This window comes from Pseudomonas sp. NyZ480 (assembly GCF_029537255.1).
Taxonomy (GTDB): domain Bacteria; phylum Pseudomonadota; class Gammaproteobacteria; order Pseudomonadales; family Pseudomonadaceae; genus Aquipseudomonas; species Aquipseudomonas taiwanensis.
On sequence record NZ_CP120626.1, the window covers coordinates 4046228 to 4157722 of the forward strand.

Annotated in this window: 109 protein-coding genes and 4 tRNA genes (2 of these 113 only partly in view); 44 read left to right on the forward strand and 69 right to left on the reverse strand. The window is 61.7% G+C overall.

The genetic code is table 11. The annotated features are described in order from the left end of the window. Positions 1-439 carry the 5' portion of an FdhF/YdeP family oxidoreductase gene (locus tag P3R38_RS18560; protein WP_023381774.1) on the reverse strand. Its footprint begins 1892 nt before the window's first position, so only the first 439 of its 2331 coding nucleotides appear in the window; its start codon is at positions 437-439; its stop codon lies beyond the left edge, outside the window. A 282-nt stretch (positions 440-721) separates the two neighbouring features. Here P3R38_RS18560 and moaA point away from each other — a divergent pair, with 282 nt between their 5' ends. Further along, positions 722-1726, forward strand: a complete 1005-nt coding sequence (gene moaA, locus P3R38_RS18565) for a GTP 3',8-cyclase MoaA (RefSeq protein ID WP_027907422.1) — start codon at positions 722-724, stop codon at positions 1724-1726. A 20-nt stretch (positions 1727-1746) separates the two neighbouring features. Continuing rightward, positions 1747-2646 carry a bestrophin family protein gene (locus P3R38_RS18570; protein WP_104881368.1) on the forward strand — a complete coding sequence of 300 codons (900 nt, stop codon included), beginning with the start codon at positions 1747-1749 and terminating at the stop codon, positions 2644-2646. 41 nt (positions 2647-2687) lie between these two features. Here P3R38_RS18570 and moaB read toward each other — a convergent pair whose 3' ends face one another. Next, entirely contained in the window at positions 2688-3227 is a 540-nt protein-coding gene (moaB, locus tag P3R38_RS18575) for a molybdenum cofactor biosynthesis protein B (RefSeq protein ID WP_277686490.1), read from the reverse strand. A gap of 208 nt (positions 3228-3435) precedes the next feature. On the opposite strand from moaB, the gene P3R38_RS18580 reads away from it, so the two are divergent. Then, complete coding sequence (locus P3R38_RS18580; protein ID WP_104883388.1) at positions 3436-4323, forward strand: LysR family transcriptional regulator; 888 nt, start codon at positions 3436-3438, stop codon at positions 4321-4323. Here the strand turns inward: P3R38_RS18580 and P3R38_RS18585 are convergent. Beyond that, a complete protein-coding gene (locus P3R38_RS18585; RefSeq protein ID WP_023381779.1) occupies positions 4311-5084 on the reverse strand; it encodes an AraC family transcriptional regulator in 774 nt (257 codons plus the stop codon). The genes P3R38_RS18580 and P3R38_RS18585 overlap by 13 nt on opposite strands. Before the next feature lie 1057 nt (positions 5085-6141). Here P3R38_RS18585 and P3R38_RS18590 point away from each other — a divergent pair. The 5 genes from P3R38_RS18590 (at position 6142) to P3R38_RS18610 (ending at position 12618) form a co-directional block, all read left to right on the forward strand. Further along, positions 6142-7758, forward strand: a complete 1617-nt coding sequence (locus P3R38_RS18590) for an APC family permease (RefSeq protein WP_023381780.1) — start codon at positions 6142-6144, stop codon at positions 7756-7758. Positions 7759-7787: 29 nt separating this feature from the next. Then, positions 7788-8714: a 4-hydroxyproline epimerase gene (locus P3R38_RS18595; protein WP_027907419.1), complete on the forward strand. Its 927-nt coding sequence runs from the start codon at positions 7788-7790 to the stop codon at positions 8712-8714. A 51-nt stretch (positions 8715-8765) separates the two neighbouring features. Further along, on the forward strand, positions 8766-9713 hold the full coding sequence (locus P3R38_RS18600; protein ID WP_023381782.1) for a dihydrodipicolinate synthase family protein: 948 nt from the start codon (positions 8766-8768) through the stop codon (positions 9711-9713). Positions 9714-9790: 77 nt separating this feature from the next. After that, positions 9791-11368: an aldehyde dehydrogenase (NADP(+)) gene (locus tag P3R38_RS18605; protein ID WP_186598944.1), complete on the forward strand. Its 1578-nt coding sequence runs from the start codon at positions 9791-9793 to the stop codon at positions 11366-11368. Between the two features lie 2 nt (positions 11369-11370). After that, positions 11371-12618: an FAD-dependent oxidoreductase gene (locus tag P3R38_RS18610; protein WP_277686492.1), complete on the forward strand. Its 1248-nt coding sequence runs from the start codon at positions 11371-11373 to the stop codon at positions 12616-12618. A 59-nt stretch (positions 12619-12677) separates the two neighbouring features. Here P3R38_RS18610 and xenA read toward each other — a convergent pair whose 3' ends face one another. Then, positions 12678-13769 carry a xenobiotic reductase XenA gene (xenA, locus tag P3R38_RS18615; protein WP_023381785.1) on the reverse strand — a complete coding sequence of 364 codons (1092 nt, stop codon included), beginning with the start codon at positions 13767-13769 and terminating at the stop codon, positions 12678-12680. A gap of 53 nt (positions 13770-13822) precedes the next feature. Between xenA and P3R38_RS18620 the strand changes: the two genes are divergently transcribed. Beyond that, on the forward strand, positions 13823-14158 hold the full coding sequence (locus tag P3R38_RS18620; protein WP_023381786.1) for a helix-turn-helix domain-containing protein: 336 nt from the start codon (positions 13823-13825) through the stop codon (positions 14156-14158). Between the two features lie 138 nt (positions 14159-14296). Here P3R38_RS18620 and mqo read toward each other — a convergent pair whose 3' ends face one another. After that, positions 14297-15934 (reverse strand): malate dehydrogenase (quinone), encoded by a 1638-nt coding sequence (gene mqo, locus P3R38_RS18625; protein WP_023381787.1) that lies wholly within the window; start codon positions 15932-15934, stop codon positions 14297-14299. A gap of 332 nt (positions 15935-16266) precedes the next feature. Beyond that, complete coding sequence (locus tag P3R38_RS18630; RefSeq protein ID WP_023381788.1) at positions 16267-16785, reverse strand: peroxidase-related enzyme; 519 nt, start codon at positions 16783-16785, stop codon at positions 16267-16269. 129 nt (positions 16786-16914) lie between these two features. Here P3R38_RS18630 and P3R38_RS18635 point away from each other — a divergent pair, with 129 nt between their 5' ends. After that, complete coding sequence (locus P3R38_RS18635) at positions 16915-17745, forward strand: AraC family transcriptional regulator (RefSeq protein WP_023381789.1); 831 nt, start codon at positions 16915-16917, stop codon at positions 17743-17745. Positions 17746-17811: 66 nt separating this feature from the next. On the opposite strand, the gene P3R38_RS18640 is transcribed toward P3R38_RS18635, so the two are convergent. The 3 genes from P3R38_RS18640 to P3R38_RS18650 all read right to left on the reverse strand — a co-directional run bounded on the left by P3R38_RS18640 (position 17812) and on the right by P3R38_RS18650 (position 21908). Then, entirely contained in the window at positions 17812-19179 is a 1368-nt protein-coding gene (locus P3R38_RS18640) for an MFS transporter (protein WP_023381790.1), read from the reverse strand. A gap of 99 nt (positions 19180-19278) precedes the next feature. Beyond that, on the reverse strand, positions 19279-20862 hold the full coding sequence (locus P3R38_RS18645; RefSeq protein WP_277686493.1) for an aldehyde dehydrogenase (NADP(+)): 1584 nt from the start codon (positions 20860-20862) through the stop codon (positions 19279-19281). A gap of 101 nt (positions 20863-20963) precedes the next feature. Further along, positions 20964-21908: a LysR family transcriptional regulator gene (locus tag P3R38_RS18650; protein WP_027907415.1), complete on the reverse strand. Its 945-nt coding sequence runs from the start codon at positions 21906-21908 to the stop codon at positions 20964-20966. A gap of 115 nt (positions 21909-22023) precedes the next feature. On the opposite strand from P3R38_RS18650, the gene P3R38_RS18655 reads away from it, so the two are divergent. Both P3R38_RS18655 and P3R38_RS18660 read left to right on the forward strand, forming a co-directional pair. Further along, positions 22024-23205 (forward strand): fumarylacetoacetate hydrolase family protein, encoded by a 1182-nt coding sequence (locus P3R38_RS18655; protein WP_027907414.1) that lies wholly within the window; start codon positions 22024-22026, stop codon positions 23203-23205. A 274-nt stretch (positions 23206-23479) separates the two neighbouring features. Then, the gene (locus P3R38_RS18660; protein ID WP_027907413.1) at positions 23480-25267 is read left to right on the forward strand and encodes an IlvD/Edd family dehydratase; all 1788 of its coding nucleotides are present in this window, start codon (positions 23480-23482) and stop codon (positions 25265-25267) included. A 321-nt stretch (positions 25268-25588) separates the two neighbouring features. On the opposite strand, the gene P3R38_RS18665 is transcribed toward P3R38_RS18660, so the two are convergent. After that, positions 25589-26932 (reverse strand): ATP-binding protein, encoded by a 1344-nt coding sequence (locus P3R38_RS18665; protein WP_041925532.1) that lies wholly within the window; start codon positions 26930-26932, stop codon positions 25589-25591. Further along, positions 26929-27588, reverse strand: coding sequence for a response regulator transcription factor (locus P3R38_RS18670; RefSeq protein WP_023381798.1), 660 nt, complete (start codon positions 27586-27588; stop codon positions 26929-26931). Before P3R38_RS18670 ends, P3R38_RS18665 begins: the two co-directional genes overlap by 4 nt. Before the next feature lie 132 nt (positions 27589-27720). Between P3R38_RS18670 and P3R38_RS18675 the strand changes: the two genes are divergently transcribed. Genes P3R38_RS18675 through P3R38_RS18690 form a run of 4 tightly spaced genes read left to right on the forward strand, consistent with a single transcriptional unit; the run spans position 27721 to position 31519 of the window. Further along, on the forward strand, positions 27721-27891 hold the full coding sequence (locus P3R38_RS18675) for a hypothetical protein (RefSeq protein ID WP_158491101.1): 171 nt from the start codon (positions 27721-27723) through the stop codon (positions 27889-27891). Beyond that, positions 27888-28358: a DUF2271 domain-containing protein gene (locus P3R38_RS18680; RefSeq protein ID WP_023381799.1), complete on the forward strand. Its 471-nt coding sequence runs from the start codon at positions 27888-27890 to the stop codon at positions 28356-28358. The genes P3R38_RS18675 and P3R38_RS18680 overlap by 4 nt, the downstream gene beginning before the upstream one ends. Before the next feature lie 25 nt (positions 28359-28383). Continuing rightward, positions 28384-30564: a PepSY domain-containing protein gene (locus P3R38_RS18685; protein ID WP_277686494.1), complete on the forward strand. Its 2181-nt coding sequence runs from the start codon at positions 28384-28386 to the stop codon at positions 30562-30564. Next, positions 30554-31519, forward strand: coding sequence for an FAD:protein FMN transferase (locus P3R38_RS18690; protein WP_277687231.1), 966 nt, complete (start codon positions 30554-30556; stop codon positions 31517-31519). Before P3R38_RS18685 ends, P3R38_RS18690 begins: the two co-directional genes overlap by 11 nt. A gap of 78 nt (positions 31520-31597) precedes the next feature. Here the strand turns inward: P3R38_RS18690 and P3R38_RS18695 are convergent, their stop codons facing one another. Further along, entirely contained in the window at positions 31598-31903 is a 306-nt protein-coding gene (locus tag P3R38_RS18695; protein ID WP_023381803.1) for a DUF6482 family protein, read from the reverse strand. Positions 31904-32192: 289 nt separating this feature from the next. Here P3R38_RS18695 and P3R38_RS18700 point away from each other — a divergent pair, with 289 nt between their 5' ends. Both P3R38_RS18700 and P3R38_RS18705 read left to right on the forward strand, forming a co-directional pair. Continuing rightward, positions 32193-32684, forward strand: a complete 492-nt coding sequence (locus P3R38_RS18700) for a DUF1543 domain-containing protein (protein ID WP_023381804.1) — start codon at positions 32193-32195, stop codon at positions 32682-32684. A 56-nt stretch (positions 32685-32740) separates the two neighbouring features. After that, positions 32741-32956, forward strand: a complete 216-nt coding sequence (locus tag P3R38_RS18705) for a TIGR02450 family Trp-rich protein (protein WP_277686495.1) — start codon at positions 32741-32743, stop codon at positions 32954-32956. 68 nt (positions 32957-33024) lie between these two features. On the opposite strand, the gene P3R38_RS18710 is transcribed toward P3R38_RS18705, so the two are convergent. From P3R38_RS18710 to dapA, 8 genes are all read right to left on the reverse strand, one after another. After that, positions 33025-33483: a DUF3429 domain-containing protein gene (locus P3R38_RS18710; RefSeq protein ID WP_104881360.1), complete on the reverse strand. Its 459-nt coding sequence runs from the start codon at positions 33481-33483 to the stop codon at positions 33025-33027. A gap of 70 nt (positions 33484-33553) precedes the next feature. Further along, complete coding sequence (gene folE / locus P3R38_RS18715) at positions 33554-34111, reverse strand: GTP cyclohydrolase I FolE (protein WP_023381807.1); 558 nt, start codon at positions 34109-34111, stop codon at positions 33554-33556. Further along, complete coding sequence (locus P3R38_RS18720) at positions 34096-34509, reverse strand: DUF393 domain-containing protein (RefSeq protein ID WP_277686496.1); 414 nt, start codon at positions 34507-34509, stop codon at positions 34096-34098. The genes folE and P3R38_RS18720 overlap by 16 nt, the downstream gene beginning before the upstream one ends. A gap of 236 nt (positions 34510-34745) precedes the next feature. Then, positions 34746-34835: transfer RNA gene (locus P3R38_RS18725), tRNA-Ser, on the reverse strand. A 92-nt stretch (positions 34836-34927) separates the two neighbouring features. Further along, on the reverse strand, positions 34928-35638 hold the full coding sequence (gene purC, locus P3R38_RS18730) for a phosphoribosylaminoimidazolesuccinocarboxamide synthase (RefSeq protein ID WP_023381871.1): 711 nt from the start codon (positions 35636-35638) through the stop codon (positions 34928-34930). Positions 35639-35670: 32 nt separating this feature from the next. Next, entirely contained in the window at positions 35671-36429 is a 759-nt protein-coding gene (locus tag P3R38_RS18735) for an MBL fold metallo-hydrolase (protein ID WP_027907408.1), read from the reverse strand. After that, a complete protein-coding gene (gene bamC / locus P3R38_RS18740; protein ID WP_023381873.1) occupies positions 36430-37548 on the reverse strand; it encodes an outer membrane protein assembly factor BamC in 1119 nt (372 codons plus the stop codon). Positions 37549-37565: 17 nt separating this feature from the next. After that, positions 37566-38453 carry a 4-hydroxy-tetrahydrodipicolinate synthase gene (gene dapA, locus P3R38_RS18745; protein ID WP_023381874.1) on the reverse strand — a complete coding sequence of 296 codons (888 nt, stop codon included), beginning with the start codon at positions 38451-38453 and terminating at the stop codon, positions 37566-37568. A 259-nt stretch (positions 38454-38712) separates the two neighbouring features. Here dapA and P3R38_RS18750 point away from each other — a divergent pair, with 259 nt between their 5' ends. Both P3R38_RS18750 and P3R38_RS18755 read left to right on the forward strand, forming a co-directional pair. Then, complete coding sequence (locus P3R38_RS18750; RefSeq protein ID WP_023381875.1) at positions 38713-39273, forward strand: glycine cleavage system protein R; 561 nt, start codon at positions 38713-38715, stop codon at positions 39271-39273. 11 nt (positions 39274-39284) lie between these two features. Then, positions 39285-39758 (forward strand): peroxiredoxin, encoded by a 474-nt coding sequence (locus P3R38_RS18755; RefSeq protein WP_023381876.1) that lies wholly within the window; start codon positions 39285-39287, stop codon positions 39756-39758. 33 nt (positions 39759-39791) lie between these two features. Here P3R38_RS18755 and P3R38_RS18760 read toward each other — a convergent pair whose 3' ends face one another. Together P3R38_RS18760 and P3R38_RS18765 are read right to left on the reverse strand one after the other, a co-directional pair. Then, a complete protein-coding gene (locus tag P3R38_RS18760; RefSeq protein WP_023381877.1) occupies positions 39792-40862 on the reverse strand; it encodes an AI-2E family transporter in 1071 nt (356 codons plus the stop codon). Positions 40863-40882: 20 nt separating this feature from the next. After that, positions 40883-41122 carry a sulfurtransferase TusA family protein gene (locus P3R38_RS18765; RefSeq protein WP_023381878.1) on the reverse strand — a complete coding sequence of 80 codons (240 nt, stop codon included), beginning with the start codon at positions 41120-41122 and terminating at the stop codon, positions 40883-40885. Between the two features lie 110 nt (positions 41123-41232). Here P3R38_RS18765 and P3R38_RS18770 point away from each other — a divergent pair, with 110 nt between their 5' ends. After that, the gene (locus P3R38_RS18770) at positions 41233-42669 is read left to right on the forward strand and encodes a M48 family metalloprotease (protein ID WP_023381879.1); all 1437 of its coding nucleotides are present in this window, start codon (positions 41233-41235) and stop codon (positions 42667-42669) included. Between the two features lie 75 nt (positions 42670-42744). Here the strand turns inward: P3R38_RS18770 and nadA are convergent, their stop codons facing one another. Beyond that, entirely contained in the window at positions 42745-43803 is a 1059-nt protein-coding gene (gene nadA, locus P3R38_RS18775; protein ID WP_023381880.1) for a quinolinate synthase NadA, read from the reverse strand. 302 nt (positions 43804-44105) lie between these two features. After that, complete coding sequence (locus tag P3R38_RS18780; protein WP_277686497.1) at positions 44106-45614, reverse strand: YdgA family protein; 1509 nt, start codon at positions 45612-45614, stop codon at positions 44106-44108. Positions 45615-46165: 551 nt separating this feature from the next. On the opposite strand from P3R38_RS18780, the gene P3R38_RS18785 reads away from it, so the two are divergent. The 4 genes from P3R38_RS18785 to P3R38_RS18800 all read left to right on the forward strand — a co-directional run bounded on the left by P3R38_RS18785 (position 46166) and on the right by P3R38_RS18800 (position 51530). Further along, entirely contained in the window at positions 46166-47518 is a 1353-nt protein-coding gene (locus tag P3R38_RS18785) for an APC family permease (RefSeq protein ID WP_023381882.1), read from the forward strand. 65 nt (positions 47519-47583) lie between these two features. Beyond that, positions 47584-49650 (forward strand): methyl-accepting chemotaxis protein, encoded by a 2067-nt coding sequence (locus P3R38_RS18790; RefSeq protein WP_023381883.1) that lies wholly within the window; start codon positions 47584-47586, stop codon positions 49648-49650. A 76-nt stretch (positions 49651-49726) separates the two neighbouring features. Further along, positions 49727-50686: a cation transporter gene (locus tag P3R38_RS18795; RefSeq protein WP_023381884.1), complete on the forward strand. Its 960-nt coding sequence runs from the start codon at positions 49727-49729 to the stop codon at positions 50684-50686. A 154-nt stretch (positions 50687-50840) separates the two neighbouring features. Continuing rightward, positions 50841-51530 (forward strand): CatB-related O-acetyltransferase, encoded by a 690-nt coding sequence (locus P3R38_RS18800; RefSeq protein WP_277686498.1) that lies wholly within the window; start codon positions 50841-50843, stop codon positions 51528-51530. A gap of 40 nt (positions 51531-51570) precedes the next feature. Here the strand turns inward: P3R38_RS18800 and P3R38_RS18805 are convergent, their stop codons facing one another. The 19 genes from P3R38_RS18805 to P3R38_RS18895 all read right to left on the reverse strand — a co-directional run bounded on the left by P3R38_RS18805 (position 51571) and on the right by P3R38_RS18895 (position 65816). Then, positions 51571-52086, reverse strand: coding sequence for a GNAT family N-acetyltransferase (locus P3R38_RS18805; protein WP_277686499.1), 516 nt, complete (start codon positions 52084-52086; stop codon positions 51571-51573). A 172-nt stretch (positions 52087-52258) separates the two neighbouring features. Next, a tRNA-Lys gene (locus P3R38_RS18810) sits at positions 52259-52334 on the reverse strand. Positions 52335-52395: 61 nt separating this feature from the next. Beyond that, entirely contained in the window at positions 52396-53070 is a 675-nt protein-coding gene (queC, locus tag P3R38_RS18815; protein WP_023381894.1) for a 7-cyano-7-deazaguanine synthase QueC, read from the reverse strand. A gap of 18 nt (positions 53071-53088) precedes the next feature. Continuing rightward, positions 53089-53736, reverse strand: a complete 648-nt coding sequence (gene queE, locus P3R38_RS18820) for a 7-carboxy-7-deazaguanine synthase QueE (protein ID WP_023381895.1) — start codon at positions 53734-53736, stop codon at positions 53089-53091. 160 nt (positions 53737-53896) lie between these two features. Then, the gene (ybgF, locus tag P3R38_RS18825; protein ID WP_027907403.1) at positions 53897-54712 is read right to left on the reverse strand and encodes a tol-pal system protein YbgF; all 816 of its coding nucleotides are present in this window, start codon (positions 54710-54712) and stop codon (positions 53897-53899) included. A 6-nt stretch (positions 54713-54718) separates the two neighbouring features. Then, a complete protein-coding gene (pal, locus tag P3R38_RS18830) occupies positions 54719-55216 on the reverse strand; it encodes a peptidoglycan-associated lipoprotein Pal (RefSeq protein WP_023381906.1) in 498 nt (165 codons plus the stop codon). A 53-nt stretch (positions 55217-55269) separates the two neighbouring features. Beyond that, positions 55270-56550, reverse strand: coding sequence for a Tol-Pal system beta propeller repeat protein TolB (gene tolB / locus P3R38_RS18835; protein ID WP_177325266.1), 1281 nt, complete (start codon positions 56548-56550; stop codon positions 55270-55272). Between the two features lie 17 nt (positions 56551-56567). Then, positions 56568-57644 carry a cell envelope integrity protein TolA gene (gene tolA / locus P3R38_RS18840; RefSeq protein ID WP_023381908.1) on the reverse strand — a complete coding sequence of 359 codons (1077 nt, stop codon included), beginning with the start codon at positions 57642-57644 and terminating at the stop codon, positions 56568-56570. Next, complete coding sequence (tolR, locus tag P3R38_RS18845) at positions 57644-58096, reverse strand: protein TolR (RefSeq protein ID WP_012315816.1); 453 nt, start codon at positions 58094-58096, stop codon at positions 57644-57646. Before tolR ends, tolA begins: the two co-directional genes overlap by 1 nt. Before the next feature lie 14 nt (positions 58097-58110). Then, positions 58111-58806, reverse strand: a complete 696-nt coding sequence (gene tolQ, locus P3R38_RS18850; RefSeq protein WP_023381909.1) for a protein TolQ — start codon at positions 58804-58806, stop codon at positions 58111-58113. A gap of 2 nt (positions 58807-58808) precedes the next feature. Next, positions 58809-59261: a tol-pal system-associated acyl-CoA thioesterase gene (ybgC, locus tag P3R38_RS18855; RefSeq protein WP_023381910.1), complete on the reverse strand. Its 453-nt coding sequence runs from the start codon at positions 59259-59261 to the stop codon at positions 58809-58811. A gap of 125 nt (positions 59262-59386) precedes the next feature. Further along, a complete protein-coding gene (gene ruvB / locus P3R38_RS18860) occupies positions 59387-60433 on the reverse strand; it encodes a Holliday junction branch migration DNA helicase RuvB (protein ID WP_023381911.1) in 1047 nt (348 codons plus the stop codon). Further along, the gene (ruvA, locus tag P3R38_RS18865) at positions 60430-61047 is read right to left on the reverse strand and encodes a Holliday junction branch migration protein RuvA (RefSeq protein WP_104881358.1); all 618 of its coding nucleotides are present in this window, start codon (positions 61045-61047) and stop codon (positions 60430-60432) included. The genes ruvB and ruvA overlap by 4 nt, the downstream gene beginning before the upstream one ends. A 109-nt stretch (positions 61048-61156) precedes the next feature. Continuing rightward, complete coding sequence (ruvC, locus tag P3R38_RS18870) at positions 61157-61681, reverse strand: crossover junction endodeoxyribonuclease RuvC (RefSeq protein ID WP_004375291.1); 525 nt, start codon at positions 61679-61681, stop codon at positions 61157-61159. A gap of 130 nt (positions 61682-61811) precedes the next feature. After that, positions 61812-62558 carry a YebC/PmpR family DNA-binding transcriptional regulator gene (locus tag P3R38_RS18875; RefSeq protein WP_277686502.1) on the reverse strand — a complete coding sequence of 249 codons (747 nt, stop codon included), beginning with the start codon at positions 62556-62558 and terminating at the stop codon, positions 61812-61814. 112 nt (positions 62559-62670) lie between these two features. Then, entirely contained in the window at positions 62671-64446 is a 1776-nt protein-coding gene (aspS, locus tag P3R38_RS18880; protein WP_027907400.1) for an aspartate--tRNA ligase, read from the reverse strand. 94 nt (positions 64447-64540) lie between these two features. Further along, a complete protein-coding gene (locus P3R38_RS18885; RefSeq protein ID WP_023381915.1) occupies positions 64541-64762 on the reverse strand; it encodes a zinc ribbon domain-containing protein in 222 nt (73 codons plus the stop codon). A gap of 92 nt (positions 64763-64854) precedes the next feature. After that, a complete protein-coding gene (locus P3R38_RS18890; RefSeq protein WP_104882341.1) occupies positions 64855-65172 on the reverse strand; it encodes a ribbon-helix-helix domain-containing protein in 318 nt (105 codons plus the stop codon). A gap of 170 nt (positions 65173-65342) precedes the next feature. Further along, on the reverse strand, positions 65343-65816 hold the full coding sequence (locus P3R38_RS18895; RefSeq protein WP_023381917.1) for a Dps family protein: 474 nt from the start codon (positions 65814-65816) through the stop codon (positions 65343-65345). 280 nt (positions 65817-66096) lie between these two features. Here P3R38_RS18895 and P3R38_RS18900 point away from each other — a divergent pair, with 280 nt between their 5' ends. Then, complete coding sequence (locus P3R38_RS18900) at positions 66097-66690, forward strand: cold shock domain-containing protein (protein WP_027907399.1); 594 nt, start codon at positions 66097-66099, stop codon at positions 66688-66690. A gap of 34 nt (positions 66691-66724) precedes the next feature. Here P3R38_RS18900 and P3R38_RS18905 read toward each other — a convergent pair whose 3' ends face one another. Continuing rightward, a complete protein-coding gene (locus P3R38_RS18905) occupies positions 66725-66931 on the reverse strand; it encodes a SlyX family protein (RefSeq protein ID WP_023381919.1) in 207 nt (68 codons plus the stop codon). A 1-nt stretch (position 66932) separates the two neighbouring features. Next, complete coding sequence (locus P3R38_RS18910; protein WP_104881357.1) at positions 66933-67352, reverse strand: HIT domain-containing protein; 420 nt, start codon at positions 67350-67352, stop codon at positions 66933-66935. A gap of 761 nt (positions 67353-68113) precedes the next feature. Between P3R38_RS18910 and P3R38_RS18915 the strand changes: the two genes are divergently transcribed. From P3R38_RS18915 to P3R38_RS18925, 3 genes are all read left to right on the forward strand, one after another. Continuing rightward, positions 68114-69418: an OprD family porin gene (locus tag P3R38_RS18915; RefSeq protein WP_023381921.1), complete on the forward strand. Its 1305-nt coding sequence runs from the start codon at positions 68114-68116 to the stop codon at positions 69416-69418. A 157-nt stretch (positions 69419-69575) separates the two neighbouring features. After that, entirely contained in the window at positions 69576-71291 is a 1716-nt protein-coding gene (locus P3R38_RS18920) for a proline--tRNA ligase (RefSeq protein WP_277686503.1), read from the forward strand. 20 nt (positions 71292-71311) lie between these two features. Further along, a complete protein-coding gene (locus P3R38_RS18925) occupies positions 71312-72265 on the forward strand; it encodes a lipoprotein (RefSeq protein WP_023381923.1) in 954 nt (317 codons plus the stop codon). Between the two features lie 152 nt (positions 72266-72417). Here the strand turns inward: P3R38_RS18925 and dinB are convergent, their stop codons facing one another. Next, entirely contained in the window at positions 72418-73482 is a 1065-nt protein-coding gene (dinB, locus tag P3R38_RS18930; RefSeq protein ID WP_277686504.1) for a DNA polymerase IV, read from the reverse strand. A 215-nt stretch (positions 73483-73697) separates the two neighbouring features. Here dinB and P3R38_RS18935 point away from each other — a divergent pair. From P3R38_RS18935 to P3R38_RS18950, 4 genes are all read left to right on the forward strand, one after another. Then, a tRNA-Met gene (locus tag P3R38_RS18935) sits at positions 73698-73774 on the forward strand. Positions 73775-73909: 135 nt separating this feature from the next. Then, a tRNA-Met gene (locus P3R38_RS18940) sits at positions 73910-73986 on the forward strand. A gap of 245 nt (positions 73987-74231) precedes the next feature. After that, positions 74232-76874, forward strand: a complete 2643-nt coding sequence (gene mprF, locus P3R38_RS18945; protein WP_027907395.1) for a bifunctional lysylphosphatidylglycerol flippase/synthetase MprF — start codon at positions 74232-74234, stop codon at positions 76872-76874. Continuing rightward, positions 76874-78166, forward strand: a complete 1293-nt coding sequence (locus P3R38_RS18950) for an AcvB/VirJ family lysyl-phosphatidylglycerol hydrolase (protein ID WP_023381926.1) — start codon at positions 76874-76876, stop codon at positions 78164-78166. The genes mprF and P3R38_RS18950 overlap by 1 nt, the downstream gene beginning before the upstream one ends. Before the next feature lie 125 nt (positions 78167-78291). On the opposite strand, the gene P3R38_RS18955 is transcribed toward P3R38_RS18950, so the two are convergent. Then, entirely contained in the window at positions 78292-80202 is a 1911-nt protein-coding gene (locus P3R38_RS18955) for a potassium transporter Kup (protein WP_104881355.1), read from the reverse strand. 234 nt (positions 80203-80436) lie between these two features. Between P3R38_RS18955 and rimO the strand changes: the two genes are divergently transcribed. The 5 genes from rimO (at position 80437) to tsaA (ending at position 84362) form a co-directional block, all read left to right on the forward strand. Then, the gene (gene rimO, locus P3R38_RS18960; protein WP_023381928.1) at positions 80437-81768 is read left to right on the forward strand and encodes a 30S ribosomal protein S12 methylthiotransferase RimO; all 1332 of its coding nucleotides are present in this window, start codon (positions 80437-80439) and stop codon (positions 81766-81768) included. An 86-nt stretch (positions 81769-81854) separates the two neighbouring features. After that, a complete protein-coding gene (locus P3R38_RS18965) occupies positions 81855-82313 on the forward strand; it encodes a GNAT family N-acetyltransferase (RefSeq protein ID WP_023381929.1) in 459 nt (152 codons plus the stop codon). 121 nt (positions 82314-82434) lie between these two features. After that, positions 82435-83145 carry an rRNA pseudouridine synthase gene (locus tag P3R38_RS18970; RefSeq protein ID WP_023381930.1) on the forward strand — a complete coding sequence of 237 codons (711 nt, stop codon included), beginning with the start codon at positions 82435-82437 and terminating at the stop codon, positions 83143-83145. Positions 83146-83192: 47 nt separating this feature from the next. Then, entirely contained in the window at positions 83193-83654 is a 462-nt protein-coding gene (locus P3R38_RS18975; RefSeq protein ID WP_027907394.1) for a DUF1456 family protein, read from the forward strand. 6 nt (positions 83655-83660) lie between these two features. Further along, the gene (tsaA, locus tag P3R38_RS18980) at positions 83661-84362 is read left to right on the forward strand and encodes a tRNA (N6-threonylcarbamoyladenosine(37)-N6)-methyltransferase TrmO (RefSeq protein WP_277686505.1); all 702 of its coding nucleotides are present in this window, start codon (positions 83661-83663) and stop codon (positions 84360-84362) included. 120 nt (positions 84363-84482) lie between these two features. Here tsaA and fpr read toward each other — a convergent pair whose 3' ends face one another. After that, positions 84483-85262, reverse strand: a complete 780-nt coding sequence (fpr, locus tag P3R38_RS18985; RefSeq protein ID WP_023381933.1) for a ferredoxin-NADP reductase — start codon at positions 85260-85262, stop codon at positions 84483-84485. A 118-nt stretch (positions 85263-85380) separates the two neighbouring features. On the opposite strand from fpr, the gene finR reads away from it, so the two are divergent. Further along, positions 85381-86307 carry a LysR family transcriptional regulator FinR gene (finR, locus tag P3R38_RS18990; protein WP_023381934.1) on the forward strand — a complete coding sequence of 309 codons (927 nt, stop codon included), beginning with the start codon at positions 85381-85383 and terminating at the stop codon, positions 86305-86307. Here finR and P3R38_RS18995 read toward each other — a convergent pair. The 3 genes from P3R38_RS18995 to P3R38_RS19005 all read right to left on the reverse strand — a co-directional run bounded on the left by P3R38_RS18995 (position 86304) and on the right by P3R38_RS19005 (position 88280). Then, complete coding sequence (locus P3R38_RS18995) at positions 86304-86666, reverse strand: diacylglycerol kinase (RefSeq protein ID WP_104881353.1); 363 nt, start codon at positions 86664-86666, stop codon at positions 86304-86306. The two genes, finR and P3R38_RS18995, sit on opposite strands and share 4 nt — an antisense overlap. 73 nt (positions 86667-86739) lie before the next feature. Next, positions 86740-87390 carry a response regulator transcription factor ErdR gene (erdR, locus tag P3R38_RS19000; RefSeq protein WP_023381936.1) on the reverse strand — a complete coding sequence of 217 codons (651 nt, stop codon included), beginning with the start codon at positions 87388-87390 and terminating at the stop codon, positions 86740-86742. A gap of 179 nt (positions 87391-87569) precedes the next feature. Next, entirely contained in the window at positions 87570-88280 is a 711-nt protein-coding gene (locus P3R38_RS19005; protein ID WP_023381937.1) for a tRNA-uridine aminocarboxypropyltransferase, read from the reverse strand. Between the two features lie 223 nt (positions 88281-88503). Here P3R38_RS19005 and P3R38_RS19010 point away from each other — a divergent pair, with 223 nt between their 5' ends. Beyond that, positions 88504-88923, forward strand: a complete 420-nt coding sequence (locus tag P3R38_RS19010; RefSeq protein WP_023381938.1) for a quorum-sensing-regulated virulence factor family protein — start codon at positions 88504-88506, stop codon at positions 88921-88923. Here the strand turns inward: P3R38_RS19010 and P3R38_RS19015 are convergent, their stop codons facing one another. Further along, entirely contained in the window at positions 88924-89127 is a 204-nt protein-coding gene (locus P3R38_RS19015; RefSeq protein WP_023381939.1) for a hypothetical protein, read from the reverse strand. A 305-nt stretch (positions 89128-89432) separates the two neighbouring features. Here P3R38_RS19015 and P3R38_RS19020 point away from each other — a divergent pair, with 305 nt between their 5' ends. Next, positions 89433-90551: an LOG family protein gene (locus P3R38_RS19020; protein ID WP_023381940.1), complete on the forward strand. Its 1119-nt coding sequence runs from the start codon at positions 89433-89435 to the stop codon at positions 90549-90551. Between the two features lie 57 nt (positions 90552-90608). Here the strand turns inward: P3R38_RS19020 and recX are convergent, their stop codons facing one another. The 3 genes from recX to P3R38_RS19035 form a co-directional block, all read right to left on the reverse strand. Then, positions 90609-91079, reverse strand: a complete 471-nt coding sequence (gene recX, locus P3R38_RS19025) for a recombination regulator RecX (RefSeq protein ID WP_023381941.1) — start codon at positions 91077-91079, stop codon at positions 90609-90611. A gap of 8 nt (positions 91080-91087) precedes the next feature. Then, the gene (gene recA / locus P3R38_RS19030) at positions 91088-92155 is read right to left on the reverse strand and encodes a recombinase RecA (RefSeq protein ID WP_023381942.1); all 1068 of its coding nucleotides are present in this window, start codon (positions 92153-92155) and stop codon (positions 91088-91090) included. 102 nt (positions 92156-92257) lie between these two features. Continuing rightward, a complete protein-coding gene (locus P3R38_RS19035; protein WP_023381943.1) occupies positions 92258-92740 on the reverse strand; it encodes a CinA family protein in 483 nt (160 codons plus the stop codon). Between the two features lie 164 nt (positions 92741-92904). Here P3R38_RS19035 and mutS point away from each other — a divergent pair, with 164 nt between their 5' ends. Continuing rightward, a complete protein-coding gene (gene mutS / locus P3R38_RS19040) occupies positions 92905-95478 on the forward strand; it encodes a DNA mismatch repair protein MutS (protein ID WP_023381944.1) in 2574 nt (857 codons plus the stop codon). Between the two features lie 140 nt (positions 95479-95618). Next, positions 95619-95942: a ferredoxin FdxA gene (gene fdxA / locus P3R38_RS19045; RefSeq protein WP_004375459.1), complete on the forward strand. Its 324-nt coding sequence runs from the start codon at positions 95619-95621 to the stop codon at positions 95940-95942. Positions 95943-96490: 548 nt separating this feature from the next. On the opposite strand, the gene rpoS is transcribed toward fdxA, so the two are convergent. From rpoS to P3R38_RS19085, 8 genes are all read right to left on the reverse strand, one after another. Further along, positions 96491-97498 carry an RNA polymerase sigma factor RpoS gene (gene rpoS, locus P3R38_RS19050; protein ID WP_023381945.1) on the reverse strand — a complete coding sequence of 336 codons (1008 nt, stop codon included), beginning with the start codon at positions 97496-97498 and terminating at the stop codon, positions 96491-96493. Positions 97499-97606: 108 nt separating this feature from the next. Next, complete coding sequence (locus P3R38_RS19055) at positions 97607-98464, reverse strand: peptidoglycan DD-metalloendopeptidase family protein (RefSeq protein ID WP_104881352.1); 858 nt, start codon at positions 98462-98464, stop codon at positions 97607-97609. A 181-nt stretch (positions 98465-98645) separates the two neighbouring features. Further along, on the reverse strand, positions 98646-99284 hold the full coding sequence (locus tag P3R38_RS19060) for a protein-L-isoaspartate(D-aspartate) O-methyltransferase (protein WP_277687232.1): 639 nt from the start codon (positions 99282-99284) through the stop codon (positions 98646-98648). A gap of 38 nt (positions 99285-99322) precedes the next feature. Continuing rightward, a complete protein-coding gene (surE, locus tag P3R38_RS19065; RefSeq protein WP_023381948.1) occupies positions 99323-100072 on the reverse strand; it encodes a 5'/3'-nucleotidase SurE in 750 nt (249 codons plus the stop codon). Further along, entirely contained in the window at positions 100060-101118 is a 1059-nt protein-coding gene (gene truD / locus P3R38_RS19070; RefSeq protein ID WP_023381949.1) for a tRNA pseudouridine(13) synthase TruD, read from the reverse strand. The genes surE and truD overlap by 13 nt, the downstream gene beginning before the upstream one ends. Continuing rightward, entirely contained in the window at positions 101115-101588 is a 474-nt protein-coding gene (ispF, locus tag P3R38_RS19075; RefSeq protein WP_023381950.1) for a 2-C-methyl-D-erythritol 2,4-cyclodiphosphate synthase, read from the reverse strand. The genes truD and ispF overlap by 4 nt, the downstream gene beginning before the upstream one ends. Positions 101589-101674: 86 nt before the next feature. Further along, positions 101675-102529: an S-formylglutathione hydrolase gene (gene fghA, locus P3R38_RS19080; RefSeq protein WP_023381951.1), complete on the reverse strand. Its 855-nt coding sequence runs from the start codon at positions 102527-102529 to the stop codon at positions 101675-101677. An 8-nt stretch (positions 102530-102537) separates the two neighbouring features. Continuing rightward, positions 102538-103650 carry an S-(hydroxymethyl)glutathione dehydrogenase/class III alcohol dehydrogenase gene (locus P3R38_RS19085; RefSeq protein WP_277686506.1) on the reverse strand — a complete coding sequence of 371 codons (1113 nt, stop codon included), beginning with the start codon at positions 103648-103650 and terminating at the stop codon, positions 102538-102540. 107 nt (positions 103651-103757) lie between these two features. Between P3R38_RS19085 and P3R38_RS19090 the strand changes: the two genes are divergently transcribed. Beyond that, positions 103758-104648 carry a LysR substrate-binding domain-containing protein gene (locus tag P3R38_RS19090; protein ID WP_023381953.1) on the forward strand — a complete coding sequence of 297 codons (891 nt, stop codon included), beginning with the start codon at positions 103758-103760 and terminating at the stop codon, positions 104646-104648. An 809-nt stretch (positions 104649-105457) separates the two neighbouring features. On the opposite strand, the gene ispD is transcribed toward P3R38_RS19090, so the two are convergent. The 6 genes from ispD to tilS form a co-directional block, all read right to left on the reverse strand. Beyond that, entirely contained in the window at positions 105458-106168 is a 711-nt protein-coding gene (ispD, locus tag P3R38_RS19095; protein WP_277686507.1) for a 2-C-methyl-D-erythritol 4-phosphate cytidylyltransferase, read from the reverse strand. Then, a complete protein-coding gene (gene ftsB, locus P3R38_RS19100) occupies positions 106165-106446 on the reverse strand; it encodes a cell division protein FtsB (protein ID WP_023381955.1) in 282 nt (93 codons plus the stop codon). Before ftsB ends, ispD begins: the two co-directional genes overlap by 4 nt. Positions 106447-106604: 158 nt before the next feature. Next, complete coding sequence (gene eno, locus P3R38_RS19105) at positions 106605-107894, reverse strand: phosphopyruvate hydratase (RefSeq protein WP_023381956.1); 1290 nt, start codon at positions 107892-107894, stop codon at positions 106605-106607. A gap of 153 nt (positions 107895-108047) precedes the next feature. Then, positions 108048-108893 carry a 3-deoxy-8-phosphooctulonate synthase gene (gene kdsA, locus P3R38_RS19110; protein ID WP_277686508.1) on the reverse strand — a complete coding sequence of 282 codons (846 nt, stop codon included), beginning with the start codon at positions 108891-108893 and terminating at the stop codon, positions 108048-108050. 3 nt (positions 108894-108896) lie between these two features. Beyond that, the gene (locus P3R38_RS19115; RefSeq protein ID WP_023381958.1) at positions 108897-110525 is read right to left on the reverse strand and encodes a CTP synthase; all 1629 of its coding nucleotides are present in this window, start codon (positions 110523-110525) and stop codon (positions 108897-108899) included. Positions 110526-110794: 269 nt separating this feature from the next. Then, a protein-coding gene (gene tilS, locus P3R38_RS19120) for a tRNA lysidine(34) synthetase TilS (RefSeq protein WP_277686509.1) crosses the window boundary here: on the reverse strand, positions 110795-111495 show its 3' portion. 583 nt of this gene lie beyond the right edge of the window; the window shows 701 of its 1284 coding nt (coding positions 584-1284); its start codon lies beyond the right edge, outside the window; its stop codon occupies positions 110795-110797.

The window sequence follows — 111495 nt, forward strand, 5'->3', positions numbered from 1 at the left end:
CCGGCGAGTCGAGCGCTTGCAGGTGCTGGGCGATCAGGGCGAATGCGTCGTCCCAAGTCGTTTCCACGTAGTGGTCGGAGGCCGCGTCATAGCGCATCGGGTGGGTCAGGCGACCCTGGTACTCCAGCCAGTAATCGGTCTGTTCGGCCAGGGCACTGACGCTGTACTTGGCGAAGAATGCCGGGTCGACCGACCGGCCGGTTGCCTCCCAGTTCACCGCCTTGGCGCCGTTCTCGCAGAACTTGACCATGTCGCTTTCCGGCGACTCGCCCCACGCGCAACCTGGGCAGTCGAAGCCGCCGTTCTGATTGGTCTTGAGCATGGCACGCAGGTTCTTGAAGGCGTTGTCACTGCCCAGCCAGCTCTTGGTCACGCTCTTGAGCGCGCCCCAGCCGGCGGCGGGGCCTTTGTAGTCCCTGATGTGTTCGTCTTGGCTCATGGGATGGATCCTCACGCGGGGCATTCGAAAAAGGCCGCCAGGTCAGTTGCCCGGCTTTTTTCCAGCGTATGGAGCCCGAACCGAGGCCGTCCAATCGAAATACCTTACGGCTCGATAAGCAGGCTCGATGATGCCCTACAGCCCATGCCACACGGGACGTGCAGCCACGATAGAGGGTATTTATCAATTAGTCGGAGAAAGCAATTTGACGGGGGTGGCGCCAGGTTATAGCTTGAACCTGACACGCGGCGTCCGCCGCCCCTACCTCATTCGAGCGCGAACGTGGAACAGAACAGCCGGCCCCTGATCGACGGCTTCAACCGGAAAATCGACTACTTACGGATGTCGGTTACTGACCGCTGCGACTTCCGCTGTGTCTATTGCATGGCCGAGGACATGCAGTTCCTGCCGCGCCAACAGATCCTTAGCCTCGAAGAGCTGTTCCAGGTCGCCGAACGCTTCGTCGCCCTGGGTACCCGAAAGATCCGCCTAACCGGCGGCGAGCCTCTGGTACGTCAGGGTATCGTCGAGCTGTGCCAGCGCATCGCCGCCCTGCCGGGCCTGCGTGAGCTATGCCTGACCAGCAATGGCTCGCAACTGGGGCGAATGGCCCAACCCTTGTTCGACGCCGGCGTCTCACGCCTGAACATCAGCCTCGACAGTCTGAATGCCGAGCGCTTCAAGCAGCTGACCCGCACAGGCGACCTCAGCCAGGTGATCGCGGGTATCGACGCCGCCCGCCGCGCCGGTTTTCACCGGACCAAACTCAATTGCGTGGTGCTCAAAGGGCGCAACGACGATGAACTGGTCGACCTGGTGCGCTTTGCCATCGACCGTGACCTGGACATCACCTTCATTGAAGAAATGCCCTTGGGCGTTATCAGCGAACATGAGCGGGGCGAGTCGTTCTGCTCCAGCGACGAGGTGCGTGAGCGCCTGGCCGAGCATTTCACCCTGGTAGAGTCCACCGAATCGTCCCAAGGCCCGGCACGTTACTGGCGCCTGGCCGAGGCGCCGGACAGTCGGGTCGGCTTCATCTCGCCGCACAGCCACAACTTCTGCGCCACCTGCAACCGCGTGCGCCTGACCGTCGAAGGTCGCCTGCTGCTGTGCCTGGGCAATGAGCACTCGGTGGACCTCAAGCACGTGCTTCGTGCCCATCCGGGCAATCCCGAACGCCTGGAAAAAGCCATCCGCGACTCACTGCACCTCAAGCCATACCGCCATCATTTCGAAGTCGGCGGCGATGTGCAGATCCTGCGTTTCATGAACATGACCGGCGGCTGAGTGCCCGCCTCTGGACTTCCATGATCGTCCACTCCCGCCCTGATGTGCTGCGCGTGTTGTTCACCCTCAAAGGGTCGATCATCAAACGCATTGCCTTGCGTTGCCTCACGGTTACCTTGCTGGCGGCACTGATCGTGTTGGTCGAGCGGCACTTCCCGGCGTTCTTCTACCCGGTCAGCGCGACCCCGTTCACCCTGCTGGGCCTGTCGTTGTCGATCTTCATGAGCTTTCGCAACAACGCCTGCTACGACCGTTGGTGGGAGGGCCGCAAGGCCTGGGGCATGCTGATCATCGAGACCCGTTCGTTCGTGCGCGAGAGCGTGGCGATCACCGACGAGCAGTTGCGCAGCCAGTTGCTGCGCAGCCTGTGTGGCTTCGCCCATGCACTCAATGCCAGGCTGCGCAACGAAGACGACCTTGCCGCGGCACGTCCCTGGCTGGCCGACACGCACGGTATCAGCCCGCACAACGTTTGCGACGGCATCCTGCGCCAGGTCGGTGCGCAGTGCTCACAGCTGGCCGAACAGAACCACATCAGCGAGTGGCGCTACACCTTGCTGGAGCAGCGATTGACGGGACTTTCGCAGGTGCAGGCTACCTGTGAGCGGATCAAGGGCACGCCGTTGCCGTTCCCCTACACCCTGTTGCTGCACCGCACCATCTACATTTTCTGCCTGTTGCTACCGTTTGCCCTGGCCGAGCCGCTGGGCTGGCTGGCGCCGCTGTTCACCACCATCGTGGGTTACACCTTCTTTGGCCTGGATGCGATCGGCAATGAGTTGGAAGACCCGTTCGGGCGCGATGAGAACGACTTGCCCACCGATGCCATGGTGCGCACCATCGAACGGGATGTGCTGGCGGGGCTTGGGGTCGAGCCATTGCCCGAGGCGTTGCAACCGGTCGATCATGTGTTGAGCTGATGCCCCAATCGCCGCGGTTTACCGACGACTGGGGGCCGACATCAACCGCGGCTCTCGCACACCGCAATCGGCTTGAGGTGCGGTACGAAATTGCACGGCCGGTGGCGGGCGTCGAGCTGCTCGGCCAGGATCCCCTCCCAGGCCGTGCGGCAGGCACCGGTCGAACCTGGCAGGCAACAGACCAAGGTACCGTTGGCCAGCCCGGCCATTGCCTGGCTCTGCACCGTCGAGGTGCCGATATCGAGGATCGACAGGGCACGGAACAACTCACCGAAGCCATCGATGCGCTTGTCCAGCAGGCACTGCACCGCTTCAGGCGTGCTGTCGCGCCCGGTGAAACCAGTGCCGCCAGTGACCAGCACCACCTGCACGTTGTCGTCGGCTATCCAGGTGGCGACCTGGGCGCGGATCTTATACAGGTCGTCCTTGAGCAGCGACCTCGCCACCAGGCGATGGCCCATCTGCACCGCGCGGCTGGCCAACAGCTCGCCGGAGGTGTCGTTGTCGTAGGTTCGGGTATCGCTGACGGTGAGTACAGCGATGTTCAGCGGTACGAACACTGCATCGGGTTTGACGCTCACAGGGTGTGCTCCTCGAATGGCATTGCCGCCACGCTAGAGGCCTGGCCGCCAGGCGTCCAATCGATATGGCGAACGGGTTCATCGATCGGCTCTATCGGCCCATGCTACAGGCACCGGCTTGCCAGCAACACGGCCGGACACCATCAAACAATGGCCAGCCAGCCAAGACTTGGTTAAGGTCCACTTACCCAGCACACCAGGCCGCACCATGGACATCAAGCAACTGAAATTCCTCATCGCCCTCGACCAGACCCGCCATTTCGGCCAAGCCGCGGCGCTGTGCCATATCACCCAGCCCACGTTGTCGATGCGCTTGCGCAACCTGGAGGACGAACTGGACCTGGTGCTGGTCAAGCGTGGCCAGCGCTTCGAGGGATTCACCGAAGCCGGCGAGCGCATCCTGGCCTGGGCGCGCACCTTGCTCGCCGCCCACGACGGTCTGCAGGCCGAGGCCGCCAGTTGCCGTGGCCAGGTGGTCGGCAGCCTGCGCCTGGGCACCGTACCGCTGGCCAGCTTCAACCCCATGCACCTGCTGATGCCGCTGCGCGCCAAGTACCCTGAGCTGCACTTTCAGCTGAGCTCGCTCAGCTCCGAGCAGATCATCGACGGGCTGAGCCGCAACCAGCTCGACCTGGGCATCTGCTACCTGGACCAGGTCAACACCAGCTTCTTCGACGTGATCGAACTGGGCATCACCACCATGGGCCTGTTGCATGACACGCGCTTTTTCCAGTTCGACGCCCCACGACTGCACTGGGACGAACTGGCCGACATTCCGCTGGGCCTGCTGAGCAAGGGCATGCACTACCGCCAGTCGCTAGACCTGAGTTTCCGCAGCCGCGGCCTGGAGCCGCTGGCGGTGCTGGAAAGCGACTCCAGCTTCCAGCTGGTCCAGGCGATCACCGCCGGCGTGTGCTGCGCAGTCATGCCGCTGGACTGCGGGCTGGAAGCGCTGAGCGCACACATGCGCATCATCCCGGTAGTTGACGCCAGCATCCACAGCCCGGTGGGCCTGCTGCTACGTCGCAGCGAGCCACGCTCGGCGATTGCCGAGCAATGTTTCGACGAAGCTCGCGCCCTGTTTCAACCTTCCTGAGTTGCCGTCGCCTGGCGGTATTGCCTGGGTGTGAAGCCGGTCAGTTGCTTGAACTGCCGGCTGAACGCGCTGTGGTCGGTGTAACCGCATTGCAAAGCCACCTCGGTGATCGGCAAGTCGCTGTGCAGCAGGCGATGGGCGTGCTCCAGGCGCGCCTTGTGGATCATCTGCCGCGGCGTGAGGTGGAACACCCGCTTGCAGTAGCGCTCCAGCTGCGCCACGGAGATTCCAGCAATTCGGGTCAACTGGCCCATGCTGATGGGCTGGTGAAAGTGCAGACGAATGTGCTCGTCCACGGCGGCCAGACGCTGGTAGGCAGGGTGGGTATCGGCGGCTGACTGCAAGTCTACCGAGATGCCGACCAGGCCGATGATGCGCCCCTGCGGGTCGTACAACGGGCGCTTGTGGGTCAGGCACCATCCGGGCTCGCGGCTACCGTACAGGTGCAGTTCCAGTTGGTCTTCCAGCACCAGGCCATGCTCCAGCACGCGACGGTCCTGTTCGGTGTAGCCCGGGCCCAGCTGTGCAGGGAACACTTCCGCGCTGGTCTTGCCCAGTAATGGCTGCAATTGCTTGAGGCCACAGCGCTGGACCAGGGTGCGGTTGGCCAGGACATAGCGGGCCTGGGTGTCCTTGATGAAGATGGCGGCGTTTGGGATGACGTCGAGCATCGGGAGCAACAGGGTGACGCTTGCCAGCAACACCTCGAGGGTGGCGGGGTTCTGTGCTTCCAGGGCTTGGTACAGGGCGTGGTGGGGCATCGGGATTCTCGGTTGATTGTGACGGCGCTTTCGCGGCACTCAGAATCGGCACCGCTTGTGCGGTGCATCGCGAGCGAGGCTCGCTCCTACGCTCGTTACGGGCCTGTTGGGCCTGTGACAGGCGCAGCAGATTGCCCTGTGCCACGCATGGAATCGATACCGCTTGTGCGGTGCATCGCGAGTGAGGCTCGCTCCTACGCTCGTTGCGGGCCTGTTGGGCCTGTGACAGGCGCAGCAGATTGCCCTGTGCCACGCATGGAATCGATACCGCCTGTGCGCTGCATCGCGAGCAAGGCTCGCTCCTACGCTCGTTACGGGCCTGTTGGGCCTGTGACAGGCGCAGCAGATTGCCTTGTGCCACGCATGGAATCGGCACCGCCTGTGCGGTGCATCGCGAGCAAGGCTCGCTCCTACCCTCGTTGCGGGCCTGTTGGGCCTGTGACAGGCGCAGCAGATTGCCCTGTGCCACGCATGGAATCGGTACCGCCTGTGCGGTGCATCGCGAGCAAGGCTCGCTCCTACGCTCGTTACGGGCCTGTTGGGCCTGTGACAGGCGCAGCAGATTGCCCTGTGCCACGCATGGAATCGGTACCGCTTGTGCGGTGCATCGCGAGCAAGGCTCGCTCCTACGCTCGTTGCGGGCCTGTTGGGCCTGTGACAGGCGCAGCAGATTGCCCTGTGCCACGCATGGAATCGGTACCGCTTGTGCGGTGCATCGCGAGCAAGGCTCGCTCCTACGCTCGTTACGGGCCTGTTGTGACTGTGACAGGCGCACATTGCCTTGTAGGAGCGAGCCTTGCTCGCGATGCGGTTGCGCTACAGCCAACACGCCACGATGCCTACAGCCTATCCAAGCGCACGAACGAATCGCCAGCGCTTTTCGCAATTGTGCCGATTTCGTCACCCACCCTGCAGAAAACCATCAAGAACCCATCCCCTCCCCCAGTCCACTCTATGCCCCACGCAAGCCGCACCACACCTACAAGAGCGCGGCCAGAAAAGCCGCACATCGTGACATCAGACCTGCCTATCCAATAACCAACAAAAAGGCGAACCCATGTCAGGCAAATTCAAGAAACAGCTGTCATTGCTCGACCTCACCTTCATCGGCCTTGGCGCCATCTTCGGTTCAGGCTGGCTGTTCGCCGCCAGCCACGTATCGGCCATCGCCGGTCCTGCCGGTATTTTCTCCTGGTTCCTCGGCGGGTTCGCCGTCTTGCTGCTGGGCATCGTCTACTGCGAACTGGGTGCCGCCCTGCCCCGCGCCGGAGGCGTTGTGCGCTACCCGGTTTACTCCCACGGCCCGTTGCTCGGCTACCTCATGGGGTTCATCACCCTGATCGCATTTTCCAGTCTCGTCGCCATCGAGGTGGTCGCCTCGCGTCAATACGCGGCAGCATGGTTTCCCGAACTGACCAAGACCGGCTCGAGCGACCCGACGCTCCTCGGTTGGTTGGTGCAGTTCGGCCTGCTCTGCGTGTTCTTCCTGCTCAACTACCGCAGCGTTAAGACCTTCGCCAAGGCCAACAATCTGGTCAGCGTGTTCAAGTTCATCGTGCCGTTGCTGGTGATCGGCGTGCTGTTCACCTTCTTCAAGCCAGCCAACTTCGAGGTCCAGGGCTTCGCCCCGTTCGGACTGTCGGGCGTGGAAATGGCAGTGTCCGCCGGTGGCATCATCTTCGCCTACCTGGGCCTGACGCCGATCATCTCGGTCGCGAGCGAAGTGAAGAACCCCCAGCGCACCATTCCCATCGCATTGATCCTGTCGGTGCTGCTGTCCACTGCGATCTACGTGCTGCTGCAACTGGCGTTCCTCGGCAGCATTCCGACCGAGATGCTGGCCAATGGCTGGGCCGGCGTGACCAAGGAACTGGCCCTGCCCTACCGTGATATCGCCCTGGCGCTGGGTGTGGGCTGGCTGGCCTACCTGGTGGTGGCCGACGCGGTGATCTCGCCCAGCGGCTGCGGCAACATCTACATGAACGCCACTCCACGCGTGGTCTATGGCTGGGCGCAGACTGGCACCTTCTTCAAGGTCTTCACCCGCATCGACGAACAGTCCGGCATCCCACGTCCTGCGCTGTGGCTTACCTTCGGCCTGTCGGTATTCTGGACCCTGCCGTTCCCATCCTGGGAAGCGCTGATCAACGTCGTCTCGGCCGCTCTGGTTCTGAGCTATGCCGTAGCTCCGGTCTCGGTCGCCGCCCTGCGCCGCAACGCCCCGGACATGCACCGTCCTTTCCGGGTCAAGGGCATGGGTGTGCTCGGCCCTCTGTCGTTCATCATCGCCGCGCTGATCGTCTACTGGTCGGGTTGGAAAACCGTGTCGTGGTTGCTGGCCCTGCAGATCGTGATGTTCGTGTTGTACCTGCTGTGCGGCCGCTTCGTGCCCACCCAGCATCTCTCGCTTGGCCAACAGGTGCGCTCGTCCGCCTGGCTGATCGGCTTCTACGCCGTGACCATCCTGCTGTCCTGGCTCGGCAGCTTCGGCGGACTGGGTGTCATCGGGCACCCGATGGACACCCTGGTCGTCGCCGCCTGCGCGCTGGGCATCTACCACTGGGGTGCCACGACCGGCGTGCCGGCCCACCTGGTGCGCCTGGACGGTGACGACGAAAGCGAAGCCAGCGCCGAACCGCACCCTGGCCACCGCCCTGTCGCGGTCGCCTCTTGAACCCTGGCCCTCCATCAATGGACACGACCATGAAACGCATCCATGTCATCGACTCCCATACCGGCGGCGAACCGACTCGCCTGGTGATCAATGGCTTCCCCTCGCTGAGTGGCCGCAGCATGGCCGAGCAACGCGACGAACTGCGCGAGCTGCATGACCATTGGCGCCGCGCCTGCCTGCTGGAACCACGCGGCAACGATGTGCTGGTCGGCGCGCTGTACTGCGAACCGGTATCGGCTGACGCCACCTGCGGGGTGATCTTCTTCAACAACGCCGGCTACCTGAACATGTGCGGCCACGGCACCATCGGCCTGGTCGCCTCGCTGCAGCACCTGGGGCTGATCGAACCCGGCGTGCACAAGATCGACACCCCGGTCGGCCAGGTCAGCGCCACGTTGCACGAGGACGGCGCCGTGACCGTCGGCAACGTACCCGCTTACCGCTATCGCCGGCAGGTCGCAGTCGAAGTGCCCGGTTACGGCGTAGTGCACGGCGACATCGCCTGGGGCGGCAACTGGTTCTTCCTGGTGTCCGAGCACGGCCAACGCATCGAGCTGGATAACGTCGAGGCCCTGACCAACTACACCTGGACCCTGCTCAAGGCCCTGGAAGCGCGCGGTATCACCGGTGAAGACGGTGCGCCCATCGACCATGTGGAGTTGTTCGCCGACGACGCCAATGCCGACAGCCGCAACTTCGTGATGTGCCCCGGCAAAGCCTACGACCGCTCCCCTTGCGGCACCGGCACCAGCGCCAAACTGGCCTGCCTGGCCGCCGACGGCAAGCTCGCCGAAGGCCAGACCTGGACCCAGGCGAGCATCACCGGCAGCCAGTTCCAGGGCCGCTTCGAGCGTGAGGGCGAGCGCATCCGTCCGTTCATCACCGGTCGCGCCCACATGACCGCCGACGCCACCCTGCTGATCGACGAACAAGACCCTTTCGCCTGGGGCATCTGAACCGCCCCGGCTTCAACCCTCGACACCTGATTACCGCTAGGAGTGACTATCATGACCGACAACATCTTCACCGGCTGCATGCCTGCCCTGATGACCCCCTGCACCGCCGCGCGCAAACCGGATTTCGATGCGCTGGTGCGCAAGGGCCGCGAGCTGATCGAAGCCGGTATGAGCGCTGTGGTGTACTGCGGCTCGATGGGTGACTGGCCGCTGCTGACCGAGGCCGAGCGCCAGGAAGGCGTTGCGCGCCTGGTGGCGGCCGGCATCCCGACCATCGTCGGCACGGGTGCGGTGAATACCCGTGAAGCGGTGTCGCACGCCGCCCATGCCGCCAAGGTCGGTGCCGCCGGCCTGATGGTGATTCCACGGGTGCTGTCCCGTGGCGCCTCGCTGATCGCCCAGAAGCACCATTTCGCCGCCATTTTGCAGGCTGCGCCGAAACTGCCAGCGGTCATCTACAACAGCCCCTACTACGGCTTCGCCACCCGTGCCGACCTGTTCTTCGAACTGCGCCGCGAGTACCCGAACCTGATCGGCTTCAAGGAGTTCGGCGGCGGCGCCGACCTGCGCTACGCTGCCGAACACATCACCTCCAAGGACGACGACGTGACCCTGATGGTCGGTGTCGACACCCAAGTGGTACATGGCTTCGTCAACTGCAACGCCACGGGCGCTATCACCGGCATTGGCAATGCCTTGCCCCGCGAAGTGCTGCACTTGGTGAGCCTGAGCAAGCAGGCCGCCAAGGGCGACGCCAAGGCCCGTCGCCTGGCCCGTGAGCTGGAGTCGGCGCTGGCGGTACTGTCGTCGTTCGATGAAGGGTGCGACCTGGTGCTGTACTACAAGCACCTGATGGTGCTCAACGGCGACAGCGAATACACCCTGCACTTCAACGAAACCGACGTACTCACCGACGCCCAGCGCAACTATGCCGAACAACAATACGCGCTGTTCCGCCAGTGGTACGCCAACTGGTCGGCCGAACAGAACATTGCGTGACTCTAGGGGGGCTGCTGCGCAGCCCTTTCGCGGCGCATCGCGCCCCAAGCTCTGATTCAGATTTCGAAGGAAGCCCCATGCACCTGACAGGTAACCTGCTGATCGGTCAAAACGCCGTGACCGGCAGCCGCGAAGCGCTTCGCGCCATCGACCCTGCCACCCACCAGGCTTTGGAACCGGCGTATGCCGGCGGCACAGGCGAGCACGTGGCTCAAGCCTGTGCACTGGCCTGGGCAGCGTTCGACGATTATCGCGAAACCACGCTGGAACAACGCGCCCGCTTTCTCGAAACCATCGCCGAGCAGATCGAAGCATTGGGCGATGCCCTGATCGACCGCGCCGTCGCCGAGACGGGCTTGCCCAAGGCGCGCATCCAGGGCGAACGCAGTCGAACCTGCACCCAACTGCGCACCTTTGCCCGGGTCATACGATCAGGTGAATGGCTGGACGTGCGTGTCGACAACGCCCTGCCCGAGCGCCAGCCATTGCCACGCCCCGACCTGCGCCAGCGCCAGGTCGCCCTGGGCCCGGTGGCGGTGTTCGGCGCCAGCAACTTCCCGCTGGCCTTCTCGGTTGCCGGTGGCGACACCGCCTCGGCACTGGCCGCTGGTTGCCCAGTCGTGGTCAAGGCCCACAGCGCCCATCCTGGTACCAGCGAGCTGGTCGGCCATGCCGTGGCCCGCGCCGTGAAACACTGCGGCTTGCCCGAGGGCGTGTTCTCGCTGTTGTACGGGGCAGGCCGTGAAGTCGGCATCGCCCTGGTCAGCGACCCGCGTATCAAGGCTGTCGGCTTCACCGGCTCGCGCAGCGGTGGCATCGCTTTGTGCCAGGCTGCCCAGGCGCGCTCGGAACCTATCCCCGTCTATGCGGAAATGAGCTCGATCAACCCGGTGTTCCTGTTCGAAGCCGCGCTGCAAGCCCGTGGCGAGGCACTGGCCCAAGGCTTCGTCGCCTCGTTGATCCAAGGCGCGGGCCAGTTCTGCACTAACCCCGGCCTAGTGATCGCTCGCCAGGGGCAGGCCCTGCAACGCTTCATCCAGGCAGCCAGCGAGCAGCTCCGGCAGGCGGACGCACAGACCATGCTCGCCCCTGGCATCTTCGCCGCCTATGAAGCCGGCGTCGGCGCCCTGGCCGCGAACGCCAATGCCCAGCATGCGGCCAGCGGCAAGCCGCACACTGGCCCGAACCAGTGCCAGGCGCAGCTGTTCATCACCCAGGCCAGTGCATTGCTTGCCGACCCGGCGTTGCAGGCAGAAGTGTTCGGCGCGGCTTCGTTGGTGGTGGCCTGCGACGACGACGAGCAGATGCGCCAGGTTGCCGAACACCTGGAGGGCCAACTCACCGCCACGCTGCACCTGGACGATGCCGATATCGGCCGCGCACGTGCCCTGCTGCCGACACTTGAACGCAAGGCCGGGCGCATTCTGGTCAACGGCTGGCCGACCGGCGTCGAAGTGTGCGATGCCATGGTCCATGGCGGGCCGTTCCCGGCCACATCCGATGCACGCAGCACCTCGGTCGGTACTGCGGCGATCCTGCGCTTCCTGCGCCCGGTGTGCTACCAGGGCATGCCTGATGCACTGCTGCCGCCGGCACTCAAGCACGACAATCCGTTGCAGTTGCGCCGCCTGCTCGACGGTAGACGGGAAAGCTAGCCATGGTCGAAACCCTTGAAACCGATATCGCCGTGGTTGGCGCCGGCATCGTCGGAGTCGCCTGTGCCCTGCAACTGGCCCGACAAGGCCGCCGCGTGCTGCTGATCGACCGTCAGCAACCAGGCCTTGGCGCCTCCTACGGCAATGCCGGACACCTGGCGACCGAGCAGGTGTTCCCTATCGCCGACCTGTCGATACTCAAGCGCCTGCCCCACATGCTGTTGGACCCGATGGGCCCGTTGCGGCTGGACTGGAAGTACCTGCCAAAGGCCTTGCCCTGGTTCACCCGCCTGCTGCTCAACCTGCGGCCGGCACCGTTCCAACGCAGTGTGGCCGGCATCCGGGCGCTGAACGAAGCCAGCCTGGGGGCATGGCAGCGGTTGCTGGGGTCGATCGGGCGCAACGACCTTTTCAAGGAAGATGGCTCGTTGCTGGTGTTCGAGCGACCGGAAACGCGGCAGGCGCTCGATGCCCTGCAGGCGCGCATGCGTGAGCAGGCCGTGCCGGTGGAATACTGGTCCGGTTCTGCTGTTCAGACGGCGGCGCCGCAGCTCAATGCGCAGATCCAGGGCGGCTTGTTCTTCCCCCGTACCGGGCATTTCCTGGACCCTCACCGCGTGGTCGCCGAGCTGTTCGACGCTGCACGATCCTGTGGCATGCAGTTCGCTCGCCATGAAGTCGTGGGAGCCACACTGGAAGCGCATGGCGTGACCTTGGCCACCGCCCAACGTCAGCTCAAGGCGCGCCAGGTGCTGATCGCCTGTGGTGCCCATTCGGCGAAACTCACCAGCGCGCTGACCGGCAAACCGGTGCCGTTGGACACCGAGCGCGGCTACCACCTGATGTTGCCTGACGAACAGCAGCGGTTGCCGTTCGCCGTCACCTCGTTCGAACGCAAGTTCATCATGACGCCCATGGCCGAAGGCCTGCGCCTGGCCGGCACGGTGGAATTCGCCGGGCTCGACGCGCCGCCGAGCATGCAGCGTGCCTGGCAGTTGCACCGTTTGAGCAAAGGGTTGTTCCGGCGAGACCTGAGCATCGAGGGGGCCACGCCATGGATGGGCTTCAGGCCATCATTGCCGGACTCGTTGCCGGTGATCGACCAGGTGTGCGAAGGACGGGTGATATTGGCGTTCGGGCATCAGCATCTGGGGCTGACCCAAGCGGCGGTGACGGCGCAATGGATTGCGCAAATGCTGGCGGGTAAGAGGGGATCGCAGATGGAGGCTTACCGGCTGGACCGGTTCTGATCCCCATTGCAAAGGCCGCGTCCACCTGTGGAAGCGGCCTTGCGTCGCGAAAGGGCCGCTCAGCGATAGCGCTCGAGCCAGTGTGCATATGGCGCTGGCAAGGTCCACGAGGCTTTATCGACCCCCAGTTCCTTGGCCGCGAAATACGCCCAATGCGGGTCCGCCAAATGGGCGCGGCCCACCGACACCAGGTCGAGCTGATCGGCCTTCAGTGCCCCTTCCGCCAACTGTGGCGTACCGAAGCCCCACGCCGAAGTCACCGGCAGACCCGCCTCACGGCGCACACGCTGGGCAATCGGCCCCATGAAGGCGGGCCCCCACGGAATGTGGGTGTCGGGAATGGTGAAACCGACGCTGACACTCAGCAGGTCCAGGCCACCCGCCTTGAAACGGCGCGCCAGCTCGATCGACTCTTCAAGGGTCTGCTCGTCGCGACCGTCATATTCCAGCACACCAAAACGCGCGGTCAGCGGCAGGTGCTCTGGCCACACTTCGCGCACGGCGGCGAGGGTTTCCAGCAGAAAGCGGCTGCGGTTCTCGAAGCTTCCACCATAGGCATCGGTCCGCCGGTTGGAATGCTCGGAGAAGAAGCTCTGGCCCAGGTAGCCATGGGCGAAGTGCAGTTCGATCCACTCAAACCCGGCATCGCGGGCACGGCGGGCGGCGTCGACGAAGTCCTGCTTGACCCGTGCGATATCCTCCAGGGTCATCGCACGGGGTACTTTCGGCAAGTGGGCACCGAAGGCGATGGCCGAAGGGGCGATGGTGTCCCAGCCTCGGGCGTCGTCGGCAGCGATATGGTCATCGCCCTCCCAGGGGCGGTTGGCACTGGCCTTGCGGCCGGCGTGGGCGATCTGGATGCCCGGCACCGAGCCTGCGGCCTTGATCGCCTTCACCACCGGGACGAAAGCTTCGGCATGCGCATCGCTCCAGATGCCCGCGCAACCGGGGGTAATGCGCCCTTCTGGCGATACTGCCGTGGCCTCGACCACCAGCAGGCCAGCACCACCCCGGGCAAGACCTGCCAAGTGCACATGGTGCCAGTCATTGATCATGCCGTCCTCGGCCATGTATTGGCACATCGGCGGGATCGCGATGCGGTTACGCAGGGTGACATCCTTGAGGGTATAGGGTTCGAACAGCGCGGACATGGACAGACTCCAAGGGTTAACGACATTTACGATAGTTCGATCATATTCGAACTATGGCAATTTGTGAAACCCCCGTTATCATGGCGACCATGCGAGCCTACAAACATCCCAACCCCGAAGACCTCATCCTGGAGCGCGTGCTCTACGCCCTGAGCGACCCTGTGCGCATGGAGATCGTGCGCCATCTGGCAGGCGTGGCCGAGGCCAGTTGTGGCGAGCTGGACGGCGGTCGGCCAAAATCCAGCATGTCCCATCACTTCCGGGTATTGAGGGATGCGGGGCTGGTGCATACGCGCAACGTCGGCACCACGCACATGAATTCACTGCGTAGCGAAATGCTCGATGAGCGCTTCCCTGGCTTGCTGGGGTGCATCCTGCGGCAGGTGTAGAGAACGAACGAGCTTCTCGGTGCCCGCACCGGCCCTTTCGCGGGTGAACTCGCGTCTGCAGGCTCCATCACTGCCTACCCAAGCCAAAAAAAAAGCCACGAGGTCCCCCCCCGTGGCTTTCGTTCACGACGCTGCCGCTTACAGCGCCATGTCGTTCTCGGGCTTACTTTCCAGCGGCTGGCTCACACCGGTGCTGGTACCGACGCTCTGGTCGATCACCGGCGGTTTCTCCAGTTGCAGCACTTCAGCGGTGTAGTTCCACTCTTTCTGAGTAGCCGCCGCCGAATCGTTCAACTTGGTGCCGTAGCTCGGGATGATCTGCTTGATCTTGGCCTGCCACTCAGGGGTCGCGACCTTCTCCTTGAACACGGTTTCAAGCACATGCAGCATGATCGGCGCTGCAGTCGAGGCGCCTGGCGAGGCACCCAGCAGGCCAGCGATGGTGCGGTCTTGCGAGGCAACCACTTCGGTACCCAGCTTCAGCACGCCGCCTTGGGCTTCGTCACGCTTGATGATCTGCACGCGCTGACCAGCCTGCCAAAGTTTCCAGTCTTCTTTCTTGGCGTTCGGGAAGTAGGTGCGCAGGGCTTCGAAGCGGTCGTCGTCAGACTGCATCAACTGACCGGCGAGGTATTCCACCAGCGGGTACTGGTCGATACCCACCTTGGCCATCGGCCATACGTTGTGGGTGGTGGTGCTGCTCAGCAGGTCCAGGTACGAGCCGTTCTTCAGGAACTTGGTCGAGAAGGTAGCGAATGGCCCGAACAGGATCACGCGCTTGCCGTCCAGTACGCGGGTGTCCAGGTGCGGAACCGACATGGGCGGCGCGCCGGTCGAGGCGATGCCATAGGCCTTGGCCATGTGCTGCATGGCCACGGTCGGGTTCTCGGTGACCAGGAACGAGCCACCCACTGGGAAGCCTGCGTACTCCTTGGCTTCAGGAATGCCCGACTTCTGCAGCAGCTTCAGCGCGCCGCCACCGGCGCCGATGAACAGGAACTTGGCATCGGTAGCCGACTCGGTACCGTCCTTCAGGTTCTTGTACTCGACGTGCCACGAGCCGTCTTCGTTGCGGGTGATGTCCTGCACTTCGGTGGACAGTTTCAGGTCGAACTTGTCCTGGGTCTTGAGGTGACCGACGAACTGGCGGGTGATCTCGCCGAAGTTGACGTCGGTACCGATGGGGGTCCAGGTCACGGCCAGCTTCTGGTTCGGGTCGCGGCCTTCCATCATCAGCGGGACCCACTTGGCGATCTGCGCGTGGTCCTCGGAATACTGCATCGGGCGGAACAGCGGGCTCGCCTGCAGCGCGTCATAGCGCTTCTTCAGGAACTTGATGTTGTCGTCGCCCCACACGAAGCTCATGTGCGGGGTGGTGTTGATGAACGAGTGCGGGTTCTTCAACACGCCCTGGCGTACCTGCCAGGCCCAGAACTGACGCGAGATCTGGAAGGCTTCGTTGATTTCGATGGCCTTGGAGATGTTGACGTTGCCGTCTTTGTCTTCCGGCGTGTAGTTCAGTTCGGCCAGCGCGGAGTGGCCGGTACCGGCGTTGTTCCAGCCGTTGGAGCTTTCTTCGGCGACGCCGTCCAGGCGCTCGACCATTTCCATCGACCAGCTTGGCTCCAGCTCGTGCAGCCACACGGCCAGGGTGGAGCTCATGATGCCGCCGCCGACCAGCAGCACATCGACTTTCTTGGTTTCTTCGGCGTGCGCTTGCATGAAGCTTGCAGCGACAGCCAGACCCAGCAAGGTCTTGCCAGCTTTCTTGAACATTGATCAATTCCAGTCAGTAGAACGAAGGGGGTCTGTGGCTAACCCGGGTATTGCTTGTTCTTCAGCGCAGGCTTGTTGTTGATCATTGTTCAGCAGCCAGAGAACCAGAAAACGACCCAGCCTTTTGTCGTATTGACCGACATGGCTGAATCGTTTCGCCGATTGTATCTGAAATGCCAGCACAAACAAATTGCAGGGCCCAGCGTCAAGGCGACAGGATGTCTCAGTGGACATCCACCGCTTGCGCCTGATTCCCCCCAGGATATCCGGTCCCCCTGGTAAGGCGCAGTGGGTTTCCCCCCCGACTTCTGGGCGCTTTGCCAGCGTACCTCCTAGTGTCCCGACGGCGGGAAGTCGATCTCGGTAGTGGCGATGTTGTTCAGGTAGTTGGTCAGGGTCAACAACGTGACCTGTGCCACCACCTCCACGATCTTGCCATCGTCAAGACCGGCCTCGCGTGCCGCAGCGATCTGCTCGTCGCTCAATTGGCCTCGGCTCTCGGTGATCTGGTGAGCCAGCGCTGCAACTGCGCTGAGTGTGCCGCTGCGGGCTTGGCCAATGGCCTCATCGCTCAGACCAGCCTTGGCACCAAAGAAGGCGTGTGCAGCCAGGCAGTAGTCGCAACCATTGATTTGCGAGGTGGCAAGGGCAACGACTTCACGCTCGGCGGCGCTCAGTGAGCTCTTGCCCAAGGCTTGGGCGAGGCCCAGGTAGCCCGTGAGCGCAGCCGGGGAGTGAGCTAGGGTCTTGAAGGCGTTGGGAATGAAGCCGAGACCTTTTTGAATGCCTTCGAGGGCTGTGCGCGAGCCAGCAGGAGCGTGGTCCAGCGAGAGAGCAGCGATACGCGTCATGGTAGTTCTCCAGTAGGTTGATTAGCCAGCTTGTCGATCAAGCCTGGAGCCAATCTTAGGGAGGTGGACTATCCTTTCGGCTTCAGATCGTCGAATATTTGCAACAGATCGTCTAAATTCGAGTGCGCCATGGACCGATTATCGACACTGCTCAAGCACTTCAACCTGCACGCGTCCACCTTCCACCAGGGTGGTTTCTGTGGAACGACCGGCTTTGATGGGCAACACAGTCTCGGCCACGCACATCTGCTGCGTTCAGGGCGTCTGGCCTTCAGCGGCGCGCGCGGCCAGCTCACCGAGCTGACCGAACCCAGCCTGATTCTGGCGGTGCGGCCGCAGGCGCATCAGCTGCTGGCCAGCGAGGCAGATGAAGCAGAGTTGGTGTGCGCTACCTTGCAGTTCGATGGCGGTGCCAATAATCCGCTGACCCTGGCTTTGCCGGACTTCATCATCAAGCCACTGCGCGAATTGCAGGGCCTCGATGGCACCCTCGACTGGTTGTTCGAAGAGGCCTTCGGCGACGAATGTGGACGGGATGTCATCCTCAATCGGCTGTTCGAGCTGATGGTGATCCAGCTACTTCGCCATCTGATCGCCAGCCGCAGCATTGCCTCGGGGATGATGGCCGGGTTGGCCAATGCTCAGCTGTCCCGCGCGCTGGTGAGTATCCACAACGAGCCACAGCGCAATTGGTCCGTGGCGCAGCTGGCGGATCGCTCAGGCATGTCACGCGCAAGCTTTGCTGCGCACTTTCGCGAGACCGTCGGTGTCACCCCCGCGGATTACTTGGCGAACTGGCGAATCAGCCTGACGCAAAAGCGCCTGCGCGAAGGCCGCCCCATCGCCCTGATTGCCGATGAGGTCGGCTACGAAAGTCCGTCAGCGCTGGCCCGCACCTTTCGCCGAAAGGTAGGCACGAGCCCAAGGGAATGGCTGCAGCAGATCACGCAAGACGCCTAGCCGAACGCTTTCCCCATTGCGTAAGCATCAACAGCACCGGCCTCGGCGTCCTGGTATGCAAGGTGCTCATGCCATCTCCGGCTCCATTTGCGTACGTCGCTCGACGCCGGACCGCTTCAGCATTGCAGCAGGTATCGCCAGGATGAGCATGCCACTGATGAATAGGCACAAGCCCAGCACGTAGGTGCCGTTGTTGATATTGCCAGTGAGGTTCTCCGCCACTGCCGTGATCATCGAGCCGGTGAAGCCGGACAAGTTGCCAATCGCGTTGATCATGCCAATGCCCGCCGCCGCCGCGACTCCCGACAACACGGTGCCTGGCAGCGTCCAGAAGATCGGCATCAGGCTCAGCACACCAGAAGCGGCAACCGTGAGGAAAACAATCGACAGCATGACGTTATCTGCGAACGCGGCGCTGAGCATCAAACCACAGCCGCCGATGAACGCAGGTATCGCTGCATGCCAGCGGCGCTCGCCCGTACGGTTGGAATGGCGCGCATTCAGGAACATCGCAATGACCGCCACGCTGTAAGGAATGGCGGTCAACAAGCCGATCTCCAGGCTGCTGGTCACGCCCGCGCTCTTGATGATCGACGGCATCCAGAAGGCCAAGCCATAGAAACCGGTATTGAACGTCAGGAGGATCAAGACCAGCAACCAGACTCGCGGGTTGAAGAATACATCGCCCAACCGCGAGACCTTACCGTGTTCCTCCTGTTGCAGGTTGGCCTTGAGCAATTGCTTTTGCGCATCCGACAGCCAACCAGCCTTGTCGATGTTGTCGCACAGGCAGGTGAACACCACCACGGCCATGATCACCGAGGGCAAGCCTTCGATCAGCAGCATCCATTGCCACCCCGCCAGGTCATGCCAACCATCCATTCGGGTCATCAGCCAACCCGACAGCATGCCGCCGAGGGTGAGGCTGACAGGCATCGCCATCAAAAAGCCCGACATGACTCGGCTTTGCCGATGAGTCGGGAACCAGTAGTTGAGGTACAGGATTACTCCAGGGAAAAAACCAGCCTCGCAAATACCCAGCAGAAAGCGCAGCACATAGAACATGGTGCTGGACTCGACGTGGAAAAACCCTGCCAACGGCTGGGTGAACGCGACGGCCATCGAAATGATCGCCCAACTCAGCATGATCCGCGCGATCCAGAAGCGCGCGCCGTAGCGATGCAACAGCAGGTTGCTCGGTACCTCGAACAGGAAATAGCCCCAGAAGAACACGCTCGCGCCCAGGGCGTACACGGTGTTGCTGAACTGCAGGTCATCGAGCATGCTCAGTTTGGCAAAGCCGATGTTGACCCGGTCCAGGTAGGCTGCGATGTAGCACAGCAACAGGACTGGCAGGATACGCAAGATGACCTTGCGGTAGGTGCGATCTTCGAACGCCTGATCGGGGGCGGGGGCGACATTGTGTTGAGCCATGGCCAAGCCTCTTGGCATGTCGTGCATGCCTGTTGTTGTTATCGAATGAGCACCGGGTACGACCGCACCCGGTGGTATTGCGCCTATCGGTAGCAGTGTTCAGCGAATCGGTTCACGGGTGGGCTGGCCGTCGACCAATCTCAGCAGCCCCAGGGGGTTGGCGTCGCGCAGTGCCTCGGGAAGCAGTGCATCAGGGAAGTTCTGGTAGCACACCGGACGCAGGAAGCGGTCGATCGCCAGCGTGCCGACAGAGGTGCCACGGCTGTCCGAGGTGGCCGGATACGGGCCACCATGAACCATCGCGTCACTGACTTCGACGCCAGTCGGGTAACCGTTGACCAGCACCCGGCCAACCTTCTGTTCGAGCACCGCCACCCAAGGCGCGGCCTGCGCCAGGTCGCCGGGTTCGCCAATCAGCGTGGCGGTCAGTTGGCCGCCAAGCGCGTGCAACGCGGCAACAAGCTGGTCCTGGTCAGCCAGTTCAACCACCACCGTGGCCGGGCCGAAGATCTCTTCTTGCAGCAGCGGCTCCCCCTCCAGCAACAAGTGCGCATCGGCCTGGAACAGCTGAGGCCAGGCCTGGTTACCCTGCTGCTCGGCCCCTGCAAGAAGGCGGATGCCGGCCCGCGCCTTGAGGGTGGCTACCCCCCGGGCGTAGCTGGCCAGGGTGTCGGCGTTGAGCATGGTTTGCGGCGCCTGCTCGGCCATCTGTGCGCACAGGTGCTCGACGAAGGCGCTGAATTGCGCTGAGCGTACCCCCAGCACCAAGCCTGGGTTGGTGCAGAACTGTCCACATCCCAATACCACCGAAGCGGTCAGTTCACGTGCCACGGCCTCGCCGCGAACGGCCAGCGCCTGGGGCAGCACCAGCACCGGGTTGATGCTGCTCATTTCGGCGAATACCGGAATCGGTCGAGGTCGCGCCGCCGCCATATCGCACAAGGCACGCCCCCCCTTGAGCGAACCGGTGAAGCCGACGGCCTGAATGTCAGGGTGCTTGACCAACGCCTCGCCGACCCTGCCGCCAAACACCATGTTGAATACACCCGCCGGCATGGCGCAGCGTTCAGCAGCGCCGACGATCGCCTCGGCGACCCACTGCGCCGTGGCCATGTGGCCGCTGTGTGCCTTGAACACCACGGGGCAGCCGGCGGCCAACGCTGCGGCGGTATCGCCACCGGCCGTCGAGAATGCCAGGGGGAAGTTGCTGGCGCCAAAGACGGCGACCGGCCCCAGGCCTATGCGGCATTGGCGGATGTCCAGGCGAGGCACTGGCTGACGCTCGGGCTGTGCACGATCGATGCGAGCGCCGGTGAAATCACCTCGGCGCAGTACGGTGGCGAACAGCCTCAGCTGGCCGCTGGTCCGCGCCCTCTCGCCCTGGATACGCGCGGGGGGCAAGGCCGTTTCACGGCATACGGTTTCGATGAAGTCATCACCCAAGCCATCCAGGGCGTCGGCGATCGCATCGAGGAACTCGGCCCGGCGCGCGGCGGACAGTGCCCGGTAGACCGGATAGGCTGCAGCTGCCGCACGGGCAGCGGCGTCCACCTCCTGTTCCGTGGCTTGATGAAAGGCGTCGGGCAGTGCCTGTCCGGTGCGCGCATCGATGCTGTAAAGGGTCGCCTGGCCAGTAGCGCGGCGGCCCCCACCGATGAATTGTTGGCCTGCGTGTGACGTCATGGGTGATTCCTCGGCGTTACGAAAGACATGGGGCGCTAATCTAGGCGGCTCTGCGATTCTTGCCCAATGGCTTTTAGGGATCATCCGATAACGGAACGTTATCAATCCTCCGAAACGCGACGCGCATGCGTCAGGAGGATCTCGGCAAATTCCAAGGCCGCGCCGCTCAAGGGCTCACCCTTGCGGGTGAGAATGCCGTAGTCCTGGGGGGTGAGGTGCAGTGGCGTGTCCAGATTGACCAGCACGCCACTGGCCAGGTGCGGCTCGACCATCGCCTGGGGCAACATGCCGATCATGGGCCCGCCCAGTAGCACCTTGAGGAAGGTCTGCATGGAAATGGTATCGATGGTGTTGCGCGGCACGGCAACGCCCGCCTCGGCGAAGGCCCGCTCCATGCGTCCGCGGATGGGCGTGCCCTTGGGGTAGAGAATCCACGGCCACTCCAGCAATTGTGGCAAGGTCACCGGCCCAACATTGCTCAAAGGGTGCTGGTCGTTGACCACGAAGCAGAAGGGCTCCGGCGCCAGCGGCTGGAAGTCGAAGCGCTGGCGCTGGGACACGTCGGTAAAGCGGGCCACAGCCAGGTGCAGGATCTTGTCTTCGAGCATGGCCATCAGGTGATCGCTGGTTTGCTCCACCACCTCGATCGACAGCAATGGCTTGCGCTGCTTGATCTCGACGATGGCATCCGGCAACGCCACGGCGGTGGCCGCGAAAATGCCACCCACCTTCAAGTGGCCGTGCCCACCCTGGCGCAGGCTGTCGATCTGATCGACGAAGTTGCGCGCATCGTTCAATGCGACCTGGGCATAGCGCAATACCTGCTCGCCCAATGCGGTGGGCGGCATGCTGCGCGGCAGGCGGTCGAACAGGGCGAAACCGAGCAGGTTTTCGATTTCCTTGAGCATCTTGCTGATCGCCGGCTGGGTAAGGTTCATCTGCTGCGCCGCCAAGTGCATGTTGTGGGTGCGCCCAAGGGTGTCGATGAGCAACAGGTGGCGGAACTTGAGCCAGTTGCAGACGTGGGAGAAAGACAGGTCCGACATGTGATCCACCTTTGTTGCAATAACCATATGTTATCGAATAGTGAAAAGATGCCATTGGAGTTTATCGCGCGGCTTGCCTAGCGTGCAGCTTTCCTGTTCCAAGAGATTTAATGCCATGCCGATAACCCTCACGCCCGCCAACACCCTGCCCGAGGATGGCCTGACCGGCACCCTGATCGGTCGCGCCTGGACCCCCGGCGAACCTGGGGGCCCTTCGCTGATCACCCTGCGAGCCGATGGCGTGTTCGATCTCTCCGAGCGCTTCGCCACCCTCAGCCAGCTACTCGAAAGCCAAGACCCCGTGCAGGCAGTGCGCAGCACCCCAGGCCGCTTCCTGGGCAGCGTAGAGGACTTGCTGGGCAACAGCGGCGAAGCGTTCGACGCCGACCTGCCCTATCTGCTCGCGCCGGTCGACCTGCAGGTGATTAAAGCAGCGGGCGTGACCTTCGCCGCCAGCATGATCGAGCGGGTGATCGAGGAGCAGGCTGGTGGCGATGCCAGCAAGGCGGAGTCCGTGCGCGCCACGGTGCGCTCGGTGATCGGCGACAACCTGCGCGCAGTGCGCCCTGGTTCTCAACAGGCCATGGCGCTCAAGGCACTGCTGATCGAACAGGGCATGTGGTCGCAGTATCTGGAGGTCGGCATCGGCCCGGATGCCGAGGTGTTCACCAAGGCCCCGGTGTTGGCGGCGGTCGGCAGTGGCAGCGCCATCGGCGTGCATCCGCATTCGGCCTGGAACAACCCCGAGCCTGAGGTGGTGCTTGCAGTGGACAGCCGCGGTCGCATCCACGGCGCGACCCTGGGCAATGACGTCAACCTGCGCGACTTCGAGGGGCGCAGCGCGCTGCTGCTGAGCAAGGCCAAGGACAACAACGCCTCCTGCGCGGTCGGCCCGTTCATTCGACTGTTTGACGAGACCTTCGACCTGGACGCGGTGCGCCGCTGCGTGATCGACCTGGAAGTCGTAGGCACCGACGGTTACCGCCTGATCGGCAGCAGCTCGATGGATCAGATCAGTCGCGACCCAGAGGATCTGGTCCGGCAGACGCTCAATGAAAACCACCAGTACCCCGACGGTTTCCTACTGTTCCTCGGCACCCTGTTCGCCCCGACCGAGGACCGCGACCTGCCTGGTGCGGGGTTCACCCACAAGCCTGGCGACCAGGTGCGCATCGCCAGCCCCTTGCTGGGCCAGTTGCACAACCAGGTGACCACGAGTGACAAGGCCCACCCCTGGACCTTCGGCCTCGGCGCGATGATGCGCAACCTGGCCGCCCGAGGGCTGCTGCAACACTGACGCAACGGGCACCCCTGGCACATGAAATCGGCGCCATGCGCTCCGGCGGCCTGGCGCCGATCCTGGGTATCTTCTGGTCGGCCTGACCGGTGGGGCCTACTGGGTGCTGACGCTCTATACACTGGCGCTGTCTGAGCTAGCCCTGATCGGCACCTGGCTGTCGACCGAAACCCGTGATAACGCGATTGGCAGCACCGTCTCAGGGGTGCCCAGCCTTGCCCAGGCCAGCGTGTTGCAACGCCGACCGGTGCCCATAAATACAAGAGAGAATGACATGACCGATACCCTGAAACGCCCGTTGCGCAGCCAGCAATGGTTCGACGACCCGAGCCACGCCGACATGACCGCGCTGTACGTCGAGCGCTACATGAACTACGGCCTGACCCGCGACGAACTGCAATCCGGGCGGCCGATCATCGGCATCGCCCAGACCGGCAGCGACCTGACGCCTTGCAACCGCCACCACCTGGAACTGGCCCAACGGGTCAAGGCGGGGATTCGCGATGCTGGAGGGATCCCCATGGAGTTTCCGGTGCACCCGATCGCCGAGCAGAGCCGCCGACCAACCGCCGCGCTGGACCGTAATCTCGCCTACCTGGGCCTGGTGGAAATCCTCCACGGCTACCCGCTGGATGGCGTCGTGCTGACCACCGGCTGCGACAAGACCACACCGGCCTGCCTGATGGCCGCTGCCACCACGGACATGCCAGCCATCGTGCTCTCCGGTGGGCCTATGCTCGATGGCCACCACAAGGGCCAGCTGATCGGGTCGGGCACGGTGTTGTGGCATGCGCGCAACCTGATGGCCGCGGGCGAAATCGACTACGAAGGCTTCATGGAGATGACCACCGCCGCCTCGCCGTCGGTTGGCCACTGCAACACCATGGGCACGGCACTGTCGATGAACGCCCTGGCCGAGGCACTGGGCATGTCGCTGCCAGGCTGTGCAAGCATCCCCGCGCCCTACCGCGAACGCGGGCAGATGGCCTATGCCACCGGCCGACGCATCTGCGAGCTGGTGATGCAGGACGTACGCCCGTCGTCGATCATGACCCGCGAGGCGTTCGAGAATGCCATTGCCGTGGCTTCGGCCCTGGGCGCTTCGAGCAACTGTCCGCCGCACCTGATCGCTATCGCCCGGCACATGGGCATCGAGCTGTCGCTGGACGACTGGCAGCGCATCGGAGAGGACGTGCCGCTGCTGGTCAACTGCATGCCGGCGGGCAAATACCTGGGTGAAGGCTTCCACCGCGCGGGCGGCGTACCGGCGGTGATGCACGAACTGCGCAAGGCCGGCCGTCTGCACGAGGCATGCGCGACAGTCAGCGGCAAGACCATCGGCGAGGTGGTTCGCGATGCAGTCACCAGCAATCGCGAAGTCATTCTCCCGTTCGATGCCCCGCTCAAGCACAACGCCGGATTCATCGTGCTCAGCGGCAACTTCTTCGACAGTGCGATCATGAAGATGTCGGTCGTCGGTGAAGCCTTCCGCAAGACCTATCTGGCCGAACCCGGCAAGGAGAACAGCTTCGAGGCCAGGGCCATCGTGTTCGAGGGGCCAGAGGACTACCACGCCCGCATCGACGACCCTGAACTGGACATCGACGAGCGTTGCATTCTGGTGATTCGTGGCGCCGGCACCGTGGGTTACCCAGGCAGCGCCGAGGTGGTCAACATGGCGCCACCTGCCGCGCTGATCAAGAAAGGCATCGACTCGCTGCCGTGTCTGGGGGATGGACGCCAGAGCGGTACGTCGGCCAGCCCTTCGATCCTCAACATGTCACCGGAGGCAGCCGTCGGCGGTGGCCTGGCGCTGCTGCAGACCAACGACTGGCTACGGGTGGACCTCAACCAGCGGCGCGTCGACCTTCTGGTGGACGACGAAGAGGTGGCACGCCGGCGTGCAGCCTGGACGCCGAACATCCCTGCCTCGCAGACACCATGGCAGGAGCTCTATCGCCAACTCGTTGGGCAGTTGTCCACCGGCGGCTGCCTGGAGCCGGCGACGCTGCACATGCGTGTGATCGCCAGGACGGGCGGAGTGCCACGGCATTCTCATTGAAGATCCTGGAAAGGGCTCCCACGGTGAACCTGTGGGAGCTGGCGCAGCTTGCGATCGGACGCCATCACCCCCGCACCAGAGGCTGTTGGGCTACGTAAGGGACATGCCCCTCGCGTGCACGATGGACAGCGATGAACGCTCATCCGGGCCTCGCATGACCTGGACCCAATGGCCAAGGCGCTGCTGGAGGAAGCTGCGCTGGGGAGGATAAAACATTCAGACCGCAGCACGGAAAAGCCCCAGAAAACCTACCGTTTTCCAAGGCGTGATGTGCTCCCGGCAAGGGCTGATTCATGGTACCAATAGAACGCCGGTGACATCTCAGTCTTTTAGGTTGGGGGCAAGCGGTAACCAGATGCAGACTTCAAACCCGTCTTCTCGACCTGTTGCCGGGGAGCGCAATTTCATTCTGGCATTCACCCCCTGCACGATGGTTTTGGCAATCGCCAAGCCCAGTCCAGAACCACTGATCTCACTGTGACCGCGCACAAAACGCTCGGTCAGGTGCTCCAAGGTAGACTTCGGCACCGTTGGGCCGCTATTGATAACCCGTAGCTGTGCTTGTTCGGTCAGGCTGACTTCGACCGGTTGGTCCGTTGCTCCATACTTCAGCGCATTTTCAATCAGGTTGCGCAGCAGAATGCCAAAGGCATCCGGGTCGATGATCGAGTAGACACCCGTCTGGCTTGGCAGTTGCAACTCAATGCGCTGCCCGCTGCGTTGGTTCCACTCGTCCACTCCGTGGGCAAGCAATGGAATCAGGTCCTGTGGCGTTTCGGACAACAGCCCGCCGCCCTCGGCTTTGGCCAGCTGCATGAGTTTTTCTGAAAGCCGTGAAAGCTCGCGCAACGCGTTCTCGATCTTCTGCGCACGCCTTCGCAATGGACCGTCGGGCGCTTCACGGTGTAACCGCTGGATCTGCGCCAGGGTCGAGGCCAACGGTGTGCGTAGTTCGTGGGCACTGTTGGCGGTAAAGCTGCGCTCGGCCTCCAGGGCATTGCGCAAGCGCTCCAGCAGGTGATTGACCGCCTCAGCCAGCGGATCGATTTCAGCCGGCAGGTGCTCCACCTTGATCGGCGACAGATCACCCACACCACGCGCTTCGATAGCACGGCGGTAAGCCAGCACGCTGCCAAGGCTGAAACGCACAAATAACCAGGTGCCCAGCAGGCTGATAGGAATCAACACCAACAAAGGCAACAACAACGCAAACAAGGCCTCCCGCGCGGCTTCGCGACGGTGACCAAGCGGTTCGGCAATCTCGATGAACAACGTCTGGCGCAGTGCACTGGCGCCATACAGTCGGTACTTTTCAGAAGTGGAAAAACCTTCGGTGGGTTGTCGATTGAAGATCTCCGGATTGGCGTCGTGAGACTGCATCAGAATCTTGCCCTTGGCATCGCGCACCAGGTACGTCAGGTATTCCTTGTGCATTTTCAGGGTCGCAACGTGCTGCGCAGTCCGAGGCGCTTGCCGATTGCTGATTTCCAGCTCGACCAAAGGCAGGATGCGTTGCGCTGTCTCTTCCAACGCGCCGTCGAACGCTTCGTTCAACTCGTGTCGCACCACCAGCCAGGCACCAACTGTCGCCAGCAGCCAGAGTAAAGTCATTCCCAGGGTTAGCCCCAGGCCGAGACGTATTTGCAGGCTCGAAGACGGCTTCATGCGGACATCAACCGGTAGCCCATGCCCCGCACGGTTTCAATCAGGTCGCGCCCAAGTTTTTTACGTAGGCGGCTGATGTAGACCTCGATGGTATTGCTTTCGATTTCGGCGCCGAAGGCATACAGCCGCTCTTCAAGCTGCGATTTGGACAGCAGCGCACCGGGGCGTTGTACAAACGCCTCGAACAGCGCCCACTCCCGCGCCGTGAGGTCCACCGTCGCACCGCTGCGCTGCACCGTACGGGCACTCATGTCGACCTGCAAGTCGCCGAGCTTGATCTGTGGATTGGGGTTGCCGCTATAACGTCGGGCCACCGCCGCTACACGGGCCGAGAGCTCAAACAGGTCGAACGGTTTAACCAGGTAGTCATCGGCACCGGCATTGAGACCCGCGATACGATCGGATATCTGGTCCTGTGCGGTCAGGATGATCACCGGCGTCACCTCCCCTGCCGAGCGTTGTTGACGCAGAAAATCCAGGCCAAGCCCATCCGGGAGCATCAGGTCCAGCAGAATCAAGTCGTAAGGCGTAGTACGGACGCTAGTGCGTGCGTGATCCAGGCGCTGCACCCAATCGACGGCGTGGCCGTCATCGGCAATCTGCTCGCGCACCGCTTCCCCCAAGCCTGGAGCGTCCTCGACCAATAGAACTCGCATCTGACACCTCCTGTGATGGTTGTCGGGCGGCACCTTAATCGTCCTAGCTGACGTGAATCTGAAGATTCAGCTGGTTGTCAGGAATGCACCTTAGGGTATGCCACAGACACCGACCCCGGCAGGAGATAGATCATGAAATCAGATTGTATCGCCAATGCCAGGCGGTTGAGCCTGCTGGTCAGCGGTTACGCCCTGGCCGCAGCCCTCGCGCCGAACGACGCCTCACCTGTCGATGAGTTTCAGGTTGCTGTCAGCAAGCAGGTCCAGACTCTCGATCCAACGATCAACAGGACGCTTTCATGAAAAAGATCATTGCAGCAACCTGCCTCGTCGGCGCCATTGCGCTGCCGGCGCTGGCCCAGGCCCGCGAAGTGACCTTGACCACACAACTCAAGGACTACAGCGGTAACGATGCCTACCTGGCGATCTACGTCACCGATGCCAATGGCCAATATCAGAAAACCCTCTGGGTAGCCGGCAAGAAGGCCAAATATTACAAACACTTGGGCGACTGGGCCCGTGGCAGCGGCATGAACCCGAGTGAGTTCGATGGGGTCAGCGGCGCCAGTGTCGGCAGTGGAAGCACGCTCAACGTCAGCGTGGAACTGGCAGACACCCTGATCGATGCCGGGTATCAGATTCGCATCGACAGCGCGGTGGAGGACAAACGTGACGCCCGCGGCGATGTGAGCGTACCCCTGACGTCCAAGGGCTCAGGCAAGCCCGCGGCCGGCAGTGTCTACGTCGACACCTTTACTTACGATCTGTAACACCCGCCACCGCTGGAGGCTGAACATGCTTCGCCAGTTCCATTCTCTTCCTGGCCTGATCGCCGCGCTGTTGGTCATGGTATTGGCCATGAGCGGCGCGATCCTGTCTGTCGAGCCAGCGCTGGAACGCCTACACGCCACGTCCACCTCTGCCGGAGAACGCACCGTCGCCCAACTGGCAGATCGCGTTGCCAACCACTTTACAGGCGTGGAGCAGATCCAACGCTCAGCGTCCGGCACGGTGGTCGTCTACTACAACCAGAATGGCCAGGCCCGAGCGGAAAAGGTCGACCCTCTGACCGGCCAAGGCCTCGCCCCTTACGAACCATCCGCGTTCTCCCGCTGGATGAAAAACCTGCACCGCTCGTTATTGCTCGGCACACCGGGACATGGAGTGTCGGCTATCGGTGCCCTGTTCATACTGACGTTGTCAGTGTCCGGCGCGCTATTGCTGGCCCGGCGCCTGGGTGGCTGGCACAACCTGCTGCGGCCGCTGCGGGGTACTTTCAGCCAGCGCTGGCACGCTGAAGTCGGGCGACTGGCCTTGCTTGGGATGCTGCTGTCGGCATTGACCGGGCTCTATATGTCCGCCACCACCTTTAGTTTGATCGCTGAGGGCAATCAACATGAACCCGCCTTCCCCACTCACCTCAATGCCGGCCCGGCTTTGCCGGTGGCGAAGCTGCAAGCCTTGCAGGCCACCGACCTGAACGACCTGCGCGAGTTGGTCTACCCGAGTCCCGGCAACCCCCACGATGTGTTTTCCCTGCGCACGGGCCAGGGCGACGGCTATGTGGACCAGGCCAGCGGCGCCTTACTGTCCTATCAAGCGCATGATTCGATGCACAACCTCTACGAACTGGTCTACCAGTTGCACACAGGCGAAGGCCTCTGGTGGCTGGGCCTGCCGCTGGGGCTATGCGCCCTCTGCGTGCCGTTGATGAGCGTGACCGGCATAGTGTTATGGTGGCGCCGCCGCAAAGCCGGCCCGAGCATCCGCCACAACAGCCCGGCTCACTCCGCCGACAGCATGATTCTGGTTGGCAGTGAAAACAACAGCACCTGGGGTTTTGCCAAGACCTTGCATGACGCCTTGCACCAGAGTGGCCATCAAGTGCACAGCACGGCGATGAATGAATGGTCGGCCGATTACCGTAATGCCCAACGGGTGTTCATCCTCACAGCGACCCACGGAGACGGCGATGCGCCGGCTTCGGCTTCGCAGTTCCTCGCGCGGCTCGCCAAAACCGGCCTCAAGCCCGGCCTGCCCTTCGCAGTGCTGGGCCTGGGCGATCGCCAGTTTGCGCAGTTCTGTCAGTACGCGTACCAAGTGCAGGATGCAATGGTGCAGGCCGGTGGCTCGCCATTGCTGGGACTGGAAACCATCAACCGCCAGTCTTCTCAGGAGTTCGCTCGCTGGGGCCACGCGTTGAGCGACGTGTTGGGACAGGAGTTGGCACTGGTTCACACCCCGCAACAGCCGCGTACCCATTCATTGCAGTTGACAGAGCGGATCACCTATGGCGAAGAAGTGTACGCACCTACCCATATCCTGCGCTTCAAGGCTTGCGGCGAACTGCCAGGCTTCCTGGCCGGCGACCTGGTAGGGATTTTCCCCCCGGGCAGCCCAATCCCCCGCCTCTACTCGCTGGCCAGCGGTTCCCAAGACGGCACGTTGGAGATCTGTGTGCGTAAACACACCGCTGGCCAGTGCTCGGAGTATCTTCATGGCCTGGACATCGGCGCGCAGATCGAAGCCTTCATCCAGCCCAACCCGCAATTTCGTCCCGCGTCGGGCGTGCACCCGGTGATCCTGATCGGCGCCGGTACCGGTATCGGTCCTCTGGCCGGCTTTATCCGCAACAACAAGGCCCGACACCCGATGCACTTGTATTGGGGCGGCCGCAACCCAGCCTCGGACTTTCTCTACGAACCGCAGCTCAACCAATATTTGTCCGACCGCCGCCTAACGGCACTGCGAGCCGCCTTTTCTCAGGTCCAGGACCGCAGCTACGTGCAGGACAGGCTGATCAGCGATGCCCTGGCCTTGCGCAGGCTGTTTGAAAAAGGTGCCCAAGTACTGGTGTGTGGCAGCCGCGAAATGGCCAAGGGCGTCAAGCAGGCCCTTGATGAAGTATTGGCGCCGCTTAACCTCAGTGTACTGACCCTCAGGGCACAAGGACGCTACCGTGAAGATGTCTACTGAACTGAAGCGCTACAGCCTGAACGGCGAAACCATGGGTACCCGCTATACCGCCCTTTTTTATGCCGCCGCCGGGCTCGATATCGACGAAGTTAGGTTGCGCCTGACCCGCGCCGTGGCCCGGGTGGATCAGCAGATGTCTACCTGGAAACCCGACTCGGACCTCAACCGCCTCAATGCAGCCCCCGAGCAGCAATGGGTGCCGGTGCCCAAGGAACTGACAACGGTCCTGACTGCTGCATTGCACGTCAGCCAGCAATCCGGCGGTGCCTTCGACATCGCTGTCGGTGACCTGGTGAACGCCTGGGGCTTCGGCCCAGGGAAGCAGACGGTCACCGCGCAGGTGATCGGCACCCTGACGCCGGGCGCCCGGCTGTTAGCCAGCGCCGCATTGGTGGTTGATCCACAACGCAATCAGGTGCTCAAGCGCGAGCCGTTGAACCTTGACCTGAGTGGCATCGCCAAAGGTTTTGGCGTGGATGAACTGGCCCGTTGCCTGGAGACTCTGGGTATCACTCGCTACCTGGTCGGTATCGATGGCGAGATGCGCGCCCGCGGTCTCAAACCTGACGGCCAAAGCTGGGCCGTGGCCCTGGAAAAGCCCAAACGAGGCGTGCGTGAAGTCATGGGCGTGATGGAACTCAGTGATGCCTCAATCGCGACTTCCGGCGACTATCGACACTGGGTCGACGTGGCCGGTCAGTCCTATGCTCACACCATGAACCCGGCCACCGGCGCGCCGCTGTGCAGTCCGCTCGCCGCCGTCACCGTGGTGGCGGCCTCGTGCATGCTCGCCGATGCCTGGGCCACGGCGCTGATGGTCCTGGGCGAGACCAAAGGCCCGCGCCTGGCTCAGGAACGCGGGATGGACGCGCTATTCGTACTGCGCGAGGGGGAACAGCTCAAAGAACTATCCATTGTCGGCGGACAGTTGCAGACGCAAATCGACACCCGCTGACACGGATGCGGACGTGTTCCTGTCCGCGGTGTACCGCCTGATAACAGTGAATCACGTTGCACAGGCGCAGCGTTCAGGCTACCACTGGCTGGTCAGTGTTATCGGGACACGCAGCGGCGCAGCGGGGCCGTTACGCTGCCCGCACATCTCGTCGTGCACCACCTGTTGGACCAACATGCAGGGAATCGGTGGCATGTCGGCCAGCAAGTGCCGCAGCTCGGTCGTCGAGCGCACGCGAACCGGTTGCCCATGGGCATCGCTCAATGTCACGGGACCGGCGTCGGTCAAGGCACGGAGGACGTAGAAGCCACCCTCGAGCGACAACAGTTCCAATTCCTTTGCTTCGCCGGTCGATACCAGTTGGGTAAGCGCGATCAAGTTCATGATGTACCCTCGGACAGGTGGCGGAAAATAGGTTGGATCGACCGCTCTCCACGCCTGGTCGGCTTGCGTTCGAGGCGGCTGATCAGGGTGTCGTCATCCATGAGGTGCATCCAGTCGTCCAGTGCCGTCCGCCGACCGCAGCCCAACGAGCAGCACCCCATAATTCTGTACAAATATAGCACCGTGTACAGATATTATACTTACTTGCATAGATTTCCATGCGCAGTGCCCCCGGTCAGGCAACGGCCTGGGCACCGCACTAGGCCAAGCCGGAAAGAAGGATTCGCTCATGCTGTACATAGTCATGCTCGGTGGTCGCCATCCACGGGCACGTATCGAGGTACACGACGTGCTATTTGCACAGGCCGACTCACTCGAGCAAACGTACCCACAACTGTGTCAAGGCTGGTTCGGGAGCCGCCAGGGCCTGCACATCGACTCGTGGATCGAAGTCAGCGGTGTCGACCACTACCGCGTCGAGTTCAGTCAGGCGGCGCCTGGGTCGGATGACCCTCGACTGTTCTTCATCAACCTTGGAGGCTACGAGGACGGGGTGTTTGGCGAGGCCCACCGTTACCTGCTGGTGGTGGCCAGGGACAAGGCAGAGGCCAAGCGTCTGGGCAAACGACGCCTGCAGGCAAACTGGCTCAAGCAGCATATCGATACGGTACTGGAAGTTGACGACTGTTTGCCGATTGAGTGGGTGAACGGCCGTTACGTGCACCTGATCGAAGGGCCCCATGACGGCTTACGGCAATACAGCGACTATATCGTGCTCTGACCTTGTACAGGTTTAGCCTCGACCAACACTGCAACAGCCCACCGGAGGACCGCCTGATGAATCGCATTGCACCCGCGAAATTAATGCTCTCCAAATGGACCGCGCGGCATCCTGAGAATAAAGAAAAGCACTTCCTGGTGACGGACCTTGAGCTCGACGACGATGGCATCTTGTTGCGTGTCGAACTGGAAGCGGTGCACAGTGGCCGTAGCCAATGGCTGGATTGGCGAACACTGCGCGACTCAGAGACCTGGATGATGGGCTGGCGCTGAAAACATCCACCCGCACGCCGTGCACTGCGTCTTCGTGCAAGCCGATCGGGCTCCGCCATGTAGATCGGCTAGAACTCAAACAACACGGCAAATGCGCTGAGCAGCAAGCAGAGGCTCACCACAAGGGTTAAGTACCCTCGCATCGGCAAGTACCATCGAGGCAACGCTTGCGCCAATTTCTGGTCCTGCCAAAGATGAACGATAAAACCGGCAGTCAACATCAAACAGCCCAATGGCACGGCGACAAGTGTACTGACCCAACCAACAAGGGCAGGTATGACGCTCCACACGAGCCGCGCTCGACGATGCTCAGCGAGCATACCCTGCAAGGCCATGGCGAATCCCCAGTGCAAGGCGCCGATGAAGCTCAATATCACAGCGCCATAGCTCACCAGCATAGCCGACCACAACGACCGGTATTGAGCATAAAAAAGGACAAGCAACGTTAATCCAATAAACGGCAGCAAACCGCCGTAACCAAGGACAGCAAAGCGGCTGGGCGATAACGGGGTAGATACTGAATTCATTTGAATGACCCTCTTCGACCGGCACCCAATGGACCAGTCAACCAGACGCTTCTTTTCATACCGGTGTCAGTTATTTCTGCCCGATGAGCTGAAGAAACTCTTGTCGGGTCGTCGGTGAGTCGCGAAATTCGCCCAACATCACAGATGACAGCATGACGGAGTTCTGCTTCTCGACACCGCGCATCATCATGCACATATGCTTTGCTTCAATAACCACTGCCACCCCGGCAGCATCGGTAATATCCTGGATGGCACAGGCGATTTGCCGCGTTAAGTTTTCCTGTATCTGCAAACGACGCGCGAACATGTCGACCACACGAGCAACCTTCGATAGGCCGAGCACCCGTCCTGTCGGCAGGTAGGCGACATGAGCCTTGCCGATAAATGGCAATAAGTGGTGTTCGCACAGTGAATAAAGCTCAATGTCACGGACCACGATCATTTCATCGTTCTGAGACTCGAACAAAGCACCGTTTATGACCTCGTCAAGCTTCAAGGTATAACCGTTGCAGAGGTGCTGCATTGCTTTTGCCGCACGCTGAGGCGTATCCAAAAGCCCTTCGCGCTGCGGGTTTTCTCCAATGCCGATAAGAATGTCGCGGTAATACGCAGCTAACGATGGGTACATTTGGACGCCTCACGGGTGCAACGAAGAGCACCGTCGGGATGGGGTAGCCACGCCAAGTGTGGCCTCAAGCGACAGAAAAGCCTGTAACAACCGGCAAGCAGTGGGCGTAAAGGGCGCCAGGCCAGTGGCGCAACATACATGCCCACCCCTGCGGCCCGCCAGCTCCATAGGGTCGCGTCCAAGCCGGTGACCCATAGCCCATTGGCGAACCTCCCATGCAAAGAAGCCTTCAGTTGCTCGACAGTGACGCCCAACGATCCGGGGTCGAAATCCGCATCTCCGATGTCTACCAGAAGCAGCCCGCCCCCCGTCGACCGCCGCCGCAGGAAAGCGATTTCCCTGGCGCACAGTGGGCAAGCACCGTCGAAGTACAACGTCAAAGGCCATTCGCAATACATGTACAACACCTAATTTTTGTATAGGTTTTTGTACAATTTAGCCGACTTCGGGAAATGCGCAATACCCACGTGGTGCAACCACCACGTTCGAGACGGGGCCGTCTTTCAGGGGATGGGGTACAAGACGTATGGCAGGGCCTGCAGTGGCCGGGTAAAACGCGGACCCTGAACGCGCCCCAAAAACACAAAACCCCTGACTCCTTATCAGGAATCAGGGGTTTCGCGCTTCACATGTATGGCGGAGAGATAGGGATTTGAACCCTAGGTACTGTTGCCAGTACAACGGATTTCGAATCCGTCCCGTTCGACCACTCCGGCATCTCTCCAATGCCGCGCATCATACCAGCGAATTCTGAAAACGCAAACCTTTATTTGCAAAAAAATCGCGTGGTATCAGGCGCTTGCGTGAACATGCGCCTTACAGCGGCACGCCCAGGCGCTTGGCAACTTCTTCGTAGGCTTCGATCACGTCGCCCAGACCCTGGCGGAAGCGGTCCTTGTCCATCTTCTTACGGGTTTCTTTGTCCCACAGGCGGCAGCCGTCGGGGCTGAACTCGTCGCCCAGGACGATCTGGCCGTGGAACACGCCGAACTCCAGCTTGAAGTCGACCAGCAGCAGGCCTGCGTCGTCAAACAGCTTGGTCAGTACCTCGTTGACCTTCAGCGACAGCTTTTTCATCTCTGCCAGCTGTTCGGCGGTGCCCCAACCGAAGGCAACGACGTGGGATTCGTTGATGAACGGGTCGCCCTTCTCGTCGTTCTTCAGGAACAGCTCGAAGGTGGACGGCTCGAGCTTGATGCCCTCTTCCACGCCCAGGCGCTTGACCAGGCTGCCCGCTGCGTAGTTACGCACCACGCACTCGACCGGAATCATGTCCAGCTTCTTGACCAGGCACTCGTTGTCGCCCAGCAGCTTGTCGAACTGGGTCGGCACGCCGGCTTCTTCCAGTTTCTGCATGATGAAGGCGTTGAACTTGTTGTTCACCATGCCTTTGCGGTCGAGCTGTTCGATACGCTTGCCGTCGAACGCCGAGGTGTCGTTACGGAACAGCAGGATCAAGCGGTCGGCGTCGTCGGTCTTGTAAACCGATTTGGCTTTGCCGCGGTAGAGTTCGTCGCGTTTTTCCATGATGGAGGGCTCCGCTTGCTTGAGTTGTTGGGCTAGGCGATTTCACGCCAGTCGAGCCCGTGTTCCTGATTCGCCACCTGGAGCCAGTCCGGGTCGCACCCAAGGGTGTCGACAAAGCACTGGCGGGCCAGTTGTGGCAGGTTGTTCTTGCTGCTGAGGTGGGCCAGCACCAGGTGTTGCAGGTGCTGCCAGCCCAGCTCGGCCACCAGGTTTGCTGCCTGGTGGTTGTTCAAATGTCCTTGGCTGCCGCCGACCCTCAACTTCAAGAAGTGCGGGTAATGGCCGCGGGCAAGCAGGTCGCGGCAATGGTTGGCCTCGATGAGCAATGCATCCAGGCCTTGGTAACGCTCGACCAGGTGCCTGTCGTACGAGCCCAGGTCGGTCAGCATGCCAAACCGTCGGCGCCCATCGCTGAACACATACTGCAACGGTTCGAATGCATCGTGCTCGACCCGCAGCGCGCTGACTTCCAGGCTGCCGATACGCAAGCAGTCGCCACAGGCGAGAAAACCGGCCACCTCCACCGGCTTGCGCAAACCGCGCAAGGTGCCCTGGCTGAGGTAGACCGGTACATTGTAGCGCCGTGACAGCAAGCCCACCCCATGCACGTGGTCGGCATGTTCGTGGGTCACCAGCACCGCGCTCAGCTGGGCCGGCGACACACCGAGCAGCGCCAGGCGTCGCTCGGTTTCACGCAGGGAAAAGCCACAATCGACCAGGATGAAGGTGTCACCACTGGCGATCAGCGTGCCATTTCCCTGGCTGCCGCTTCCGAGTACCGCGAAGCGCACTTAGCCCAGGTGGTCCTGAATGGCGCTCAGCACGCGGCGGGCAACATCGGCCGGGGCCACGGTGTTGATGTTCTTCTCGACCGTTACCTGCACGCTCTCGCCCACCTTGCTCAGGCGGACCTGATAACGCTCGGCACGGGCTTCACGCTCTTCCTTGGTTGGCTCGCTGCCGAACATGCGGCCGAAGAAACCAGGCTCGTTCTGCTTGTCTTCAGGCTTTTCCGACAGGTTGATGTAGTACAGGCCCAGACTGCGGTTGATGTCCTCGACACGCCACTCGCCACCCTGCTCCAGGGCACGGCCTACGCTGGACCAAGCGCGGTCCAGGTCGGCGCCCAGGTACAGCACCGGGTTGCCACTGCCGTCTTCGCTCAGACTGACGCGGCTCGGAGCATCGAAGTCGCGGGCCGCGAGCAGCGAAACCGAACCGCCCTTCTCGGCGCTGCGGTTCATGCTGGCAAGCATTTCATCGACCAGCAGGGCATCGGCGCCGGTATTGCTGGAGCTGGACGGGAAGTCAGGCTCGGCGGTGCTACCGGCCGGGCGCTCGACGCTGACGACGTACACCTCGGAGGTGTTGCGCTGCACGCCGGGTTCCATGCGAACACGTACGCGCACTTCGCTGTCGCCGCTGCTGGCGGTGCTCGCCAGGCGCTGGCCGAGCGAAGCGGACAGTTCGTCGAAGCGCTGCCAGGTGGTGTTGAATTCACCGGTCTGCGGGCGCTCTTCGGCAATGCGGAAACCATTGTCCTCGAAGAACTGACGGGCCACCGGCCACACCTCGGCAGGCGAGTGCTGGGCCAGCACCCAACGGCTGTTGCCGCTGCGTTGCAGGCTGTAGTCGCTGGCTTCGGCCGCAGCGGTCAGTGGTTGCGGACGTGGCACTTCGAACTCGCCAGTGGCGCGGTCGTCGGCGACGTTGCGGGGGATCGGCAACAGCGGGTCAAGGCGCTTGACGTTGCTGGCGTCCGGCGGCAGCTGCATCGGCGCGGTCGGGTGCGCTTGCAGGTAGTCGCTGCCGCGGTCGCGGAAATAGCCATCCTCGCCCCACAACCAGCCACAACCACTGGTGCTGGAGATGATCAGGGCGAGCGTGGAAAGACCAGCCAGTCGCTTCATGCGGTGTACTTCCTCGATTAAACCAGTACGCCGGACTGGCGCAAGGCAGTACGGACTTTTTCGTGACAGCCTTCGCTCAGCCAGGTCAGCGGCAGGCGGATGCCCTTCTGCATCAGGCCCATTTCCACCAGCGCCCATTTCACCGGGATCGGGTTGGACTCGCAGAACAGGTCTTTGTGCAGCGGCATGAGTTTTTCGTTGATTGCGCGGGCCTTCTCGGCATTGCCCTCAAGGGCGGCCTCGCACAGGTCGGCCATTTCGCGCGGGGCGACGTTGGCGGTAACGGAGATGTTGCCCTTGCCGCCCATCAGGATCAGCTCGACAGCGGTCGGGTCGTCGCCAGACATGACGATGAAGTCCTTGTCGACGCCATCGAGGATGGCCTTGGCACGCTGCAGGTCGCCAGTGGCTTCCTTGATACCGATGATGTTCTTGACCTTCGACAGGCGGATCACGGTCTCGGCCTGCATGTCGCAGGAGGTGCGGCCGGGTACGTTATAGAGGATCTGCGGGATGTCGACGGCTTCGGCGATGTGCTTGAAGTGCTGGTACAGGCCTTCCTGGGTCGGCTTGTTGTAGTACGGGACCACCAGCAGGCAGGCGTCGGCGCCAGCGTTCTTGGCGTTCTGGGTCAGGTGCACGGCTTCAGCGGTGGAGTTGGCACCGGTACCGGCGATGACCGGAATCGGCTTCTTGCTGTGCTTGACGCGCTCGACCACGTGCTTGATGACCAGGATGTGTTCTTCGACATCCAGCGTGGCCGACTCACCGGTAGTGCCGACTGCGACGATCGCATGGGTGCCGTTTTCCAGGTGGAAGTCTACAAGTTTGTCGAGGCTGTCCCAATCAAGACGCCCTTGTGCATCCATGGGTGTGACCAATGCCACCATACTGCCCGCAATCATGTAACTGCTCCTGCCGGAAAAAGAGAGCGGTAATGGTACTGGGGGCATCGGCCTTGCACAAGCGAAGCAGGCGGGCGGAGCATTCCCCTTCGCGTCGGTTTTCGCTACCCTTGATCCTTTGATCGGTGCAGCACGGCCCGCCGGGCCGTCGACCCTGCTCCGCGCCAGCGTCCGCGACCTCGCATGCGAGCCCGGGGCCCTGTCGACCGGAGGCTTTCGCCCGTCCTGTGCCGACCGCTCATCGCTTTAGGAATGCTGCATGTCCACCCCCACCGTCCGCGAACAATTCCTCGTCATCAGCGCCCTGGGGCCCAACCCCATGGAGCTGGCCAATGTCCTCAGCCGCGCCGCCTTCGAAAACCGCTGCGCGGTGGTCACCTCGCGCCTGAGCCGCCATGGCGAGACCAGCGCCCTGGTCCTGCAGGTCGGTGGCAGCTGGGATGCCCTGGCGCGCCTGGAAGCCATGCTGCCGGGCCTGGGCAAGAAACACGGCCTGACCCTCGATGTGGTGCGCAGCGCCGACCAGGAGGTACGCCCCCAGGCCCTGCCATACGTCGCCTACATCAGCGCCGCCTACCGCCCGGATATCATCAGCGAGCTGTGCCAGTTCTTCCTTGACCACCGCGTCGAACTGGAAGCCTTGACCTGCGACACCTACCTGGCGCCGCAGACCGGTAGCAGCATGCTCAATGCCCAGTTCACCGTGATCCTGCCGGCCGGCACCCAGATCAGCTGGCTGCGCGACCAGTTCCTCGACTTCGCCGATGCCCTGAACCTGGATGCCTTGATCGAGCCTTGGCGCCCACAGAACCCCATGTAAGGAAGCTTCCCATGGCCGTAGAACTCGACAAACCCGTCGCCGATTTCCAGGCCCAGGCCACCAGTGGCCAGGCCGTGAGCCTCGCTGCGCTCAAGGGCCGCCAAGTGGTGCTGTACTTCTACCCGAAGGACAGCACGCCGGGCTGCACCACCGAAGGCCAGGGTTTCCGTGACCAGCACGCAGCCTTCGAGGCCGCCAACACCGTGGTGTTCGGTGTTTCCCGCGATGGCATCAAGTCCCATGAGAATTTCAAGGCCAAGCAGGGCTTCCCGTTCGAGCTGATCAGCGACAAGGACGAGGCGCTTTGCCAATTGTTCGACGTGATCAAGCTGAAGAAGCTGTATGGCAAGGAGTACCTGGGCGTCGACCGGAGCACCTTCCTGATCGACAAGGACGGTGTGCTGCGCCAGGAATGGCGTGGGGTGAAGGTGCCGGGGCATGTGGACGCCGTGTTGGCGGCGGCCCAGGCATTGAACAAGGCTTGAGCCTGATGGGGCTGCCCTGCAGCCCCCCCCAGATTACAACATCGGCGAAACGCTAGGCTCCTGCCGCGGCCAGGCATCCAGTACCGCCTTGATCAACGTCGCCAGCGGGATCGCGAAGAAGATCCCCCAGAAACCCCACAACCCGCCGAACAGCAACACCGCACAGATGATCGCCACCGGATGCAGGCTCACCGCTTCGGAGAACAACAACGGCACCAGCACGTTGCCATCGAGTGCCTGAATGATCGCGTACACCGTCATCAGGTAGATGAACTGATCACCCCAGCCCCATTGGAACAGCGCAATCAGCGTCACCGGCACGGTCACCACCACCGCTCCGACATAGGGCACCACCACCGACAGCCCCACCAACAGTGCCAGCAGCGCGGCATAGTTGAGTCCCAGGCTGATGAAGGCGATGTAAGTGGCAATGCCGCAGATCAGGATCTCGATGCCCTTGCCGCGAATATAATTGGCAATCTGCCGGTTCATTTCGCTGCCAACCCGGTTGAGCAGGCTGCGCTGACGCGGCAGGTAACCGCTGACCCAGCGGGCGATCAACTCGCGGTCCTTGAGGAAGAAGAACACCAGAATCGGCACCAGCACCAGGTAGATCATGGCGTTGACCAGCAAGGGCAGGCTGGACAGCGAGAAGGTCAGCGCCCACTGGCCGAACTTGCCGATTTCACCGCGCACCGACTCGATGGCGTGCAACACCTGCTCATCCGAGACCAAGTGCGGGTAGCGCTCTGGCAACAGCAGCAACAGCGACTGCCACTTGCCTAACATCCCCGGCAACTCGTTGAACAGCGTGATCAACTGGTGCCAGAGCAACGGTACCAGCACCAGCAGGACCACCGCCAAAGCCCCCATGAACAGCGCGAACACCACGCTTACCGCCACCCGCGTAGGTACCCGCAGGCGCTCCAGGGCGTTGACCAGCCCCTGCATCAGGAAGGCCAGCACCAGGCCCGCGAGCACCGGCGCCAACATGCCGCCAAGGGTCAGCACCGCCGTGAAGGCCAGGAACAGCAGGACCGCCAGCACCACCGCCTCCTCATCGGAGAAGTAGCGCTGTATCCAGTCGCGAAGCACTTTGAACATTGACGATCCTTGATTGAGACTCAGGCCTTGCGCAGCCAGTAGGTGAAGACGCCGGCCTCGGCCGTTTCGTGCAGCAGGGTATGACCGGCCAGCTGGGCAAAAGTGCGGAAGTCGCGCTGCGAGCCGGCATCGGTGGCGACCACCTTGAGCACCGCGCCACTGGCCAGGCGGTTAAGCTCCATCTTCGCCTTGAGCAGGGGCAGCGGGCAGTTCAGCCCGCTGGCGTCGAGTTCGGCGTCGCAGGTCAGGGTGTCACTCATTGCAGGCGTCTCCAGAGGCTTGGTCAGGCAGGTTCGCTAGGATACCGCCACTGGTCGCCAACGTGTGAGCGGGCTACAGTAGGGGCTTTGATCCGACGCGAGCTTCGTGCATGAATCTACTGCGCCCTACCCTGCTGACGCTGGCCTGCCTGATGGCCCTTCCCGGCCACGCCGACGACCTGCCGTCACTGGGCGACGCCAGTTCAGCAATCGTCTCGCCGCAGCAGGAGCACCAGCTTGGCCGCGCCTGGCTGAGCCTGTTGCGCGGCAACGTCAACCAGCTGAACGACCCACAACTCAAAGACTACGTCGAAACCAGCGTGTACCGGCTGGCCGAAACCAGCCAACTGCAAGACCGACGCCTTGAGTTCATTCTGATCGACAGCCGCGAACTCAACGCCTTTGCAGCGCCTGGCGGCATCGTCGGGGTCAACGGTGGCCTGTTCCTCAATGCCCAGACCGAAGGCGAATACGCCTCGGTCCTGGCCCACGAACTGGCGCACTTGTCCCAGCGCCACTTCGCCCGCGGCGTCGAGGCCCAGCAACGCATGCAGTTGCCGATGATGGCAGCGCTGCTGGCTGGTATCGTGCTGGCCGCAGGTGGTGGCGGCGATGCCGGCATCGGCGTGATCGCCGGCACCCAGGCAGCGGCCATTCAGGAGCAACGGCGTTTCTCGCGGCAGAACGAGCAGGAAGCCGACCGCATCGGCATCCAGAACCTCGAGAAAGCTGGCTACGACCCGCGCAACATGCCATCGATGTTCGAACGCCTGGCGCGCCAGTACCGCTACGATGCCAAGCCACCCGAATTTCTGCTGACGCACCCGGTGACCGAGTCGCGTATCGCCGACACCCGCAACCGCGCCGAACAGGCGCCCAAGGGGGGGGTGGAAGACAGCCTGCGCTACCAACTGATCCGCGCCCGCGTGGCATTGACCTACGAAGGCACCCCAGGCCTTGCAGCCAAGCGCTTCCGCGCCCAGCTCGACGAAAATCCGAACATGGACGCCGCCCGCTATGGCCTGGCCCTGGCGCAGATCAAGGGCGGCCAACTCAATGAAGCGCGGGAGAACCTCAAGCCGCTGCTGGCCAAGGCACCCAACGACATCACCTACAACCTGGCGCAGATCGACCTGGACATCACCAATAACCGCCTGGCCGATGCCATGCAGCGGGTGGAGCGGATGCGCGGTTTGTACCCGGGCAATTATCCGTTGAAACAAGTGCGTGCCGACCTGCTGGTCAAGCAGGGCAAGCCAGCCGAGGCGGAAAAAGTTCTGGATGACCTGCTCAAGAGCCGCCCGGACGACCCGGACGTGTGGTACGACGTGGCTGAAGTTCGCGGACTGTCAGGCAATACCATTGGCTTGCATCGCGCCCGCGCGGAGTACTTCACCCTGGTGGGCGATTTCGACCAGGCGATCCAGCAGCTCGACTACGCCAAGCGCCGTGCGGGCAGCAACTTCCCGTTGGCGGCGCAGATCGACCAGCGCCAGCGCGAGGTGATGGAGCAGCAGCGGATGGTCAAGGACATGATGGGACGCTGACGAGCGCCCGATCACTGCCAAGCCAGCACCTACAGGCATAGCACTTGTAGGCGCCGGCTTGCCGACGATCAGGTTTCAAGCATTTCCGGAAAGCTTCAGGCGCGCCGCCTGGGTGAAGTCCAGCATGCGATTCAAAGGCTTGATCGCCTTCGGCACCAGCGCTGGGTCCACGAAGATTTCATTGCTGCCCTTGCGCAGGCAATCCAGCACCCGCTCCAGGGTGTTCATGGCCATCCATGGGCAATGTGCGCAGCTGCGGCAAGCGGCGCCGTTACCCGCGGTGGGCGCTTCGACGAACTCTTTGTCTGGGCACAGCTGCTGCATCTTGTAGAAGATGCCGCGGTCGGTGGCGACGATGAAGGTCTTGTTCGGTAGGGTCTGGGCAGCCTTGATCAACTGGCTGGTGGAACCTACCGCATCGGCCAGCTCGATGACCGACTCCGGCGACTCCGGGTGAACCAGAATGGCAGCGTCCGGATAAAGCGCTTTCATATCGGCCAGCTGACGCGACTTGAATTCTTCATGGACGATGCACGCGCCGTCCCACAGCAGCATGTCGGCCCCGGTCTGCTTCTGGATGTACCGCCCCAAGTGCTGGTCCGGGCCCCAGATGATGGTTTCGCCGTTGTCCATCAGGCTTTCGACGATTTCAAGGGCGCAGCTGGAGGTCACCACCCAGTCGGCACGCGCCTTCACTGCGGCGGAGGTGTTGGCGTAAACCACCACGGTGCGCTCGGGGTGCTGGTCGCAGAAAGCGGAGAACTCTTCGACCGGGCAACCCAGGTCGAGCGAGCAGGTCGCTTCCAGGGTCGGCATCAGCACGCGTTTTTGCGGCGTGAGGATCTTGGCCGTTTCGCCCATGAAGCGCACGCCGGCGACAACCACGGTTTCGGCCGGGTGATTCTTGCCGAAACGCGCCATTTCCAGCGAGTCGGACACACAGCCACCGGTCTCTTCGGCCAGCGCCTGGATGACCGGGTCGCAGTAATAGTGAGCCACCAGAACGGCGTTCTGGGCCTTGAGCTCGGCGGCGATGGCCGCACGGTATTCGGCCTCCTGCTCGGCTGTCAGCGGGTTGGGCTGCTTGGCGTCAAGATGGGCCTGAACCAAAAGGCGTTCGGAAATCTGGGTCATGATCGCTGGACCTGCGGGCGCGCATGCGCGTCATATCGAGTGTATCACCCGGCCCTGGCAGATCGGCTAGCGGTGCCGGACGGCAGGCATGCCGCCACGGCCCTCTGCGGGCGCGGATTATTATCGGACGCCGAAGGCTACAGACAATCAAGGGAATTCAAAAGCGGTTTTTTGTGTTGCCGGTGCAGGCCTATTGCGGCCTGCGCCTGCTCCAACAGGTGCCACCCCCTGAAGGCTGTGGTTACCCGTATGAGCCGGCGCAGCCTGCAACAAGGCCAGCAGCAGCGCCCCAAAGAGTGGGTTTAGCCCTGAGGCTGCATCGACGCGAAGTGCGCCGCGAGAATCATGGCGAACTCTTCGACGGTCATCTTCTTGCCATTGAAGTCGACCATGCCGTTGGCGTAGTGCAGGCTCGACACCACATCAGTGCCTTGCACGGTCGCCATACCGCTTTGCAGCGCCATCATGCCGACCATTTCGCCGGCCTGGCTCGACTGCAGGGCGATCGCCTGGGCATCCGTCTGGCCCTCGAGCAGCGCCTGCAGGGTAGCCAGGTCTCCGATCATGGGCTTGGACAGCGACAGCTTGCCCTTCACCTCGGTAACCAACTGCTTGCCCAACTGGTCGGGCGGCAGGTCGAACGAGTCGGGCTTGGCGAAGTCCATCGACAGGCTGAAACGGCTCTCGCCATTGGCAGTCTTGAACGACAGGTTCTCCAGGGCCACCTGTGGCTTGGATGCCAGCAACTGCTGCAGGTCACCTTGGAATTTGGCCTTTTCCGCCTCGTCCATCTGGATTACCGGCACCGCCTGGCCAGCCTCCGCTGCCTCCTGGAATTCCGGCAGGTGCGCCTGGTACCACTTCGACAGTGCCTCCATGGCCGGGGCATTCAACGACTTGAGGCTTATCGCCATCTGCGCGCTGCCCACTGCGCGGCCATCCCAGGTGATGTCCTGCACCTTGTAGTCCACGCGACCACCAATGGTGTCCGGGCCATCCAGCGCTTGCACGGCTTTCTGTTCGAAGCCCTTGAGCATCAGCACTTCCTGCTTAAGCCCCAAGGTCGCCTTGGCCTCGGCCAGCAACAGATCGAAGTTGCCGACATAGAGTGCTTCGTGTTCGGTGGCGGCGAGGTTGCCGTCGACAGCCAACCCCTTCAGTTCGAACGTGGCAGGCGGATGATCGTCGCCCACCAGCTTCATCTCGAAACGCTCGGCAGTGCCATGGAACTTCGATGCCTTGCCTTCCCGGTCACTACTGACCGCCAACTGCATACCTGAGAAGTCCAGGGTCGAGCCATTGTCCTCAGTCACCTTCACGGGGGCCAGGAATAGGGTGCCTTCGACGCTGCCGTCATAACCGAGGCTGGTGTGCGACGTCAGGGGCGCCTTGTCCCCTGCCGCGGCATACCAGGCTGCGGTCGAGTCGTCCTTGTCCAGCGCACTGTTGCTGGCCGCCATCACTGGCACAAGCTTGAACGCTTTCACCCGAGACCATGGGAACGGGCCATGCTCGATCTGGTCGGTGACACCCAGATCGAAGCTCAGGGTTTCGCCATCGGACAGGTGAATATCCTTGGCCTTGACGCGATAGTGCGCGGTGCTGCTGAAAAAGTGCTGCTCGAGGGAGGCCACTTCGACGGTCATGCTGCCGCCAATGCCGACCAGGGCTTTTTCAAGCTGTACGTTGGCCTGCTTGACGGAGCGCTCCAGCTCCGCCGGAAGTTGCTTGCCGGTGTACCAGGCGCCCGCGGTGGTTGCGACGGCAATGGCGATGGCCAGGCCGGAAAGAATGCCTACTGATTTCTTCATGAATAGAACCGATTGATGTCCATATGGGCGTGCACGCAGCCGAGGGCTACGTGGCAGCGGAAGAATATCACCGACACCCTTCCGGGGTGATGGCCAAGGGGTAGAAATAGCGTTTTTAGGAAACGCCTGACGCGTGAATTGGCAACGTCCTATTCGTCAATTTTTTCGAACATATGCAATGATCAAAACCGCAAAAAATCGCGCATAAAGCGAACAAATAGGGCTTTACGCTGATAAAGATGACGTTTTCGTAACATCTTGTCATGTTTAACTTGACACCCACCCCACCCATCGTTTTTTATTTTTCTCACCTTGCTAGCGCCCGATCCACAAAGAAGAAAAGTCGCGTCGTGATCATGCCTTTTTGCACCCATCCTCACGCACCACCGTCCTAGCCCCAGGACCCGCCATACCCGACACCGGCGCCCGTCCGCGCCTCTTCCTGCTCCACACAATAAAGGTGAACAACATGGAGCCCACCCGCTCGCCCTTGCCGCACGCGCAGCTCGCCGCGCACGCCGTCCACGCCCAGCCGCAGGAGCCATGCCAGCATGCAGACTGACCACAGCGCCTCCGGCAGCCACCAGTTCCGCAAGTCCCTGCGTCTCTGGCATGTGGTGATCATCGGCCTCGCCTACCTGACACCGATGACCGTTTTCGACACGTTCGGCATCGTTTCAGGGATTACCTCCGGGCATGTACCCAGCGCCTACATCCTCGCACTGTTGGGCGTGCTGTTCACCGCCGTGAGCTATGGCACCCTGGTGCGACGCTTCCCTCAGTCGGGCTCGGCCTACACCTACACCCAACGCGCGATCAACCCGCATGTTGGCTTCCTGGTGGGTTGGTCGTCGCTGCTGGACTACTTGCTGCTGCCAATGGTCAACGCGCTGCTGGCCAAGCTGTACCTGTCGGCGATGTTCCCGGAAGTGCCGGAGTGGATGTGGGTGGCTGGCTTCGTCAGCCTGATCAGCCTGATCAACATGCGCAGCATCAACCTGGTGGCACACTTCAACCTGCTGTTCGTGGTGGTACAACTGGCAATCATGTCGGTGTTCGTCTACCTCTGCGTACGCGGCCTGAGCCAGGGCGAAGGCGTGGGCACCACCTGGAGCCTGACACCGTTCACCGACGCCCAGACCCAGTTCAGCGCCCTGGCAGCCGGTGCGACCATCCTGTGCTTCTCGTTCCTGGGCTTCGACGCGGTCACCTGCCTGTCCGAGGAAACCAAAGAGCCGGGCAAGATCATCCCTCGGGCGATCTTCCTTACCGCACTGATTGGCGGCGTGGTGTTCATCACCGTTTCATACTTCATGCAGGCTTACTTCCCGAACAACGCACGCTTCCATGACCCGGAAGCAGCCTTGCCGGAAATCGCCCTGTACGTCGGCGGCAAGCTGTTCCAGTCGATCTTCATCGCTTGCACCGTGATCAACACCATCGCCTCGGGCCTGGCCTCGCAGACCAGCGTCTCGCGCCTGCTGTACGTGATGGGCCGCGACAACGTGATTCCAAGCGGTGTGTTCGCCCGCCTGCACTCCCGCTACAAGACCCCGGTGGTCAACATCGCCGTGGTTGGCCTGATCTCGTTGTCGGCGATCTTCTTCGACCTGGTCACCGCGACGTCGATCATCAACTTCGGCGCACTGGTCGCGTTCAGCTTCGTCAACTTGTCGGTGATCAGCCACTGCTACCTGCGCGAAGGCAACCGTCAGGGGCTGGCCAACCAGATGAAGTACCTGGTCCTGCCGACCATTGGCTTCTGCATCATCGCCAAGCTGTGGCTCGACCTGAACGAGCACTCGCTGATGTTCGGCGGTATCTGGGCGCTGCTTGGCCTGCTGCACCTGGCCTGGCTGACCAAGGCGTTCCGGGTTGCGCCACCGAACTACATCGCTGAATGACGCTTGCCCCCGACAACGCCCGCGCCTGATCGCGGGCGTTGCCATTGATCGAAAAGGAAAGCCCCATGCCGCTGCGCCGCCTCTCTATCCAGTGGAAGATCACCCTGCTCGCCGGCCTATGCCTGCTGGTTATCGTTGCATTGCTGGTATCGACCTCGCTGACCCAGGCCCGCCGCAGCGCGGCGCTGGTAAACCAGGCCAACACCGAAATGCTCGACCACAGCGCGCGCCTGCGCCTGCAAGCCCACGCCGAGACCCAGGCATTGCGCATCCAGCGCTACTTCATGGACGCCTATCAGTACGGCAATGGTTTCGCCCGCCTGGTGCAGGCGCTCAAGGCGCGCGGCGACGCCGACCTGCGCCCGGCCCTCACCCAACAGGCCAAGGCTGCCCTGGCGGCCAACCCGGATCTGTTCGGCCTGTACCTGGTGTTCCAGCCCAATGCACTGGACAATCAGGACACCCAGCACATCGCCCGCAGCAACGAGGGCAGTAACGACGCTGGCCGATTCTCGATGTACTGGTCGCAGCCGCGCCCCGGCACGCTGGAACTGGAAGCCATGCCCGAGTCGATGCTGGCGGACACCACCCTGGGCGTCGCCGGCTTCCCCAGCAACCGCTGGCTGACCTGCCCGCTAGAAACCGCCAAGCCCTGTGTGCTGGACCCTTACTTCGACGAAGTCAACGGCCGACAGGTGCTGATGACCAGCATCGCCCTGCCCCTACTGGAGAACGGCAAGGTAGTGGGCGTGATCGGCCTGGACATCGGCTTGGACAACCTCCAGCAACTGGCCCTCGCGGGCCGCAAGGAGCTGTTCGATGGCCAGGGCCAGGTCAGCATCGTCAGCCCGGCCGGCCTGCAGGCCGGCAACAGTCGCGACAGCAGCCAGCTGTCCAAACCTCTGAGCCAAACCCCTGCCGACGGCTTGCTGCGCATTGCCCGCAGCTTCGCCCCCATTCCCAATGCCGCGCCCTGGCAGGTGCTGCTAGAGTTGCCCGAGGCGGTGCTGCAAGCCCCGGCAGTAGCCCTGAACAAGCGCCTGGACGGGCACAATCAAAGTGCCAATCTCACCAGCCTGCTGATCGGCCTGGGCGCCGCGGTGATCGGCCTGTTGCTGGTATGGCTGACCGCCCGCGGCGTTACCCGACCGATTCTCGCCGTGGCAGCACGCCTGCAAGACATCGCCAGCGGTGAAGGCGACCTGACCCGGCGCCTGGACTATGCCCGCCAGGATGAACTGGGCCAGCTCACTGGCTGGTTCAATCGTTTCCTCGACAAGCTTCAGCCGGTGATCGCCCAGGTCAAAGGGTCGCTGCAGGAAGCTCGCGGGACCGCCGACCAGTCTGCCGCCATTGCCAGCCAGACCAGCGATGGCATGCAGCAACAGCAAAGGGAAATCGAACAGGTGGCCACCGCCGCCAACGAAATGAGTGCCACCGCGCAGGATGTCGCCCATAACGCGGCCCAGGCTGCCCAAGCCGCCCGGGGCGCAGACCAGGCCAGCCGCGAAGGGCTGCAACTCGTTGCCAGCACACGCCAGACCATCGACCAGCTGGCCGCCGACATGGACGCGGCCATGATCGAAGCCCGCAACCTGGAGAGCCGCAGCGAGCAGATCGGCTCGGTGCTGGAGGTGATCCGCGCCATTGCCGAGCAAACCAACCTGCTGGCCCTCAACGCCGCCATCGAAGCGGCCCGCGCGGGCGAAGCCGGCCGTGGCTTTGCGGTGGTGGCCGACGAAGTGCGCAGCCTGGCGCAACGCACCCAGGTGTCGGTGGAAGAGATCCGCCAGGTGATCGAAGGCCTGCAGCAAGGCACCCAGGATGTGGTGGGCGCCATGCATGAAGGCCAGCGCCAGGCCCAGACCAGCGCCACGCACATGGAACAGGCATTACCGGCACTGCAGCGTATCGGCGAGGCGGTGGCCGTGATCAGCGACATGAACCTGCAGATCGCCTCGGCTGCCGAGGAGCAGAGCGCCGTGGCCGAGGAGGTGAACCGTAACGTGGCGGGCATTCGCGACGTTACCGAGTCGCTGTCGGGCCAGGCCGACGAGTCGGCGCGGATCAGCCAGGCGCTGAACCGGCTGGCTAACCAGCAACAGGCACTGATGGAACAATTCCGCGTCTAGCCTGTAAAGGCCCCATCGCCGGCAAGCCGGCGACAAGGCCAACGCAAGACCCGCCCTTTCTGATCGAGCCATGACCATGGATGCACCCAACAAAACCCCATTCTTCGACCTGACCAGCGAACAGGGCCTGCTGCGGGCCTCTATTGCTGTCACCCTGTTCATCGCCACCATCGGTATCGCGTTCGGCGTAGCCTCCGGCTCGTTCTCGATCGTCTTCGATGGCGTCTATTCGCTGGTCGACGCCAGCATGAGCGGGCTGTCACTGGTGGTGGTCAAGCTGATCACCTCCCATACCACCACCCTGCATATGTCGCGCAAGCTGCGCGAGCGCTTCACCATGGGCTTCTGGCACCTGGAACCGATGGTGCTGGCGCTCAACGGCATCCTGCTGTGCAGCGTGGCCATCTATGCTTTGATCAACGCAGTGCTCAGCCTGCTGGAAGGCGGACGCCATCTGGAGTTCGACATCGCGATCATCTACGCGGTGCTTACCGTGATCGCCTGCGTCACCATTGCCATGATCGAAGCCCGCGCCAATCGCAAGCTCGGCTCGGACTTCGTGCGCATGGACGTCAAAGGCTGGATCATGTCGGCGAGCATCACCGCGGCCCTGTTGATCGCCTTCTGCTTCGGCTACGCCGTTCAGGGCACTGCCTGGGAATGGATGTCGCCATACATCGACCCGGCGGTGCTGGGCCTGGTCTGCCTGGTGATCATTCCGCTGCCACTGTCGGTGATCCGCCAGGCGCTGTCGGAGATCTTCCTGGTCACCCCCAGCGACCTGAAACTGCATGTCGATGAGGTGGCCAAGCACTTCGTCGCCCTTCACGGCCTGCAGTCGTACCGCGCCTACGTGGCCAAGGTCGGACGCTCGCGAGAGATCGAACTGTTCTTCATCGTGCCACCGGACATGGGGGCCAAGACCATTGCCGAATGGGACGCACTGCGCGATGAGGTGGGCAATGCGATTGGCGGCGAAGGGCCGGATCGCTGGCTGACGGTGGTGTTTACCGGGGACAAGGAGTGGGCGGAGTAAGGCGCGCTATGGGGCGACCACCGGCAAGCCGATCTGCCCACGTGATTTTTTTCGACGCCGTCTTTCCACTGACGGGATTGAGCACGCTGCAAAAGCTGCGGACAATGGGGCGCGATACCTCATCGCCCAATACCTTCCCGATGCGAACAGCGCCATGCTCAAAATCTTCAGAGAAAAAAAATTCAAGAAAGCATTCCGAAAAATGGGAGGCAAGGCAGCCGGGGGGCCAGATTCCTTCGCCTCCCGCGCCAGCGCATCCATCGAGGAGGGTGTCAAGCTAGGACACATCCGAGTGGAGCCCCCTTCGTTGTCGATTGGTGCGCATACCTACATCAGAAGCGGGACCAAATTATCCTTGATCGCCGAAATTGGCCGCTTTTGCTCCATTGGGTCTGACTGCACGCTTGGCCAGGAGAAACACACGCACCCAATGGACTGGGTGAGCACACACCCGTTTCAATACGAGACCGGAGCATTGTCCTACTCCCCCCAACTATCCTGGACCACCGTAGGACACGACGTTTGGATCGGGCACGGCGCCACCGTGTTGGAGGGCGTGAATGTCGGTACAGGGGCAATCATTGCGACAAGAGCCTTGGTGACCCGCGACGTGCCACCCTACGCAATCGTGGGGGGAAACCCAGCGAAGATCATCAGATACCGCCACAGCGCCGAAACCATTGAGCGACTTCTCCAAAGCGAATGGTGGAACCTTGACCTCGAATTCCTGAGAAGCCTTCCTCTTGACGATACGGAGACGTTTCTCAAGATTATCGAAAACAGCGCCGGTCTACCGCAGGCAACGTATTCAAGATTGAAAGTCGCCAAACGCACCGCGCAGTGAACGTCCGCAATGGAGTGAAGGAGCCTTGAAAGGTTCGTGTTCAGGCCACCGGCCATACCATGGCACAGCGACTTTCCGGCGCGAATCCGTGCTTGTACTCCTTGCTCAGTATCGCCGCCAGCCGCTGATCAAGGTCTTTGGGGGCCTTGGCCTCAAAGCCCAGGCGGGCGTAAAAGGGGGCGTTCCACGGCACGCTCGTGAATGTCGTAAGCGTGACGAAACCAAGTCTGTGTGACCGCGCGTGATCCTTCGCCGCTTCGATCAGATGCCGCCCTATACCCTGACCTTGCATCGATTGGTCCACCGATACTTCATGGATGTGAAGTTCATTGCCGTGGCGCTCAGCGCTGAGAAATCCTTGCGGTCGATGTTCGGCATCGATTGCAACCCAGCAGGTCGACTGTGCAATGAGTTGGCGATGACGCTCTACGGACATCGGAGGCGACTCAGCCAGCCAACTCAGCTGATCGATCAGGCGAAAGGATTGAGCGGCGGAAGTTTCTATGGCGGGCAGAAGTGGCGCATCTTCCGGCACAGCGGGGCGGATGATAAGCATGCGTCGTCCAAAAAGGGTCACGGATCGTTCATGAATGCTAGAACGAAAAAGCCCACCATAGAAGGTGGGCTTTTCAACACATCTAAGTGAGGCTTGGGTGCCTCATACAGCAGCATGACCAGGTATGGCTTAGTGAAGCCGTGTTTCCTGTACTCGCGGACTGCTGTGAATATGGTGGGTCGTGTAGGATTCGAACCTACGACCAATTGGTTAAAAGCCAACTGCTCTACCAACTGAGCTAACGACCCGTTGGATGGCGCGTATAATACTGATTTCTAACGGGAAATCAACACCCCATCGCAAAATTTTTTAAAAATATCGCGTCGGGTCCTGTACACCGGCGGCCTTGAAGCCCTCGGCACGCAGGCGGCAACTGTCGCATTTGCCACAGGCACGGCCGTCATCGTCGGCCTGGTAGCAGGACACGGTGAGGCTGTAGTCCACGCCGCGAGCAAGACCCGCCTGGACGATCTGTGCCTTGCTCATGTTCTGCAGTGGCGCCTGGATACGGAAGCCCTGCCCCTCTACACCAGCCTTGGTGGCAAGGTTGGCCATGCGCTCGAACGCTTCGACGAACTCAGGGCGGCAATCGGGATAGCCGGAATAGTCCACCGCGTTCACACCAATAAAGATATCGCGCGCTTCGAGCACTTCAGCCCAACCCAGCGCCAGCGACAGGAACACCGTATTGCGAGCCGGCACGTAGGTCACCGGAATGCCCTCGCCCGGGGTTTCCGGCACATCGATGCTGCTGTCGGTCAGGGCCGAACCGCCAATACCATCAAGGTTCAGGCCGATGACCTTATGTTCGACGACACCCAGGTCCCGCGCTACGCGAGCGGCTGCGTTAAGCTCGGCACGGTGGCGCTGGCCGTAATCGAAGCTCATGGTATAGCAGCTGTAGCCCTCGGCCTTGGCCATGGCCACCACCGTGGCCGAATCCAGGCCGCCGGACAGCAGAATTACCGCGCGTTTCTCACTCATGTACTGCTACTCCTTCAATCAACGTCCGGGTTCGTCGTTCCACAGCAGCTTGTGCAGCTGCAGCTGGAAGCGCACGGGCAGGTTGTCGGCTACGATCCAGTCCGCAAGGTCGGTGGCGCTCACCTGGTGATGACTTGGTGAGAACAACACTTCCCCGGCACGTTCAGCGAGGTTGTACTGAATGAGCTTGGAAACCGCCCAGTCATAGTCCTCGCGAGAGCAGATGACGAACTTGACCTGGTCATTGTGGGTCAGGTGCTCGATGTTCTCGTAACGGTTTCGGTGAGACTCCTCCGAGCCGGGCGTCTTGAGGTCGACTACACGGCTGACGCGGGTATCGGTGCCGGCGATATCCAGGGCACCGCTGGTCTCGAGGGAGACTTCGTAGCCGGCATCGCACAGCCGCTGCAGCAGCGGCAAGGCGTTGGGCTGGGCCAACGGCTCGCCACCGGTTACACAGACGTAACGCGGCTTGTAACCGGCCACCTGCTCGAGAATGTCGTCGAGGGTGCGGACGGTGCCGCCACTGAAGGCGTAGGCACTGTCGCAGTACTGGCAACGCAGGGGACAACCGGTAAGGCGCACGAATACTGTGGGCAGCCCAGCCGTTCGCGTTTCACCCTGCAAAGAGTAAAAGACTTCGGTGATGCGTAATGTGTCTTGCATGATCGCCACGGGCGTGACAGCTAAACAGGCTGTCCGCCTCCGTCAGGCACTGTTGCGGACTCGACATGGCGTTATCCGCAGCAGCGTGTTTACGAAAAAAGGGCATTGATTCTAACGAAAAAACCCGCGACAAGCGCGGGTTTCTTTCAAGCATTGCAGCTTAGAGCTTCTGCAGGTCACGCTGGGCCAGTTGCGCGGCGGATGTGCCTGGGTACTGGCTGATGACTTGCTGGAGGATGCCCTTGACCTTGTCGGTATGCCCCATACGGCGCTCGACATCAGCCAGTTTGTACAGCGAATCCGGCACCTTGCTGTGCTTGGGGTACTTCTGGCCAACCTGGGCGAAGGCCTGGCTGGCAGCCTGCAGATCGCCCTTGGCCAAGTTCACCTCACCCAGCCAATACTGGGCATTGCCGGCGTACTGACTGTTGGGGTACTTGCGAAGGAAGGCGCCGAAGGCTTGTGCAGCCTTGTCGAAGTCCTTCTGCTTGATCAGGTCGAAAGCGGCATCGTAATACAGCTTCTCTTTCGCCGGATCACCCGGTTCGCTACTGGCGGCCGGTTGTTGCGCAGCAGCGCCAGCGGCGCCTGCTGCAGCACCGGCGGCGGCACCAGGTGCACCGCCGGTAGAAGAATTGTCAGGGGTCGCGGCTGGCGCGGCGCCACTGTTGATGCGACGGTCCAGATCCTGGTAACGCTCCAGGTTTTCCTGCTTCATGCGGGCCACATCGTTCTGCAACTCTTCGATGATGCCCTGCTGGCGGGAAATCTGATCCTGCATCTGTTGCAGCTGCATGAACAGCTGGCCCTGTGCAGAGGCAGGGGTCGAAGCCCCTGCCCCGGCATAGGCGCCGCTCGTGCCATAACCCGAAGGTGGGTAAGCACCTGCGTTGTCATCTACTACAGGAACCTCAGCCCAAGCCGCAAGCGGCAGGCTGAGTGCGAGGACGGTTACTACACGGCGGCACATACGCATGAGAACTTACTTACGCAGTTCTACGCGACGGTTCTGAGCCCAGGACTGCTCGTCGTTGCCAGTGGCAACCGGACGCTCTTCGCCGTAGGAGACCAGTTCCAGTTGAGCAGGGGAAACGCCCTGCAGAACCAGGTAGCGCTGAACGGCCTTGGCACGACGCTCACCCAGAGCCATGTTGTACTCGCGGGTGCCGCGCTCGTCGGTGTTGCCTTCCAGAACAACGCGGTTGCCGTTGGCTTTCAGGTCCTTGGCGTGAACGTCCAGGGCGCGCATGGCTTCTGGCTTCAGATCCGAGCTGTCGTATTCGAAGTAGAAGGTGGTGATTGCGCGCAGGGCGGCTTCTTCGCTCAGGGAGCCGTCGACAGCGCCAGTGTTGGCACCGTAGCCAGCGTTCGGGTCAACAGCGCCTTCACCAGCGTTGTCGCCGCCTTTCGAGGAGCAACCTACAGCTACGGCCATGGCCAGAGCCAGCGCAGCAAATTTACCAAACTTCAGCATTTCCATCGTGAAACTCCTAATGAAACCCCAGTGTGTTAAGCAAAAGTATTACGCCGCAATCAGTTCAGGTAAGGGGACCAGGACGGTTCTCTGACTTCGCCTTGAGCGGTAGGAAGTGGGAGCCTCACGCGTCCATTAAGCGACACGAGCATCAAGACTCCCCGGCCCTGCTGGCGGGTGGCGTAGATTAGCATGGTGCCGTTTGGCGCAACAGTGGGAGACTCATCAAGACTGGTCTCGGAGAGAATCTTTACACTTCCACGTTGCAGATCCTGGGCAGCCACTTTGAAGTTGGTGAAACCCTGCTGACGGTGAATCATCACCAAGGTCTTTTCATCGGCCGAAAGTTTCGGGTTGGCGTTGTAGTTACCCACGAAAGTTACGCGCTCGGCACCACCACCGCTGACCGACTGCTTGTAGATCTGCGGTTTGCCGCCACGGTCGGAGGTGAAGTACAGGGTGTTGCCATCTTTACCCCAGAACGGTTCGGTATTGATACCCGGGCCGGCGGTGACGCGGCTGATCTGGCGCGAGGCAACGTTCATCACATAAATGTCCGGATTGCCATCCTTCGAAAGTACGAAGGCCAGGCGGGTGCCATCCGGGGACCAGGCTGGTGCACCGTTCAGGCCCTCGAAGTTGGTGACCTGTTCGCGGCGACCGGTATCGATGTGCTGGATGAAGATACGCGGACGCTTCTGCTCGAACGAGACATAGGCGATGCGTTTGCCATCCGGTGCGAAGCGCGGCGACAGGATCGGCTCGCGCGACTGCAACAGGGTCACAGCGCGGGCACCATCGTAGTCCGAACGCTGCAGGGTGTAGCGGGTGTTGTTGGCCGAGAAGCGCTCAGCGGTCACGTACAGCATGCGGGTGGAGAATGCACCCTTGATGCCGGTGAGCTTCTCGAACGACTGGTCGGCGATGTAGTGGGACATGTCGCGCAACTGGTCGACACCGCCCGCGACGCTGCCGGTCAGCACTTGCTGCTCGGTGGCGACGTTGAACAGTGCGTATTGAACCTGCAGGCGCCCGCCCGACGGCACGATGCTGCCAACCATGACGTACTGGGCACCAAGGGCTTTCCAGTCACGGAAGATCACTTCGCTGGCCTGGGTCGGCTGGCTGATCATGTTCTGCCGTGGAATTGGCGCGTAGTAGCCAGAGTTGCGCAGGTCGTTACCAATGATATCGGCCATGTCTTCCGGCAGCACGCTACCACCCTGCAGACCGAACGGCACAACCGCGATGGGCGTAGCCCTGTCGCTGCCGCTGGTGACCAGGATGTTCTTTTCCTCTGCCATGGCCATGCCAGCCACGCAGCAGAGCATGACCAGCATTCCTCGAAGGAGTTTAATCACAACGCAAGATCCTCAGGTGTAAATGTCATCTTGAACGAACGGTACGGATTGAACTCGTTCGGCTTCAAGCCCTGCATTTCGGTCAAGCGACCGATGTTCTTCACTGCTGCCACCGCCGAACTGTCGAATGGACCGTCTCCACTGGAGCGAGCCACACTGACGCCGGTAATGGTGCCATCCGGCAGCATGCTGATCTGCAGGACTACCGTCATGCCTTTGCGCGCAGAAGGTGGACGCGCCCAGCCTTCGGCCGCGCGCATACGAATCAGGTCGTCGAAATCGCCGGCCACCTGGTCCCCCTGCTCGTCGGCCAGGGCCTGCTGCCGCTCGGTGGTGTCGGACAACAGCTCGGCCAATGCCTGGGCTTTCTTGTCTTCCGCCGCCTTGCGAGCCGCTTCCTGTGCCTTCTTCTTCTGGGCATCTGCCGCGGCCTTTTTCTTGGCCTCTTCAGCTGCCTTCTTCTTCGCTTCCTCGGCCGCCGCTTTCTTCTTGGCGTCCTCGGCTGCTTTCTTCTTCGCCTCCTCGGCGGCCTTTTTCTTGGCCTCCTCAGCGGCTTGTTTCTTGGCTTCTTCCTCGGCCTGCTTCTTGGCCTCTTCCTCTGCCTTTTTCTTGGCGATGTCAGCCTGCTGTTTCTCAGCGGCTTTCTTCGCTTCTTCAGCCTTCTTGGCTTCGGCGGCTTTCTTGGCCTCGGCAGCCTTGGCAGCCTCTTCGGCCTTCTTGGCCTCGGCGGCTTCGCGGGCCTCTTCGGCCTTTTGAGCGGCGTCGGCTTTCTTTTGTTCCGCGGCCTTTATGGCCTCCTGCTCGACCTTCTTCTGCTCCAGCTGCTCGACCTCGGTCTGGCGCGAAGCGGTTTTCTTCGCTTCCCCGGCAATCTTCTGATTGGTCTGGGTGGTCGCCTGGCTCTTGGATTTGAGCTGGTACAGGGTCGCCTGGACGATCGGCTTGGAAGGCGGCAGCTCAGGCGTCATCGCAAAGCTGACGAACAGCATGGCGAACACCAGCACATGCAGGCCGATGGCCCAGATGCTGGGCCAGAAGTAGCTTTCCGAGGCGGATGGCTCTCGCTGCTGCATCAGGGCGCCTCGGTAATCAGGCCAACGTTACCGACACCGGCCTTCTGCAACCCGCCCATGGCGCCCATGACGGCGCCGTAGTCGACAGCCTTGTCGCCACGAATGAAGACCTGGGTCTGTTTGCCCTGGTCGCGACCGGCGGCGATGATCTTGGTCACCGCACTGGTCATTTCCGGCAGGGTCATGGCCTTGTCCATCTGCTTGTCGGTGTCGACTTCGCTGCCGAGGTTCCAGTAGTAGGTTTTGTCGGCCTTGATGGAGATGGTCAGGATCTGGACGTTGTTGTCCTGCGGCAAGGCTTCACTGGAAACCTTGGGCAGGTCGACCTTCACGCCCTGGTTGAGCATGGGGGCCGTCACCATGAAGATAACCAGCAGCACCAGCATCACGTCGATGTAGGGCACCACGTTCATCTCGGCGACCGGCTTGCGTTTGTGGCGAACTCGGGCCATGGGCTTCTACCTGCTTACTCTTCGCTGGTGTGCACTTTACGGTGCAGGATCGCCTGGAACTCGTCGGCGAAGGTGTAGTAACGGCCGATCAGCACTTCACTGCGGGCAGCAAAACGGTTGTAGGCGATGACCGCGGGAATTGCGGCGAACAGGCCGATTGCGGTGGCGATCAGGGCCTCGGCGATACCAGGAGCGACAGTGGCCAAGGTGGCCTGCTGGGCGCTGGCCAGGCCACGGAAGGAGTTCATGATGCCCCATACGGTACCGAACAGGCCGATGTACGGGCTGGTGGAACCGACGGTGGCCAGGAACGGCAGGCTCTGCTCGAGCTTTTCTTCCTCACGGGAGATGGCAACGCGCATGGCACGGCCAACGCCTTCCATCACTGCATCCGGGTCGACGCCAGGTTGCTGGCGCAGACGCGAGAACTCTTTGAAACCGGCACGAAAGACCTGTTCAACACCGGAGTCAGGATCGGGGTTGCTGCCAGCCTGGCGATAGAGCTTGGACAGATCGATACCCGACCAGAATCGCTCCTCGAAAGCATCCAGCGCACGACGACCGGCACGCAGCATGGTGCTGCGCTGGAAGATCATGATCCATGAAGTGACCGAGGCAGCCACCAAGGCCAGCATGACCAACTGCACCACGATGCTGGCATTGCTGACCAGACTCCACATGGAGGTATGGTCGACGACGTTAGCTTCCACGCTTATTCTCCTGCATTCGATTGAGTACCCGTGCCGTCCGCCAGGAAGGCGTCACGCAGCTCTGGGGGAATGGCCCGGGGTTTGAAAGTGTCGGCGCGCACGGCGGCCACCAGGAACTGCCCCTCGCAGAGCAGCGTTTCATCCTTTTCCCGCCAGACCTGCTGTACGAAACGCAGACTGGCGCGATTGAGTTCAAGTACTTGCGCGGTGACCCGGAGCTCGTCGTCCAGGCGCGCCGGCGCGTGATAGCGTGCTTCGCTGGAGTGGACCACGAACAGGAGGTTTTCTCCGGCCAGCTGCGCCTGGGAAAAGCCCAGGTGGCGCAACCGCTCCGTGCGCGCACGCTCCATGAATTTCAGATAATTGACGTAATACACCACGCCACCGGCATCGGTGTCCTCGTAATAGACGCGACAACGGTGTGCGAACGGTTCCAGGCCATTTTGCGCGCGCATACTCTAGTGCTTACTCCTCAGCTTGCCAATCCGCTGTAGCAACTGTTTTTTCTTAAATAATGTCTGATTGCCAGCAACCCTGCGGCATGCCAGCGGTAGGACCACGAAAAGCGGGATTCGATCTGTCATTCATCGCCTGGCTCGCAATAATCGCCCCCCTCCCCCAGCCTTCCGGGCACGTTCAGACCGAAATGCAGGTAGGCATGCCGCGTGACTACGCGCCCGCGCGGGGTGCGCATGATATAGCCTTGCTGGATCAGGTAAGGCTCGAGCACATCCTCGATGGTGTGGCGCTCTTCGCTGATGGCCGCCGCCAGGTTGTCCACGCCCACAGGACCGCCGTCGAACTTCTCGATCATGGTCAGCAGCAGGCGGCGGTCGGAGTGGTCGAAACCACGCTCGTCGACATCCAGCAGGTTCAACGCCAAGTCGGCCACGGCCTTGGTGATCTGCCCCTTGCCACGCACTTCGGCGTAGTCGCGCACCCGGCGCAGCAGTCGGTTGGCGATACGCGGCGTGCCACGGGCACGCCGGGCAATTTCGAAGGCACCCTGGTCCTCGATCGAAAGCCCGAGGATGCTGGCCGACCGACTGACGATGGTGGCCAGGTCCTGGTTGCTGTAGAACTCCAGACGCTGAACGATACCGAAGCGATCGCGCAGCGGGTTGGTGAGCATGCCGGCACGGGTGGTGGCACCGACCAGGGTGAACGGCGGCAGGTCGAGCTTGATCGAGCGGGCGGCAGGCCCTTCGCCGATCATGATGTCGAGCTGGAAGTCTTCCATGGCCGGATACAGCACTTCTTCGACCACTGGCGACAGCCGGTGGATTTCGTCGATGAACAGTACGTCATGAGGTTCAAGGTTGGTCAGCATGGCTGCCAGGTCACCCGGCCGCTCGAGAATAGGGCCCGAGGTACTTTTGACCGATACGCCCATCTCATGGGCGATGATATTGGCCAGGGTGGTCTTGCCCAGCCCGGGTGGACCAAAAATCAGGGTGTGATCCAGCGACTCGTGGCGACCGCGAGCAGCCTGGATGAACAGGGACATCTGCTCGCGCACGACGGGCTGGCCGATGTATTCATCCAGCCGCAGCGGGCGAATCGCCCGGTCCTGGACTTCTTCACGGTCGCGGCCAGTGGCGGCGATCAAGCGGTCGGCTTCGATCACTTGGTAATCATCCCCTTCAGGCTACGGCGAATCAGCTCTTCGCTACTCAGGCCAGCCTTGTCCTTGATGGCGGATACCGCCTTGCTCGCCTCCTGAGGCTTGTAGCCCAGAGACACCAGCGCACTGACCGCATCGGCCTCGGCGTTGTTGGCGCTGCTGACCGACACCGGCCCATCGGAGACGAGCGTGAACATCGCAGGCGAGGTTTCCCAGGCCTTGAACCGGTCCTTGAGCTCGACCAGCAAGCGCTCGGCGGTCTTCTTGCCAACGCCGGGCACCCGCACCAGCGTCGAAGCGTCCTGGGCCTGGACACAGCGCACCAGTTCGTCGACCTCAAGGCCAGACATCAAGGCCAACGCCAGCTTCGGTCCTACGCCATTGAGACGAATCAGCTCGCGAAACAGCTCACGCTCGCGCTTTTCATGAAACCCATACAGCAGGTGCGCATCCTCGCGCACCACCAGGTGGGTATGCACGGTGACCGACTCGCCCACCTTGGGCAGACGGTACAGGGTGGTCATCGGCACTTCGAGCTCATAGCCCACGCCATTGACATCGATAATCAGGTGCGGCGGCTGTTTTTCCGCCAGGGTGCCGCGCAAACGTCCAATCACGTTCCGATCCTTCCTCTCGGGGAGCCGATCAAAGACCGCACAACCCTATCAGCAAAAGCAGCGGGTGAACGTTTCACCCGAGCAAAATGTGTATCAGCGCATGAAGTGCTTACAGACGCAAGCGTCCACCACGCCGCCGAGCCGTCGCCAAGCCGTGAGGCACCAGGCTGGAGCGGGTATGGGCATGACACAAGGCGATGGCCAGTGCGTCGGATGCATCGATCTGCGGTTTCTGGGTCAATTTGAGCAAATGCATGACCATCATCATCACCTGCTCCTTGTTGGCCCCCCCGGTACCGGCAACGGCCTGCTTGACCTGGGTGGCACTGTACTCGGCGATTTCCAGACCCGCCTCGGCGGCGGCAACGATCGCCGCGCCACGGGCCTGGCCAAGCTTGAGCGCCGAGTCGGCATTGCGAGCCATGAACACCCGCTCGATCCCCATGGTCACCGGGCCGTGCTGGGCGATGATTTCTCCGACACCACGAAAGACGATCTGCAATCGCTCATGCAGCTCGCCACTGCCGGTGCGGATGCAGCCCGACGCCACGTACTCGCAACCACGCGCGGTTTGGCGTACCACGCCGTAACCGGTGATCCGCGAGCCGGGGTCGATACCAAGAATCAGAGTCATAGTGCCTGTCGTACAAAGCCCATGTTTAAACACCATTGGGGCCGCTGCGCGCCCCATCACTGCAAGCCAGCGATGGGCTGCACAGCGGCCCCAATAAAGCTACCTGCCTGGCCCGGATGCCCAGGACACCTTAGCCAAGTTTTTCCAGGATCTCTTCGGAAATCTCGGCATTGGAGTAGACGTTCTGTACGTCATCCAGGTCTTCGAGCATGTCGATCAGCTTGAGCACCTTCTCGGCCCCGTCCTGGTCCAGTTCGGCGCTGGTGGTCGACTGCATCACGATCTCGGCATCGGCGGCCTTGAAGCCAGCTTCCTCCAAGGCGTTACGCACGGCATAGAAGCTGTTGAACGAGGTAAACACATCGAACGAACCGTCTTCGTTGGCCACAACGTCATCGGCATCGGCCTCCATGGCCGCTTCCATCAGGGCATCCTCGTCAAGGCCAGGGGCAAAGCTGATCTGCCCCTTGCGCTCGAACAGGTACGCGACCGAACCATCGGTACCGAGGTTGCCGCCACATTTGGTGAAGGCATGGCGAACGGCCGCTGCGGTGCGGTTGCGATTGTCGGTCATGGCTTCGACCATGATGGCCACGCCACCTGGGCCATAACCTTCGTAGCTGAGCTCTTCGACGTTGTCGCTTTCGTTGGTGCCAGCACCACGGGCCACGGCCCGGTCGATGATGTCGCGGCTCATGTTGGCGCCCAGCGCCTTGTCCAACGCCAGACGCAGGCGCGGGTTGGAGGCCGGATCAGGCCCGCCCTGCTTGGCGGCGACCGTCAGCTCGCGGATCCACTTGGTGAAGATCTTGCCTCTCTTGGCATCCTGGCGCTCTTTGCGGTGCTTGATGTTCGCCCACTTGGAATGACCAGCCATATCAACTCCAAAATCCTTGATACAGAAACAAGTTCCGCCCCGTAGGGCGGAACGCGTGTGATCTTGCGCAAAAGCGCATGGGCGCAACCCTGCGGGTGCGCCCGCGGTCCGCTTACTCGACCTTGGTCTGCTCGCGCAGACGGATGTGCAGCTCGCGCAGTGCCTTGGCATCGACCATGCCAGGGGCCTGGGTCATGACGCACGCGGCGCTCTGGGTTTTCGGGAAGGCGATCACTTCACGGATCGACTGGGCGCCGGTCATCAGCATGACCAGACGGTCCAGACCGAAGGCCAGACCACCGTGTGGCGGTGCGCCGAACTTCAGAGCGTCGAGCAGGAAGCCGAACTTCTCTTCCTGCTCTGCCGCCTCGATACCCAGCAGGCGGAATACCGCCTGTTGCATTTCCTTGCGGTGAATACGGATCGAACCGCCACCCAGTTCGGTACCGTTGAGCACCATGTCGTAGGCACGGGACAGCGCGCCGGCCGGGTTGGCCTCGAGCTCTTCAGGGGTGCACTTCGGCGCGGTGAACGGGTGATGCAACGCGGTGAAGCTGCCGTCTTCGTTCTCTTCGAACATCGGGAAGTCGACCACCCACATCGGCGCCCACTCGCAGGTCAGCAGCTCGAAGTCGTGGCCCAGGCGGATACGCAGCGCGCCCAGGGCTTCGCTGACGATCTTGAACTTGTCGGCACCGAAGAACACGATGTCGCCGTCGACCGCACCCACGCGATCGAGGATCACGTTGAGGTTGGCCTCAGGGATGTTCTTGACGATTGGCGACTGCAGGCCTTCGACGCCCTTGGCACGCTCGTTGACCTTGATGTACGCCAGGCCCTTGGCACCATAGATGCCCACGAACTTGGTGTACTCGTCGATCTTGCTGCGCGGCATGCTGGCACCGCCAGGCAGGCGCAGGGCGGTCACGCGGCACTTCGGATCGTTGGCCGGGCCGGCGAAGACTTTGAAGTCGACGTCCTTGAGCTGATCGGCAACGTCGACCAGCTCCAGCGGAATACGCAGGTCTGGCTTGTCGGAACCGTAACGACGCATGGCCTCCTCGAAGGTCATGTGCGGGAACTCGCCGAACTCCAGGTCCAGCACTTCCTTGAACAGCTTGCGGATCATGCTCTCGGTGAGGCCCATGATCTCGGATTCGTCCAGGAAGCTGGTTTCGATGTCGATCTGGGTGAATTCCGGCTGACGGTCGGCACGCAGGTCCTCGTCACGGAAGCACTTGGCAATTTGGTAGTAACGGTCGAAACCGGCCACCATCAGCAGCTGCTTGAACAGCTGCGGCGACTGCGGCAGGGCAAAGAAGCTGCCAGCGTGGGTACGGCTCGGCACCAGGTAGTCGCGCGCACCTTCCGGCGTGGCTCGGGTGAGGATCGGGGTTTCGACGTCGAGGAAGCCGTTCTCGTCGAGGAAGCGACGAATGCTGCTGGTGATGCGCGAACGCAGGCGCAGCTTGTCGGCCATTTCCGGACGACGCAGGTCGATGAAGCGGTAGCGCAGACGGGTTTCCTCGCCCACGTCGGAGTATTCGTTCAACGGGAAGGGAGGGGTTTCCGCTTCGTTGAGCACATTCAGCTGGTAGCCGAGGATTTCGATGGCGCCGGAGGCCATGTTGGCGTTCACCGCACCTTCCGGACGCTTGCGTACCTTGCCAGTGATCTGCACGACATACTCGCTGCGCACGCGGTCGGCAGCGGCAAAGGTTTCGGCGCGATCCGGGTCGAACACGACCTGAGCCATGCCTTCGCGGTCACGGATATCGAGGAAGATCACCCCGCCGTGGTCGCGGCGACGATGGACCCAGCCGCAAAGGGTGACTTCCTGGCCGTCCAGGCTCTCGTTCAGTTGGCCGCAATAATGGCTGCGCATCATGATGGTGGTTTCGCTTCTCGTGATTCGTGTATTCGGTGGAGGTCTTGACCGCCCAGAGGGCTAATACTGCAAGACCCGACTACTGCAATTCAACTCAGTCGGCCTTGTCGCCGCCTGCCAGATTCTTTTTTGCCCCGGTCTTGAAGTCGGTTTCGTACCAACCGTTACCGCTCAGGCGGAAACCGGGCACCGACAGCAGCTTCTTCAACGCAGGCGCCTGACACGCCGGGCAATCGGTCAGCGGCGCGGCGCTGATCTTCTGCAACACCTCCATCCGGTGATCGCAGGATTCACATTGATAGTCATACAGGGGCATGGATGTCTCTCGTCAACCACAACGCAGGCTGCCGGGGCAGCAAAAAGCGGGATTATATATGGTTAACAGGCGCTGCGCAGCCCGCCCGGCGATCAGCGTCCGCTCGGCGGCTCAAGCAGCCAGGCGACGCAGATCACCCGAATCAGGCCACTGAAGTTCCTCACCCCGCCCTGACGCAGGTGCACCTCGCGGTCCACGTACGACAGCACAGCACTGACCGAACAGCCATTGGCTGCGGCAATCCGCTCCAGGATGCGCCAGTAGACCGCCTCCAGGCGCAAGCAGGTGGAAAATCCGTTGAGCCTTACCGAACGGGACACCGGCTGGATCTGCAACATGTCGAAATCGGCCTTGAACGGGTCGACGCACTGCCGACCTGGCCAGCGCCCTTGATTACCCCCTCGCTTCATCGCTTGCGTCGTGTCTTGCATCGGGTCACTCCACTGCCACGGGAACTCAGCCCCAATGAAGCCCGCGACACCCACCGCTAAGCAGCGGCAAGGGTTTCCCGCCAAAACGCCAAAGCCCGATTGCGCTGGGCACAACCGGGCTTTATCAGGATTCCGACGCAATAAGACGACTATTTACCGTCCAACAGCACCCGCAACATCCAGGCCGTCTTCTCGTGCACCTGCATCCGTTGAGTCAGCAGGTCGGCGGTCGGCTCGTCACTGACCTTGTCCACCACCGGGAAAATGCTGCGCGCCGTACGCACCACCGCCTCCTGACCCTGCACCAGCTGCCGGATCATTTCGTCCGCTGCTGGCACGCCCTCTTCTTCCTTGATCGACGAATGTCGCGCGTAAAAGGCATAGGAACCGGGCGCAGGGAAGCCCAAGGCACGAATGCGCTCGGCGATCGAATCGACGGCCAGCGCCAACTCGTTGTATTGCTCCTCGAACATCAGGTGCAACGTGCGGAAGGACGGGCCGGTGACGTTCCAGTGAAAGTTGTGGGTTTTCAGATACAGCACATAGGTATCCGACAACAGGCGAGAAAGCCCTTCGACGATGGATTTGCGATCTTCTTCAGAGATACCGATATCGATTGCCATGAAGTTCCCCTTTTCCATGATGGCTTGTTGAACAAGCGGGCCCGAAACACTGTACCAACACTTTCCCCAACCCGCATGTGACACAAGGCAATGGATCGACGGCAACCGCCCTCGGTTTGAGAAGCCCCCGCCTTTGCTGTTAAATAGGCACGGTGCCACCCGTGCGGATTGTCATTGCCGGGTGCATAGGCTGGCCTGCCACGTGTTCGCGCTCTACACCTCATGCGCACCGTGCCGCCAGCTCTTCCTGTGATCGGCCTTATCAACTGTGAGCCAACCCATGTTCAAGATCGTCCATCTGGTGACGGGCGTAGCGGCTTTGCTGCTGTCGCTCATACCTGGCCTGAAAACCGATGCAACACCTTTCCTGCAACAACCCGACGCGGTCTACCTCGCCCTGCTCGGCCTGCTCAACCTGCTGCTCGCCCCGGTCGTACCGCTGTACTACCGAGGCGCTCGCCAGCAATTGCAACACCTGGCCTGCGCCCTGCTGGTGGTGGCCGTGGTGCTGCAGACCCTGACACTGCTGGCACGCCCGGAAATGGGCAACCTGGCCGCCCTGGTCTGTGCGGCATTGGCCGTCGCGCTGCACCTGGCCGCTGGCTTCGCGCGCAGCGGCCGCAAAGCCCGCAGCACCCAGCAGGCGCCCCTGGAAGGCGGCAAGCGCGATACCGGCACCGTCAAGTGGTTCAATACCTCGAAGGGCTTTGGCTTCATCTCCCGCGATTCGGGCGATGACATCTTCGTCCACTTTCGCGCCATTCGTGGCGAGGGCCACCGCATTCTGGTCGAAGGCCAGCGCGTGGAGTTTTCGGTGATGCATCGCGACAAGGGCCTGCAAGCCGAAGACGTGGTCGCGGTTACCCGCCGCTGACCGTGCATGGCCCTGGCCACCCCAGGGCCGCCCTTCAATAATGTGGCGGAGGCGCCTCTTCGCCTTCACCACCATATTGCCCGACCATTTCTTCGTATCGCTTGATCAGCTCGGCCATCTGCAACTGCAGGCGCTCGATCACCCGCCCCTGCTCGACCACCACATCATTCAATGCCTGAATGGTGTCATCCTGGAACGCCTGACGGGTCTCCAGCTCGATGATGCGCGATTCGGCAGACATTTCAGGCCTCCTGGTATTGATCATCGAGCCGCGCACGCAGGCGCTGGCGTATGGCGTCGACCTGCCCTGGGCCGTGCTCGATCGCAGGCACCTTGCCCCACACCGGCGCCGGCCAGGCTGCATCGCCATGGCGGCGTACGATGACGTGCATGTGCATCTGGCTGACCACGTTACCCAACGTGGCCACATTCATCTTGTCGCCAGCGAACTCATCCTTGAGGACTTCAGCCAGGTAGGTGGTTTCCTTCCACAACTGGGCCTGCTCATCGGTGCTGAGGTCGAACAGCTCGCTCACACCTTCGCGCCGTGGCACCAGGATGAACCAAGGGTAATTGGCATCCTTGCTCAGCAACACACGGGACAATGGGAAATCCCCCAGCACGAGGGAATCCTGCTGCAAACGCGAATCCAGGACGAACACGGCAAACCTCCTAAGAAAACAGCCCCGTCGAATGCGGGAAAACCTGCGCAGAGGATACCCTGCTTCGCCCCTTTGGACATGCAACGGCTCGAATTGCGCTCACTTTCGGTTCACGGACGAGCCACCTTTGCACGCTTGCGGTAACACTGCGCTACTTTTCGCACCAAAATGATGCCGAAAATGTGGATTCCACCACACATCCCCCCACGCAAACGACTCAACTTGAACAGTCCGCGGTAACACATTGACTTTTAAGGCAGCTTTTGGGCATTTGCCGACGTGCTTCGGCGGTAGACCACCCACCCCGATACCGCCCCGTATTTGCGGGACTTCGCGCCCCTTGCCCGGGGATTTTGTGAAAATTTCATGAAGCGTTGCGAATTTTGAGCACGGTTGTTGCATTCCCTTCACGCCAAGTCGGCACGACACCTGCATTGACCGGGTGGACGCGACAAATAACAACAGCGGCATTGGAGGCACCAGGGAGTTTCTCGAACCGGACTTTCTTATTACAGATCGATTACGGTGACAGAAACAGCGCTGGCGTTGTACGCCTCACTTGGGGAGGCGTGATTTGCGACATGGAACTACCTAGAAGCGACATGAGCGTAACGTTACCGAAAGGATGTTTATTCCCATATCGCCAACAACAGTCAGCGTGCTATACATTTTCGCCGACATAACAAGAAAGAGCTGTCCCATATAACTAAAAAACTTGGGCACAGCGGTACTCTTCCTAAAAACCAAAGGAGCAAATCACGATGCGCGTGATGAAGTGGAGCATGATCGCCCTGGCCGTTGCGGCAGGGACCTCGCAGTTCGCCGTAGCCTCTTCGCAAGACGAAGCAAAAGGTTTCATCGAAGACAGTTCGCTGAACCTGAAGACTCGCGCCATGTACATGAACCGCGACTTCAAGCACGGTGCAGGCAACATTGCCGACCCAACCCGCTCCAGCGGCTTCAAGAGCGGCCACCGCGAAGACAGCGGCGCATCGCTGCTGGGCACCTTCGAATCCGGCTTCACCCAGGGCACCATCGGCGTGGGCGTTGACCTCATGGCCATGGGTAGCGTCAAGTTCGATGGCGGCAAAGGCACTGCCGGTAACGGCCTGTTCCGCACCGACAGCGACGGCCACCCGGAAGATTCGCAAGGCAAAGGCGGCGCAGCCGTCAAGTTCCGCCTCTCCGACACCACCCTGAAGTATGGCCGCCAGTTCGTCGCAAGCCCTGTGTTCGCGACCGATGACAGCCGTCTGCTGCCAGAAGTGGCGGAAGGTACCTTGATCACCAGCAAGGAGATCAAGGGCCTGGAATTGAGCGCCGGTCGCTTCACCGCGCTGAGCTCGCAAACCGGCATGGGCAAGGACAGCATCAACGGCAAGCACACGCCTGGCCTGACGTCGGCCAACATTGCCGGTGCCACCTACTCCTTCACCGACAACTTCGTCGGTACCCTGGCAGCCTCTGATGTCGATGACTACTTCAAGAAGCAGTACATCAACCTCAACTACACCCTGCCGATCGATGATACCCAAGCGCTGAACTTCGACTTCAACGGCTATCGCTCCAAGGACCAGGGCCAGAAACTCTACGGCGAACTGGACAACAAACTGTGGAGCCTTGCAGCTGCCTATAGCCTGGGCGGCCACAAGTTCACCCTGGCCTACCAGCGCTCCAGCGGCGACACCGGCTACCTGTATGGCGTCGATGGTAACGGCACTGTCTTCGTGTCCAACTCCATCCAGATCTCCGACTTCGTCGGTGCCGAAGAGAAATCCTGGCAGGCTCGCTACGACCTGAACATGGCTTCCTACGGCGTACCTGGCCTGAGCTTCATGACCCGTTACGTCTACGGTGACAACATCGAGACTACTTCCAACACCGAAGGTAAGGAACACGAGCTCAACGTCGAGTCCAAGTACGTCATTCAGGAAGGCCCGGCCAAAGACCTGTCCTTCCGCGTACGCTACGCCGTTTACCGTGCAAACAACGCGTACAACGCCGACTACGCTTCGGACAACAACGACCTGCGCCTGATCCTCGAGTACCCGCTGAGCATCCTGTAAGCTTCGGCCGACAGCGCTTCGCAATTGAAAAAGCCCGGCACATGCCGGGTTTTTTCTTGGCTGACAACTGCCAGCCAGTGCTGCATTCTGTACGCTTTCGTTTCGCCCCCGTACAATGCGGGGTCATTTCACATTCAGGCAATCGACACGGCTCACCATGCGCACCAGTCAATATTTGCTCGCCACCCAAAAAGAAACCCCTGCCGACGCCGTGGTCATCAGCCACCAGCTCATGCTGCGCGCTGGCATGATCCGCAAGCTGGCCTCCGGCCTGTATACCTGGCTGCCGATGGGCCTGCGGGTAATGCGCAAGGTCGAGGCCGTGGTCCGCGAGGAAATGAACGCTGCTGGGGCCCTGGAAGTGTTGATGCCAAGCATCCAACCTGCCGAGCTGTGGCAGGAGTCCGGCCGCTGGGAGCAATACGGCCCTGAACTGCTGCGCCTGAAAGACCGCCACAATCGTGACTTCTGCGTCGGCCCGACCCACGAAGAGGTCATCACCGACCTGGCCCGTAACGAGCTGTCCAGCTATAAACAGCTGCCGCTCAACATGTACCAGATCCAGACCAAGTTCCGTGACGAGATCCGCCCGCGCTTCGGCCTGATGCGCGGCCGCGAGTTCATCATGAAGGACGCCTACTCGTTCCATGCCGACCAGGCTTCCTTGCAAGAAACCTACGACCGCATGCACCAGGCGTACAGCAATATCTTCACTCGCCTGGGCCTGGACTTCCGCCCAGTGCAGGCCGACACCGGCTCTATCGGTGGTAGCTACTCTCACGAGTTCCACGTACTGGCCGAGTCCGGCGAAGACGACGTGATCTTCAGCGACACTTCCGATTACGCAGCCAACATCGAGAAGGCCGAGGCCATCCCGCGCGAAACCGTGCGCCCTGCGCCAACTGAAGAACTGCGCCTGGTCGACACCCCGAATGCCAAGACCATCAAGGATCTGGTGGACAACTTCGGCCTGCCGATCGAGAAAACCGTCAAGACCCTGATCGTCCGCGGTGCCGAGGAAGGCAAACTGGTCGCCCTGGTGGTCCGTGGCGACCACGAGCTCAATGAAATCAAGGCCGCCAAGCTGGAACAGGTTGCCGACCCGCTGGTCATGGCCACCGATGCCGAACTGCGCGAGGCCATTGGCGCCGGTGCTGGCTCGCTCGGCCCAATGAACCTGCCGATGGAGTGCATCATCGACCGCTCGGTCGCCCTGATGAGTGATTTCGGCATCGGCGCCAACATCGACGACAAACACTACTTCGGCGTGAACTGGGAGCGCGACCTCCCCGTCCCGCAGGTCGCTGACCTGCGTAATGTGGTCGAAGGTGACCCGAGCCCGGACGGCCAGGGCACCCTGGTGATCAAGCGCGGTATCGAAGTGGGTCACATCTTCCAGCTCGGCACCAAGTACAGCGAGGCGCTCAAGTGCCAGGTACTGGGCGAGAACGGCAAGCCGGTCATCCTGTCCATGGGCTGCTACGGCATCGGCGTGTCCCGCGTGGTCGCCGCGGCCATCGAGCAGAGCTATGACGACAAGGGCATCATCTGGAACGACGCCCTGGCCCCGTTCCAGATCGCCCTGGTACCGCTGCGCTACGAAACCGATGTGGTTCGCGAGGCAACCGACAAGCTGTACGCCGAGTTGACGGCTGCCGGCTTCGAAGTGTTGCTGGACGACCGTGACAAGAAGACCAGCCCAGGCATCAAGTTTGCCGACATGGAGCTGATCGGCATCCCGCACCGCATCGTCGTCAGCGATCGCGGCCTGGCCGAAGGCAACCTGGAGTACAAGCACCGCACCGAGCAAGAGGCTCAGGCACTGCCGCTCAATGAAGTGCTGACCTTCCTGCAGGCCCGCGTTCGCCGCTGATAACCAATGCACGAGTGATCATGTCCAAGCGAAGTACCTTTACCCTGGGGGGCGCCGCTTTGTGCGGCGCCCTGCTGGTCAGCGGCTGCGCCAACCAGATGTCCCAGCGCAGCGAGCACGAGGAACGCGTCGAGCGCAAATTGCTCGAGCACAGTCTGCAGATCGATGTCGGCGAGCCGAAGGTGATGGAACTGCCTCAACGGCGCGTTCGGGTCAATGAGCAGAAGCGCTTCGAAGTCACCGAGTTCGAAGTCACCCGTCGCTATGACCGCTACACGCCCTACCAGCCCTGGCGGGAGATCTACGAGATTCCGCTGGGTGCGGTGGCAGTGGTTGCCGGGATCGGCGCCAATGTGGTCAACGTCTTCGCCTTGGGCAACCTGCCGGACAGCGTCACGCACGATTGGCTCAACTACGGCGTGGCCGGGGTAAACCCGTTCATGAACGTGCAGTCCAATGGTCGTGCTCAGCAAAACCTTGCAGGCATCAGCGAAGTGCAGAAGGGCAAACGTGAAGAGTTCACCAGCATGCCCTGGAGTGAACGCCTGGTCGAGGTGAAGGCTGGCAAGCAAACCCACGAGCTGACCACCGACAGAAACGGCGTCTTGCGCCTGAACCTGCTGGACAGCCCGTTCTCCGAGCAGCACCTCAACCACGTCGGCACCCTGCACCTGCATGTGGCTGATGAAGAGAACGCCGTGCGTGGCGATGCCAGCTTGTTGGTCAGCGCCACGCTGCGCAACAAGTTGCTCGAAGCCCATGAGCTGATTTTCGATGACCTGGAAGACGATGACGTCGGCCAGTGGGTACACCGGGTCAAGCGCCTGTCGGAGCTGGGCCTGGAAGAAGAGGCCAGTGAAATGGAGCAGAGCCTGATCGAGCTGACCCGCAACGATCCGGAGCTGCAACAGGAGTTCCTGCAAGCGCTGACCAAGGCTACCGGCCGGTTGGTGGCAGATCCGGGCGTGCAGTAATAAAGCATCGCTGATAAACCGGCCTCTCCAGATACCGCTAAAAAAGCCAGACGCTCGACTCCGTGAAAGCGGCCTTGCGTCGCGTTAGGGCTACACAGGAGCTCTATCGTGACGCAAGGCCGCTTTCACGAGGTTGGCCGACACTGCATTGCTCACGGCCCTGGGAACAGCTCCAACTGCTCATGGGCCCCTCGCAAGTCCCGCAGCCTCACCCCTACCCCCAGCAAACGCACCGGCTTTCCGCCACGGGCAAAAGCCTGGCTCAGCAACTGCCGATAACTTTCCAGATCCCTGCCCGCCCCCGCCTGCTCCAGGGTGGTCTGGCTAAAGTCATGGAACTTGACCTTCACGAAAGGTTTGTCCGGTCGATGGCTGCTGTCCATTCGGGCGATTCGCTCATTCAGACTGGCCAACAGTTCAGGTAACCGTTCAAGACAGCTGGCGAGGTCAGGCAGGTCGGTGTCGTAGGTGTTCTCCACACTGACCGACTGCCTGCGACTGTCGTTGTGCACTGCCCGCTCGTCGATACCGCGCGCCAGCCCCCATAACCGCTCGCCGAAACTGCCGAACTCGCGCACCAGCGCAAGTCGCGACCAATCCCGCAGGTCATCGCATGTGTCGATCCCCAGGCGCGCCAGCTTATCTGCTGTGACCTTGCCGACGCCATGCAGCCTGGCCACCGGCAAAGCGGCGACGAAAGCCCCCACCTCATCTGGAGTGATGACGAACAGTCCATTGGGCTTTCGCCAGTCACTGGCAATCTTGGCCAGGAACTTGTTCGGCGCCACACCCGCCGAAACCGTTATGTGCAAGGTGCGCGCGACCCGCCGACGAATATCTTCGGCAATCCGGGTAGCGCTGCCGGAAAACCACTGGCTGTCGCTGACATCCAGATAGGCCTCGTCCAGCGACAACGGCTCGATCAGCTCGGTATAGTCTCGAAAAATGGCGTGGATCTCGCGCGAGGCCTCGCGGTAGGCATCAAAGCGCGGCTTGACGATCAGCAGGTCAGGGCACAGCTTGAGTGCATGCCGCGAGGACATGGCCGAACGCACGCCATAGGCGCGGGCCTCGTAGTTGCAGGTGGCGATCACCCCCCGCTGTTCGGGCTGCCCCCCTACCGCCATGGGGCGCCCCGCCAGACTCGGGTCGTCACGCATCTCGATTGCGGCATAGAAACAATCGCAGTCGATGTGAATGATCTTGCGCTGGGACATGGCCTACCATCGGCACTGTAAATTCATACAGATAGTAGCGTAAGCGCCCCTTATGGAAACAGCCCGCATGCGACAAGACCGGCCAATCGGGCTGAAAGCCACGTCAATCCTGAGCTGCGGACTCATTGCATACGCTAAGAGATTGAACAAAAAAGGTTTTTTTCACGAAACAGCTTGACATAGGGAAGCAAATCCGTAGAATTCGATCTCACAGGCGCGGGATGGAGCAGCCTGGTAGCTCGTCGGGCTCATAACCCGAAGGTCGTCGGTTCAAATCCGGCTCCCGCAACCAGATTCGAGAAAAGGCCACTGTTCACACAGTGGCCTTTTTCTTTGGCCCTTGAAAAAGGCGCGGAAGAAAAATGACGAAAAATCAATGCTTAATGCTTGACAGCCGTCCGCGAAACTGTAGAATGCGCACCACTGACGCGGGATGGAGCAGCCTGGTAGCTCGTCGGGCTCATAACCCGAAGGTCGTCGGTTCAAATCCGGCTCCCGCAACCATATTCGTCAGAACAAACCCCGCCTGTTTAACAGCAGCGCGGGGTTTGTTGCTTTTCCCCTCCAGGAAATTCCCCGCCTTACCCCCCCCCCTACGGCCAGGCCCCGTGTATTGGATGAACTATCTTTAACCCGCTCGGACGGCTAAAAGCGACGTCGCCCGGAGTAATATCTGGATACGTTTTCCAAAGGGACTTTCTCTTGGCCGCACCTTTCCCCCACCTCGCGCTGTGTGCACGGGGTACCCCATGACCTCCCGCAACCCTGAGCCTCAGGCTACCATCGCCTCGGCCCTACCCAGCGCCGCGCACCAGCTGACCTGGCTGGAGCGCATAAGCCGTTATCGCCAACCCATCGGGCTGGCGGTGACCTTGTTGCTGTTCGCCATGGGCCTGATCGCCTGCCGGCACCTGTTGAGCGAACTCGACATCTATGCCTTGCACGATGCCATGCTCAGCGTGCCGACCCGTGCGCTGCTCGGCGCCTTCGTGGCCACCGTGGTGGGCTTCGTGATCCTGCTCGGGTACGAATGGTCGGCCAGCCGCTACGCAGCCGTGAAACTGCCGCTACGCACTTTGGTGCTGGGTGGTTTCAGTGCGTTTGCGATTGGCAATGCCATCGGCCTGTCGATGCTGTCTGGCGGCTCGGTGCGCTACCGCCTGTATGCGCGCCAGGGGCTGGGTGCCGGGGAAGTTGCGCGGATGACGGTGTTCGCCAGTCTCTCCCTTGGCTGCGCGCTGCCTCCCCTGGCAGCCTTGGCCACCTTGAGCGACCTCTCTGCCGCAGCCACCGCCTTGCATATGGCGCCAACACTGTTGGCAGGTATCGCGATTGCCGTGCTGGCCGCGTCCGTCGTGCTGGTCATCGGGCTATACCGCCGACGCCAGGCCGAACAACCCTTGGCCGACAACCTGCTGGTACAAGTCGGACGCCGTACACTGCGCCTGCCCGGGGCTCGCCTGACGCTGCTGCAGTTGCTGATCACCGCCCTGGACGTCGCTGCGGCAGCCACCGTGCTCTATCTACTGCTTCCAGAGGCTCCGCCATTTGGCGCGTTCGTGCTGGTGTACCTGTTGGCCCTGGCCGCAGGCGTGCTCAGTCACGTACCGGGTGGCGTCGGCGTCTTCGAAGCGATTCTGCTGGCAGCCTTCGCTGACCAATTGGGCGCAGCGCCCCTGGCGGCGGCGCTGCTTCTATACCGCCTGATCTATGTCGTGCTGCCGCTGCTGATGGCATGCGTGCTGCTGCTGGCCAACGAAGCCCGTCGCTTACTGTTCGCCCAGCAGGCTATCAAGGCAGCCTCCGGGCTGGCGGCGCCGATCCTGGCGATCCTGGTGTTCCTCTCCGGCGTGGTCCTGCTGTTCTCCGGTGCGACACCGGAAATCGACACCCGCCTCGAACATATGGGGTTCCTCGTACCTCACCGACTGATCGATGCCTCGCACTTTGGCGCCAGCCTGATCGGTGTCCTGTGCCTGCTGCTGGCCCAAGGCTTGCGGCGCCGACTGTCGGCCGCCTGGCTACTGACCACTGTGTTGCTGCTGGTCGGTGCCTTGTTATCGTTGCTCAAGGGCTTCGACTGGGAAGAAGCGAGCCTGCTGACCGTGACCGCAGCCTTGCTGGCGTTGTTCCGTCGCTCGTTCTACCGCCCAAGCCGCTTGCTGGAACTGCCATTCTCGCCAATCTACCTGGTAGCCAGTGCCTGCGTGGTCGGAGCGTCGGTCTGGTTGCTGCTGTTCGCCTATCAGGATGTGCCCTACAGCCACCAATTGTGGTGGCAGTTCACCCTGGACGCCGATGCCCCGCGTGGTCTTCGCGCCGCGATGGGCAGTGCGGTACTGCTGGTGATCGTCGCCCTGACCTGGCTGTTGCGCACTGCCCGCCCAGTGATCCACCTGCCAGATGATGATGAACTGCAGCGCGCCCACCAGATTCTGCTGGCCTCCGACCAACCCGACGGAGGCCTGGCCCTGACTGGCGACAAGGCGCTGCTGTTCCACCCAAGCGACAAGGCCTTCCTGATGTATGCGCGCCGTGGTCGCAGCCTGGTGGCCCTTTACGACCCCATTGGCCCTGCGCAAGAGCGCGCCGAAATGATCTGGCAGTTCCGCGACCTGTGCGACCTCCATCATGCCCGCCCAGTGTTCTACCAAGTGCGAGCGGAGAACCTGCCCTTCTATATGGATATCGGCCTGACCGCGCTCAAGCTCGGCGAAGAGGCCAGGGTCGACCTGCGCCGCTTTGACCTCGAAGCCAAAGGCAAGGAAATGAAAGACCTGCGCTACACGTGGAACCGCGGCGGCCGCGATGGCCTGAGCCTGGAAATCCACGAACCCGGCCAAGCGCCCCTGGCTGAACTGAAGGAGATTTCCGACGCCTGGCTCGGCGGCAAGAACGTGCGCGAGAAAGGCTTCTCGCTCGGGCGCTTCAGCGCCGAGTACCTGCAGCACTTCCGTATCGCCCTGATTCGCTTCCAGGGCCGGCCGGTGGCCTTCGCCAACCTGCTGGAAACCCACAGTAACGAACTGGCCAGCCTGGACTTGATGCGCGCTCACCCCGAAGCGCCGAAGCTGACCATGGAATTCATGATGATCGGTCTGATCCTGCATTACAAAAGCCGAGACTACGCACGCTTCAGCCTGGGAATGGTTCCGCTTTCCGGCCTGCAACCGCGCCGTGGCGCCCCGCTGACACAGCGGTTGGGTTCGATGGTGTTCCGCCGCGGCGAGCAGCTTTACAACTTCCAGGGTCTGCGGCGCTTCAAGGACAAGTTCCAACCGGACTGGGAACCCCGTTACATGGCCGTGCCGGCCGGGCTCGACCCGCTGGTGGCACTGGCTGACACTGCCGCCCTGATTGCCGGCGGCCTGACTGGATTGGTGAAACGTTGATGATCCGACGCTATTGGTTGTACGTACTGGTTCCCTTGCTGCTGGCCGCGCTGTGCGGCGCCCTGGCCTTCTGGCTATGGGCTCGCCCGGCGCCCGAGGCGCGCCTTGAACAGCTGACCCTGGACGGCACCAGCATGACCCGGGTAACTCCGGGGGTTCACGCCAAGGCCAGGGTCGCCATCGGCGTACCCCAGGACCAAGCCCTGACCGGCAAGCAACTGCTGGACCTCAGCCAGGCTGGCGAAGCGCAACTGGTGCAAGTGATTCTGCCGCCGAGCGACTGCGCGAAACAGCAACAGGCGATGGACCAGGCCCTGAGCCAACTGTCCGACAAGCCGACCCTGGTTGCCGGTATTGGCCCGGGTGCGGCTCAAGCCTGGCGCTGGCTGGCCAGTCAGAGCGATGACAAGGCCCGCGCCATCTCCGTCGACTTCAGCCTCGAACAGCCGGGCTGTGCCACTGCCCTGCCGAAGTCTGCGGCCCACGGTCACTGGAACGTAGCCTGGAACGACAACCCCGATGACGCCAGCGCTGCGTTCGTGCGCGACCAGGCCAATGCCGAGACCAGCATCAGCGATTACGACATCCATCTGCCGCAGGTACTCAAGACGCAGTTGACCCAGGCATTGGTCGGTCGCGACGGTAACGCGCTTGCCATTCCGGTGGTGGAAGTCCCGGCTGGCCAAACCACCGATACCGTGACCCTGTTCCTCTCGGGCGATGGCGGCTGGCGTGACCTCGACCGCGACGTGGCGGGTGAGATGGCCAAGCTCGGCTACCCTGTGGTCGGTATCGACACGCTGCGTTACTACTGGCAGCACAAGACCCCGGAGCAAAGTGCCGCCGACCTGTCCGAACTGATGCAGCATTACCGTCAGAAATGGGGCACCAAGCGCTTCGTGCTGACCGGTTACTCGTTCGGCGCAGATGTGCTGCCAGCCATTTACAACCGCCTGCCTGTCGAGGATCAGCAGCGAGTCGATGCCGTGGTTCTGCTGGCGTTCGCCCGCAGTGGCAGCTTCGAAATCGAAGTCGAAGGCTGGCTGGGCAAGGAAGGTCAGGAAGCGCCGACCGGGCCGGAAATGGCCAAGCTGCCAGCGTCGAAGGTAGTGTGCGTCTATGGTGTTGAAGAGACCGACGAAAGTGGTTGCACCGACAAGACTGCCGTGGGCGAGCGCCTGAAACTGCCAGGCGGGCACCACTTCGACGAAAATTACCCGGCCTTGGCCAAGCGCCTGATCGGCGAGATCGAGACCCGTCAGGGCAAGTCCAGCGTCGCTGAACAGAACTGAGGCGTAGCCACGCTCCCACAGGATTACCGTGGGAGCGGCCTTGTGTCGCGAATGGGCCGCAAAGCGGCCCCGGATCACAGCCTCCCTGCATCCAGGGGGGCTGCTACGCAAGGCCGCGATGCGCGTCAGATCTCGACTTGAGTCCCCAACTCGATCACCCGGTTCAACGGCAGGTTGAAGAATCGCAGGTTGCCGTTGGCATTCTTCAGCAAGAACGCGAACAGGTTGCCCCGCCAGCGCGACATCCCTTCCAGGCGCGAAGCGATGACCGTTTCACGGCTGAGGAAGTACGTCGTGCGCATCGGGCTGAAATCCAGCTCATCCAGATGGCACAGCTTCAGCGCTTCAGGCACGTCGGGCTCGTCCATGAAGCCAAAGTGCAGCAACACGCGGAAGAACCCATCGCCGTAGGCCTCCACCTCGAAACGCTCCTGCTCCGGCACCCTTGGCCGGTCTTCGCTGACCACGGTCAGCAGCACCACCTGGCTGTGCAGCACCTGGTTGTGCAGCATGTTGTGCAACAAGGCATGAGGCACTGCATCAGGCCGCGCCGTCAGGAACACCGCGGTGCCCTCGACGCGGTGCGGCGGCTGCACGCGGATGCTGCTGATGAACACCGGCAGCGGCAAGCCGCCTTCGTCGATACGGTCCACCAGAATCTGCTTGCCACGCTTCCAGGTGCTCATGAGCAGGTACAACACCCCGCCCGCCAGCACCGGGAACGCACCGCCCTGGACGATCTTCGGCACGTTGGCGGCGAAGAACAGCCCATCCACCAATAGGAAGCCCAGCAGAATCGGCACGGCCAGCACCGGCGGCCACTTCCAAAGCAGCAGCATCACGGCCGACACCAAAATCGTGGTCATCAGCATGGTGCCCGTCACCGCCACACCGTAGGCTGCAGCCAGGGCGCCAGAGGATTCGAAACCGATCACCAGCATTACCACGCCGGCCATCAGCGTCCAGTTGACCGCACCGATGTAGATCTGCCCCTGCTCGTGACTGGACGTATGCTGGATCTGCATGCGCGGGATATAGCCCAGCTGGATCGCCTGGCGCGTCAGGGAGAAGGCTCCGGAAATCACCGCTTGCGAGGCGATCACAGTCGCCAAGGTCGCAAGCCCGACCAAAGGCAGCAGCGCCCAGCCTGGCGCCAACAGATAGAACGGGTTGCGCGCGGCCTCGGGGTTCTGCAGCAAAATGGCGCCCTGGCCAAAGTAGTTGAGCACCAAGCCTGGCAAGACCAAAGCGAACCAGGCGCGGGCGATCGGCTTGCGGCCGAAATGCCCCATGTCGGCATACAGTGCCTCGGCCCCGGTCAGTGCCAGCACGACCGCGCCGAGAATGGCGACCCCCATGCCCGGGTGCACGATGAAGAAGTTCACCGCCCAGCCCGGATTGACCGCCTTGAGCACCTCAGGGCTTTGCGAGATGCCATAAATCCCCAGCGTTCCCAGCACCACGAACCAGGTCACCATGATCGGACCGAACAGCTTGCCGATCTTGTCGGTGCCATGCTTCTGCACCAGGAACAGCGCCACCAGTACCACCAGCGAAATCGGCACTACCCAGTGGTCGATGCCTTCGAACGCCAGGCCCATGCCTTCGACCGCCGACAGGACCGACACTGCCGGAGTGATCATGCTGTCGCCATAGAACAGCGAAGCCCCGATCAGGCCACTGACCACCATCAGCGTGCGCAACCGCGGATAGGCCGCCGTGGCCCGCCGCGCCAGCGCCGTCAGGGCCATGGTGCCGCCCTCCCCCTGGTTATCGGCACGCAGGATGAACATCACATATTTGAACGACACCACCCATAGCAGCGACCACAGAATCAGCGACAGGATGCCCAGCACCCCATCGTGATTGACCGGCACTCCATACCCCCCGGAGAAGACTTCCTTGAGTGTGTACAAAGGGCTGGTGCCGATATCGCCATAGACCACCCCAACAGCTGCCACGAGCAGGCCCAGCGACCGAGCCGCGCCCTGTTTCTCGCCGTGCCCGCCCTCGGCGTGACTGCTTGCCTGAACCATCGACCACTCCCGCAGACGGCCCCGAAGGCCAATAGAATTCACTCCCACGCCTGGGCCCTGCACAGACCCGGACGCAACGGCGCGAAGCATAGCGCAGCGTTCGTCGTATTTCTGCTGGTCAAGCGACCTCGCGCTCGCTAGAATTGCGCACTTTTTGATCAGAGGCGCCAAAAACGCCCGCCTGGATCGCCCCGCCAGAGGCCGGGGTGGCCTGTTTCAATACCGAGGTTAGCCATGTCCACCACTCCCGCCACGCCGAAGGTCGGCTTTGTTTCCCTGGGTTGCCCCAAGGCCCTGGTCGATTCCGAGCGCATCCTGACCCAGCTGCGCATGGAAGGTTATGAAGTCGTGCCCACCTACGAGGACGCCGACGTCGTGGTGGTCAACACCTGCGGCTTCATCGACAGCGCCAAGGCCGAGTCGCTTGAAGTGATCGGCGAAGCGATCAAGGAAAACGGCAAGGTCATCGTCACCGGCTGCATGGGCGTCGAAGAAGGCAACATCCGCGATGTGCACCCGAGCGTGCTGTCGGTCACCGGTCCGCAGCAGTACGAGCAGGTGGTCAATGCCGTGCATGAAGTGGTACCACCACGCCAGGACCACAACCCGCTGATCGACCTGGTACCGCCGCAAGGGGTCAAGCTGACCCCACGTCACTATGCCTACCTGAAGATTTCCGAAGGCTGCAACCACAGCTGCAGTTTCTGCATCATTCCATCGATGCGCGGCAAGCTGGTCAGCCGCCCGGTGGGTGAGGTGCTGAGCGAGGCCGAGCGCCTGGTCAAGGCGGGCGTCAAGGAAATCCTGGTCATCTCCCAGGACACCAGCGCCTACGGCGTCGACGTCAAGTACAAGACCGATTTCTGGAACGGTCGCCCGGTCAAGACCCGCATGCTCGAGCTGTGCGAGGCCCTGAGCAGCCTGGGCGCCTGGGTGCGCCTGCACTACGTGTACCCCTACCCGAACGTCGACGATGTCATCCCACTGATGGCCGCTGGCAAGATCCTGCCGTACCTGGACATCCCGTTCCAGCACGCCAGCCCCAAGGTGCTCAAGTCGATGAAGCGCCCGGCCTTCGAAGACCGCACCCTGGCGCGCATCAAGAGCTGGCGCGAGCAATGCCCCGAACTGGTGATCCGCTCGACCTTCATCGTCGGCTTCCCAGGCGAGACCGAAGAGGACTTCCAATACCTGCTGGACTGGCTGACCGAAGCTCAACTCGACCGCGTCGGCTGCTTCCAGTACTCGCCTGTCGAAGGCGCTCCGGCCAACGATTTGGGCCTCGAAGAAGTGCCTGACGACGTCAAGCAAGAGCGCTGGGACCGCTTCATGGCTCACCAGCAGGCGATCAGTGCGGCTCGTCTGCAACTGCGCATCGGCAAGGAAATCGACGTGCTGATCGATGAAGTCGAAGAACAAGGCTCGGTCGGCCGCAGCTTCTTCGATGCTCCGGAAATCGACGGCAGCGTGTTCATCGATGGCGACCACGGCTTCAAGCCGGGCGACAAGGTTCGTTGCCGTGTGGTAGACGCCGACGAATACGACATGTGGGCAGAGCCCCTCTAAGGCAATGCACCGAAAAATACCCCGCCAACTGGCGGGGTATTTTTTTGCATCTATGGTGATCTCAATGGACCTTGAGGATCCCCGCGATGCCACCGGCAATGACGCTACACACACCGCACTTGAGCGACTACCCCGAGCTGGTCCGGGTCTGGGAAGCATCTGTGCGCGCCACCCACGATTTTTTGCCCGAATCCTACATCCTGCTGTTGCGTGAGCACGTCCTGCGTCGCTACCTCGATGCCGTGATGCTGATCTGCTGCAAAGACCGCCGGCAGCGTATCCTGGGCTTTGCCGGCGTGTCCAATGGCCAGGTCGATATGCTCTTCGTCGCCCCGGAAAGTCGCGGCATCGGCGTAGGCAAGCGGCTGCTGCACTACGCCATCGAAGAACTGAATGCCGAACGCCTGGATGTCAACGAGCAGAACCCTCAGGCACTGGGCTTCTACCTGCATGAGGGGTTCGAAGTAGTCGGTCGCTCGGAAACCGACGGACTGGGGCAGCCCTACCCGCTGCTGCACATGAAGCTGATTCGCACCGCATCCTAGGACACAAGACAACCAGAGCGTGCGACGCTTCCGAAATGGCGGAATTGACATAGATTCCCATCATCTGGAGTGCGCAGGCAGGTACAATGGTCGCCTTTCCCCGTTTTTGCGAATTACAGCCATGTCTGAACCCGTCCGCCTGTCCAAACGCCTGATCGAGCAACTCGGCTGCTCACGCCGCGAAGCCGAGCTGTACATCGAAGGTGGCTGGGTCACGGTCGATGGCGTGGTGGTCGAGCAGCCTCAGTTCAAGGTCGACAGCCAGCGCATCGAACTGCTGCCAGGCGCGCGGGCCGAGACGCTGGAGCCGGTGACACTGCTGATGAACCAGCCGGCCACCCTGGATAGCGAGACCGCTCGTGCGAGCATCAACATGGGCAACCTCAGCGAAGCCCACCGCGAAGGCGTGCGACCTTTGCACGGGCACTTTGCCCGGCTGTCCTGTATCGCGCCGCTCGAGCGCGGCGCCAGTGGCTTGCAGGTATTCACCCAGGACTGGCGGGTGACCCGCAAGATCGACGCCGACCTGCGCCGCATGGAGCAAGAGTACATCATCGAAGTGCGCGGCCAGACCACGCCCCAGGCACTGGAACGCCTGGCCCGTGGCGCCACCCGCAATGACCGGGAACTGCCCAGGGCCAAGGCCAGCTGGCAGAACGAGACCCACCTGCGCATGGCCCTGAAGAACCCGCAACCTGGCCAGATCGCCGAACTGTGCGCCTACCTGCGCCTGGAGTTGCTCGGCATGCGCCGCATTCGCGTGGGCGGTGTATCCATGGGCAAGCTGGCGCTGGGCCAATGGCGCTACCTGGCCAGCACCGAACGTTTCTAAGCAAAGCGCCACGCCCTTGGCGTGGCTTTGAACAGGATTTAGCGACAATGAACCACAACGACGTCTTGCGCAGCCTGCGCTACATGCTCAAGGTGAACGACGCCAAGATGGCCGAGATCATCGGGCTGTCCGGGCTCGAAGTGCACCCGGTGGTGCTCGCCACTTACCTGAAGAAAGAAGACGAGGCAGGCTTCGTACGTTGCCCCGAGCGCGTCATGGCGCATTTCCTCGACGGACTGGTGATCTACCGCCGTGGCAAGGACGACAGCCGCCCGCCGCTGCCCGTCGAGCTGCCGGTGACCAACAACACCATTCTAAAGAAGCTACGGGTGGCCTTCGAGCTCAAGGAAGATGACCTGCACGCGATACTCAAATCGGTCAACTTCCCTGTTTCCAAACCCGAGCTCAGTGCCCTGTTCCGCAAGGTCGGCCATGACAACTACCGCCCTTGCGGCGACCAGTTGCTGCGCAACTTCCTCAAGGGCCTGACCTTGCGCGTGCGCGGCTGATTGGCCATGCAGCATACGGTCTCACCTATCGGCATCGTCCACTCCTGCTTCAAGGAAAAGTTCGCCATCCCCCGTCAGCCTCGCTTGGCACCCGCCGCGCGGGGCGTGCTGGAGTTGTTGCCGCCGTTCGACCAGGGCGAGGCGGTAGCTGGCCTGGAACAGGTCAGCCATGTGTGGCTGCTGTTTCTGTTTCACCAAGCGCTGGAGGACAAGCCCCGCCTAAAGGTGCGCCCACCGCGTCTGGGCGGTAACAAAAGCGTGGGGGTATTTGCCACCCGCGCCACCCACCGGCCCAATGGCATCGGCCAGTCGGTGGTTCGCCTGGAAGCCGTGGAGCCTGGGCGTCTGCTGTTATCGGGGATCGACCTGCTCGACGGCACACCGGTGCTGGATATCAAGCCCTATGTACCGTATGCCGACAGCATTGCCGAAGCCCACAACCACATGGCTGGCGACGCGCCAGAAGCCATTGCCGTGCAATGGTCCGACAACGCCTTGCTGCAGGCCCGGAATCACGCCTTGCGCTTGGGTGAGCCGCTGATCGAGCTGATCGAACAGTGCCTGGGCCAAGACCCACGGCCGGCCTATCAGGTACCGCCGTCGGAGCGGATTTACGGGGTGAAGTTCTGGGATGTGCAGGTCAGGTGGCAGTATCCGCAGCCGGATAGGATTCGGGTGCTGGAGGTCGTACCTGATCAGGCCCAGTGACCTGCTTGCCGTGCACCTGTAGCAGGCTTGCCGACGATAGGGCCGATAATGTCAGCACAAAAACCTCAGGTATAAAAAAACGCAGGCCAAGGCCTGCGTTTTTGCGTTCCAGCGTCCGCCTTACTTCTCGACGAATGCACGCTCGATCAGGTAGTCACCCGGCTCACGCATACGCGGGGAGATCTTCAGGCCGAAGCTGTCCAGGACCTCGCTGGTCTCGTCGAGCATGCTTGGGCTGCCGCAGATCATGGCGCGGTCGTCCTGCGGGTTGATCGGTGGCAGACCGATGTCGCTGAACAGCTTGCCGCTGCGCATAAGGTCGGTCAGGCGGCCCTGGTTCTCGAACGGCTCACGGGTAACGGTCGGGTAGTAGATCAGCTTGTCACGGACCGCTTCACCGAAGAACTCGTTCTGCGGCAGGTGCTCGGTGATGAACTCGCGGTAGGCCACTTCGTTCACGTAACGCACGCCATGGACCAGGATGACCTTCTCGAAGCGCTCGTAGGTTTCCGGGTCCTGGATGACGCTCATGAACGGCGCCAGACCAGTGCCGGTGCTCAGCAGGTACAGGTGCTTGCCTGGGTTCAGGTCGTCGAGTACCAGGGTGCCGGTGGGCTTCTTGCTGATGATGATCTCGTCGCCTTCCTTCAGGTGCTGCAGCTGGGAGGTCAACGGACCATCCGGCACCTTGATGCTGAAGAACTCCAAGTGCTCTTCCCAGTTCGGCGAAGCGATGGAATAGGCGCGCATGAGCGGACGGCCATTGTCCTGTTGCAGGCCGATCATCACGAACTGACCGTTCTCGAAGCGCAGGCCCGGGTCACGGGTGCACTTGAAGCTGAACAGGGTGTCGTTCCAGTGGTGCACACTGAGGACACGTTCGTGGTTCATGTTGCTCATTTATGGGGCTCCTGAAGAAAGACGCAGCGCGTAAAACGCGCAGTTGCGCGATAGTTTAGGGGCAGCGACAATATCTGTTAACTGAATTATCAAGATATGTGTTATCGGTTATATAGATATGCGATTCACACTCCGTCAGCTGCAGGTCTTCGTCGCCGTCGCTCAGCACCAAAGCGTGTCGCGCGCTGCCAGCGTGCTTGCGCTGTCGCAATCGGCGGCCAGCACCTCGATCACTGAACTGGAGCGTCAATCCAGCTGCCAGCTGTTCGACCGGGCCGGCAAGCGCCTGAGCCTCAATGCCCTGGGGCACCAGCTCTTGCCCCAGGCCGTCGCCCTGCTCGACCAGGCCAAGGAAATCGAAGACCTGCTCAACGGCAAGTCCGGTTTCGGCTCACTGGCTGTTGGCGCTACGCTCACCATCGGCAACTACCTGGCGACCCTGCTGATCGGCAGCTTCATGCAGGTGCACCCCGAGAGCCAGGTGAAGCTGCATGTGCAGAACACTGCGCATATCGTGCAACAGGTTGCCCACTACGAGATTGACCTGGGTCTAATCGAAGGCGACTGCAATCACCCAGACCTGGAGGTTCAACCTTGGGTCGAGGATGAACTGGTGGTGTTCTGTGCCCCGCAGCATCCGCTGGCCAAACTCGGCCGGGCGGACGTCCAGACGCTCTCCCAGGAAGCCTGGATCCTGCGCGAACAAGGCTCAGGCACTCGCCTGACGTTCGACCAGGCCATGCGCCACCACCGCGCCAACTTGAACATTCGCCTTGAGCTGGAGCACACCGAAGCGATCAAGCGCGCCGTGGAATCGGGGCTGGGTATCGGCTGTATCTCACGCCTGGCGTTGCGCGATGCTTTCCGGCGCGGCAGCCTGGTACCGGTGGAAACCCCCGAGCTCGACCTGATGCGCCAGTTCTACTTCATCTGGCACAAACAGAAATACCAGACCTCGGCCATGCGCGAGTTTCTCGAACTGTGCCGCAACTTCACCGCAGGCTTCACTCGCAGCGACGAAATCGTGCTGCCGCCGATCGCTTAAAGCAGAATCACACCCCAGACCAGCGCCACCATGGTCAGCGCTACCAACTGCGCGGCACTGCCCATGTCCTTGGCGTTCTTCGACAAGGGATGACGCTCCAGCGAGATGCGGTCGATCGCCGCCTCCACCGCCGAGTTGAACAACTCGACGATCAGGCCCAGCAGGCAGACCGCGATCATGATCGCCCGCTCCGCTCGGCTGACAGGCAGCCAGAAGGCGGTCGGAATCAGCAGGACGTTGAGCAGCACCAGTTGGCGAAACGCCGCCTCGCCCTTGAAAGCCGTGCGCAGGCCATCGAGGGAGTAGCCGGCGGCATTGACGATACGTTTGAGGCCTGTCTGGCCTTTGAATGGCGACATAGGTGTGACTTCACCGTTAAAAGGCCGGCAGACTAGACCAGCGCAAGTCAAAAAAGCGTGAAGCAGCAAACCGTCAACTGGCCGCAACTGATTCCAGTTGTTGCAGCAGCAAGGCAGCCTGGGTGCGAGTACGCACGCCCAGTTTACGGAAGATCGCCGTGACATGGGCCTTGATGGTCGCTTCGGACACATTCAGTTCGTAGGCAATCTGCTTGTTCAGCAACCCTTCACAGACCATGGTCAACACCCGGAACTGCTGCGGCGTCAGGCTGGCCAAACCTTCACTGGCCGCCTTGGCCTCGGCGGAAACGTCGACCTTCTCGAAGGCCTGGGGCGGCCACCAGACATCGCCGTCGAGCACTTTCCTCACGGCATCCTGGATCACTTCCAGCCCGCTGGACTTGGGAATGAAACCGCTGGCGCCAAATTCGCGGGACTTGACCACAACAGCCGCCTCTTCCTGGGCCGAGACCATCACCACTGGAATTTGCGGATACTGGCCGCGCAGCAGCACCAGACCGGAGAAGCCGTAAGCACCTGGCATGTTCAGGTCGAGCAGGACCAGGTCCCAGTCGGCCTTTTCGCCGAGGCGGGTTTCCAGTTCCGCGATGCTCGCCACTTCGACCAGGCGTACGTCCGGGCCCAGGCCCAAGGTTACCGCCTGGCGCAATGCGCTGCGAAACAGCGGGTGGTCATCGGCAATCAGGATTTCGTATGTGGCCATCGATCTATGGATCCTGTTCTGTGCCAGGCGCATGCGGGGGAAGGGAGCGCCCGGCGGGGAATCGGCGCCAAGGATGCCGAGCACGGTCGGGGGCGGTCAAGCCGATCACCCTGCCGCCTCGCCCACCCTGGCTGCCAGCTCCGTCATTATGAACCATCGGGGTGTTGTTGCCCCTTGGACTATAGGAAGGTATGCAAACGTTGATGAATGTCATCCTGCTCATCCAGCGGCAGGCGACGCTTGCCACTCAAGTAGTGCAGGCTGAACACATCCAGGTAGGCATCCAGCGCCTGCGAGGCCCGGCTGTCACCGGCCAGGTCCAGGCACATGGCCGCGACTTCCGCAGTGCAGAAATGATCATCGCGCTTGGAACGGCGCAGGCGGTAACGCGACATCTGCTCGGCTTGCAAGCTCAGCACCGGGAAACGATCAAGATAGGGACTCTTGCGAAACATCTTGCGTGCTTCGGTCCAAGTCGCATCGAGCAGAATGAACAGTGGGCGCTTGCCCGGTTCCCGTACGACCTGGCTGACCACGCGCTCCTGGGCAACGAATTCGCCAGGAAACACGATGTAGGGCTGCCATTGCGGATCCTCGAGCAATGCCAACAAGCGCTCATCCACCGAGGTGCGCAACCAGCCGAAGGCAGCGGTGTCCTCGATCAGGTCAGCGATCAACCAACCGGTATTGGTCGGCTTCAGTGGCTCGGTATCGTGCATCAGCAGGCAGACACCGGAATCCGCCTGGACTCGGGGCTTCCAGGCGCACAGGCAATGAGTGGCGATCACCCGGCAGTCGGGGCAACGTTCGGCACGCGACCCACGGGCAATGAAGGGTTTGTTGCTGCGCGCCAGGCGCTCGGCACGCAGGCGCGCGACCGCATGGTTCATGCGGGCAGGCCTTGGGAGAGGTTGGAAAGGGTCACTGCGATGACTCGGCGAATACAAAACGCCAGTCTACCAGAGCGGTTGCCATTTGCCGTGCAGGCGTGCCGGTCGCTCCCTTATAATCGGCCTTTGGGTGCCCCACTGTTATCCGCCATGACGCGGATGGGCAGGGAACGCCAACTGCCGGCGCAGGTCAAAGCGCCAGTCATCGAACCAGGAGAGATTCATGCTGCGTCTTATCGTCCCGACCTTGAGCCTGTTGCTCACCCTGCCCCTGGCTGCCCAGGCGGCGTCCAAGCAGGAGTTCGAGCTGAACAAGCTGCTGCAGAAGGTCGCCAAGGAAAGCAGCGTCGGCACCCCACGCGCCATCAACGAAGACATCCTCGACCAGGGTTACACCGTCGAAGGCAAAGCCCTGATCAACCACTTGAGCGTGCGTGCCAGCCACGCTGCACGCATGCAGGAAAACCCGGCACAGGTGCGCAGCCAGCTGGGCGACAGCGTGTGCCGCAACAGCGGTTACCGCAATTTGATGTCCAAAGGCGCGGTGATGGTCTATCGCTTCACGGTCTACAAGACCAATCAGCCGGTGATGGACCAAGCGTTCGACGCCGCCAGCTGCACTGCCGGCAACAAGAAGAAGTAATCAGAGCACCTGCTCGTTCCGCGCGCGCTGCGGCTCATCCTCGGCGCGCATCTCGGCCAGCAGCGCCTGCAGGTAGCGTGACTGGCACTCCAATGTCGCCAGCCTGCGACGGCACTCGGTCTCCAGGCTTACGTGGTGATCATGCGCCGCACTTTCCAGTTGTTGGTAGAGCTGGGAGTCCACCTCGATGACCAAGCGATGCATACCGCCACCTCCTGCATCGACACGATTCGCTTTCCCAGTTAACCAAACCCGCACCGCCATGGGCCATGTGCCGACGAGCGGCGACTTCGCTCCCTGCGGCACGATCATGCGCAAGGGTCTAGATTGATAGCGAGGATCCTGAAATCAAAGAAGATGGATTGATTGCCACTGCATCAGGGCCTTGAAGGCCTACTGCAATGCTCGGTATGCACACTCGAGCCACAGCAGCCAGCGACACACGCAGTGTCGCGGCCGAGCCACTCCATCGGCCCGGTCAGGGGTTTTGCTGCAGAAGGAGACGTTGAATGCCTTACCAACCGAATGAGCTTTTGTTCAACCACTTCAGGGACAGCGGCATCGACCTGAACAAGATCGACGAACAACTGCAACTGGTCGCTCCCGACAGCCCCAACCTGCCCTTGTATCGCGACATGATGTTGACCGTTTTGCGTATGGCCCACGATGACACCGATCGCTGGAGCGCCAAGATCACCCTGCAAGCACTGCGCGAACTGGATCACTCGTTCCGTACGCTCCAACGCTACAAGGGCCGCAGAAAGGTAACAGTGTTCGGCTCGGCCCGTACGCCGCTGGAGCACCCGATGTACGCCTTGGCTCGCGAGCTGGGCGCAACGGTGGCGCGCTCCGACATGATGGTCATCACCGGTGCCGGGGGTGGCATCATGGCCGCCGCGCACGAGGGTGCAGGCAGCGAGCACAGCCTGGGCTTCAACATCACCCTGCCGTTCGAGCAACACGCCAATGCCACGGTGGGCGGCACCGACAAGCTACTGCCGTTCCACTTCTTCTTCATTCGAAAACTGTTTTTCGTCAAGGAGGCCGACGCCCTGGTTCTGTGCCCTGGTGGCTTCGGCACGCTGGATGAGGCACTGGAAGTGCTGACCTTGATCCAGACCGGCAAGAGCCCGTTGGTTCCAGTAGTGTTGCTCGACTCACCCGGTGGAAGTTTCTGGCAAGATGCCCTGGACTTCTTCACCCGCCAGTTGGAAGAGAACCGCTACATCTTGCCCAGTGACCTGAAACTGCTTCGCCTCGTGCACTCTGCTGATGAAGCCGTGGAGGAAATCAACCAGTTCTACAGCAACTACCACTCCAGCCGCTGGCTTAAGAACCAGTTCGTGATTCGTATGCATCATCCGCTGAGCGATGCAGCGCTGTATGACATCCAGGAGGGCTTCGCCGACCTGCGCCTGAGCGGCAAGTATCACCAGCAACCCGACAGTGGTGCCGAGCACGAGCTGGGCAAATTCAGCCATTTGACGCGACTGAGCTTTGCCTTCAATGGCCGTGACCAAGGGCGCCTGCGCGAACTGGTTGACTTCATCAATCTGCCGGAAAACTGGGCCAAACCTGAGCCGATGCATACGACTCAGCGGGCCAGGGAGGCCTTGAAGGTGAGCTGAACGCTTTTTTGAGGGGGCATGCCAGCAAGCCGCCGCCTACGATTGCCAGGCCTTTACTCAGTAATCATCGAGGTCACGGCCGCTAAGCAGGCGGCCGATCATCTCCATGGAGAAACCTCGGTAGGCAAGGAATCGGGTCTGCTGGGCACGGCTGCGGGGGTCATGCGGACGCTGCCCGGCGAACTTGCGTTGCCAGACATCCTGTAGTCGCTCTGCCCAGTTCACCTCGCTGTCACGTAGTGCCTGGTCGACGTCATTGCGGTCCAGCCCACGCTGGCCCAATTCCTCACGAATACGTGCGGGGCCATAACCGGAGTTGGAACGGTAGCGGATGAAGCTTTCAAGGTAGCGGGCTTCGCTGAGCAGCCCCTCTTCTGCAAGCCGGTCGAGCTCAGGTTGAATCAGCTCCTCCGGCGCGCCGCGCTGACGCAGCTTGCGCGTCAGCTCGACTCGACCATGCTCGCGGCGTGCAAGCAGGTCCATGGCTGTCCGCCGAACGGCGACGGGGGTGTCGAGTACGGCGGACATAGGGCCAATCAGTAACCGGCGTCGGCGTCGGCCATATCGTCGGCGTCAGCCTCGGCAGCAGCGGCCTTGCCTGCTGCAGCAACAGCACCTGCGTTCAGCAGTTTTTCGCGAATTTGCTTCTCGATCTCGGCGCCAACGGCCGGGTTCTCTTGCAGGAACTTGGCGGCGTTAGCCTTGCCCTGGCCAATCTTGTTGCCCTGGTAGCTGTACCACGCACCGGATTTTTCCACCAGGCCTTGGGAAACACCCAGGTCAATGATTTCACCGTTGCGGTAGATACCCTTGCCGTAAAGAATCTGGAACTCGGCCTGGCGGAACGGAGGAGAGACCTTGTTCTTGACGATCTTGACGCGGGTTTCGCTGCCGACCACTTCGTCGCCTTCCTTGACAGCGCCGGTACGGCGGATGTCCAGACGCACAGAAGCATAGAACTTCAGCGCGTTACCACCGGTGGTGGTTTCAGGGCTACCGAACATCACACCGATCTTCATACGGATCTGGTTGATGAAGATAACCAGGCAGTTGGCGTTCTTGATGTTACCGGTGATCTTACGCAGGGCCTGGGACATCAGGCGGGCTTGCAGGCCCACGTGCATGTCACCCATTTCGCCTTCGATTTCAGCCTTGGGTACCAGGGCTGCAACGGAGTCGACGATGATCACGTCAACGGCATTGGAGCGCACCAGCATGTCGGTGATTTCCAGCGCTTGTTCACCGGTGTCTGGCTGCGAGACCAGGAGGTCGTCGACGTTGACGCCCAGCTTGCCGGCGTACTCAGGGTCGAGGGCGTGTTCGGCGTCGACGAAGGCGCAGGTGGCGCCGTTCTTCTGGGCTTCGGCGATAACCGACAGAGTCAGGGTCGTCTTACCCGACGATTCCGGACCGTAGATTTCGACGATACGACCTTTCGGCAGACCGCCGATGCCAAGGGCGATGTCCAGGCCCAGGGAGCCGGTGGAGATAGCGGGGATGGCCTGACGCTCATGGTCGCCCATGCGCATGACGGCACCTTTGCCGAATTGGCGTTCGATTTGACCCAGGGCCGCAGCCAAGGCGCGCTTCTTGTTGTCGTCCATTGAAATCCTCACGTGATCGACCGGCCCTGATGGCCCGAATAACTGTATAAGTAGCCAGTATTATTCCACAGGGATTCGTTTGAGCAAACCCCTGTCGTCGATTTAAACGCTGCCAAGCTGTAACAAGCCGTCTAACGCGGCGATCACCGTCTGTCGGCGCACCGCTTCGCGGTCACCATCAAAGTGCCTGCGCTCACTGTGCACATGGACGCCATCGGCCCACGCCAGCCATACGGTACCCACCGGTTTGGCCGCCGAACCCCCATCGGGCCCGGCCACGCCGCTGACCGCGACGGCGAAGCGCGCCCCGCTGGCCGCCTGCGCACCCCGAACCATAGCCTCGACCACTTCCTGGCTGACGGCGCCAACCGTGGTGAACAGGGCGGCGGGCACCCCCAGTTGACGCGTCTTCTGGGCATTGGAGTAGGTCACATAGCCCGCCTCGAACCAGCTCGAACTGCCCGGCACCCGGGTAATGGCTTCGGCAATACCGCCGCCGGTACAGGACTCGGCCGTCGTGACCTGCGCGCCTATACGTCGCAGGTGCTCGCCCAGGCGTGTGGAAAGCGTGGTGATGGGATCCATGAAGGGTTCCTCGACAAGACAGACCACAACCCTAGCACCCGCGCGCGCCAAACGGGACCCCACCACTTCGGCTGACATCAGGGCCCGCCTGCATCTCGATGAAAAAGCCTGTACCATTGCCCGTTTCACAATCGCCAACCAGATCACCCGCTGTAAGGCCCTGAATGTCTGATCTTTCCGCACACACACCGATGATGCAGCAGTACTGGAAGCTGAAGAACCAGCACCCGGACCAGCTGATGTTCTACCGCATGGGCGACTTTTACGAGATCTTCTATGAAGATGCGAAAAAAGCCGCGAAACTGCTGGATATCACCCTGACCGCCCGCGGCCAGTCCGCCGGCCAGTCGATCCCCATGTGCGGAATTCCCTTCCATTCGGTAGAGGGCTATCTAGCCAAGCTGGTCAAGCTCGGCGAATCGGTAGTGATCTGCGAGCAGATCGGCGACCCGGCCACCAGCAAGGGCCCGGTCGAGCGCCAGGTGGTGCGCATCATCACCCCCGGCACGGTCAGTGACGAGGCATTGCTCGATGAGCGCCGCGACAACCTGATCGCCGCCCTGCTGGGTGACGAGCGCCTGTTCGGCCTGGCGGTGCTGGACATCACCAGTGGCAACTTCACCGTGCAGGAGATCAAAGGCTGGGAGAACCTGCTTGCCGAGCTCGAACGCATCAACCCGGTGGAGCTGTTGATTCCAGACGACTGGCCCCAGGGCCTGCCGGCAGAGAAGCGACCAGGTGCCCGACGTCGTGCGCCGTGGGACTTCGACCGGGAATCGGCACGCAAGAGCCTGTGCCAGCAGTTCGCGACCAAGGACCTCAAGGGTTTCGGTTGCGACAAACTGACCCTGGCCATCGGTGCCGCCGGCTGCCTGTTGACTTACGCCAAGGAAACCCAGCGCACCACCCTGCCCCACCTGCGTAGCCTGCGCCACGAACGCATGGACGACACGGTGATCCTCGACGGCGCCAGCCGCCGTAACCTGGAGCTGGACATCAACCTGGCGGGTGGCCGTGACAATACCCTGCAATCGGTAATCGATCGCTGCCAGACCGCCATGGCCAGCCGCCTGCTGACCCGCTGGCTGAACCGGCCGCTGCGCGACCTCAAGGTGCTGCAGGCGCGCCAGGATTCGATCCGTTGCCTGCTCGACGGCTATCGTTTCGAAAAACTCCAGCCGCAGTTGAAGGAAATTGGCGATATCGAGCGGATCCTCGCCCGTATTGGTCTGCGTAATGCCCGCCCCCGCGACCTGGCACGTCTTCGCGATGCCCTCGGCGCCCTGCCGGAACTGCAGAACGCCATGGCCGAGCTGGAGGCGCCGCATCTGGCGCGCCTGGCGGCCATTACCGGTACCTATCCGGAGCTGGCCAGCCTGCTGGAACGTGCGATCATCGACAACCCGCCGGCGGTGATCCGCGACGGCGGCGTGCTCAAAGCCGGCTATGACAACGAGCTGGACGAGCTGCTGGCGATGAGCGAGAACGCCGGCCAGTTCCTCATCGACCTGGAAGCCCGCGAGAAAGCACGCACCGGCCTTGCCAACCTGAAGGTCGGCTACAACCGCGTGCATGGCTATTACATCGAGTTGCCGACCAAGCAGGCCGAACAAGCGCCGGGCGATTACATCCGGCGCCAGACCCTAAAGGGTGCCGAGCGCTTCATCACCCCGGAACTCAAGGCCTTCGAGGACAAGGCGTTGTCGGCCAAGAGCCGCGCCCTGGCCCGCGAGAAGATGCTCTACGACGCCCTGCTGGAAACGCTGATCGGCCATCTTGCTCCACTGCAGGACAGCGCCGCGGCGCTGGCCGAACTGGATGTGCTGAGCAACCTCGCCGAACGTGCGCTGAACCTAGATCTCAACTGCCCAAGCTTCGTCGACGAGCCTTGCCTGCGCATCGAACAGGGCCGTCACCCAGTGGTCGAGCAGGTACTGACCACGCCGTTCGTGGCCAATGACCTGAGCCTGGACAACAGCACTCGCATGCTGATCATCACCGGCCCGAACATGGGTGGTAAATCCACCTACATGCGCCAGACCGCGCTAATCGTGCTGATGGCACACATTGGCAGTTTCGTGCCAGCGGCGCGTTGCGAGTTGTCGCTTGTCGATCGTATTTTCACCCGTATCGGCTCCAGCGATGACCTGGCGGGTGGCCGGTCGACCTTCATGGTCGAGATGAGCGAAACGGCCAACATCCTGCACAACGCCACCGACCGCAGCCTGGTGCTGATGGACGAGGTCGGCCGTGGCACCAGCACCTTCGACGGACTGTCGCTGGCCTGGGCTGCTGCCGAGCGCCTGGCTCAACTGCGCGCCTACACCCTGTTCGCCACGCACTACTTCGAATTGACCGTACTGCCGGAAAGCGAACCGCTGGTGGCCAACGTGCACCTGAACGCGACCGAGCACAACGAACGCATCGTCTTCCTGCACCACGTGTTGCCAGGCCCCGCCAGCCAGAGCTACGGTCTGGCCGTAGCGCAACTGGCCGGCGTACCTGGCCCGGTCATCCAGCGCGCCCGCGAACACCTGGGGCGCCTGGAAACCGCCAGCCTGCCGCACGAGCCACCGGTGGTGAATAAAGCCAAGGACGAGCCGCACGTGCCCCACCAAAGCGATCTATTCGCCAGCCTGCCACACCCGGCCATCGAGAAGCTGGGCAAGCTGGATCTGGACGAGATGACCCCTCGCCAAGCTATCGAAACGCTATATCAACTAAAGAACCTGTTATAACGGCGCCCACTACAAGCTGGTAGAATCCGCCGCGGTTTGCTGGCGCTGCAGGTTATTAGCCTGGCCTGCAGCCAACCACCCGCAAACCGCGCGGCCCCGAGAGGAAGGGCCGCCGCCGTCGCCTGAGGAGAGAACTAGAAATGACCTTCGTCGTCACCGACAACTGCATCAAATGCAAATACACCGACTGCGTGGAAGTCTGTCCGGTGGACTGCTTCTACGAAGGCCCGAACTTCCTGGTCATTCACCCGGACGAGTGCATCGACTGCGCCCTGTGTGAACCAGAGTGCCCGGCACAAGCAATCTTCTCGGAAGACGAGGTTCCAGCGGGCATGGAGAACTTCATCGAGCTGAACGCCGAGCTGGCAGAGATCTGGCCAAACATCACCGAGCGTAAGGACGCCCTGCCGGACGCTGAAGAGTGGGATGGCAAAACCGGCAAGATCGCCGACTTGGAGCGTTGATCGCGACCAGCAACGAAAAAGGCCCGAAAGGGCCTTTTTTCATGTTCAGCGGGCAAAAAAAGGGGCGGTTTGACCCGCCCACATTTTTTCCGTAGTCCCTGCTTGTCCCAAACATCGTCCTGATGAAATCGCGTCTTGCGATGTCCTTGGCTTTCATCCTGAAAGCCTGTGCATGTCCGTGTGCACAGTTCGAATACTAGCGACTTGCGCCAAGCAGGCAACTGCGAGACCTCACAAGATGTTGCAGGGGACACACTTCCTCACAACCAAATAAGCTATATTTTTCAAATAGTTAGAAAAAGTCTTGTGCTGCAACGGAAGAATTTTTACTGGAACTTCCGTAGAAAGCTTACAAAACAAGTAAGCAAAGGCTTACACACGATGCTACAGGGGTAGCGCTTTACATAGTGGCGCTGGGGCTTCGCGGCCCGGCAATCGGTGCTGAGCCGGCTCCTGCTGGGCCGCAGCTGGCCGGCGGTATGCTGCACGCCGATGAAGCAAACAAAAACGCCCCGAGGTCATCGGGGCGTTTTGCATTGCAGCCTTGGTTACTGGAACAACGACTCGCTGGACAGGCCGTTCTTCTCGAGGATCTCGCGCAGCCGCTTGAGCCCCTCCACCTGAATCTGACGCACCCGCTCGCGGGTCAGGCCAATCTCCAGGCCAACATCCTCCAGCGTACTGCTCTCATGGCCACGCAGACCAAAGCGGCGCACCACCACCTCACGCTGCTTGTCAGTCAGCTCGCCCAGCCACTGGTCGATACTCTGCGACAGGTCGTCGTCTTGCAGCAGCTCGCACGGATCGGTTGGCCGATCGTCGGTGAGGGTATCGAGCAGCGTCTTGTCCGAATCCGGGCCCAGGGAAACATCCACCGACGAAACCCGTTCGTTGAGACCAAGCATGCGCTTGACCTCGGTGACCGGCTTCTCGAGCAGGGTGGCGATTTCTTCAGGCGACGGTTCATGGTCAAGCTTCTGGGTCAGTTCCCGCGCGGCACGCAGGTAGACGTTCAGCTCCTTGACCACGTGGATCGGCAGGCGAATGGTGCGGGTCTGGTTCATGATTGCCCGCTCGATGGTCTGGCGAATCCACCAGGTCGCATAGGTCGAGAAGCGGAAACCGCGTTCCGGGTCGAACTTCTCGACGGCGCGGATCAGCCCCAGGTTGCCCTCCTCGATCAGGTCGAGCAACGACAATCCGCGATTTACATAACGACGCGCGATTTTCACAACCAGGCGCAGGTTGCTTTCGATCATGCGTTTACGGCCAGCGGGATCGCCCTTTTGCGACAAGCGCGCAAAGTGCACTTCCTCTTCCGGCGACAGCAGAGGCGAGAATCCAATCTCGTTGAGATACAGCTGGGTGGCATCGAGCGCCCGGCTGTAATCGATATACTTGTGTTGCTTGAGCGTAGAGCCTGACTTGGCCCTCGTCCGAACCGAAGGTACAGCAGGTTCGTCTGACACCACATCCGTTTCCAAAACGATACCCGTCTCCATCAGGAGGACGTCATCGTCGATGTCAAACTCCGGCGCTTCTTTATTGAGAGCCATTGTTATAGTCCTTTGCTGAGTTCGAACTCAGACTCAAGCGGCACCTGTTTCCCTGGCAGCGCTGGAGCCTGTCCCCTCTACATCATAGGAACAGGCCGGGTACAACGATCAACGGCGTGGCAGGAATTGGAGCGGATCGACGGGTTTGCCCTGGCGGCGAATCTCGAAATGCAGCTTCACCCGATCAGTGCCCGTGGACCCCATTTCAGCAATCGACTGCCCTGCCTTGACCTGCTGCCCCTCCCGAACCAAAAGCCTGCGGTTATGGCCGTAGGCACTGACGTAGGTATCACTGTGCTTGATGATGATCAGCTCGCCGTAGCCCCTCAAGCCACTGCCGGCGTAGACCACCGAACCATCAGCTGCAGCAAAAACAGGCTGTCCCAAATCACCGGCGATATCAATGCCTTTATTCAAACTACCGTTTGAAGCGAATTTTCCAATCAGGACGCCGTTCGCCGGCCAGGTCCAACCACCCACGGCACGCTCGGCGGCAGGCACGGTAGTGACCACCGGTGCCGGGGTCGCCGGCGTCGAAGTCGCCGGTTTGCGATTGCTGGCGGGCGTCGTGACCGTGCTGGTGACCGGGCGGCGGGTGACCGTTGTCCTGCTCGAAGACGATGGGCTGGAGACCACGGTGGTAGTGCTGCTGGAACCGCTGCTGAAACGTATCGCCTGGCCGGGACGAATGGTATAGGGGGCCGAGATGCCGTTGCGCGCCGCCAGCTCCTTGTAGTCCCAGCCGTAGCGGAAGGCGATGGAAAACAGCGTATCGCCGGGCTTGACGATGTACTGACCCGAGGTCACCGCTGGCCGCTTGGGCGCCGTGGTATTACGGTCGACTACCCGCGCGCCGCTCGAGCCGGTGCTGGAGCAGCCGGTCAGCAGGCTGCCCATGGCCAGTGCGATCACCAGAAGCTTCAAACCCGACCGATCCCTGCGCTGCTGAACGACTGTGTGACCCACCCGCGCTCCCCTCATGGTGCCCAAAACGATATGACGATAAGAAATGCAATATTGTTGCAATTATAACTGAGCCCGTCCGCCTTGGGAGAGCTCGGCGCAGCCTGAGAACAACTCGGCCGCACCGCAGATAGACAGGGCCTTGCCGCAAGAATTCTGCGTCTGCGCAAATATTCCGTACGGCTCAGGCCAGCGGGCCGTTGAGCAACGGCACGAAGCGCACGGCGCCCAGCACACGCCGGGAGAAACCGTGTTCCTCACGGACGATCAACATCAGTTGCTGCACCTCGCCCGCCGCCCCCACGGGAATCACCATGCGCCCGCCTGGGGCCAGTTGGTCGAGCAGCGCCTGCGGGACTTCAGGTGCTACCGCGGTGACGATGATGCCATTGTAAGGTGCCAAGGCCTGCCAGCCATCGCAGCCATCGCCCCAGCGAAACACCACGTTGCGCAGGTTGAGCTCGACCAGGCGTTCCTTGGCCCGGTCCTGCAGGACCTTGATCCGCTCCACCGAGAAAACCCGTTCGACCAACTGGGCCAGGATCGCCGTCTGGTAACCTGATCCCGTACCAATCTCCAGCACCTTGTCCAACGGGCCGGCTTCGAGCAGCAGCTCACTCATGTGGGCCACCATGAACGGCTGGGAGATGGTCTGGTTATGGCCGATTGGCAGCGCGGTGTCTTCATACGCGCGATGGGCCAGGGCCTCGTCGACGAACAGATGGCGCGGCGTGCGACGGATCGCGTCGAGCACCTTGGTGTTCGACACGCCCTCCTCGCACAGACGCTGGATCAGCCGTTCCCGGGTCCGCTGGGAAGTCATGCCGATTCCGCGGCGCAGCAGATCGTCGTGTTCGCGCATCAGAGTACGCCCTCCAGCCAGCCATCGAAGCGCTCGAACGCGTCGTTGAAGGTCCGGTCCAACTGCAGCGGTGTAATCGACACGTAGCCTTGCATCACCGCATGGAAGTCGGTACCCGGCCCGCCATCCTCGGCATCGCCGGCCACGGCAATCCAGTAGCCCTCCTTGCCACGTGGGTTGACCACTTTGGTGGGCGCCGCCGCACGCGCCCGATGCCCGAGCCGGGTGAGCTGGATACCCCGGATATGCTCCAGTGGCAGGTTGGGGATATTGATGTTGAGCACGGTCCGAGGCGGCAGGTCGAGTCGCGATTGTGCCTCCACCAGGCGGCGTGCGATGTAGGCCGCCGCCGGCAGGTTGTCGGTCTGGCGCGACAATAGCGAGAACGCCAGCGACGTTCCGCCGAGGAAGCGGCCCTCGAGGGCGGCGGCAACGGTGCCGGAGTAGAGCACATCGTCACCCAGGTTAGCGCCCAGGTTGATGCCGGAAACGACCATGTCGGGCATTTCCGGCAGCAACCCATTCAACCCCAGATGCACGCAGTCGGTCGGCGTGCCATTGAGGCTGATGAAGCCGTTGGCCAGGGTATGCGGGTGCAAAGGCCGGTCGAGCGTCAGCGAACTGCTGGCGCCGCTCTTGTCTTGTTCCGGGGCGATCACCACACACTCGGCGTAGTCCGCCAGCGCAGCATGCAGCGCGGCAATCCCGGGGGCGGTAACACCGTCATCGTTCGAAATCAGAATACGCATGGGCTGTCCGTCTGCCCTGCCGGCACCAGATCGACGAGTTCGCGCACCACCACGGTGGCGAAGCATCCGGCCGGAAGGACGAATTCCAGTTGCAGGATATCAGGCTCGGGATAATGCCACGACAAGCTGCCAATAGGGAGCCGCAGGATGCGTCGTTCGTGACTCATTCCCGCGTGGGCCAGCCATTGGCAAAGCGCCTGGTGCTGCTCGCCGACAGCCGACTCCAGCTCGAAGGGCGCCCCGGCTGCCGGTGACGGACCCTCTCCCCACATCGGGCCGGTGGGATGCAAGTCCAGAATCGCCAGGCGTGGATCGGAACATTCCGACTCGCCCGCCGGAAAGAAACTACGGCTGTCAGTGAACGCCAACAAATCGCCAACCTGCGCGTGCTGCCAGCTTCCATCGGCAACCCGAGCCGCCAACACCTGGTTGAACACATAGCTGCGCGCCGCTGACAGCAGCCGCGAACGTACATTGCGTTGTTCCGGTAGCGCCTTGCGCTGTGCCCAGTCCCGGGCGTCATGCACGTTGCCGCCACCATGGCCGAAACGCTGCGTGCCGAAGTAGTTGGGCACCCCCTGCTGCTTGAGCAGTTCCAGCCGAGCATCCAGCGCCTGGTGGTCTGCCGCCAGCGCAGTGAGACGCAGGGTAAAGCCGTTGGCGGAATGAGCGCCTCGTTGCAGTTTGCGCTGGTGGCGCACCTGCTTGAGTACACGCAGGGTGTCGTCTTCGGCGCGGGACAGGTCCGGGTCGGCCTTGCCCGGCAGGTGCAGGCTGAACCACTGGCGGGTCAGGGCCTGGCGGTCCTTCAGACCGGCGTAGCTGATGGCGCGGACCGGCACACCAGCTGCACGTGCCAGGCGACGAGCAGCCTCCTCGGTATTGAGGTCACGCTTTTCAACCCACAGCCACAGGTGCTCGCCCTGGCCGGACAGCGGAATGTCCAGCACTTCGTCCACCTGGAAATCGTCGGCCACCGCCTTGAGCACCGCGGTGCCCAAGGATTGGCCCGATGCACGCGGGCCGAGCAGGTCGTGTTCGGTCATGCTGGCAGCAACAGGGCAACCGCATGCACGGCGATACCCTCCTCGCGGCCGGTGAAGCCGAGTTTTTCGGTGGTGGTCGCCTTGACGTTGACCTGGTCGAGTTCGACGTGCAGGTCCTCGGCGATCAGCTGGCGCATGGTTTCGATGTGTGGGGCCATCTTCGGCGCCTGGGCAACGATGGTGGCGTCGACGTTGCCGACTTTCCAGCCCTTGGCCAGAACGATGCCGACCACGTGACGCAGCAGGACACGGCTGTCCGCGCCCTTGAACTGCGGGTCGGTATCGGGGAAATGCTTGCCGATGTCTCCCAGCGCGGCGGCGCCGAGCAGAGCATCGCTCAGTGCGTGCAGCAGCACGTCACCGTCGGAGTGGGCCAGCAGGCCGTATTTGTGGGGGATACGCACCCCGCCCAGGGTAATGAAATCACCGTCGCAGAAACGGTGCACATCGTAGCCGTGGCCAATACGCATAGAAAAACGCCCTGATAAAGTCAGGGCGTGATTCTACCTGCTTTGTGGGCGCTTGGGCTGGCTATTGCCGACACCAAGCACCACCGCTACGCCCGCCCCAGCGCCAGCGCGTGATGGCGCAGGTGCTCATCGATGAAGCTGGCGATGAAGTAGTAGCTATGGTCATACCCAGGCTGCAGACGCAGGGTCAGCTCATGCCCCCCCTTGCGCGCTGCCTGCTCCAGTGCTTCTGGCTTGAGCTGCTTCTCGAGGAAGTCATCGCGGTCGCCCTGATCGACCAGCAACGGCGGGCATTTGCCGGAAGGCGTCTCGGCCAGCAGCACACTGGCATCCCACTCGCGCCAGCGCGCCCGGTCCTCACCCAGGTAACGGCTGAAGGCCTTTTCGCCCCAAGGGCAATCCATTGGATTGCTGATTGGCGAAAACGCCGACACCGAACGGTAGCGCCCTGGGTTGCGCAATGCGCAGACCAAAGCACCGTGCCCGCCCATGGAATGGCCGCTGATGCTGCGCTGGTCGGAAGCTGGGAAATGCGCCTCGATCAGTGCCGGTAGCTCCTCGACCACGTAATCGTGCATACGGTAGTGCTTCGACCAGGGTTGCTGGGTGGCATTGAGGTAGAAGCCAGCACCGAGTCCGAAGTCCCAGGCACCGTCCGGATCGCCGGGCACCTGCTCACCACGCGGACTGGTGTCTGGCGCGACGATGATCAGCCCCAGCTCGGCGGCCAGGCGCTGGGCGCCGGCCTTTTGCATGAAGTTTTCATCGGTGCACGTCAGGCCGCTCAGCCAATAGAGCACCGGTAGCTTCTCGCCCTGTTCGGCCTGCGGCGGCAGGTACACGGCGAATACCATGTCACAGCCCAGCACCTTGGAGTGATGCCGGTAACGCTTGTGCCAGCCGCCGAAGCTCTTCTGGCAGGAGATGTTATCCAGGCTCATGGCTGACCTCAGAAGTGGATCACGCTACGGATGCTCTTGCCTTCATGCATCAGGTCGAAGGCTTTGTTGATGTCTTCCAGGCCCATGGTATGGGTGATGAAGGTATCCAGCGGAATTTCGCCCTTCTCGGACATTTCAACGTAACTTGGCAGCTCGCTGCGACCTCGTACGCCGCCGAAGGCCGAACCGCGCCAGACGCGACCGGTCACCAGCTGGAATGGACGGGTGGAGATTTCCTGGCCAGCGCCGGCCACGCCAATGATGACGGACTCGCCCCAGCCTTTGTGGCAGCACTCCAGGGCCGCACGCATCAGTTGGACGTTACCTACGCACTCGAACGAGAAGTCCACGCCGCCATCAGTGAGATCGACGATCACCTCCTGGATTGGGCGGTCGTAGTCTTTGGGGTTGACACAGTCGGTAGCACCCAGCTGGCGAGCGATCTCGAACTTGGCGGGGTTGATGTCGACGGCGATGATGCGCGAGGCCTTGGCCTTGACCGCGCCAATGATCGCCGACAGGCCGATGCCACCCAGGCCGAAGATGGCCACGGTGTCACCTGGCTTGACCTTGGCGGTGTTGAGCACGGCACCGATACCGGTGGTCACACCGCAGCCCAGCAGGCAGACTTTCTCCAGCGGCGCTTCTTTCTGGATCTTGGCCACGGAAATTTCCGGCAGCACGGTGTACTCGGAGAACGTCGAGGTCCCCATGTAGTGGAACAGTTGCTGGCCTTTGTAGGAGAAGCGAGTGGTGCCATCAGGCATCAAGCCCTTGCCTTGAGTGGCGCGGATGGCCTGGCACAGGTTGGTCTTGCCCGAACGGCAGAATTTGCACTGGCCGCACTCTGGAGTGTACAGCGGAATGACGTGGTCGCCGACAGCTACGGAAGTCACGCCGTCACCAATTGCTTCGACGATTGCACCGCCTTCATGACCGAGAATCGACGGGAAGATACCTTCCGGGTCGGCGCCCGACAGGGTATAGGCATCGGTATGGCAGACGCCGCTGGCGACCACGCGCAGCAGCACTTCGCCCGCCTTGGGCATGGCCACGTCGACTTCGACGATTTCCAGGGGTTTCTTGGCCTCGAAGGCGACGGCGGCACGGGACTTGATCATCAAGGTTCTCCAGACAGAGTGTCGATTCCAGTACTCAGTGTAATTCAGGCACTTTTGATGAATAATCCGAGCGAAGAAAAAACATTATTGCCATACAGGGATAATCGATGAGCAGTCGCTGGGAAGGCATCGACGAGTTCGTTGCCGTGGCCGAGTCGGGACAGTTCACTGCTGCGGCGGAGCGGTTGGGGGTATCGTCGTCGCACATCAGCCGGCAGATCGCTCGCCTGGAGGAGCGCCTGCAGACACGCCTGTTGTACCGCAGTACCCGCCGCGTGACGTTGAGCGAGGCAGGCCAGACGTTCCTTCAACACTGCCAGCGTCTGCAAGATGGTCGCGAAGAGGCGTTACGCGCGATGGGCGACTTGGCCAGTGAACCGAAGGGATTGTTGCGCATGACCTGCGCGGTGGCTTACGGCGAGCGTTTCATCGTGCCTCTGGTCACGCGCTTCATGGCGTTGTATCCGCAGTTGCGGGTCGAGGTGGAACTGACCAACCGGACGCTGGACCTGGTGCACGAGGGGATGGACCTGGCGATTCGCCTGGGGCGTCTGCAGGACTCGCGGTTGGTCGCGGCTCGTCTGGCGCCACGGCGCATGTACCTGTGTGCTTCGCCGGCTTACCTTGAGCGTTATGGCCGGCCGCATAGTTTGTCGGAGCTGGCGCGACATAATTGCCTGGTGGGTAGCTCTGATATCTGGGCGCTGCAGCAGGATGGTCGGGAGATCAGTCAGCGTGTGCAGGGGAATTGGCGGTGCAACAGTGGGCAAGCTGTGTTGGATGCTGCGTTGCTGGGGATGGGATTGTGTCAGCTACCGGATTATTACGTGCTGGAGCATCTTAAAAGCGGGGCGTTGGTTTCGCTGTTGGAGTCGCATCAGCCGCCTAATACTGCGGTTTGGGCGCTGTATCCTCAGCAGCGGCATCTTTCGCCTAAAGTCAGGCGGCTTGTGGACTTCTTGAAAGCCGGTCTTTCGCAATTACCGGAATATCGCTGAACACGATTATTCGATAATGCCATCCCACTCGCTGCGTTTGTGTTTGTTTTTGCTTTTGCTTTTGCTTTTGCTTTTGCTTTTGCTTTTGCTTTTGCTTTTTTTTACGCGATAGACCAAGCGCCGCCAATTGCGACGTCAGGAGGCCGAACGCAGGTCTTGCGGAGGGAGGTGACGGGCATGGATGCCCGTCAAGCGCTGCGGCCCAGGATGGGCCGTTCAGCGCGGTCCTCCCGGGAGCAAGGCCGAAGTGAGGGAACCCCGGAGCGAAGCGTAGGGGCCGGATGATAGGAGCCGACGGTTTTGGTTACTTTGGCCACGACCAAAGTAACCCGCCGGAAGGGCGGAAAGGTGAATAGGTGCCTCCATGGCAAATGGATATTCACGCTATTTGAGTGCCAGCACCAAGCATTCGCTTTGAAGTTTGAAGTTTGAAGTTCGAGGTTCGAGGTTCGAGGTTTTGGTATTTGGATTTGTGAACATATCCATTTGCCAAGGTGACGCCTAATCACCTTTCCGCTCTTACAGCGGGTCCCTTTTTGTCGTGGCAAAAAGGAACCAAAAACCGTCAGCTCCTATCATCCGGCCCCTACGCTTCGCTTCGGGGTACCCTCACTCCGGCCTTGCTCCCGGGAGGACCGCGCTGAACGGCCCATCCTGGGCCGCAGCGCTTGACGGGCATCCATGCCCGTCACCTCCCTCCGCAAGACCTGCGTTCGGCCTCCTGACGTCGCAATTCGCGGCGCTTGGTCTATTGCGCACTAGAAGCAAAAGCAAAAAACGAGCGACAGCGACAGCGACAGCGACAGCCTTTAGCTTCGGGTTGACCAGCGTTGACGCAACCACTCCAGATCTTCCGGTCGGGTCACCTTGATGTTGTCACTGCGACCCTCGATCAACCGCGGCGCCTGACCAGACCATTCAATCGCGGACGCCTCATCAGTCACCACGACATCCGACACCAGACATTCAGCCAATGCCCGATGCAAAGCCCCAAGACGAAACATCTGTGGCGTATAAGCCTGCCAAATGGTACTGCGATCCACCGTCGCACTGACCCGCCCATGGGCATCCGCCCGCTTGAGCGTGTCACGTGCCGGCACCGCCAATAACCCACCTACAGGGTCGTCAGCCAAGTCAGTCAGCAACCGATCCAGATCGGAACGTGCAAGGTTCGGACGCGCAGCATCATGCACCAACACCCAGTCGTTATCAGTCGCCCCTTGGGCATGCAACAACAACAACAAGGCATTGAGCACCGAGTCAGCACGCTCACGCCCGCCAGGCGCACGCCGAATGCGTGAATCACTGGCACAACGCAAGGTCGGCCAGTAAGGGTCGTCTTCAGCAATGCTGACCACCACGCCCTTGAGCGCCGGGTGATCGAGAAAACAGTCGAGACTATGTTCGAGAAGCGTCTGCCCGCCCAATTGCAAGTATTGCTTGGGACGGTCGGCAGCCATGCGGGTACCCACGCCCGCGGCAGGAATCACAGCCCAGAAGGCCGGCAACGTATCAGTCATTTTTGCGGCAACTGGAAGAGAGTTTCGCCCTCTTTGACCATTCCCAATTCATGACGAGCCCGTTCTTCGACGGTCTCCATACCTTTCTTCAACTCCAGGACCTCCGCGTCAAGCACACGGTTACGCTCGAGCAAACGCTCGTTCTCCGCATGCTGCTCGGCAATCTGCTGCTTGAGCTCGGCCACTTGCGCCAGGCTGCCATTACCCACCCACAGGCGGTACTGCAGGCCACCGAGCAGCAGGAGCAGGACAAGGAACAACCAATAGGGACTGCGCATCAAGGTATCCAGGGTTAAAAAGACGCCGCTCACGGGCTTCGAATAGCACGAAGCCTGGCCGAGGCCAGGCTTCGTCGACAGAAACCCGCTGGAAGCGCCAGATCTTTCAGTAGGAAAGGTCCGACAGCCTCGGCTGCTGTCTTTTTACCATCTCTTGCTTAACCGCGAAACTCGGCACGGCCACGGTAAACCGCTTTGGCGCCCAGTTGCTCTTCGATACGCAGCAGCTGGTTGTACTTCGAAACGCGGTCGGAACGGCACAGCGAACCGGTCTTGATCTGGCCGGCAGCAGTACCGACTGCCAGGTCGGCGATGGTCGAGTCTTCGGTTTCACCGGAACGGTGCGAAATGACTGCGGTGTAACCGGCGGCCTTGGCCATCTGGATGGCCTCCAGGGTTTCGGTCAGCGAGCCGATCTGGTTGAACTTGATCAGGATCGAGTTACCGATACCCTTCTCGATGCCTTCTTTCAGGATCTTGGTGTTGGTCACGAACAGGTCGTCACCCACCAGCTGAACCTTGGCACCGATCTTGTCGGTCAGGATTTTCCAGCCAGCCCAGTCGGACTCGTCCAGACCGTCTTCGATCGAGATGATCGGGAAACGTTCGGTCAAGCCCTTCAGGTAGTCGGCAAAACCTTCGGCGTCGAACGACTTGCCTTCGCCGGACAGGTTGTACTTGCCGTCTTCGTAGAACTCGGAAGCCGCGCAGTCCAGAGCCAGGGTCACGTCGGTACCCAGCTTGTAGCCCGCCTTCTCGACCGCTTCGGCGATGGCGCCCAGCGCGTCTTCGTTGGAAGCCAGGTTCGGCGCGAAGCCACCTTCGTCACCCACCGCAGTGTTCAGGCCACGGGCCTTGAGCACGGCTTTGAGGTGGTGGAAGATCTCGGTACCCATGCGCAGGCCGTCGGAGAAGGTCTTGGCGCCAACCGGCTGAACCATGAACTCCTGGATGTCGACGTTGTTGTCGGCGTGCTCGCCACCGTTGATGATGTTCATCATCGGAACCGGCATCGAGTACTGGCCTGGGGTACCGTTCAGGTTGGCGATGTGCGCGTACAGCGGCAGGTCCAGATCCTGTGCGGCGGCCTTGGCGGCAGCCAGGGACACGGCCAGAATGGCGTTGGCGCCCAGCTTGGCCTTGTTCTCGGTTCCGTCCAGTTCGATCATGGCACGGTCCAGGGCCTTCTGGTCAGCCGGGTCCTTGCCCAGCAGCAGGTCACGGATCGGGCCGTTGATGTTGGCGACGGCCTTCAGCACGCCCTTGCCCAGGTAACGGCTCTTGTCGCCATCGCGCAGCTCCAGCGCTTCGCGCGAGCCGGTGGAAGCACCGGACGGCGCGCAGGCGCTGCCGATGATGCCGTTGTCGAGCAGTACATCGGCTTCCACGGTGGGGTTGCCACGCGAGTCGAGAACTTCACGACCTTTGATGTCGACGATCTTTGCCATTGTTGTAAGCACTCCAGAATTGACGAAAACAACGCAGCTTAAGGAAATCCTTGCACTCCACCAGGCGGGGCACAGCGGGCAGGCCGGGTGAAAGCGCCCCCTGACCAAACGGTCAAGGGGAGAACGGGCGGTACTTTACCCGAGAAATGAGCTTTACGCGGTTTCTACCGTCGGAAAACTTTTCACCAGGTCGTCCAGTTGCTTGAGCTGGGCCAGGAACGGCTCCAGCTTGTCCAGGCGCAGGGCGCAAGGACCATCGCACTTGGCGTTGTCCGGGTCAGGGTGAGCTTCGAGGAACAGGCCTGCCAGACTCTGGCTCATGCCGGCCTTGGCCAGGTCGGTGACCTGGGCGCGACGGCCGCCGGCGGAATCGGCGCGGCCACCCGGCATCTGCAGGGCGTGTGTCACGTCGAAGAACACCGGGTACTCGAACTGCTTCATGATGCCGAAGCCGAGCATGTCCACGACCAGGTTGTTGTAGCCAAAGCTCGAACCACGCTCGCACAGAATGAGCTGGTCGTTGCCGGCCTCAACGCACTTGTTGAGGATGTGCTTCATTTCCTGCGGCGCGAGGAATTGGGCCTTCTTGATGTTGATCACCGCGCCGGTCTTGGCCATCGCCACGACCAGGTCGGTCTGGCGCGACAGGAAAGCCGGCAGCTGGATGATGTCGCACACCTTGGCGACCGGCTCGCACTGGTAGGGTTCGTGCACGTCGGTGATCACCGGCACGTTGAAGGTCTTCTTGATCTCTTCGAAGATCTTCAGGCCTTCTTCCATGCCTGGGCCGCGGAACGATGTCACCGACGAACGGTTAGCCTTGTCGAAGCTGGCCTTGAACACGTACGGAATACCGAGCTTCTCGGTCACCCGTACGTACTCTTCGCAGACCTTCAGGGCCAGATCACGAGACTCCAGCACGTTCATGCCGCCGAACAGGACGAACGGCTTCTCGTTGGCGATCTCGATGTTACCGACGCGAATGATCTTCTGGGTCATTGATCAGGCCTTGTTCTTCTGTGCCAGGGCTGCCTTGACGAAACCGCTGAACAGCGGATGACCGTCACGCGGGGTGGAAGTGAACTCCGGGTGGAACTGGCAGGCCACGAACCATGGGTGATCCTTGGACTCGACCACTTCCACCAGCGCGCCGTCTTCGGAACGGCCGGAAACCACCAGGCCGGCGTCGATCAGCTGGGGCAGCAGGTTGTTGTTCACTTCGTAGCGGTGGCGGTGACGCTCGGTGATGATGTCAGTGCCGTAGCAGTCATGAACCTTGGAGCCGGCAACGATCTGGCAATCCTGAGCGCCAAGGCGCATGGTGCCGCCGAGATCGGAGGCTTCGGTACGGGTTTCGACCGCGCCGGTGGCATCGGCCCACTCGGTGATCAGGCCGACTACCGGGTGACCGCTGTTACGGTCGAACTCGGTGGAGTTGGCGTCTTTCCAACCCATCACGTTACGGGCGAACTCGATCACGGCAACCTGCATGCCCAGGCAGATACCCAGGTACGGCACCTTGTTCTCGCGGGCATATTGCACTGCGGTGATCTTGCCTTCCACGCCACGCAGGCCGAAACCGCCAGGAACCAGGATGGCGTCTGCGCCCTCCAGCAGGCTGGTGCCCTGGTTCTCGATATCTTCGGAATCGATGTAGCGCAGGTTGACCTTGGTACGGTTCTGGATGCCGGCGTGGCTCATCGCTTCGATCAGCGACTTGTACGCGTCCAGCAGTTCCATGTACTTGCCGACCATGGCGATGGTGACTTCTTGCTCTGGGTTGAGCTTGGCATCGACCACCTTGTCCCACTCGGACAGGTCGGCGCTGTTGCACTGCAGGCCGAAGCGCTCGACGACGAAGTCGTCCAGACCCTGTGCGTGCAGCACGCCCGGGATCTTGTAGATGGTGTCGACGTCTTCCAGGGAGATGACCGCACGCTCTTCAACGTTGGTGAACAGCGCGATCTTGCGACGCGAGGAGGCATCGACCGGATGGTCGGAACGGCAGATCAGCACGTCCGGCTGCAGGCCAATGGAGCGCAGCTCCTTGACCGAGTGCTGGGTCGGCTTGGTCTTGGTCTCGCCGGCGGTGGCGATGTACGGCACCAGGGTCAGGTGCATCAGCATGGCGCGCTTGGAGCCCACTTCGACGCGCAACTGGCGAATCGCCTCGAGGAACGGCTGCGACTCGATGTCACCCACGGTACCGCCGATTTCCACCAGGGCCACGTCGGCATCGCCGGCACCCTTGATGATGCGACGCTTGATTTCGTCGGTGATGTGCGGGATGACCTGGATGGTCGCGCCCAGATAATCACCACGGCGCTCCTTGCGCAGCACGTGCTCGTAGATACGGCCGGTGGTGAAGTTGTTGTTCTGGGTCATGGTGGTGCGGATGAACCGCTCGTAGTGGCCCAGGTCGAGGTCAGTCTCGGCGCCGTCGTGGGTGACGAATACTTCACCGTGCTGGAACGGGCTCATGGTGCCAGGATCGACGTTGATGTACGGATCCAGCTTGAGCATGGTGACCTTGAGCCCCCGCGCTTCCAGGATGGCCGCCAGGGAAGCCGAGGCAATGCCTTTCCCCAATGAAGAAACAACACCGCCCGTGACGAATATGTAGCGCGTCATGAAAAACCCTAGAAGTCTGCGTTAAGGCGGCCAGCGCCGCCGGAGAAAGCGAAGGAAGGCCGAAGCCCCCGATCACCTGCGTCAATCACAGTGCATCTCGAAAAACTGCCGCGTCTGTACAGACCAGGGGTATCCCCGGCATGGAGCTCGCTCGTCATTTCCAGAATCAGCCCAGCAAAAAACTGCTTGGTAATCGGCAACTCCTGTGTTTTCGCGGAACCCACAGAAGCTGTATCAAGAAGGGAGGGTAGTCTACCGGAATGTACCCTTCATCTCAAACCTTGCGCGCTTGTCGGCAAATGCCAGCGAAGCTGGCAATCGGCCTGCCCCCGTTCGGGAAGATTGGCCACCGCCAGCAAGTCCTCGCCACGGAACAGCAACGGCAGGCGCGAACGCAGGAAGTGCGGAACCTGCGCCTCGTTCAGCAGGCGCTTGAGATCACGCCGACCACGACCGGGGACGTCCAGCACTTCGCCCCCCTGGCGATATGCGATGCGTAGCGGCCCCTCGGGCCGCTTGCCCTCGATACGCACATAGCCATTGCCCGGCAATGCCAGTGCCTCGGCCGGCGCCAGCCAGGGCTGCCCGACAGGCTCGGACTGCAACCAGTCATCGCCAAGCCACCAGATACGCCCATTGCTGCGCACCAACTGGCCGTCGGCAAGGCGCCAGATCGGCTGGGCATCGAGCGCGGCAGTGCACAAATCCACCCACCCGGCCCAGTGACGGCTGTCAGGCAATCGAGTGCGCTGGCTGAGCCAGTATTGCAAGGCATTGCGCTGGCGAGCAGGTGACAGCGAACGGAGGCAGGTCAGATCGAGCGAACTCAGGGCAGACCACTGAGCCGGAGCGCCTTGCTCGGCTAGGGCCAGATCGTCAAGCGCCACTTCATCGAGCAGCCCCAGCGCTTCGCCAAGATGATCGGCGCAGCGCGCGATGTTTTGGCTCGCTTGCGGCCAACGCTGGCGCA

What these genes read in the sequence shown, in the direction of transcription:
- P3R38_RS18570 (WP_104881368.1), top strand. Translation starts at nt 1,747, where the DNA reads ATGATCGTCCACTCCCGCCCTGATGTGCTGCGCGTGTTGTTCACCCTC.
- P3R38_RS18580 (WP_104883388.1), top strand. Translation starts at nt 3,436, where the DNA reads ATGGACATCAAGCAACTGAAATTCCTCATCGCCCTCGACCAGACCCGC.
- P3R38_RS18585 (WP_023381779.1), bottom strand. Translation starts at nt 5,084, where the DNA reads ATGCCCCACCACGCCCTGTACCAAGCCCTGGAAGCACAGAACCCCGCC.
- P3R38_RS18590 (WP_023381780.1), top strand. Translation starts at nt 6,142, where the DNA reads ATGTCAGGCAAATTCAAGAAACAGCTGTCATTGCTCGACCTCACCTTC.
- P3R38_RS18595 (WP_027907419.1), top strand. Translation starts at nt 7,788, where the DNA reads ATGAAACGCATCCATGTCATCGACTCCCATACCGGCGGCGAACCGACT.
- P3R38_RS18600 (WP_023381782.1), top strand. Translation starts at nt 8,766, where the DNA reads ATGACCGACAACATCTTCACCGGCTGCATGCCTGCCCTGATGACCCCC.
- P3R38_RS18605 (WP_186598944.1), top strand. Translation starts at nt 9,791, where the DNA reads ATGCACCTGACAGGTAACCTGCTGATCGGTCAAAACGCCGTGACCGGC.
- P3R38_RS18610 (WP_277686492.1), top strand. Translation starts at nt 11,371, where the DNA reads ATGGTCGAAACCCTTGAAACCGATATCGCCGTGGTTGGCGCCGGCATC.
- xenA (WP_023381785.1), bottom strand. Translation starts at nt 13,769, where the DNA reads ATGTCCGCGCTGTTCGAACCCTATACCCTCAAGGATGTCACCCTGCGT.
- P3R38_RS18620 (WP_023381786.1), top strand. Translation starts at nt 13,823, where the DNA reads ATGGCAATTTGTGAAACCCCCGTTATCATGGCGACCATGCGAGCCTAC.
- mqo (WP_023381787.1), bottom strand. Translation starts at nt 15,934, where the DNA reads ATGTTCAAGAAAGCTGGCAAGACCTTGCTGGGTCTGGCTGTCGCTGCA.
- P3R38_RS18630 (WP_023381788.1), bottom strand. Translation starts at nt 16,785, where the DNA reads ATGACGCGTATCGCTGCTCTCTCGCTGGACCACGCTCCTGCTGGCTCG.
- P3R38_RS18635 (WP_023381789.1), top strand. Translation starts at nt 16,915, where the DNA reads ATGGACCGATTATCGACACTGCTCAAGCACTTCAACCTGCACGCGTCC.
- P3R38_RS18640 (WP_023381790.1), bottom strand. Translation starts at nt 19,179, where the DNA reads ATGGCTCAACACAATGTCGCCCCCGCCCCCGATCAGGCGTTCGAAGAT.
- P3R38_RS18645 (WP_277686493.1), bottom strand. Translation starts at nt 20,862, where the DNA reads ATGACGTCACACGCAGGCCAACAATTCATCGGTGGGGGCCGCCGCGCT.
- P3R38_RS18650 (WP_027907415.1), bottom strand. Translation starts at nt 21,908, where the DNA reads ATGTCGGACCTGTCTTTCTCCCACGTCTGCAACTGGCTCAAGTTCCGC.
- P3R38_RS18655 (WP_027907414.1), top strand. Translation starts at nt 22,024, where the DNA reads ATGCCGATAACCCTCACGCCCGCCAACACCCTGCCCGAGGATGGCCTG.
- P3R38_RS18660 (WP_027907413.1), top strand. Translation starts at nt 23,480, where the DNA reads ATGACCGATACCCTGAAACGCCCGTTGCGCAGCCAGCAATGGTTCGAC.
- P3R38_RS18665 (WP_041925532.1), bottom strand. Translation starts at nt 26,932, where the DNA reads ATGAAGCCGTCTTCGAGCCTGCAAATACGTCTCGGCCTGGGGCTAACC.
- P3R38_RS18670 (WP_023381798.1), bottom strand. Translation starts at nt 27,588, where the DNA reads ATGCGAGTTCTATTGGTCGAGGACGCTCCAGGCTTGGGGGAAGCGGTG.
- P3R38_RS18675 (WP_158491101.1), top strand. Translation starts at nt 27,721, where the DNA reads ATGAAATCAGATTGTATCGCCAATGCCAGGCGGTTGAGCCTGCTGGTC.
- P3R38_RS18680 (WP_023381799.1), top strand. Translation starts at nt 27,888, where the DNA reads ATGAAAAAGATCATTGCAGCAACCTGCCTCGTCGGCGCCATTGCGCTG.
- P3R38_RS18685 (WP_277686494.1), top strand. Translation starts at nt 28,384, where the DNA reads ATGCTTCGCCAGTTCCATTCTCTTCCTGGCCTGATCGCCGCGCTGTTG.
- P3R38_RS18690 (WP_277687231.1), top strand. Translation starts at nt 30,554, where the DNA reads ATGTCTACTGAACTGAAGCGCTACAGCCTGAACGGCGAAACCATGGGT.
- P3R38_RS18695 (WP_023381803.1), bottom strand. Translation starts at nt 31,903, where the DNA reads ATGAACTTGATCGCGCTTACCCAACTGGTATCGACCGGCGAAGCAAAG.
- P3R38_RS18700 (WP_023381804.1), top strand. Translation starts at nt 32,193, where the DNA reads ATGCTGTACATAGTCATGCTCGGTGGTCGCCATCCACGGGCACGTATC.
- P3R38_RS18705 (WP_277686495.1), top strand. Translation starts at nt 32,741, where the DNA reads ATGAATCGCATTGCACCCGCGAAATTAATGCTCTCCAAATGGACCGCG.
- P3R38_RS18710 (WP_104881360.1), bottom strand. Translation starts at nt 33,483, where the DNA reads ATGAATTCAGTATCTACCCCGTTATCGCCCAGCCGCTTTGCTGTCCTT.
- folE (WP_023381807.1), bottom strand. Translation starts at nt 34,111, where the DNA reads ATGTACCCATCGTTAGCTGCGTATTACCGCGACATTCTTATCGGCATT.
- P3R38_RS18720 (WP_277686496.1), bottom strand. Translation starts at nt 34,509, where the DNA reads ATGTATTGCGAATGGCCTTTGACGTTGTACTTCGACGGTGCTTGCCCA.
- purC (WP_023381871.1), bottom strand. Translation starts at nt 35,638, where the DNA reads ATGGAAAAACGCGACGAACTCTACCGCGGCAAAGCCAAATCGGTTTAC.
- bamC (WP_023381873.1), bottom strand. Translation starts at nt 37,548, where the DNA reads ATGAAGCGACTGGCTGGTCTTTCCACGCTCGCCCTGATCATCTCCAGC.
- dapA (WP_023381874.1), bottom strand. Translation starts at nt 38,453, where the DNA reads ATGATTGCGGGCAGTATGGTGGCATTGGTCACACCCATGGATGCACAA.
- P3R38_RS18750 (WP_023381875.1), top strand. Translation starts at nt 38,713, where the DNA reads ATGTCCACCCCCACCGTCCGCGAACAATTCCTCGTCATCAGCGCCCTG.
- P3R38_RS18755 (WP_023381876.1), top strand. Translation starts at nt 39,285, where the DNA reads ATGGCCGTAGAACTCGACAAACCCGTCGCCGATTTCCAGGCCCAGGCC.
- P3R38_RS18760 (WP_023381877.1), bottom strand. Translation starts at nt 40,862, where the DNA reads ATGTTCAAAGTGCTTCGCGACTGGATACAGCGCTACTTCTCCGATGAG.
- P3R38_RS18765 (WP_023381878.1), bottom strand. Translation starts at nt 41,122, where the DNA reads ATGAGTGACACCCTGACCTGCGACGCCGAACTCGACGCCAGCGGGCTG.
- P3R38_RS18770 (WP_023381879.1), top strand. Translation starts at nt 41,233, where the DNA reads ATGAATCTACTGCGCCCTACCCTGCTGACGCTGGCCTGCCTGATGGCC.
- nadA (WP_023381880.1), bottom strand. Translation starts at nt 43,803, where the DNA reads ATGACCCAGATTTCCGAACGCCTTTTGGTTCAGGCCCATCTTGACGCC.
- P3R38_RS18780 (WP_277686497.1), bottom strand. Translation starts at nt 45,614, where the DNA reads ATGAAGAAATCAGTAGGCATTCTTTCCGGCCTGGCCATCGCCATTGCC.
- P3R38_RS18785 (WP_023381882.1), top strand. Translation starts at nt 46,166, where the DNA reads ATGCAGACTGACCACAGCGCCTCCGGCAGCCACCAGTTCCGCAAGTCC.
- P3R38_RS18790 (WP_023381883.1), top strand. Translation starts at nt 47,584, where the DNA reads ATGCCGCTGCGCCGCCTCTCTATCCAGTGGAAGATCACCCTGCTCGCC.
- P3R38_RS18795 (WP_023381884.1), top strand. Translation starts at nt 49,727, where the DNA reads ATGGATGCACCCAACAAAACCCCATTCTTCGACCTGACCAGCGAACAG.
- P3R38_RS18800 (WP_277686498.1), top strand. Translation starts at nt 50,841, where the DNA reads ATGCTCAAAATCTTCAGAGAAAAAAAATTCAAGAAAGCATTCCGAAAA.
- P3R38_RS18805 (WP_277686499.1), bottom strand. Translation starts at nt 52,086, where the DNA reads ATGCTTATCATCCGCCCCGCTGTGCCGGAAGATGCGCCACTTCTGCCC.
- queC (WP_023381894.1), bottom strand. Translation starts at nt 53,070, where the DNA reads ATGAGTGAGAAACGCGCGGTAATTCTGCTGTCCGGCGGCCTGGATTCG.
- queE (WP_023381895.1), bottom strand. Translation starts at nt 53,736, where the DNA reads ATGCAAGACACATTACGCATCACCGAAGTCTTTTACTCTTTGCAGGGT.
- ybgF (WP_027907403.1), bottom strand. Translation starts at nt 54,712, where the DNA reads ATGCGTATGTGCCGCCGTGTAGTAACCGTCCTCGCACTCAGCCTGCCG.
- pal (WP_023381906.1), bottom strand. Translation starts at nt 55,216, where the DNA reads ATGGAAATGCTGAAGTTTGGTAAATTTGCTGCGCTGGCTCTGGCCATG.
- tolB (WP_177325266.1), bottom strand. Translation starts at nt 56,550, where the DNA reads ATGCTGGTCATGCTCTGCTGCGTGGCTGGCATGGCCATGGCAGAGGAA.
- tolA (WP_023381908.1), bottom strand. Translation starts at nt 57,644, where the DNA reads ATGCAGCAGCGAGAGCCATCCGCCTCGGAAAGCTACTTCTGGCCCAGC.
- tolR (WP_012315816.1), bottom strand. Translation starts at nt 58,096, where the DNA reads ATGGCCCGAGTTCGCCACAAACGCAAGCCGGTCGCCGAGATGAACGTG.
- ybgC (WP_023381910.1), bottom strand. Translation starts at nt 59,261, where the DNA reads ATGCGCGCGCAAAATGGCCTGGAACCGTTCGCACACCGTTGTCGCGTC.
- ruvC (WP_004375291.1), bottom strand. Translation starts at nt 61,681, where the DNA reads ATGACTCTGATTCTTGGTATCGACCCCGGCTCGCGGATCACCGGTTAC.
- P3R38_RS18875 (WP_277686502.1), bottom strand. Translation starts at nt 62,558, where the DNA reads ATGGCTGGTCATTCCAAGTGGGCGAACATCAAGCACCGCAAAGAGCGC.
- aspS (WP_027907400.1), bottom strand. Translation starts at nt 64,446, where the DNA reads ATGATGCGCAGCCATTATTGCGGCCAACTGAACGAGAGCCTGGACGGC.
- P3R38_RS18885 (WP_023381915.1), bottom strand. Translation starts at nt 64,762, where the DNA reads ATGCCCCTGTATGACTATCAATGTGAATCCTGCGATCACCGGATGGAG.
- P3R38_RS18890 (WP_104882341.1), bottom strand. Translation starts at nt 65,172, where the DNA reads ATGAAGCGAGGGGGTAATCAAGGGCGCTGGCCAGGTCGGCAGTGCGTC.
- P3R38_RS18895 (WP_023381917.1), bottom strand. Translation starts at nt 65,816, where the DNA reads ATGGCAATCGATATCGGTATCTCTGAAGAAGATCGCAAATCCATCGTC.
- P3R38_RS18900 (WP_027907399.1), top strand. Translation starts at nt 66,097, where the DNA reads ATGTTCAAGATCGTCCATCTGGTGACGGGCGTAGCGGCTTTGCTGCTG.
- P3R38_RS18905 (WP_023381919.1), bottom strand. Translation starts at nt 66,931, where the DNA reads ATGTCTGCCGAATCGCGCATCATCGAGCTGGAGACCCGTCAGGCGTTC.
- P3R38_RS18915 (WP_023381921.1), top strand. Translation starts at nt 68,114, where the DNA reads ATGCGCGTGATGAAGTGGAGCATGATCGCCCTGGCCGTTGCGGCAGGG.
- P3R38_RS18920 (WP_277686503.1), top strand. Translation starts at nt 69,576, where the DNA reads ATGCGCACCAGTCAATATTTGCTCGCCACCCAAAAAGAAACCCCTGCC.
- P3R38_RS18925 (WP_023381923.1), top strand. Translation starts at nt 71,312, where the DNA reads ATGTCCAAGCGAAGTACCTTTACCCTGGGGGGCGCCGCTTTGTGCGGC.
- dinB (WP_277686504.1), bottom strand. Translation starts at nt 73,482, where the DNA reads ATGTCCCAGCGCAAGATCATTCACATCGACTGCGATTGTTTCTATGCC.
- mprF (WP_027907395.1), top strand. Translation starts at nt 74,232, where the DNA reads ATGACCTCCCGCAACCCTGAGCCTCAGGCTACCATCGCCTCGGCCCTA.
- P3R38_RS18950 (WP_023381926.1), top strand. Translation starts at nt 76,874, where the DNA reads ATGATCCGACGCTATTGGTTGTACGTACTGGTTCCCTTGCTGCTGGCC.
- P3R38_RS18955 (WP_104881355.1), bottom strand. Translation starts at nt 80,202, where the DNA reads ATGGTTCAGGCAAGCAGTCACGCCGAGGGCGGGCACGGCGAGAAACAG.
- rimO (WP_023381928.1), top strand. Translation starts at nt 80,437, where the DNA reads ATGTCCACCACTCCCGCCACGCCGAAGGTCGGCTTTGTTTCCCTGGGT.
- P3R38_RS18965 (WP_023381929.1), top strand. Translation starts at nt 81,855, where the DNA reads ATGCCACCGGCAATGACGCTACACACACCGCACTTGAGCGACTACCCC.
- P3R38_RS18970 (WP_023381930.1), top strand. Translation starts at nt 82,435, where the DNA reads ATGTCTGAACCCGTCCGCCTGTCCAAACGCCTGATCGAGCAACTCGGC.
- P3R38_RS18975 (WP_027907394.1), top strand. Translation starts at nt 83,193, where the DNA reads ATGAACCACAACGACGTCTTGCGCAGCCTGCGCTACATGCTCAAGGTG.
- tsaA (WP_277686505.1), top strand. Translation starts at nt 83,661, where the DNA reads ATGCAGCATACGGTCTCACCTATCGGCATCGTCCACTCCTGCTTCAAG.
- fpr (WP_023381933.1), bottom strand. Translation starts at nt 85,262, where the DNA reads ATGAGCAACATGAACCACGAACGTGTCCTCAGTGTGCACCACTGGAAC.
- finR (WP_023381934.1), top strand. Translation starts at nt 85,381, where the DNA reads ATGCGATTCACACTCCGTCAGCTGCAGGTCTTCGTCGCCGTCGCTCAG.
- P3R38_RS18995 (WP_104881353.1), bottom strand. Translation starts at nt 86,666, where the DNA reads ATGTCGCCATTCAAAGGCCAGACAGGCCTCAAACGTATCGTCAATGCC.
- erdR (WP_023381936.1), bottom strand. Translation starts at nt 87,390, where the DNA reads ATGGCCACATACGAAATCCTGATTGCCGATGACCACCCGCTGTTTCGC.
- P3R38_RS19005 (WP_023381937.1), bottom strand. Translation starts at nt 88,280, where the DNA reads ATGAACCATGCGGTCGCGCGCCTGCGTGCCGAGCGCCTGGCGCGCAGC.
- P3R38_RS19010 (WP_023381938.1), top strand. Translation starts at nt 88,504, where the DNA reads ATGCTGCGTCTTATCGTCCCGACCTTGAGCCTGTTGCTCACCCTGCCC.
- P3R38_RS19015 (WP_023381939.1), bottom strand. Translation starts at nt 89,127, where the DNA reads ATGCATCGCTTGGTCATCGAGGTGGACTCCCAGCTCTACCAACAACTG.
- P3R38_RS19020 (WP_023381940.1), top strand. Translation starts at nt 89,433, where the DNA reads ATGCCTTACCAACCGAATGAGCTTTTGTTCAACCACTTCAGGGACAGC.
- recX (WP_023381941.1), bottom strand. Translation starts at nt 91,079, where the DNA reads ATGTCCGCCGTACTCGACACCCCCGTCGCCGTTCGGCGGACAGCCATG.
- recA (WP_023381942.1), bottom strand. Translation starts at nt 92,155, where the DNA reads ATGGACGACAACAAGAAGCGCGCCTTGGCTGCGGCCCTGGGTCAAATC.
- P3R38_RS19035 (WP_023381943.1), bottom strand. Translation starts at nt 92,740, where the DNA reads ATGGATCCCATCACCACGCTTTCCACACGCCTGGGCGAGCACCTGCGA.
- mutS (WP_023381944.1), top strand. Translation starts at nt 92,905, where the DNA reads ATGTCTGATCTTTCCGCACACACACCGATGATGCAGCAGTACTGGAAG.
- fdxA (WP_004375459.1), top strand. Translation starts at nt 95,619, where the DNA reads ATGACCTTCGTCGTCACCGACAACTGCATCAAATGCAAATACACCGAC.
- rpoS (WP_023381945.1), bottom strand. Translation starts at nt 97,498, where the DNA reads ATGGCTCTCAATAAAGAAGCGCCGGAGTTTGACATCGACGATGACGTC.
- P3R38_RS19060 (WP_277687232.1), bottom strand. Translation starts at nt 99,284, where the DNA reads ATGACTTCCCAGCGGACCCGGGAACGGCTGATCCAGCGTCTGTGCGAG.
- surE (WP_023381948.1), bottom strand. Translation starts at nt 100,072, where the DNA reads ATGCGTATTCTGATTTCGAACGATGACGGTGTTACCGCCCCCGGGATT.
- truD (WP_023381949.1), bottom strand. Translation starts at nt 101,118, where the DNA reads ATGACCGAACACGACCTGCTCGGCCCGCGTGCATCGGGCCAATCCTTG.
- ispF (WP_023381950.1), bottom strand. Translation starts at nt 101,588, where the DNA reads ATGCGTATTGGCCACGGCTACGATGTGCACCGTTTCTGCGACGGTGAT.
- fghA (WP_023381951.1), bottom strand. Translation starts at nt 102,529, where the DNA reads ATGAGCCTGGATAACATCTCCTGCCAGAAGAGCTTCGGCGGCTGGCAC.
- P3R38_RS19085 (WP_277686506.1), bottom strand. Translation starts at nt 103,650, where the DNA reads ATGATCAAGTCCCGTGCCGCCGTCGCCTTCGAGGCCAAGAAACCCCTG.
- P3R38_RS19090 (WP_023381953.1), top strand. Translation starts at nt 103,758, where the DNA reads ATGAGCAGTCGCTGGGAAGGCATCGACGAGTTCGTTGCCGTGGCCGAG.
- ispD (WP_277686507.1), bottom strand. Translation starts at nt 106,168, where the DNA reads ATGACTGATACGTTGCCGGCCTTCTGGGCTGTGATTCCTGCCGCGGGC.
- ftsB (WP_023381955.1), bottom strand. Translation starts at nt 106,446, where the DNA reads ATGCGCAGTCCCTATTGGTTGTTCCTTGTCCTGCTCCTGCTGCTCGGT.
- eno (WP_023381956.1), bottom strand. Translation starts at nt 107,894, where the DNA reads ATGGCAAAGATCGTCGACATCAAAGGTCGTGAAGTTCTCGACTCGCGT.
- kdsA (WP_277686508.1), bottom strand. Translation starts at nt 108,893, where the DNA reads ATGACCCAGAAGATCATTCGCGTCGGTAACATCGAGATCGCCAACGAG.
- P3R38_RS19115 (WP_023381958.1), bottom strand. Translation starts at nt 110,525, where the DNA reads ATGACGCGCTACATATTCGTCACGGGCGGTGTTGTTTCTTCATTGGGG.